Origin of the sequence: Ralstonia sp. GX3-BWBA (assembly GCF_003290055.1) — a bacterium.
GTDB classification, from domain to species: Bacteria; Pseudomonadota; Gammaproteobacteria; order Burkholderiales; family Burkholderiaceae; genus Ralstonia; species Ralstonia holmesii.
Window position 1 is genome coordinate 168,464 of the sequence record NZ_QMKS01000004.1, and the last position, 111,388, is coordinate 279,851.

Below are 111,388 nucleotides of genomic sequence, written 5' to 3' on the forward strand. Positions count from 1 at the left end.
GAGTTCGACCGCCGCATTCATCGCCACCATATCGTCGCGCTGGATGCGCCCAGCGAGTGCGCTGATGGCCTGCCATTGCGCCGGGTGCCGTTGCGCAACGTCGGCGCGGTAGAGCAGCACGGCGTCGTAGCGCGGGAAGACGTGCGCAGGGTCGTCGAGCACACGCAGATGTTCGCGGCGGATCTTGGCGTCGGTGGAGTAGATGTCGATCACGTCGACCTGGCTGGCGCGCAGCGCGTCGTAGGCGACGCCGTGGTCGAGGCCCGTCGGGTGTTGCGGCAGCTTGTAGTGCTGCGCAATGGCCGGCCAGCCATCGGCGCGGCCGAGAAATTCGTGCGACAGGCCAAGCCGCAGCGCCGGGTGCGTCGCCAGATCGGCTAGCGTGCGGATGTGCTCGCGTTCGGCATCGGCGTTGCGCATGGCAAGCGCGTAGGTGTCTTCAAAGCCGAGTGGCACGCCGGCCGCCAGGCCCATCGGCGCTAGGCCACGGTTCACGTCCGCCAGCAGCGCGGCCTGATCGGGGTTGGCAGCCTGCTCGGCAGGCAAGTGCAGGATTTCAGCGGCGATGGTGCCGAGGTAGTCCGGGTAGACGTCGATGCTTCCGTTCTTGAGCGCGGCAAAGACGATGGCGGTGTTGCCCAGGCCCGGTACGTGTTCGGCGGGGCCGTGCGGGGCTGCGGTCTGCGTGAGGATCTCGCCCAGCACGTACGACTCGGTGAAGCGTTTGGAGCCGATCCGCAGTGGTTGTTCGGCGAAGGCCGATGCGCTGCACGTCAGCCAACCCAGCGCAAGCCATGCCAGCAAGCGCCACAGAAAGGGACTACGGATCAGTCGCCGTGTATCCAAAGTTCGTTGAGGTCGGTCAGGCCCCAGTCGCGGGGTTCTTCTCGCGAGACGATCTGGTCGCCGGTCTGCGCCAGATCGATGAGTTCGGGCGCAATCCGCGTGCCCGACGATATTGAGAAGAATACCTTGACCGTGGGCGTGAGCAGTGCACCCGGCGCATGCTGCATGACCACCGCCAGCCGGCCCGAACGCAGCCGGACCAGCGAGCCTACCGGATAGATGCCCACGCTTTTGACAAACGCGTTGAACACCATCGGGTCGAAATGGTTGCCGCGCCATTCGACCATGCGCTGCACCGCGTAGGCGGCTTCCCACGCTTTCTTGTACGGGCGGTCGGACGTGACCGCGTCGTACACGTCGCAGATGGCGCCCATGCGCGCAAACAGCGAGATGCCTTCGCCAGCCAGCTTGTGCGGATAGCCCGTGCCGTCCATGCGCTCGTGGTGGTGCAGGCAGACGTCGAGCGCGATGTCGCGCATGCTGCTGTCGCCGGCCAGGATGTCGTGTCCTGCCTGCGGGTGGACGATCACGTGGCGGAATTCAGCATCGGTCAGCGCGCCGGGCTTGTTCAACACCTCGGGCGGAATCGCGATCTTGCCGATGTCATGCAGCAGGCCGGCCAGGCCGGCGTCGCGGACTTCGTCATCGGACAGCCCCAACTGGCGGCCCAGCGACACCATCAGCGTGCACACGGCCACGGAATGCAGAAAGGTGTAGCGGTCTTTCGTTTTCAGGCGCACGAGGCTGGTCAGTGCGCTGGGGTGCCGGTCGACCGAGCCGGAAATGGCTTCCACCAACGGCAGTGCGTCGCGCGCTTCGATCGTGCGGCCCATGCGCGCGTCGGCAAACATGGCCTGCACGGCCACCTCGGCCTTGCTGATGAGGCGGGCGGCGCGGCGCATTTCTTCCGCATACGTGATGGGGCGGGGCGCGATGTTGGCGTCGGCCGAGCAGGCGGGCGGTGCCGGGACTTCGGGCGCCGGAGGTGCCGCATTGGCGGCGGCCACGTCGGTGCCGCGCGTGGTGTCGATCCACACCTCACGTACGCCGCTGGCACGCAGCCGCTGCAATTGGGTGGCGTCTTCCACGCGAAAACGGGCCCGCCAGAACGGGTGGTCGAGCCACGAGCCGACAAATTCGTCGAGGTACATGCCCACCCGCAGGTGTTCGATGGCGATGCGCTTGCGCATGTTGATATTCAGAGATCAGTCCGTGGCGAGGCACGTTTTGCGCAACGGGTCCAAGGGAAGGCGGCCCGCCAATGGATGCATTCTCTTTTATCGGACGCGCGCCCGGGGCCTTGAGGGAGGAAAAGTCCGGGCTCGCAAGGTGAACTCTGCGGGTGTAGGCAAAAAAAAAGCGGCCAAACGGCCGCCTCGGTAAGCCGATGCGGGTGCCTACTGGGGCACCCGGCATCGGGGAGGGAGAGTGATACAGGTGATGCGGACAGCGGATGGACGACTTATTGGCCGTCGCTGAACGGGTCAGCCTTGCCGACCAGGGCGCCGTCGGTGTACGGATCGGCCTTGCGCAGCGCGCCATCGGTGTACGGGTCAGCCTTGCGCACAGCGCCGTCGGTGTAGACGTCAGCCTTGCGGGCGCCGTCGGTATACGGATCAGCCTTGGTCACGGCTTGGCCGTTGGTGTACGGGTCTTGGCGTTGCACGCCGGCAGCGAAGGCGGGAACAGCGGCAACAGCGATCAGCGAGGCGAGAATCAGGTTCTTGGTCTTCATGATGGACTCCACTACAGGGGGGTGAGCATTGCCGCAGGGCAGTTTCGCTGCAGTGCGGTAACGCGATGGCATAAGCTTAGTCGTTGCTCGAAGGGTAAAAAAGCAGTTCTATTAAACTCTTTGTTCAAAAAAGAAGAACAATTGTGGCCCTTCAAGCACCGCAATCTGCACATAAGTCATTGAATTGACATGCAAATGTGTGATGCGGGATAACCCTTAATGCGAAGGTGTGACGGCTGGCGCGGCAAAAAATTCCTGTCTGGATGCGCCCCGATTGTTGCGGCGCATTACAGACAGGGGGATTTCCCTCCCCCCAGCCCCCCAAAGTGGCGGCTAAACATTCGGCGTGGATGGTCGTTGATGCAGGTACGGGCGGCGTTTTCCGCCCCTTGCAGCAGGAAGGTCATCATGTCCCTCACCACCGCTTCCATCGCCCGTTTTGAGATTGACGGCGTCGCTTATCAGGCGAGGCTGTTTGCCATGCCGTTCCACGTGCCGGAAAACGGCCGCGTGCGCGCACATGCGATCGGGCGTCCGGACATGCCGTTCAGCGGTGTGCATGTCCTGGCCAACTGGCTGGAAGAGCGCGTGCTGCCCAAAGGCGTGGGCCTTGTGATGGCCGATCGCCTGTTCTCGCATGGCGCGGTAGACCAGTGGTCGGGCGCAGACGGTGCGCGTGCGGCCAAGGTGCTGTCGCAAGTGGCGCTTGGCAGCAAGAGCAGCCACCGCCTGTGGCGCAACACCGTGGCGGGTGGTTTCCGCGATGAGACCGCGTTTTTCCTGGGCGCCGCCTTTGTGCAGACCGACGCCGCCGTCGACGACATCCGCCTGCTGGGCGACCTCATTCCCGCAGCCGAATGGTCCGGCGTGGCCGACGCCGCTTCGACCATGATGGGCCTGCACCTGTATCGCCCTGACGAGCCCGAAACGCTGGTGAACTGCGCGCTGCTGGCGCCATCCTGGACGGAAACCGCCGTGGAACGCGCCGACGGCTACCGAGCACTCACGCTGCTGCATTCCTTTACCGAAGACGACGAGGTCATCCACGTCGACATCGAACTGCTGCCGCCGGGCCAGGTGGTGTTGCAGGTGGAGTCCTGCTCGACGCGTTTCTCCGCGCGCTTCGACCCCGCACTTCTGGGCCGCGACATGACTGACGCACTGCTGCGCGACGCGCTGGCCCTGCAACACGGCGATCCGGCCAGCCTCCACTAAGCTTGCCGGCCGCTTTCGCTTGAGCGGCGCACGACGCTGCAAGGCGCGCACTTTCACGGCATCATCTCGGCTTCCTGCAGCTAGGCGCGCCGCGGCGGCCTAGCCCTGCCTAACCGCTTACTTGGCCGGCGCATTCCACGGATACGCCAGCCACGCATCAAAGCGCTTGGCGAACTCACCACTCTCGGTTGTCTGCCGCAGCCACTGGTCGACGAAGTTCTTGAACACCACGTCGCGCGGCAGCAGGTAAGCCTTCTCGGAGAAATCGAACGGCGCTTCCGGGTGCACGGCGCACAGCTCCGGGTGCAGCTTCTGCTGCAGCTTGGTTTCGACCGCGTCGGTCATCATCAGGTCTGCGCGGCCAGCGACGATCTCGTTGAAGATCGTCACGTTGTCCGGATACACGCGAATCTGCGCCTGCTTCAGATGCTCGCGCGCGAATTTCTCGTTGGTGCCGCCCGGGTTGACCACCGCGCGCACATTCGGCTGGTCGATCTGCGCCAGCGTCTGGTATTTCGCCTGGTTCTCGCAACGCGTGATCGGCGTCTTGCCATCGCGCTGATACGGGATCGAATAGAACGCCTTCTTTTGCCGCTCCAGCGTGACCGACACACCGCTCATGGCGATGTCGTAGCGGTCAGCGGCAAAGTCCTGCATCAGCGTCGACCACGTGGTCGGCACGATTTCCAGCTTCACGCCGAGTGCCTTGGCCAGGCGCTCGCCCATCTCGACGTCCAGGCCGATAAAGTGGCCATCGGCGGGGTTCTTGTAGGTGAAGGGCTTGTAGTCGCCGGTGGTGCCGACGCGCAAGGTGCCACGCGCGATGATCTCGTCGAGACGGTTGGTGGCTTGCGTGGTTTGCGCCAGGGCGGGTGCCGCGGCGCAGGCGCACAGCAGCAGGGCGCCGGCGCGGATGAAACGGTTGAACATGGAATCCCCTCCTGAAAAGTCAAAAGCGCGGCCGTCCAGCCAGCAGGGCCGGCCGCGCCCGCATTAACGCCGGCTTACTGGCCCGACGCCTTGTTCCATTGCAGCGCATTGAGCACCGCCAGCGACATTGCCGTCACACCCGTCTTGATGGACGGTTCCGGCACGGGCGCGAACAGCGGTGAATGATTGGTCGGCAGCGGCTTGGCCCCCGGCTTGAGCGAGGCAAAGAACGTCTGCGGATCATTCACGCCGATGAAGAAGAACATCGACGGGATGCCTGCGTCAACAAACGCCGAGAAATCTTCGCTGGCCGTGATGGGCGGCACGCGCAGTACGCGGTCGTTGCCAAAGGCGGTCTTGAACATCGCCTCGGTGCGCGCGACCACGGTCGGGTCGTTGTTGACCGCCTTGCCGCCCTCGGTGATCTTGATGTCGGCGTCCGGCGCACCCGACATCTCGGTGACGGCCTTGGCCGTGCGGCGGATGCCATCGAGCATCTTCTGGCGCACCGCCGGCTTGTATGAACGGATCGTGCCGCGCAGCAGAACGCTGTCGGGGATGATGTTCTCGGCGCTGCCGCCCTGGATGGCGCCGATGCTCACCACGCCAAATTCCTGCGGATCTTTCTCTCGGCTGATCACGCTTTGCAGATCGACCACGAAGCGCGCCGCCATCATCACCGGGTCGATGGTCTTGTCGGGTGCGGAGCCATGGCCGCCGCGGCCTTTGAACGTAATCTCCAGCCCGTCGGAGTTGGACGTGATCGGACCGCTGTTGAAGACGATCGAACCGTACGGCCCCGGGCCCGTATGCAGCGCAAACGCATAGTCGGGCTTGGGAAAGCGCTTGAAGAAGCCGTCGTCGATCATGCTCTGCGCGCCCGTCACGGTTTCCTCGGCAGGTTGCGCGACGAACACCAGCGTGCCGTGCCAGCGGTCCTTGAGCGACACCAGCGTCTTGGCGGTCCCAACCCACGACGCCATGTGCACGTCGTGCCCGCAGCTATGCGCCACGCCCACGTCTTCGCCGCGCCATTTCGTGTGGACGTGGCTGGCGTAGGGCAGGCCGGTTTTCTCTTCCATGGGCAGTGCGTCGAGTTCGGTGCGCACCAGGATCGTCGGGCCGGCGCCATTGCGATAGACCGCCACCACGCCGGTCTTGCCCACGTGCTCCGTCACGTCAAAGCCGATCTTGCGCATCTGCGCTGCCAGCGTGGCCGCGGTGCGTGTTTCCTGGAACGCCAGTTCCGGATGCGCGTGGATGTCTTTGTAGAGCAGGTCGAGCTGACCGTATTCGGCATTGACCGCCGCGTCCACCGCCGGTTTGATCTGCGCCACGTCGATCCCGCCGGCCGTGGCCGCCGCAGGTTGCGCAGTTGCGGATGACGCGCCGCCAGGGCTGAACGGAATCTGCGCGAACGTGGGCAGGGCTGCACTGGCCAGCAGCAAAGCGAGCGCAGTACGTTTCAACCGGATGGGGGGCTTGATCATGGATGTCTCCTGTCGTTATGGTGGCGCCGACAAAGTCGTTGCTTCGTCAATCGATTCGATTATGCAACGCGATTCATGGCATGTGCACCCGGGGGCATCCCCAAGTCGATCATTCGCGTTGGGTGGAAACACGCTCAAGGGCAAGCGCCACGCTTGGCACTCGGTAGGCGCTTTCCTAGACTGGGTCAGGTGTGCTGTTCCAGTGAATCGAACATCGAAACGCGGATGAATCCGACGACGTATTGTCTACAGCTAGCGTTTCGCGATGCCCCGCCCGGGGAGACGGCGATTCGTGCGGCGCTGGAAGCCGCGCAGCGGGTGCTTGAACGCAGTGGTGTGTCGCCGCGCGAGGCGTTCGCGGCCTACCAGGCCTTCGCCAGCGGGGCAGGAAGCCCCGATACGCTCGCACTGACATTTGCCCGCGCCGAGGCTGAGGCCATGGATACGCTGGCCGCGCACGGCTACGCCCGCTATGGCACGGTCAGCCTGGCCGCGCTCTAAGTTTGTTGGCGGCGCCAGCCTCGCGCTTGAGTTTCAGACTTCGGCGGTCTTGCCGCCCAGTCGCCGTGCCGTCTCGGACACATGCCGGTGAATGCGCGCGAGGAAATCGATCTCCGCCGCGCGTGTCGGCGAATGCCCGAGCGCCTGTGACAGATGCGTCGCCACGAATGAGGACTGCGGCGCCAGCATACTGATCAGCCGCAGCAACTCGCGGCGCGCCTGGCTGGCGTCGTAGCCGAGGTGATCGGCCAGGGCGAGCAGTGCGTCCTGGTCGATGGCCTCATAGCGGGCTTGTGCGTCCGGAGAGAGTTCATCGGCATTCCATTCGTTGGCGTAAACCGCCGCGCAGAAGAGGTGATCGTGCGCCGCAAGGCGGATACCGTCCGCACCGATGTGGAAATGCAGTGTGCCGGCCGATGCATTGCGTCCGCCGATCAGCAGGCAGAACACCATCCAGCGGAACAGCGCGGCCGTGGCGGAAGCCTGATCCGCGCACAGGCTCGCGCATTGCGCGACCTGCTCGACAGTGATCGGCAGAAAGCGGTGTTGGGGTGAGAGCCCCAGCAGTTGCACCGCCGAGACGACATAGCGTGCCTGCACCAGCGCCGTATCGTCGCTCTTGCAGCGCAGGGTACGATCAAGGCGCTGTACCACGGCGGCCGTTTCGGGAAACTGGCGCAGACCGATGAACGGTGTGTCCAGCCCGATGCTGCGGCCCAATAGCGTCGCCCAGCAGTGGTTGATGGTGGCGTACGGCAAGTGCGCGCCTTCGCCCAGATCCAGCCGCACGAAGTGGCTCGACTGCGCGGCATTGGCCGGCGCAGAAAACCGCCCGAGCCACATCGACACCGGCAGGCCATTCGAAGCCAGGAAGGGCAGGCTGATTTCTTCGGACGTCACGGCAGCATCGGTGCCGTAGCGCGCGCGAGGTTCAACCACGCGCAGTGGCGTGCTGCGGGGCGGGCGTCCGATGGTTTGCTGGAACTGCAGCACGAGATCGCGTTCGGACAGCCCGTCGGCGCGGCCGCTGCATGGCTTGAGGCCGATGGGCACCAGGGCCAGCGGGCCATCCAGATGCGGCGCCGCTTGCGCCAGATGTTCCAGTGCCGCGGCAGCTGCCTTGGGCGTGTTGCGTGCCGGTTCGGGCAGCAGGTATTCAAAGAAGTGGCGCACCGGCTGGGCTTTTGCCGTGTCGGCGATATTGCCGGCGGTGCGCGGCAGGTGGGGGCTCAGATCAAAGCCCTGCGACGAAGTCTGCCAGCGAGAATCGTATTCGAACGCCCAACCGCTGCGGCCGCACGATAGCTGACCGATCAGGTGCTTATTCAGGTAGACGTCCAGCATGCGCGTATCCAACGTATTTGTGGAGCGTGCTTAGTCGGCTGTGCAGCGGATAACCCGCCGGCAATTGGGAATTCGGCTGCTTTGCAGCAAATATGCCATTCCCTTGCACGCCCCTCATCGACCGATGGCGAGCATAACAAAGAAAATCTGCGCAACGCGTACGGAAATCCGATTTCGATGATGCAAGTTTCTCAAATCGGATTATCGGATTGTTAAGATCGAGTGCGCGTTGGTCGATGTTTCAGGCGTCTACTTCAGTTTTGCAGATTTTTTAAATCTAGCCAGAGAGCCAATGCTGGCGCCATTGAATAAATTTCAGAGGCACCGAGGTGGCAAGGTATTCATTACAAATCGGCGATTTATCGCGACAGTGCCAGCACTTTGCCGCGCTGCACGAATTGGCGGAAAAGTCCTTCGCAATGTGCGGCCGGAGGTGACATAACCGCATTGCTCACGGATTCAAATACGAATTTAAGCGCCGGCTTCAAGCGGGTTTTGATCGATCCGGGCAGTGCCCCGGCCACCCGGGGCACGATCAACGCGGCTACTCAGCGGCCGGAACGCAAAAGCGAATCCTGATCCTTTCCTGCGGCCGCCGCACTTGCAGGAGCCTTTTTCCCTGGTGCGAACACGCCGGTCGACAGCGACGTGCCGAGCAGGATCACCGCGCAGCCGATCACCATGTTGAGCGTCAGCTGCTCGCCCAGGAACAAGATGCCCCACAGCACGCCAAACACCGGAATCAAAAAGGTGACCGACACTGCGCGCGTCGGCCCCACGTGCGCGACAAGGCGGAAGAAGAGGATGTAGGCGACGCCCGTGCATGCGATGCCCAAGGCGATGACATGCAGCCACACGCTGCCGGTGGGCGTGTGCGCGGGCCACAGCCAATAGGCCAGCGGTGCGAGCACGATGGCGGCGGCCAATTGGCTGCCGGTCGCCACGGCCAAGGGCGGCACGCCGGTCAGGAAGCGCTTGGTGTAGCTGCTGGCCACGCCGTACAGCACGGTGGCCGACAGCGCTGCGGCTACCGCCATGCCGCCTTGTTTTGCGTCGATGACAGACGACCCGCCCACCAGCACGATGACGCCGATGAAGCCGATCGCCAATCCAAGCACGCGCAGCGACGACATCCGCTCGCCCAGCCATGTGAACGCGACGATGGCCGCAAACAACGGGGCCGCCGCATTGAGCACCGAGGTGAAGCCCGCCGTGAGGGTGAGTTCGGCATAGGCGAACAGACAGAACGGGATGGCCGAGTTCAGCACGCCCACGGCCAGCAGATGCGGCCAATGCGCGCGCAGCGCCCCCATGCCGCCGCGCAAGGTCAGTATCGGGACGAGGAAGCACGAGGCAATCGCCACGCGCAGCGCAATGAGCGCAACGGGCCCGAAAGGCGGCGCTGCCACGCGCATGAACAGGAAGGAGCCGCCCCATAGGGCAGCCAGCGTGAGAAGTTCAAGCACATCGGAGCGGCGCATGAAGGGGGCTCGTTATCGTTGTGGGGCGGTGTGCGCGCATTGTCCGCGCGATTTGCGTTTTATGCAGGCAGAAGTGCGAGCGTGCCTTGGCGATCGTCGGCCATGGGCAGGCGTTCGCCAACCCGCGCGGGATGACCTTCGAGCCGCAGCAGCGCGGCCTTGCGTGGCAAGCCGCCGGCATAGCCTGTGAGCGCCCCATCCGCGCCGACCACGCGGTGGCACGGGATGGCGATGGATATCGGGTTACGCCCCACGGCGGTGCCCACCGCGCGCGCATGTTCGCGCGTGAGCCCCAGGCGCGCTGTAATCTGGCCGTAGGTGGTACGGCCCCCGAACGCGATGTCGCACAGCAGGCGCCAGACGTCTTGCTGAAACGGTGTGCCCTCGGGGGCCATCGGCAGATCGAAGTCGTGGAGCTTCCCGGCAAAGTAGGCAGTGAACTGCGCCTGTGCCTCGCGGATGACCGGGATGTCCGCGCCCGGCGACATGCGCGCGGCATTCAGCGGAATCGTCTTCTGGCCGGGAAAGAACGCGCCGGTCAGGTGGGTGTCGGTGGCGGTCAACAACAGATCGCCGAGCGGGCAGGCAAAGGTGTGGCGGTACATGGCGGTCGATTCGTCAGTTCGTCTACTCGATACAAGCGGGGTGAGCGCATCCTCGCGGTGCCAGAGATGCATGGCCGCATACGCGCGCCACGGCGCCCACGGTTCGGCGCGCTCGACCATGGCCCGGCGCGTGGGCAGTGCGCCGTCTCCGTTGGCGAGGCGCTTGCGCAGGACGTAATCGCCCAGCGGAAATGCGTTCGGCCAGCCCAGTGCGCGCATGGCGACGTATTGCGCTGTCCATTCGCCGACACCGGGCAGCGCTTGCAAGGCAGCCAGCGTGGGGGCGAGCGGCACCAGCGGTTCGAGCCGCAGGCCCCCACCGTCGATGGCGCGGGCGAGTTCTACGACGGCGGTGGCGCGGCTGGCTTGCAGACCCGTCTGCGCGGCCAACGCTTGCGCATCAATGTTTGCCAGTGCGGCAGCGCTCGGAAACGCCATCGACAACCCTTCGCGCGATTGCGGCAACGGCATGCCATACGTGGCAGTCATGCGTCCGAGAATGCGTCGCGCCTGCGCCAGCGAAATGACCTGCCCGGCGATGGCGCGCACGGCAATCTCGAAGCCGTCGACAGCGCCCGGCACGCGCAGGCCAGGCGTTTCCGCAGCAAGCGTGCCGAGGTGCGCGTCCACCAGATCGGGCCGGCAATCGAGGTCGAACAGCCGCCGCGCGCGGGCCAGCACGGGCGGTATGGCATGCAGCAGGCTGGGCGACAGCGTGAGCGCCACCGCGTGGCGTTGCGGCACATTGCGCGCGTGAAGCCAGCCGATGTGCCGCGCGCCGGCGTAGTCGACGGTAATCGTGCGTGCGTAGCTGTCGGCGTCGACCACTTCGACGCCGTCGACTGCACGGGCGCGCAAGAATTCGAGCAATGCCTGCCACGCAAACGGCGGACGGTAGCCCAGCATGAGCGTGGGGCCGTCTTCGGCGCGCGGTGCCGTCGTGCGCGAGCGCAGGCGCGTGGGCGCAAAGCCGTAGTGCTCGGTAAAGCCGCTGTTCAGCCTGCGCACGCTCCCGAAGCCGGCCGCAAAGGCGACATCGCCGACGGGCATGGCGGTATCGGTCAGCAGCTGTTTGGCAAGCAGCAGGCGCTGCGTTTGCGCGTACTCGATCGGTGAGACGTCGAACTCGGCGCGGAAGATGCGGCGCAAGTGGCGGTCGGTCACGCCCACGGCTGCAGCCAGCGCGGCAAGGTCGTGCTCTTGCAGAAAGCCTTCGTCGATCATGCGGGCGGCGGCGCGCGCGAGGCTCGACGACATCTCGGCCAAGCTGTGCCCCGGCGCCAGTTCCGGCCGGCAGCGCAGGCACGGCCGAAAGCCCGCGCGCTCCGCAGCGGCTGCCGTGGTGAAGAAGCGGCAGTTCTTTTCCAGCGGCGTGCGAACCGCGCAAACGGGGCGGCAATATACGCCCGTGGATGTCACACCGACGAAGAACCAGCCGTCAAAGCGACGGTCGCGCGATTGCACGGCGTGGTAGCAGGCGTTGTGGTCGAGATGCATGGTGGCGATCGGGGAACCTGGCGGCTAGTCTAGCCCTGTCGGGTCGCATGGGTTCGCCGGATTCGGACAAGTCCCTCCATGCCAAAAACTCGGCATCTCGGCACAATTGCGCACACAACAACGCATCGGGAGATCGGCATGTCCAAGACCATCGTCATTACCGGCGGGAGCCGGGGTATCGGTCGCGCCACGGCGGTGCTGTGTGCGCAACGCGGCTGGTCTGTCGCGCTGCAATATCGCGGCAACCGGCAGGCAGCGGAAGAGACGGTGGGGCTGATCGAACAGGCCGGCGGCCATGCGCTGGCGGTGCAGGGCGATGTGTCGAGCGATGAAGACGTGATTGCGCTATTCGAGGCAGCGGCGGGGCGCTTTGGCGCGCTGCATGGCGTGGTCAACAACGCCGGTATCGTGGCCGAGGCTCAGGATGTGGCCGACATGACCACGCACCGGCTGCGCACGATGTTCGAGACGAATGTGCTGGGTGCCTTTCTGGTAGCACGCGAGGCGGCGCGGCGGCTGTCGACGTCGCGCGGCGGCGTGGGCGGTTCGGTGGTGAACGTGTCGTCGGCGGCCTCGCGACTGGGGTCACCGCACGAGTATGTCGACTACGCCGCCTCAAAGGGTGCCGTCGACACCATGACGCTGGGGCTGGCGCGTGAACTCGGGCGCGATGGCGTGCGCGTCAATGCCGTGCGCCCCGGCTTGATCGAGACCGATATCCACGCCTCAGGCGGCCAGCCCGATCGCGCGCAGCGCCTGGGCGGCACCACGCCTATCGGCCGGCCCGGCACGCCGCAGGAAGTGGCCGAGACCATCGTCTGGCTGCTCTCCGATGCGGCGTCTTACGTGACGGGCGCGCTGCTGGATTGCTCGGGTGGGCGCTGATCGGCGATCAGGCATTCGCTCCGGAGCGGAAGGTATCGCACTGGCGAAGGTCGCCGCCATCGAAGCCCTGGCGGAACCAGTGCATGCGCTGCTCTGACGTACCGTGCGTAAAGGCATCGGGCGTGACGCTGCGGCCCGCGTTGCGCTGCAGCGTGTCGTCGCCGATGGCGTGCGCGGCAGTGAGCGCTTGCTCCAGATCGCCGCGCTCAAGCAGACCGCGTTGCTGCGCAAAGTGGCCCCACACGCCGGCAAGGCAATCGGCCTGCAGCTCCAGCTTGACCGACAGCGCATTCGCCCCAGCCTGCGATTTGCCGGCCTGCGCGCGGCTGACCTTCTCCGACACGCCCAGCAGGTTTTGCACGTGGTGCCCCACCTCGTGCGCGACGACGTACGCGGCGGCAAAGTCGCCCGGGGCGCCAAACTTGCGGCGCAACTCGTCGAAGAAGCCGAGGTCGAGGTAGACCTTGGTGTCGGCCGGGCAATAGAACGGACCGACGGCCGAAGTGGCGTCGCCGCAGCCTGAGCGGATGCCCTGGCGGAACAGCACGAGCTTGGGCGGCTGATACGCACGGCCGGCTTGCTTGAACAGTTGCGTCCAGGTGTCTTCGGTGTCGCCCAACACATGCGAGACCAATTGTTTGCTGCGGTCGTTGTCGGTTTCTCCGGCGGGCCGGGCAGGGCTGTGCGGCGCGGATTGCGTCGGCGCGTTCTGCGACACCTGCATCACCATGCTGAGGATTTCCAGCGGGTTCTTGCCCATCAGCAAGCCCACAACGGCCACGATCGCGATGCCGCCGATGCCCAGCCGCATGCCGCCGCCACCGAAGCCGCCGCCCGAAGACGCGCGCTCATCCTCGACGTTATTGCTTTCGCGCATGTCATCCCAACGCACGGTGTTCTCCTTGATAGGCCTGTAAGGCTAGTAGGGCAGGGTCGGTCCGGGCGTCACACCCGGTAAACTTTGCAAAGTCTACCTGCTGTGCGTATGTACGGGCATGCCGCCGCGCTGCCGAATCGTCTGTGCGAAAAGCCGGGGCCAGGATTGACAAGGCTTGGCGGCAATTTGTGGCACCGCACCATCCCCGGCAGGAAACTTGCTAACCAAGGCTGCTCATCCTCCGTCCGGCTGTCACACAGGTGACATGCGGCGGTTTCCGAATAACGTTCGGCAGAAGACGACGCTGCCGATCCATGATCTCGAGTTCTCACCATGCGCTTGCCTGCTTCGATCACTGCTCAACCGCCAGACGCCACGGAGCCGTCGCATCTGGCTGCCACCCATGTTGACCCGACCGAGGTGTCGGATGTGGAGCAGGCCGCCGCAGAGCGCAAGCCGTGGTGGGAGCGCGTGTCGGGTGCCGTAGTCGGCGGCGCATTCAGCAGCGTTGCAGCCGCGTTGATTGCTGTGACGGGGGCGATTTACGTCGGGATGTACCACGCGCCCTGGGTGAAGAGCCTCGCCAGCCGCACGCCGACGGCCGCGCAGGCCGGCGATGCGATGAGCGTTGCCATGGCCGCCGGGCCTGCCAACGCAGCGACGCCGGCGCCGACCGCCGCATCTGCACCCACGGAAGCGGCTACGCAACCCGCATCGCCCGACCGCGTTGCGGCAGCGCGTGACCGGATGGAGCAACGCGTGTACTCGCAAGTGCCGCCGCCGCGCGCGCGCACGGTCGCCGAACGCGAGACGCTGGAAGACAACGACGCGCCGGCATCCGCCAACGCACGTCGTCATCATCGCGGTACGCGTTACATGCGCCATGGCGCGCCGTTCAACGCGGCCTGGTACAAGGGCGCCTGATCGGCCTTCTCGGTATCTAGGCCAGTCGCAGCGGGCAATCTGCTTCGACGTTTTCCAATGTGTGCATCGCTGTCATCAGGCGCCGGTGCAGCGATTCTGACACCGGCAGGATCGGCGCGCGCGTATCTGCGCCAATGCTTCCCTGCGCAGACAACAAGGCCTTGACCGGCGCTGGGTTTGGCTCCGCAAACAGCAGCGCCGCCAACGGCGCGAGGGCGTCGGCCAACCGCCGGGCTTCGTCGATGCGACCCGCGCGATGGTGCGCAACCAGTGCCACGAATAGCTCAGGCCGCAGATGCGCGCCGGCCAGGATGCCTCCCGTGCCGCCATGTGCCAGGCATTCGAGCAGCGCGCCGTCATCCCCGCTCAGCACATCCAGCGGCCCGCCTTGCAACGCGCCGAAATGCTCGGCCACACATTCCTTGATGGCGACGATGTTGGGCTGCTCTGCCAGCACCAGCGCGGTCTGCGGCGCGATCGAGACGCCCGTGCGCTTGGGCACGTTGTAGAGCACCAGCGGGCGGGTCGTGCTGTCGGCGACTTGTGCGTAATGCCAGCGCAATCCCGCCTGCGACGGGCAGACGTAGTAAGGCGGCGGCACCAGGTAGCCCGCGCTGTTCCAACGCTCGTAGTGTCGGATTTGCGCGCAGACTTCGCGCGTGTCCGCCGCGCCCACGCCGATCAGAAAGGGCGTGCGATCGCCGCAAGCGTCGGCGATGGCTTCCAGCACGGTATAGCGCTCGATTTGCGAGAGCAGCGCGGCTTCGCCTGTCGTGCCGAGTGCAACGAAACCCGACACACCGGCGCCTTGGTAATGGCACACCAATCGGCGCAGCGCGGTGGTGTCGACGCGATCGCGATGAAACGGTGTGACCAGCGGAATCCAGATTCCCGAGAACATGGCGCGCCTCAGTGCAGCGACGCGATCGCGCGTTTGTGCGACATGCACAGCGGCGTAATTCTGCCCAGCATGGCACAGGGCAAGCCACGCAGCAGCGCGCTGATTACCGCATCCACATCTGCATGGGCCAGTTCCAAATCAACGGTGATTGCCTTGCGGCGAGCGTCATGCCGGACGATGTACAGCCCAAGCGTGTCGCCGAGCAGCGCGTGCAACTGCCGGCGAATCGCGTGCGGCGCATCGCCGGGCACCGTCACGCGCAGGCACACGTGTCGGCTTGCCGGCATGGCAACCGCGCGAGGCATCGCCGCCGGCGAGGGTGGCAGCAACTGCGGAACCAGCGAAGACAGGAGCATCGATCGCGCCATGATGGGGTGGCGACGGCCTGCGTCGCCATGTCGTTGAACATGACGACACCGTATCGATTCGCTCGTAAAAAGCGTGAAAAAGGGGCGTGACGCCGCGTAAAGAAAGCGTAAATGCTCAGCCAGCGTGCGCTTGCCTGCGACGACGCAGCGCGATGATCGTCAGCGAGATGCCGCTCACCGCAGCCGCGGTCAGCACGTAGTAGCTCGGCGCCAGCGTATCGCCGGTGGTATGGATCAGCCACGTGACGATAAACGGCGCGAACCCGCCGAACAGCGTCACGCCCAGGCTGTAGCCGAGCGACAGGCCGGTCGAGCGCACGCGCGTGGGAAAGATCTCCGACATCAGCGCCGGCATCGGGCCCGAATATGCGGCCTTGAAGATGCCCGACACGGCTTGCAGGGCCAGCAGCGCGCCGATGGTCGGATATACGCGCAACAGCGCAAACATCGGATAGATCAGCAGCATCATCAGCACCGACGTGGTGAGCATGATGCGGATGCGGCCAATGCGATCCGACAGCGCGCCCATCACCGGCGAGAGCAGGAACTGCAGCCCGCCATTGAGCACGACCACCGCGAACGACTGCGCCGCCGGCAGGTGCAACTGCTTGACGGCGTACGTGGGCATGTAGAGCTGCAGCACGTACACCGACACAGTCGATTGCGCCACCACGCCCACCGCAAGCAGCAAGTTGATCCACTGCGCTTTGAAGGAAGCTTGCGGGTCGACCGTCGTCTTCTTCTGCTCGGCAACGAACTCGGGCGTCTCGTCCAGATGGCGGCGGATGTAGAAACCCACTGGGCCGACCAGCAGACCAAAGATGAACGGCAGCCGCCAGCCCCAGCCCTCCAGGTCCGCTTGCGTAAGCGATGCCGTGAGCAGCGCCCCCAGCCCAGCCGCAAGAATGGTGGCAATGCCCTGGCTGGCGAACTGCCAGCTTGCGTAGTACCCGCGCCCGCGCGTGCTGTGCTCCACCATGAAGGCCGTCGCGCTGCCGAATTCCCCACCCACCGCAAAGCCCTGGACCAGACGTGCAAGCAGGATGGTGACGGGCGCCACGATGCCGATCTGCTGGTAGCTCGGCATCACGGCAATCACCAGCGTGCCGACAATCATCAGCAGGATCGACAGCGTGAGTGCCGCCTTGCGCCCCTTCTTGTCGGCATACATGCCAAGCACGATCGCGCCCACCGGCCGCGTGATGAACGACACGCCAAAGCTGCCCACCGCAAACAGCAGCGACACCCATTCGTCATCGGCCGGAAAGAAGAGCTTGCCGATGATGGACGCGAAGAAGCCGTAGACGAGAAAATCGTACCACTCCAGCGCATTGCCGATCGACGACGAAATGACGATGCGGCGCGCGTGCGCTGTACTCGTTGGTGCAGGACGAGCGGGTGCAGCAGAGCCTGCCGCAGAGGGGGCGGTCATGATGAGGGTTCCTTTGGTGCCGGCCGGGATCGTTTTTATGGAGACTGCAGCGCGTTGCCCGCCCGGTCCGACAGGTCAGCGCGCTGGTGCAGCGGGCCTTCTTTAGAAGCCCACTGCGTGGCCGTCTCGGCGGCTGTCGCTGGCCGCCACGTAACCGTGGTCGGCGTCGTCCGACAGGCGCCAGATGAACTGGCCGGAGCCGAAATCCATGTACGGATCGGCCACCGATTCAAGCTTGTGCCCGCGCGCTTCCAGCGCAGCGACGGTCTTGGCGTTCATCGTCCCTTCCACGTCGAGCGTGAAATCACGGTTGACCTTCCAGCGCGGTGCATCGCATGCGGCCTGCGGCTGCTGCTTGTAATCGAGCATGCGCACAAGCGTCTGCAGGTGGCCCTGAGGCTGCATGTCGCCGCCCATCACGCCAAAGCTCATCTGCGGCTGGCCGTCCTTGGTCAGGAACGCCGGGATGATGGTGTGGAACGGCCGCTTGCCGCCTTCCACCACGTTGGCCGAGCGCGCATCCATCGAGAATCCGAAGCCGCGGTTCTGCAGGCTGATGCCCGTGCCTGGTACCACCACGCCCGAGCCGAAGCCCATGTAGTTGGACTGGATGAACGAGACCATCATGCCGTTCTCATCGGCGGCGGTCAGGTACACCGTGCCGCCGGCGCGCGGCATGCCGAAGGTCGGCATCTGCGCGTGGCCCATGTCGATGAGCTTGGCGCGTGCATCGAGGTACGCGTCGTCGAGCATCTGCTCGGGCGTGACTTCCATCGAGCGCGGGTCGGCCACGTATTTGTACAGATCGGCAAACGCCAGCTTCATCGCTTCAATCTGCAGATGCTGCGAATCAGCCGAGTCGACGGGCAGGGCGCCGAGGTCGAAGCGGTCGAGAATGCCCAGCGCGATGAGCGCGGCGATGCCCTGGCCATTCGGCGGAATCTCGTGCAGGTCGTAGCCGCGATAGCGCTTGGTGATCGGCTTGACCCACTCGGGCCGGTAGTCGCGCAGGTCTTGTGCGGTCATGCCGCCGCCGCATTCGCGCGAGTACGCGGCAATACGTTCAGCGAGTTCGCCTTCGTAGAAATCGCGGCCGTTGGTCTGGCCGAGGCGGCGCAGCGTGGCAGCGGCATCGGGCAGCTTGAACTTCTCGCCCACTTCCGGCGCGCGGCCGTGCGGCATGAAGGCCTGCGCGTAGCCCGGCTGGTTGTGCAGCTCGGGAATGGCCGCTGCCCACTTGTGCGCAACGATGGGCGCGATGGTGTGGCCGCGCTCGGCAATCTCGGCGGCAGGTTCCAGCACATCGGCAAACGGCAGCTTGCCGAAGCGCTCGTGCAATGCGGCCCAGGCGGAGACTGCGCCCGGCACGGTTATCGCATCCCAGCCGCGCGTGGGGCGCTTGGGGTTGCCGTTGGCGTCTTCGCCGTACTTGTTGCGGAAGTAGTCGAGGTTCCAGGCTTGCGGCGCGGTGCCGGAGGCGTTCAGGCCGTGCAGCGCCTTGCCGTCCCACAAGATGGCGAATGCATCGCTGCCGAGGCCGCACGAGACGGGCTCGACCACGGTGAGCATGGCCGCCGCCGCGATGGCCGCATCCACGGCGCTACCGCCCGCGAGCAGCATGCGCAGCCCGGCTTGCGCGGCCAGTGGGTGGGACGTGGAGACAACGTTGCGCGCAAACAGCGGAATGCGAACGGTGGGATACGGGTTTTGCCAATCGAAGCGGTGGGAGGACATGGTGCTCAAGCGGGAATGTTTGACGAATGATTATTTGCGGTGCGCTGGATTTAATAAAGTTAAAATTCATTGGATGCAGCTTAAGAAAAACTTGAGAGTTTGCCGCGCCTTGCTGTGAGTACCGTTCGCTTCCTCCGCACCTTTGTTGCCGTGGCACGCCATGGCTCGTTTGCCGCCGCCGCCGAGCGCGTTGCGCTGACGCAGGCCGCGGTGAGCCTGCAGATGCGTGCGCTCGAAACCGAACTGCGCCGCGATCTGTTCGACCGGTCGGGGCGCACTGTCACGCTGAACGCCCATGGCCGAGCGCTGCTGCCCCAAGCCGAACACCTGCTGGGCCTGTACGACGCCATGCGCATCGGCGACGAACCGCAGACGGAGTTGTCCGGCGCCGTGGCGATTGGCGCGGTGGTCTCGGTGATGGGGTCGCTGGCACATGCGGTGGCGGGGCTCAAGCAGGTGCACAAGGGGCTGGACGTCAAGCTCATCACCGGCAAATCGGGTGAACTGGCGGAGCAGGTGGAAGCCGGCGAGCTGGATGGCGCGCTGGTGGTCGAACATCTGGAGCGCCTGCCGGCCAACCTTGCGTGGCATCCGCTCTATACCGAGCCGCTGGTGGTGGTGGCGGGCCGCCATACGCGCGGCCGCGCAGAGGAAGTCCTGCGCACCCATCCGTTTTTGCGTTTCGACCGCGCGGTGCGCACCGGCGCGCTCATCGACCGCGCCCTGCGCAAGACACACATGGCGGTCAACGAGTTCATCGAGGTCAATTCAATCGAGGCGATTGTCGAGCTGGTGCGTCAGCAGGTGGGGGTCACGCTGGTGCCGCGCCTTCGCCGCGCGAGCTGGGAGAGCGATCCGGCCCTGCGCGTCCTGCCCATGCCGCCGCAGACGCCCGTGCGCGCCGTCGGCATGATCGAGCGAAAAGAGCATGTGCGGCACGGTGTGATTCAGGCGGTACTCGATGCGCTCGAAACCACACTTGGCAATTCCAGCGCCTAGACTGGAGCCACCACAACTGGCTCCGGAGGCCGCGATGGACGCATTCATTCAACGCTGGCGCGACGAATTGATCCTGCTCGCCCGCATCCTGATGATGGTGCTGTTCGTGATGTCCGGTTGGGGCAAGCTGACAGGCTTTCAGGGCACCGTCGGCTACATGACGAGCACAGGTGCGCCCATGCCGACGGTCGCTGCTGCGGTTGCCGTCGTCATGGAGTTTGGCGTGGGCATCGCCTTGCTCATCGGCCTGTGGACGCGGCCGCTGGCCATTCTGATGGCGCTATTCGTGCTCGGCACGTCGTTCATCGCCCATTCCTACTGGGATATGCAAGGCGCCATGGAAGCTGCCAACAAGATCCAGTTCTACAAGAACCTGAGCATCATGGGCGGGCTGTTCCTGCTGGCCGCGACAGGGCCGGGGAGATACGCGGTACAGAAGTCGTGATGCGCACGCTCAGCGCAACGACCGCTGCACCAACACCAGCACGGCAAACACGCCGCACGCCACCGCAAACCAGCTGAAGAGCTGCGTACCGGCCAGCAGCGTGGCTTGCCGATCAATCTCGGCGGACAGGCTCGCCAGGCGCTCCGGCGTGAGCGGGTTGGCGGATTGCAGGTCTGCCGTGAAGCGCGTGACATGCGCCACGATCAGCGAGCGCGATTCCGCCTGCTGCGTCTGCAGTGATACCGCGGCCAAGCCCGTACCCACCGCGGTCGCAAACTGGCGCGCGATGTTCTTCATCTGATAGCCGTGCGCGAAGTCTTCGCGGTCGAGATCGAGGTAGGTCATCATCGCGACCTGGATCATCACCGCGCCCGGCGTGATGCCTTCCAGGACCGACACAGGGAAGAACGCATAGTCCGGCGCGCCCGGCATCAGGCTTGTCGCCAGCAGCAGCGCCGCTGCCGCATACACGGCAAACCCGATGGCAATGAAGCGGCGCTTGCGGAAGAAGAATGGCAACCAAATCGTCATGACGACGGCTACCACCGTTGACACTGCCCCGCTGATCATCAGAAACAGCGTGGTTGTGCGGAACGTAAAGCCAAGGCCGCCCTGCGATACCGCCGGAAACAGGTACGACCAGTACCCGCTCATCAGGTAATAGATGCCGTAGAAACCGATGCCCCACAGGTAGCGGCGACCGTTCAGGCGCGAGAGGTCGAGCCACGGGTCGGGGTGCGTGCGCAGGCGGTGGATGGCCAGCAGCAGCGAAGCCGCACCGCCCAGCAACAACAGCGGAATCAAGGGCGAGGCCGTCAGCCGGCTGTAGCGCAGTTCCGACAGGCCCATCAAAACCGACAGCGCGCCGATGGCCATGGCACCCACGCCAACCCAATCCCACTGGCTGTCTTCGGGCGGCGCTTCATCGGGGCGGCGCGCGGCGCGTGTGCGCGGCTGATGGTGCTCAGGCGGCAGGAAGAACACCGCCACCCATGCCACGCCGGCCAGCGCCAGTTCGATCCAGAAGATCACGCGCCATTCGCTGTACTCCAGCACCTCGGCGCAGATCCATGGCGCAAGGGTGGTCAGTCCGAACAGGCCGACGCTGAACATCAGCATCGGAGGAGTGCGCTCGTCGGGCTCGGCCGTGAGCTGCACCAGAATGCGCGACGCCGAAAACAGGCCGCCCGCGCCCAAGCCCTGGATGGTCCGCCCGATGACCAGTTCGCCGATACTGTTGGACTCGGCGCACACCACGCAGCCGATGGCGAACAGCACGATGCCCACCAGCGAATACATCCGGTAGCCCACGTGTGCGGCAATGCGGCCGATGGCAAGGTTGGCGACCACGGCCGCCACGGCATACGCTGTGACGGCGTACAGATACGCCTCGGGGCTCGCATGCACACCGCCCTGGATGTGCTGGCCCGCCACGGCGAACATCTGCGAAGAGACAAAATCGAGGCCTGTGGAGAGGCCCATCGCCAGCCCAAAAGCGTGGACGCGCGCCGAAGAAAAGTGGGGAAACGCCCGCAGAGACGCGGGTTTGAGGATTTGCAGCGACATGTGCCCGAGCATAAACTTGCCCGCCAGCCGGATAAACGGCCAACTCTAGGAACACTGTCCAGTCATGCGAACAATGGAGTGGAACGACTGGGAAACCTTCTGCCGCGTGGTGGAGGCCGGCAGCTTCACCGCCGCCGCCGAGGCGCTGGGCATCCCCAAATCGACGACCAGCGCCGCCGTATCACGGCTGGAAGCCGCGCTGGGCGTGCGCCTCATGACGCGCACCACACGCCAGTTGCGGCTGACCGACGCGGGCTCGCAGTTCTACGACGACATCGCGCCGTTGTTCGAGCGCCTGCGCGAAGTGCACGCCGACACCACCGCAGCCAGCGAAACCGTGGCCGGCACGCTGCGCATCGCCGCGCCGTACGAAGTCGGTGCGCAGCACCTGACTGAACCCGTGTGCCGCACGCTTGAGAAGTATCCGCATCTGCAAATCCAGGTGCACATCTCGTGGGAGCAGCCCGACCTGCTGGCCAGCGGCTACGACATCGTCTTTGTGATGGTCGACCAGATGCTGCCGGATTCGTCGCTTGTGGCGCGCCGCGTGGTGCTGATCCCGCGCGGCCTGTATGCGTCGCCGACCTTGCTGGCGGAACGCCCGCCGCTCAAGACGCCCGTCGACCTTGCCGGCTGGCCGTGCCTGTCCGGTCCCGACGATGCAAGCTGGGCCTTCCGCCCCGTCGGCCAGCCCGCGGTTGAGCCAATCGAAGTTCCGATCCAGCCGCGCCTGCAGACCTTGAATGCCGAGATGCGCGCCCGCGCCGCCGTGCGTGGCCTGGGCGTGGCGCGAATGGCCCGCTCCGTGGGCGATACGGAAGTCGCGGCCGGGCGGCTCGTACGCGTGCTGCCCGATTTCGAGCTGACTGCGCTGCGCGTCTACGCGCTGATGCCCGCCCGCAAGCTGGTGCCGCGCAAGGTGCGCGTGTTTCTGGATGCGCTGGAAGCGGAGGGCGTTTCCGCCACACCGGCGCCCGCCTAGCCGAAGACCAGCGCTGGATGTCACAATCGGCGCTTCCCTATTCGGATTGTGAGGACCTGCGGCCATGCGTCTGCGCCAGATTGAAGTCTTCCGCGCCGTGATGCTGGTCGGGACCGTCAGCGAGGCCGCGCGCATGCTGAACGTGTCGCAACCCGTGGTGACGCGCGTGCTTCAGCACACCGAGCTGCAGCTCGGCTTCCGCCTGTTCGACCGCACCAAGGGGCGCCTGCAGCCCACCGCCGAGGCGTTCGAACTGTTCAGCGAAGTCGAGCGGCTGTATCAGGAGGTCGAGCGCGTGCGGCGCGTGTCGGCCAATCTGCGTCACAAGGGTGCGGGGCGCTTGCGAGTGGCCGCGACGCCCAGCCTGGCGCCCAGCATCCTCGCGCCCGCCGTGCGGCGTTTCTCGCAGCGCCATCCCGATACGCTGGTACGCGTGTTCACGCATCACACGGCTGAGATCGTGCAAGGCCTGCTCTCGCAGGACATCGACGTCGGGTTTGCCTTTGCACCGCCCGTGCATCCGGCCATCAGCACCACGCCGGTCGCGCAGGGCCGCATCCTGCTGGCCGTGCCGCGCGCCTGGGTGGGCGGCAAGACGGATGGCCGCGCGCTGCACAAGCTCGTTGCCGAAAAGCCTTTCATCGGACTGGAAGACCAGATCTCGCTCGGCTCGCTGGTCGGGCAGACGCTGGCGCGCGGCGGGCTGGCGCCGCAGTCGACGCTGGAAGTGCAGACGTATTCGTTGGCTCGTTCGCTGGTGGAGGAGTCGCTCGGCGTGACGATGCTCGACCAGTTCACCGCCGCCACCGGCAGCATGGAGCGCATCGCGCTGTTCGCGCTGGAGCCGGCGCAGACATTTGACGTGCGCGCCATGCGTGCCGAGCATCACGCGCCGTCATCGCTGGCCGATAGCCTCGTGCAGTGCTTTGCCGAGGCCGCGCGTTCGCTGTCAGAGGAGCTGCCACAGCGCGTGGAGCCGACTGCATTCGTGCTCAAGCCCACAGAACCTGACAGCGACGCGGCAGACTAACCGGCTTGCGCTGACCCTTTCCAGGAGACGGATCCATGCGTCGTTTTGCAACTGCAGTGATGTTTGGGCTGGCGCTTGGCGCTGGCGTATTCAGCGGTATCGCCACCGCGCAGCAGTCGCCGGTGCCGGGTATGTCGTCCGACGATCTGAACACCGCGCTCGACTTTGCCAAGGCCGGGCTCAACAAGGCGATCGATCAGGCGCGTGCGTATTCTGCGTTGCCGATCAAGGACCCGCACGACGTGCGCTACACGTGCGAAGGCGGCAAGACGCTCCTCGTGAAATACATGACGGTGGGCGATACGCCGCTGGCCGCCATGACACTGAACGGCAAGACGCTCGTGTTTGCCAACGTGATGGCCGCTTCCGGTGCGCGCTACGCGTCGGGCCAGTATGTGTGGTGGACGAAGGGCCCCACCGGCTTCCTCGCCGACGAGACCCTGTCTGGCAGCCGTAATCAGCTCTACCGCGATTGCAGCGAAGCGACCAGCGGCCGTCCTTAAATTTCCTGCAGATCGTGCCCGACGATGATCTCGCCTTTGAAGTGCGGGCGCACAGCATCCAGCCAGACTGAATCTTCCAGGAACGGATAGCCGCCGGGCACGAAGTGCGACAGCACCAGCGTCTTCACCTTGGCCTCGGTGGCGATGCGGCCGACCGCTTCGGTGGAGGTGTGGCTCGCCAGCAGATGCTCGCGCAGCGTCTTGGCGTTGGGCTCGGTAGACAGCAGCTTGTCCAGCGACGGCAGGTGCATCACCTCATGGACGAGCACATCGGCACCGTACGCCAGCCGCACGAGGTTCTCACTCGGCGCCGTATCGCCGGAGATGACGATTGAGCGGTCTGCCGAATCGAAGCGAAACGCAAATGCCGGCGACACCGGCGGGTGCTTGACCAGCGTGCTCGTCACCTTCACGTTGGCGTCCTGCATGACCAGCCCGCCTTCGCTGATTTCGTGTGGATGGATCATCGGCGCCAGCGGTGGGCGGCCTTCGTCGGCAATGCGGGTGCGGATGTCGTAGTCGTACAGCTCAAGGAACTTGGTCGTCATCGCGGCCAGCGGGGGCGGGCCCCAGGCGTCGACAGGGCCCGTCAGATCGGTGGCCCATGCCAGCAGCATCAGCGTGCCGTAATCGGCGTTGTGATCGGAGTGCTGATGCGTGATGAAGACGTGGCGGATGTCCTTGAGCCTGAGGCCTGCCGTCACGTATTGGCGTGCGACACCGTTGCCGCAATCGACCACGTACGACACGCCGTTGATGACGATCACCTGCGCCGGCGCCGAGCGATTCTTCTTCGGCGTCGGCCCGCCTGCCGTGCCCAGCAGGATCAACCGCGTGCCCTTCTTCGGCGCATCGGCGGCCAGGGCGCTCAGCGGCAAACTTGCGGACGCTGCGCCCGCACCCACGGCTAGCGCGCCGGCCTGCCGCATCCAACGGCGACGGTTGTTGTCGAAAGCGTGCATGCGGCGGTCTCCACTCTGTTGTTGTCTGCGTGCGAGTTTCAGCGGGGCAGCCCGCCCACCTTCATGCCAGGCTTGACGCCCTTGCGTGCGAACCAGCCCTTGTTCATTTCCAGCGCGTAGCTGCCGGCCCGGGTGGGGCAGTGGTTGTCTTCGGTCTGCGGTTTCATCTCGGCAATGTCGGAGATGGTGCCGTCGTCGGTGATGAAGGCGATGGACAGCGGCAGGTCGGTGTTCTTCATCCAGAAGCAGTGGCCGGCGGATTCGTCAAACACGAACAGCATGCCGGCGGTGTCGGGCATGGTCTTGCGGAACATCAGGCCGGTCTCGCGCGTTTGCGGGGTGGCCGCCACCTCGGCTTTGACCTTGTACATGCCGATGGTCAGGTCGGCCACGGGCAGGCCGGTATTGGGGGCGGTGGGCGTCTGGGCGAGCGCACCGGTGGCGGCAACGGCCAGCGACAGGGCGGCAAAGAAGCGGGACAGGGTGGTCATGGCGCGAACGGGTCGGAAAAGAAACGCTCCATGATCGGCACTCGGCTAGCCGGCGTCAATGAGACGGCGGCCGGCCGGGCGACGAAGTTGTTACCGCGTATTGGGGCTGGGGGCGGCTTGGTGCTCGACGGCAACCGTTTTGGCACCTGTCTTGGGCGCATGCGCCGAGCGCGCCTTGTCCGCCGCCGGATCGGGCATCAGCGCCACATAACGCGCATCGGTAAGCGTGCGCAGGAACGCAACGATGTCGTCGATCTCGTCTTCCATCAGCGCAGGCGTGGTGCCGGGGCGGCGGTTCATCGGCACGGCATTCACGTTGATGTTGCCCTGGTATTTGGCAGGCACATCGTTGAAACGCTTGCCCCCGGGGTACCACTGCGCGGGGTCGGTCGAGCGCGTGGCATAAAACGCCACCGTGTCGCGTAGCGTACGGAACACGCCGTTGTGCATGAACGTCTGGCGCACCGCCACATTGCGCAGGCCGGCCGTGCGGAAGTAGCCGCACCACTGGTCGGGCTCAGGCCACTTGAGCTTGTGGGCAGTCTGGCACAGGCCCACGTCAAAGTGGCGTGGGTCCTTGTTGGCGGGCAGCAGCGGATTGCGGGGCACAGCGATAGCGTCGTAGCCGAAATCCGTAAAGAGCGAGCGCTCCGGACGCGACGACGATTCCACCATCAGATGGCACGACGCGCAGTTGCCTTTGTCCGGATTGCGGAATAGGGCGAGGCCGCGCATCTCGGCAGCGGAAAGCGGCGTGCGCTTGCGCAGGAAGTCGTCGAAGCGCGAGGTGAACGGTGCCAGCTCGTCGCTCTGGAAATAGGCCTCCAGCGCCTTGCCCAACACGCCGACAAGGCGCTCGGGCTCACGCACCGCATCGGCGCCGAACTGCTTCTCCAACGCTTGGTCCAGATCGGTGCCGGCCACCTTGCGCCGCAGGTCGCGCGCTGAACGGTTGCCCATTTCGTCCGGATTGAACAGCGGGCCGCGAATCTGTTCCGGGATGGAATCTGCCCGGCCATCGGCAAAGAAGCCGCCGAACGGCGACGGGAAGCTCGCGTCGTCATCCTGGAAAAAGTAGCGATGGGGGATGTAGCGCAGATACAGCAGCGACGGCGCATTGCGTGCCGCCACATGCCCGGGGCGGCTGCTGGCCGGCACGCCGATGCGCAGCGCCTCGCCCTTGAGCGTGGGTGCGAAGGCGCGGCCCGGGTCATGGCACGCCGCGCACGAAGTGCCTTGCGGCTCCGACAGGCGCGGGTCAAAAAACACCCGCTTGCCGAGCGCGACAAGGTTCGGGTCCGGCTTGAACGCGGTCGACTCGGCAGGCGGCGGCACCGCGTCCAGCTTGGGCGTCATGCCGATCGATTCGGCCACCGCTGCACCCGAGAAGAGTGCGGCGGCAACCCACAGTGCGGTGCTCAGGCGCTTCAAGGTGCAACGAAGCCCGTCTTGTCGCACACCAGGCTCGTGCCGTTCTGCGTGCAAGTTGTCAGCAGCTTGCCGGCCACGGTGTAGGCCTTGAACAGCCAGCCCTTGGCGGGCGCCGGCTGGCGGTCCATGACCATGAAGCCGAACGAGTTGTTGTGCGAGATGCTGCCGACCGTCACACCCGAAGCCGGGCTGACGGCCGGGAACGGATCGGGCAGGGCCACGTCGAGCGAATCGCCGGCGTTGCCTGCAACGATGGTCGCGGGGTGGTTGCTGGTGAAGTTGATGGCCTGGAAGTCATGCACGTGGCCGTGCAGTGCGACTTGCACGCCCGGCGGGTAATACGCCGTGGCGTTCAGACTGTTCATGACCGACAGCAGCGCGGCATTGCCGCCCAGCGGCGTGCTGCCTGCGATGGGCACGAAGCCCAGGATCGGGTGGTGATTGGTGAAGATCGACATCACGCCCGGCTTGGCGGCCAGCGTGCCCACCGTGCTGAACTGCTTCTGGTACGTCTGGAACCACGGGTCGGTCGTCGCCAATGCCGTCGTGCCTGCCTTGGCTGAATCGAACACGATGACCTGCGTATCGCTGCCCAGGGCCACGGCGTACGGGTCTGAGGTGTTGGCAGCCGTGTCGTTGGCCGGGTTGTCGCACGAGCGGTCGGCCGAGTACGGGCGCGGATCCAGGAAGCGATACCAGCCTTGGCCAGCACGCGCGCATTCCTCGTGGTTGCCGCGCACCAGCACCCACGGGGCCGCGGCCATCAGCGGGGCGGCGGGGTGGAACAGGTCAGCCTGCCACGTATCCCAGCCGTAGCCCCACGGGCTGCCCTGGCAGCCGGCCACGTCGGGCGGGCAGGCGTTTTCGCGGTAGTGATAGTCGCCCACGTGCAGCACGAGGTCGGGATTCATCTTGGCGGCCGTGGCGGCAGCGCTGGCAAACGGCCACGACAGCGGGTCGTTACACGACTGGAACGTGTTGCTGGACTTCTTCATGCGGCAGCCGGTGTCCGCCAGGATCACCACGCGCTGCGGGTTCGCCTTGGGCAGGGGCAGCACGCGCGCGCCGATCGACGCGGCCTTGGCCGTGGATGCCACCGTGGCTTCGCAGGCGTTCACAGGGAAGGACGAGGCTTTCGAATCGCTGGCGGCGCTGGCCGTGGTGCGCTGTGCGGGGGTGCCGGCAGCCACGCGCAGCGTCATGCGCGTGGAGGTGCCGTCCACCGTCAGCAGCGGGCAGACCGAGCTGTCGACGGGCGAGGCGCTGTTCGTATAGCTGGTGACAGCGCGCACGACAGCCTGGTTGCTGTCGCCAATCTCCACCCATGCGGCCTGGATGTTGGCATCAGCCGTAGCTGCATCCGACGGCGTAGCCGTCGACACCGGCGTCGAGTCGGACGACGAGCCACCGCAGCCGGCAATCACGGCCGCAGCGGCCAGCGCGGCAAGAGAGAGCATCGTGAACACGGTGCGTTTTCGTCGCACCGGAGCGAACATCGATCGGAATTCCATTGCGCCATCCCTGTTTCTTGTTGTGGGGAACGGGCAAGGTACTCAAGCTTGATGGCGCTATTTTGACAGCCCTGCATGCGTGCCCGGGATTTCCGTTCGGCTGGCGAGGGCGAAAAAAAAGCAGATGCATAAGCATCTGCTTTTTCTGTATCGGCCGAGCCGCGTGGGCCCGGCAGAAACACAAGCTTATTGCTTGGCGGCGTCAGCAGCCGGAGCCGAAGCGTCAGCAGCCTTCTTGGCAGCCTTCTTGTGGTGGTGCTTCTTGGCCTTCTTGGCCTTCGGAGCAGCCTTTTCGGCAGCAGCCGGAGCAGCAGCTGCGTCAGCAGCCGGAGCGGAGGCTTGAGCGAACACACCGGTGGCGAACAGGCCGGCGATCAGGGCAGCGATCAGCTTCTTCATGGTGAATCCTTTTATAGATCAGTGAGTTAACCAACGACCCGCTAAATGAGTCATCTGCAATAACGCAGGCCGTTACAGGCGCGTTGACACGTTGCACTGAATTTTTTGTGGGAACCGACAGAAGCCTCCGCGCTTCGTGATCCGCGATGTGGCGCATGGCGCGCTGCGCAAGAAAGATGCCCGCTACCGGACGTGCAGCGCCCGCGTTTCGGACCGATCTGATTGGACGGCGGCGCCCGCACCTAGAGAATGCGAGCCGATTTTGCTCAAGGCTTGCCGTGTCTCTCCCGTCGTCATCTTCCCGCCCTACCAAGCCCGCCTCGCCCGTTCCGCCGGCCCGGCTCCAGCGCCGCGATTTCGTCCTGGGTTGCGGAGCGTTGATTGTGTTGGGCGCCTTGCCCGGCTTCTGGCCTCCTTCGCACGGCGCTTCCGCCCTCGACGATTTCATGCTCGTGTCACAGACGATTTCCGGCGCGCCGCTGGATCGCCACGCAGGACTGTCTTGTTTCAGCCATTTACACCGGACTGACGATCGCTTGATCGAACACATCGCGGCGCTCGCGTGGTTGGTCCGCCGGCATCCGGACCTGGATGGTGCGGGTCTGGTCCGCTTGCTTGATGCCGGCAACGCGCTCGATCTGCGTGCCGCGCTGGCCCAACTGGTGGATGCCTGGAGCGCTTTCGGCGGGATGCGGATCCTGCCTTGATCGATGCCCGCGCGCAGGGGCGGAAGTATGGCGGATGGTGAAATTTTCCGGCATAATGCGAAATTCACTCTTGTGTCTTATATAAGAGTTGCGGCTTGCGCCAGATGCGAGATTTTGTGCGGTGCATCGTGAGCGCGTCATCGTAGGCCGTTAGAATCGCCAGTTCATTGCAGCGCGCCACGCCGGCCAACCCGTGAGCGGCACGCTGTGCTGTCAACCCCCACCGTCCACCCGCTACCTGCGGTCTGCACTGGAGTCGTCCATGTATCAACACATCAAGGTCCCGGCCGGCGAGAAGATCACTGTCAATCAAGACTTCTCCCTGAACGTTCCGAACAACCCGATCATTCCTTACATCGAAGGTGACGGCACCGGCTTCGACATCACCCCGGTGATGATCAAGGTGGTGGACGCGGCGGTTGAGAAGGCTTACAAGGGCGAGCGCAAGATTTCCTGGATGGAAATCTACGCCGGCGAGAAGTCGACCAAGGTGTACGGCCCGGACGTGTGGCTGCCGGAAGAAACCCTGCAAGTCCTGAAGGACTACGTGGTGTCGATCAAGGGCCCGCTGACGACGCCGGTGGGCGGCGGCATCCGTTCGCTGAACGTGGCGCTGCGCCAAGAGTTGGACCTGTACGTCTGCCTGCGCCCGGTGCGCTACTTCAAGGGCGTGCCCTCGCCGGTCAAAGAGCCGGAGAAGACCGACATGGTCATCTTCCGCGAGAACTCGGAAGACATCTACGCCGGTATCGAATTCGAAGCCCAGAGCGACAAGGCCAAGAAGCTGATCAAGATTCTGCAGGACGAGTTCGGCGTCAAGAAGATCCGCTTCCCGGAAACCTCGGGTATCGGCGTCAAGCCGGTCTCGAAGGAAGGCACGGAGCGCCTGGTGCGCAAGGCCATCCAGTACGCGATCGACAACGACAAGCCGTCGGTCACGATCGTGCACAAGGGCAACATCATGAAGTTCACGGAAGGTGGTTTCCGTGACTGGGCCTACGCGCTGGCACAGAAGGAATTTGGCGCCGAGCTGATCGACGGCGGCCCGTGGTGCAAGTTCAAGAACCCGAAGACTGGCAAGGAAATCGTCGTCAAGGACGCAATCGCCGACGCCTTCCTGCAGCAGATCCTGCTGCGTCCGGCCGAGTACTCGGTGGTGGCAACGCTGAACCTGAACGGCGACTACATCTCCGACGCCCTGGCTGCACAAGTTGGCGGTATCGGTATCGCCCCGGGTGCCAACCTGTCGGATTCGGTGGCGATGTTCGAAGCCACCCACGGCACGGCTCCGAAGTACGCAGGCAAGGATTACGTGAACCCGGGTTCGGAAATCCTGTCGGCCGAAATGATGCTGCGTCACATGGGCTGGACGGAAGCCGCTGACCTGATCATCTCGTCGATCGAGAAGTCGATCCTGTCGAAGAAGGTCACGTATGACTTCGCCCGTCTGCTGGAAGGCGCGACCCAAGTGTCGTGCTCGGGCTTCGGTCAAGTGATGATCGACAATATGTAAGCATGTCACTCGCGGTTCCGGCCGCGATGGATATGAGAAACCCCGGCAGCTTCGGCTGACCGGGGTTTTTTTCTGCCGAGAAGGACGCGCTTAACTACCCGCTGGACTGAATTCGCTGATGACTGGCCTGCAGGAATGGAAAGCTGGCGAAGCAAAGTTGGGCCGCTAGCCCGATCGCTCCTGCCACGGACCAGAAGCCAGCAAAGTACTCCGCCACAGTCCTATTGAAGAAGAGCATGGCGGTTGCAAGCTCAGCAAGCATCAAGACGGCAAAGGCGATTGCCCCCATCAGCAATGCTCCGCCAGGATCGCTCAGCAAGCCGTGTTTGCTTGCGGTCCATCTCGATAGTCTCCAGCTCACGGCCAGCATGAGCGGCGCTTCCAGCAATACGGCGACCGCATCTCCCAAGCGCGGGGCAAGCAGCAGGACACGGATCGCTCCCAGGGCAAAGCCGATCAAAAAAACAATCAATGCATAGACGCAGCCAGCTTTGGCACACACTACCAACCTGACCCGCCTACAAGCGCACCGCGTCATGGTGTTCCGTGCCCACTTGTTGAATCTTGCTCAGCAAGCGACAAGATCGGTATGCCCGAAGCCCTTCGAATAGTCGAGCACGGAAATCATTGTCGGCGTGACGCGAAATATCCGGACTTCCTCGGGGGACGGCATCGGCATTGGCAGTGCAACCTGTTCCGGGTACTTGAGCGGAAGCATGCGCAAGACCTTTTCCGCCTCGGCATGATCGGTCACAGGCCGCGCATGCGCCGCCATGGACAAGCCCGCAATCGTCATCAGGTCTGAAGTATCGTGATCGATCGTGAGCGAGACTCGATCATCTCGGGCCAGATTGGCTGCCTTCTGACTTTCCAGGCCGCAGAGGAAGTAGAGCGTCAGTCCCTCGTTCACGTAGCCTACGGTTGTAGCCTGTGGCCAGCCGTCCGGTCTTAGCGTGGCGATCGTCATGATCCGGTGCTGATCCAGCAATCCCAGTATCTGTTTCTTGATCTGCTCGTTCATGGGCTGCTCCTCAAATTCAGGACAGCCTCAGCATCGGCCACTGGGTGATCCGCTGCTTGATGTGGATCAACGGCAGATCGCGACCGACTTCGCCACGGCTCCCCCGCTGACGACGAGTGCAGTAGCGCAGTCAATCTTGTGATCGAGTGCTGGTTTGCGGGCGATTTGCACAACATGATCGAACCTCGCGGCTTCGGCCATGGGGCGTCACCCCGAGGGGAGTACGTAAATTGGCGGGCGAGCCCAGGCAAGCCGCGGGCACCGACGCTGCAACATCGGCACCAGCAGGCCGTCATGCGCCTGGCTCGCCCATAAAGTCAGCGTTTTTGGTCCGGGTGGTTTGGCGTATCCGCCGCGCTTGTGGCGCGCGGCTTGTCGGCGGCGTTGCGGCAGAACGCCGTGCGCAGAAACTCACGCGCAGAGCAAACGCCTTTTTGATATTCGCTGAGCGAATCGCCAGCCGGGGAATCGACGGATTGGGAGATCGAGCGCGTCACGGCATTCCTCTTCATCTGATGAACGGAACCGCGCCCAACCCTGGGAGGAGGGGTGGGCGAGCACAGGCAAGGTGGAAAACCGAGGTATAGCGATCGGCACGGCCGAAGCCGTTCAAGCCTGGCTCGCCCCAGGAGGGAGACGAAGCCAAGCCATAGCGTTTGAGGACAAGCACCTATGCTCGGCGCTTGCCCGCTATACCCGAGGTTTCCACACCTCGATCGTTTTCTCTATGGCACCGAAAGCGATGGCGCAGAGTGTACTGATGGCCGCTTCGTCTGAGCAGGGGCGAAACTATAAATCAGAATTTGCTGACGTCCGGCGCCAATGCCGCCCGGTGTGCCCTGTTGGGTGACTGGTCTCTCGGTTTCCTGTTGGCCCGGCAACGTCGCCGAGCACTCCCGCAAAGCCCGGCGTACACTAAAAAACTACTCAGTACGGGAGAAAAATCATGCCCGAGGCCGACCCCAAGAGCACTTTTCGCGGGCTTCCATTGACCCCCGAACAAGATGCTGAGATTCGTCACTACATAAAGCAAAAGACGCACCGAGGCGAGCCATGGGACACGCCCGAGTTGGGTGCCATGCTCGACGATATGCTGGAGCCTCCTCCCGGCGAGCTGGAGGAGTCGGATGAATTCCTGGCCGAAGAGCGAGGCGAAATAGAGCGCGCGGCCTCCTCGATTGATGAGGCAATGGATCCGATTGAGGCCAGCGAAGAACTGAACGCCGCGAGAGAATCCGAGGCCATGAAGAAGCCGCAGCGCTAGAGGTCGGCGACTGTTGGATGTCAGCTGTCGCTGACATGCCAGTTTCCGTTGCCGGAAGGTCAAGCGTTGTTGTGCCAAATGCGAAAAACCCGGCAGCTTCGACAGTGGAGTGGCCGGCGTCTTTTTGACCGTCGAAGCTATGCGAGTCCATCCCGTGCTGTGCGGCAAGCGCCAGGAGTCACGAAAACGCTGTCGACGGCGGCCCGCCCAAGCGCCCGATACCTCACAAATCCCCTCAGGAATGGTTTGTCACTCCTTCCATCCATGACTAGACTGAATCACATGTGACTTTCTTTGCCACTGGCGGAACCCCCGCCGATGGCACCGACGCGTGCCAAGTCTCGTCTGCCCGTGAGCCCCAACGACCGCCGACTCGTCCGCCATCTGCTGATCATCGTCGCCATCAAGCTGGTGGTGCTGAGCGCGCTGTGGTGGGTGTTCGTGCGAGACCACCGGGTGCCGGTCGACGCCGAGCGGGCCGCTGATCGACTGATCGTGACACCGTCAGCAGCGCAGGGAGGGCAACCGTGATTTCCGAGCGTCTTGTCGATCTGTCCCGGCTGCAGTTCGCGGCCACGGCGATGTACCACTTCCTGTTCGTGCCGCTCACGCTGGGCATGGTCTGGCTGCTGGTCATCATGGAGAGCGTCTACGTGATGACCAACAAGGTCATCTGGAAAGACATGACGCGCTTCTGGGGCAAGCTGTTCGGCATCAACTTTGCGCTGGGCGTGACGACGGGCATCACGCTCGAATTCCAGTTCGGCACCAACTGGGCGTACTACTCGCACTACGTGGGCGATGTCTTTGGCGCGCCGCTGGCCATTGAAGGGCTGATGGCGTTCTTTCTGGAATCCACCTTCATCGGCCTGTTCTTCTTCGGGTGGGATCGCCTTTCCAAGACGCAGCACTTGCTGGTGACGACGCTGATGGCGATCGGCACCAATCTTTCCGCGCTGTGGATTCTGATCGCCAACGGCTGGATGCAGAACCCGGTCGGCGCCGAATTCAACTGGCAGACCATGCGCATGGAGATGCACGACTTCTGGGCCGTGGTCTTCAACCCGATCGCGCAGGCCAAGTTCGTGCATACCGTGTCGGCGGGTTACGTGACGGGCGCGATGTTCGTGCTGTCGATTTCGAGCTGGTACTTGCTGCGTGGCCGCGATGTTGAATTCGCGCGACGCAGCTTTCGCGTGGCGGCTGCGTTCGGCCTGGCCAGCGTGTGCTCCGTGATTGTGCTGGGCGATGAGTCCGGCTACACCGTGGGCGAAGCGCAGCAAACCAAGATGGCCGCAATCGAGGCCATGTGGGAGACCGAGCCCGCGCCGGCCAGCTTCAACGTGATTGCATCGATCAACCAGCGCGAGCAGAAGAACGACTGGGCGGTCGAGATTCCGTGGGTGATGGGGCTGATCGGCACGCGCTCGGTGTCCAAGCAGATTCCGGGCATCCATGAGATCAAGGCGCGCAATCGCGGCCGAATCATGAGCGGTATCGAGGCTGTGGCCGCGCTGGAAACGGTGCGCCAGCATCCGGGCGATGCGGCGGCGCTCCAGACCCTGCAGATCCATCAGCAAGACTTGGGCTTTGGCCTGCTGCTCAAGAAATACGTGAGCGACGTGCGGCAAGCCACGCCCGAGATGATCGACAAGGCTGTCGACGATACCGTGCCGCGCGTGTGGCCGATGTTCTGGGGCTTTCGCGTGATGGTCGGGTTGGGTTTCCTGATGTTGGCGCTGTTTGGCCTCTCGTTCTGGAGCACATTGCGGCCGCAGCGCAAGGCACCGGCATGGCTGCTGCGCTGGGCGCTGTGGATGCTGCCCGCACCGTGGATCGCCATCGAACTGGGTTGGGTGGTAGCAGAGTACGGCCGTCAGCCGTGGACCATCTACGGCGTGCTGCCCACGCATCTGAGTGTGTCGACGTTGAGCGAGGCAAGCCTGTATGGCTCGCTCGCAGGCTTCATCGGTTTCTACACGCTGCTGTTGATCGTTGAGATGTACCTGATGATCCGGTTCGCGCGTCAGGGGCCGGGCAGCCTCGGCACTGGCCGCTACGATTTCGAAGCCGCCCACGCTTGAGGAGAACGCCATGTTCGACTACCCAACCCTCAAGGTCATCTGGTGGCTGCTCATCGGTGTGTTGCTGATCGGCTTTGCCATCATGGACGGACACGACATGGGCGTCGGCACGCTGCTGCCCTTTGTCGGCAAGACCGACGACGAGCGCCGCGTGATGATCAACACCATCGGCCCGCACTGGGATGGCAACCAGGTCTGGTTCATCACGGGCGGCGGTGCCATCTTTGCCGCGTGGCCGCTGGTATATGCCACCGCGTTCAGCGGGTTCTACTGGGCGATGCTGGCGGTGCTGTGGGCGCTGTTCTTCCGGCCGGTCGGGTTTGACTACCGGAGCAAGATCCACAATGCGACGTGGCGCAAAGTGTGGGACGTGGGCCTCTTCATCGGGGGCGCGGTGCCGCCGCTCATCTTTGGCGTGGCGTTCGGCAATCTGCTGCAGGGCGTGCCGTTTCACTTCGACAACTTCATGGTGGTGACGTACACCGGCACGTTCTGGCAACTGCTGAATCCGTTTGCCATCCTGACGGGCGTGGTGTCGAGCGCGATGATCACCATGCATGGCGGCATCTACCTCGCCCACCGGACGGAGGGTGCTGTCCAACAACGCGCCACCAATGCTGCCACTGGCGCGGCCATCGTCGCGGTGGTGGCGTTTATTGCAGCCGGCGCATGGTTGCACGCCGGCAGCATCGAAGGCTTCGTCATCACCTCGGCTATCGACCCCGCGGGGCTTGCCAACCCGATGGCCAAGACCGTCGCGCGCACGGCTGACGCTTGGTGGCGCAACTATCAGAAGCAGCCGTTGCTGTGGGCGTTGCCGGCAATTGGCGTGATTGGCCCGCTGCTGGCCGTCGTGCTGTCGCGGGCGGGGCGCACGCTTATTGCGTTTGTGCTGTCGTCGCTGGGGCTGGCGGGCATCATCACGACGGCCGGGGCATCGATGTTCCCGTTTGTGCTGCCTTCGTCTAGCATGCCCGGCGCCAGCCTCACGGTGTGGGACAGCGTTTCCAGCCACTTCACGCTTGGCTTGATGTTCTGGGCGGCGATCATCTTTACGCCCATCGTCATCGCCTACACAAGCTGGTGCTACCGCGTGATGCGCGGCAAGGTGACGGTCGAACACATCCGCGCCAACGAGCACTCGGCTTACTAACCACGGCACAGGAGCGCAAATCCATGTGGTACTTCAGTTGGGTCCTGGGTGTCGGCTTTGCAGTGCTGCTGGCGGTGCTCAACGCAATGTGGGGTGAGGTGAGCGACGACCGCGCGGCCAACGCGAACAATCCGAACCCGGACCGCGAGTGAGCACAGCGAACGTGAACGCCACCGACAAGCCGCGCATCCATGCCGCCAGCTTGGCCGCGGGGTTGCTCGTGATGGCGGTGGGCACGGTGTATCCGTACATCCTCGCCAATCGCGACGGGCATGCCGACCACGGTCTGGCCATACTGCTGTTCTGGGCGATGAGTGCGGGGCTGGTGCGCGGTGTGGGGTTTGTTCCGCGCAACAAGGTCTGGCGCGTGCTGTTTTCCGGGTGGGCCTGCGCGCTGGCCCTGACGCTGTTCGGGCTGCTGCGCGCCTTTGGATAGCGCCTTAGCGCGGCAGCCGGGTGGTGCCGGCCGGCGGCGGTTCAGACGAACGCCCCCGCAGCGCATCCCGCACGCGCCGCACGCCGCGCCACAGCTTGGGCAGTAACCATACCGATACCAACAGCAGCAGCCCCAGGACCACCAAGAACGCAACTGGCAGGAAAAATGCCATCAGCAAACCACCGCTGGCGGCCACGTCTTCACTGAACGACGCCACCCAGTTCGAGAACGGTTCCGGCGACGTGTTGATCAGCGCCCGCGTGCCAGCCTTGGTGGCATGTGCCGTGCCGGCCAGCGTCCCGCCAATCAGTCCTGCAGCCACCATCCATTGCGGATCGAGCTGCCCGAAAGCGGCCGCAGCCAGAATCGCGCCCGCAGGCACGCGGATGAAGGTCTGAATGCCATCCCAGACGGAATCGAAACCGGGAATCTTGTCGGCGAGGAATTCCGCCACGGCCAGCACGCCGGCCAAGCCGATCACCCACCACGATTCCAGCATCTGCAGGCCGGGCGGCAAATGCAGCCAACCCGTGCGGCCGAGCACGCCGGCAGCAAATACGGCCAGATAGAGACGGAATCCGCTGGTCCAGGACAGCCCGGCAGCCAGCGCGGCAGTTTCCAGCATGTGGCTCCTTGGGGCGGAGAGGGCAGACGAACGGCCAGTCGATATTGCAAGTGTAGTGCGCGCTCGCCTGCGCCGCGGCCTAAAGCAGCGATTTGCCCTGCGACAGGATCTTGTCGCAAGCCTGTTTGGTGATCTGCGACTTGATGCTGCTCAGGTCCAATTTGTTGCCATCCGAACTCGTCAGGATGCCCTTTGTGCCGTCGGTGTAACCCGGGTTCGACGCGGGCGCCCCGCCCAGCTTGCCGAGCAGCTTGTCCTTGACCGACGCTGCATCGGTTGCGCCGCCTAGGTAATTGTTCTTCATGCAGAATTCCAGCACGCCAGCCACATTGCCGGTGCTCCCTGACGTCAATGACCCGAGTGACGGCACACCGCCCAGGCTGCCGATGTTGCCAAGGCCACCAGTGGCGCCCTGGCTGTTGCCCTGCGTGGCCCCTTTGATGAGGTCTCCGATCTGGGCGTGGGCGGCAGCAGGAAGTAGCACGGCAATCAGCAGTGTGGCCGTGGCGGCGGTGCGGGTCAGATGATGTTTCATGCGCGGGGCTCCTTGAAATGACACGGGGATCATCCTTACCGTAGCGCACAACGCACTGAAATGACGTGTTGCGCCCGATGAGGTATCTCCGTCATTGTCTGGCGCCGCGGCAACAAAAAACCCGGCACATCGCCGGGTTTTTTGCATTTGGACACCGTCGCCATCTGGCGCGGTGCCGCGCAACGCCAATCAGGCAGCCTGAATGTTGGTAGCCTGCTTGCCCTTCGGGCCTTGCGTCACTTCAAACGAGACGCGCTGATTTTCCTTGAGCGTCTTGAAGCCAGCCATCTGGATGGCCGAGAAATGCGCAAACAGCTCTTCGCCGCCTTCGTCAGGCGAGATGAAACCGAAACCCTTGGCGTCGTTAAACCATTTGACCGTACCGAGTGCCATGAAAACCCCTCCGTTAAAACACAAGTCCGAGCCGGGAGGTATGCCTGTCGGGGCAGTGCAGAGCGGTACCGCGCAGTCATCGCCCGGTCGCCGGCCTGCACGGCACGACGAATGGCGCGGGTGGAACCGCGCCGCAAGCGATCGGTCTTCTTGTGGCAAACGCCACAGCCTGAAGCGGTTGTCGATCTGTTGTCGACTGGTGTGAGGCCTCCCGGGCTCACCATTCATGCGGCTCGCTGCCAACGGTTTGCGGGGCAGTAGGGCGCACATGCTGAATTCGATTGTTCGAGGAATGTAAGAGACTGTCAAGGCTACAAAGGGTGGGTTTGTGGCGAAAAACGGTCAATTTCTGAAGAGGATTTGCTCGAAATCCGGCCGATCGCCTCCAAGTATGGAAAACGATTGGCTTTTCAGGCGCGGAGCTTGCGCCGGCTCCAGCCAGCTTGGAGGCGGTAAAGCGCTTCGCGCCCGAGGGCTGACGGACGCACGCGGCACGGGCCAAACCGTTTGTAGACCTTGAAGTCGGTGTTATTTCCCCAAATTGCGAACTCGAAAGGAGTGGTTAGAATAAGACCATGGCAATCCGGCAAGCGACCACTCCACAACACGATGCAGGCACCGTCCTGGAGCGGAAAGAGCAAGCGCTCAAACCGCCCGCGATGTACAAGGTGCTGCTGCTCAACGACGACTACACCCCGATGGAATTCGTCGTGATGGTTCTTCAGCAGTATTTCAGCAAAGACCGGGAGACCGCCACACAGATCATGCTGACTGTGCATCGGGAAGGTAGGGGCGTGTGCGGTATCTACACACGGGATATCGCCGCGACGAAAGTGGAATTAGTGTCAACCCATGCACGGCAAGCGGGGCATCCGCTGCAGTGCGTGATGGAGGAAGCATGATCGCGCAAGAACTGGAAGTCAGCCTGCACATGGCGTTTGTCGAAGCCCGGCAGGCTCGCCACGAATTCATTACGGTGGAGCATCTGCTGCTTGCGCTGCTGGACAACCCGACGGCCGCGGAGGTGCTGCGCGCCTGCGCCGCCAACATCGAAGACCTTCGCACGCATCTGAAGAACTTCATCGCCGACAACACGCCTGTGGTGCCCGGCACGGACGAGGTGGACACGCAACCCACGCTGGGTTTCCAGCGCGTGATCCAGCGCGCCATCATGCACGTGCAATCCACGTCTAACGGCAAGAAGGAAGTGACGGGCGCGAACGTGCTGGTCGCCATCTTCGGCGAGAAGGATTCGCACGCGGTGTACTACCTCCAGCAACAGGGCGTGACCCGGCTGGACGTCGTGAACTTCATCAGCCACGGAATTCGCAAGGACCAGGCTGAGCCCGCCAAGCAGGGCGAAGGCAACCCCGAGGGCGAAGGCGGCGACGGCAAGGAAAGCCCGCTTGAGCAGTTCACCCAGAACCTGAACGCGCTGGCCAAGGCCGGCAAGATCGATCCGCTGATCGGTCGCGAGCAGGAAGTCGAGCGCGTGGTGCAGGTGCTGTGCCGTCGGCGCAAGAACAACCCGCTGCTGGTGGGCGAGGCCGGTGTCGGCAAGACCGCCATCGCCGAAGGCCTGGCATGGCGCATCACCAAGGGTGAAGTGCCGGACATCCTCGCGAAGTCCGTCGTCTACTCGCTCGACATGGGCGCGCTGCTGGCCGGCACCAAGTACCGCGGTGACTTCGAACAGCGCCTGAAGGGCGTGCTGAAGTCGCTCAAGGACAACCCGAACGCAGTCCTGTTCATCGACGAGATCCATACGCTGATCGGCGCAGGCGCCGCTTCGGGCGGCACGCTGGACGCAAGCAACCTGCTCAAGCCGGCACTGTCCTCAGGCGCGCTCAAGTGCATCGGCGCGACGACGTTCACGGAATATCGCGGCATCTTCGAGAAAGACGCAGCGCTGTCCCGCCGCTTCCAGAAGATCGACGTGGTGGAGCCGACAGTTGACCAGACCGTGCAGATTTTGCGTGGCCTGAAGTCGCGCTTTGAAGAGCACCACGGCGTGAAGTACGCGTCGTCGGCGCTCACGGCTGCGGCTGAATTGTCGGCACGCTTCATCACCGACCGCCATTTGCCGGACAAGGCGATCGACGTGATCGACGAAGCCGGTGCTGCGCAGCGCATCCTGCCGAAGTCGAAGCAGAAGAAGACGATCGGCAAGGGTGAGATCGAAGACATCGTCTCGCGCATCGCCCGCGTCCCGCCGCAAAGCGTGTCGCAGGACGATCGCAGCAAGCTGCAGACGCTGGAGCGCGATCTGAAGTCGGTGGTGTTCGGGCAGGACCCGGCCATCGATGCGCTCGCTTCGGCCATCAAGATGTCGCGTGCTGGCCTGGGCAAGACGGACAAGCCGATCGGCTCGTTCCTGTTCAGCGGCCCGACGGGCGTGGGCAAGACCGAAGTTGCCAAGCAGCTCGCATTCATCTTGGGCATCGAGCTGATCCGCTTTGACATGTCGGAGTACATGGAGCGCCATGCGGTGAGCCGGTTGATCGGCGCGCCTCCGGGCTACGTGGGCTTCGATCAGGGCGGTCTGCTGACGGAAGCCGTGACCAAGAAGCCGCACTGCGTGCTGCTGCTGGACGAGATCGAGAAGGCACACCCGGACATCTTCAACATCCTCCTGCAGGTGATGGACCACGGCGCGCTGACGGACAACAACGGCCGCAAGGCGGATTTCCGCAACGTGATCATCATCATGACGACCAATGCGGGCGCCGAGACGATGAACAAGGCAACGATCGGTTTCACCACGACGCGCGAACAGGGCGACGAGATGGCCGACATCAAGCGCATGTTCACGCCGGAGTTCCGCAACCGTCTGGATGCGACCATCAGCTTCCGCTCGCTCGATGAGGAAATCATCATGCGCGTGGTCGACAAGTTCCTCATGCAGCTGGAAGAGCAACTGCACGAGAAGAAGGTGGACGCCATCTTCACCGAGAAGCTGCGGCGCTTCCTCGCGAAGAAGGGCTTCGACCCGCTGATGGGTGCGCGCCCGATGCAACGGTTGATTCAAGACTTGATCCGCAAGGCGCTGGCCGACGAACTGCTGTTCGGCAAGTTGACCAATGGAGGCAAGGTGGTCGTGGACCTGGACGATGCGGATGCAGTGAAGCTGGAATTCTCCGAGAACGAAGCGCCGCCAGCACCTGCCCAGGAAGAAGCGGAAGCTTGACGAGTTTGTCGCACCAAAGAAAAGGCCCGGAATCTCCGGGCCTTTTTGTTATGCGCGGGCGATGTTGTCAGTGGCGCCCGGTGCTGCCGAAACCACCCGCGCCGCGCTCGCTTTCTGCAAAGTCATCGACGATGTTCAGTTCGGCTTGCACCACCGGCACGATCACCAATTGCGCGAGGCGCTCCATCGGATTGAGCACGAACGCCGTGCTGCCGCGATTCCACGTGCTGACCATGAGCTGGCCCTGGTAGTCCGAATCGATTAGACCGACCAGGTTGCCGAGCACGATGCCGTGCTTATGGCCCATGCCGGAACGCGGCAGGATCAGCGCGGCATAACCCGGGTCAGCCAGATGGATGGCCATGCCGGTCGGGACCAGATGCGTGGTGCCGGGCTCGATGGTGAGCGGGGCCTCGATGCAGGCGCGCAGGTCCAGCCCGGCGCTGCCGGTGGTGGCGTATTGCGGGAGCTGTTCGTGCAGGCGGGCGTCGAGGATCTTGACGTCGAGTTTCATGCGGGGCAGGCCGAAGAGGTTACAGAAGCCGGAGATGGTAGCGCAAACGCCTCGGCCAACAGCTCATACGAGCGCAGGCGCGCCTTGTAGCTTGGTGCGACGGTCAGCACGATCAGTTCATCGGCGACGAAGCGCTCCTTGAGTGCGTGCATCTGCTCGGCCACGGAGTCAGGCGTGCCGATGATGCTGCGCGGCCGCTCGCGCATGACGATGGCTTGGTCGCGCTCGGTGTAGACGTGGGCTTCCCCTTGCTCGACGGTCGGGATCGGGCCGTTCGCGCCAAGTGCCATCTGCACGCGGCGCAGATCGACGGCGGCTTCATAGCGGCGCGCTTCCGCCTCGGTATCAGCCGCGATCACGAAGACGGCGGCGGCGCTATACGGGCGTGCGTCGTAGCCGGGCTCGAAATCCGTACGGTACTGCTGGGCGACGATGTGCCCGACGTGTGGGTTGATGAAGTGCGCGAACGCGAAACGGATACCCAGGCGCGCGGCCAGCGCACCGCCAAAATCGCTTGAGCCGAGCATCCACAGCTCCGGCTTGGTATCGATCTCGGGTTGCAGGAGGACGCCGTAGGCCGGGTGGTCCGGCGGGAGCGTACCTGTCAGGTGCCAGATCAGTTCCTGCACCTGCTGCGGGAAGATGTCGCCGCGGTTGTAGTCGCCCATGGCCACGGCCTGCGCGGTGCGCATGTCGCCGCCGGGTGCGCGGCCGACGCCCAGGTCGATGCGGTTGGGGAACAGCGCCTCCAGCAGGCGGAACTGCTCGGCTAGCTTGAAGGGGCTGTAGTAGGGCAGCATCACGCCGCCGGAGCCCACACGCAGGTGCTTCGTGGCGCTGGCCACACGGGCGATCATCACCTCCGGCGCGGGGTTGCTGACACCGCGCAGGCCGTGGTGCTCGGCACACCAGTAGCGCGTGTAGCCGAGCGAATCCGTGAGTTGTGCCAGATCGACCGTCGCGGCGATGGCATCGCGTGCGCTATGACCGTAGACGACCGGGCTTTGGTCCAGGACGGACAGGCGGATCGGCGCGGCACTCATGATCGTGCCCCATGCACGCGGTCGGCGATGGCGGCGACGATCTGGCGCGCGAGCGTCAGCTTGTCGGCGCGCGGCAGGCGCGTGATGCCCTTGGCATCGAAGAGTGCGACTTCGTTGTCGTCGCGGCCGAAGGTCTGATGACCGAGATTGCCGACCAGCAGGGGAATGCCCTTCTTCTGGCGCTTGGCCTCGCCGAACTCTTCCAGCCGCTCCGTTTCAGCCGCGAAGCCGACGCAGAACGGCGCATTCGCGCGGCGCGCCACCGCGGCGAGGATGTCCGGGTTCTGCGTGAACGTAAGTGCGGGTACGTCGGAGTCGTTCTGCTTCTTGAGCTTCTGTTCCGCGGCTTGTGCCACGCGCCAGTCGGCCACCGCCGCAACCGCGATGAAGATATCGTTCTTGGCAGCATCCAGCTCGTGCATGACGGCGTCGTGCATCTGCTGGGCGGTTTGCACATCAATGCGCAGCACGCCTGCGGGCGTGTCCTGATGGCACGGTCCGGCAACCAGCGTGACTTCCGCGCCGGCCTGCGCTGCCGCACGTGCCAAGGCAAAGCCCATCTTGCCGCTGGACAGGTTCGTGATGCCGCGCACGGGGTCGATCGGCTCGAAAGTCGGGCCTGCGGTGAGCAGCACGCGGTGACCGCGCAGCAGCTTGGGCTGGAAGAAGCCGATGAGCTGCTCGACGATGTCTTCCGGCTCCAGCATGCGGCCGTCGCCAACTTCGCCGCAGGCTTGGTCGCCGGCGTCGGGGCCGAGCAGGGTGACGTCATCCGCGCGCAACTGCGCGGCGTTACGCTGCGTGGCGGGCGCCGCCCACATCTGACGGTTCATCGCGGGCGCCACGAGCAGCGGGCAATCGCGCGCGATGCACAGCGTGGAGAGCAGATCGTCGGCCATGCCGTGCGCGAGCTTGGCCAGAAAGTCGGTGGACGCCGGCGCGATGACGATGGCATCTGCCTCGCGCGAGAGGTCGATGTGCGGCATGTTGTTGCCGATGCGGCCGTCCCACTGTGACGTGAAGACCGGTCGCCCGGAAAGCGCCTGCATCGTCACCGGCGTGATGAAGTGCGCGGCGGCCTCGGTCATCACCACCTGCACGGTCGCGCCGGCCTTGGTCAACAGCCGCACCAGCTCGGCCGACTTGTAGCACGCGATGCCGCCGGTCAGGCCGAGCACGAAATGTTTGCCTTGCAGTTCCATAACAACCCGCTTGGGAATCCGATTGACGCAATATGCGCGGGCAGGATACAACCCGGTGCCCGGGCTTCCTGCTGAACAGTGGCGATGATACCGGCTTGCCCCGCGGTGCGTTTGGCACCCGGTTTTTCCTCAAAAGCGCATTCTCGATATGGTTTTCGGTCGTTCAGCAGTTCGCAATGTCCTCGCCTGGATTGGCGGTTGCGCCATCGTTGCGGCGGTGATCTGCACTGTGCTCGTGTGCGGGGCCAAGGCATGGCTGCGTGACGAGCCGAAGCTGGCGCACGCAGACGTGATCGTTGTACTGGGTGGCGAATCGGGCCAACGCGTGATCGGCGCCGCGGAGCTGTACCACGCAGGCGTGGCACCCCACGTGTTCGTCAGCGGCCAGGGCGATTGCCTTCTCATCGAGCGCCGCCTTGTGATGGCCGGCGTGCCGGCAGAGCGCATCGGCCACGAATGTGTGTCCGGCAGCACGATGGAAAATGCGCGGATGACGCGCGAGACGCTAACGGGCCAGCAGGTGCAAAGGGCAGTGCTGGTCACGAGCTGGTATCACACGGGCCGGGCGCTGGCGGTGTTCCGCAAGGTGTGGCCGGAAGTCACGTGGGGCGCGCAGGGCGTATTCCCGGGCGACACGCTGGCCAAGTCGGTGCCAGTGTACGAATCCGGGTCGATTCTTGCGGAGTACGTCAAACGGGCGTGGTACGCCGTGCGCTACTGACGCTGAGGGATCATTCAGCCGGCATGGGCCGCGCATTGGCGGCCAGGTCGGCGAGCGAGGGCACGAAGCGGATCGTGTCGCGCTGGTTCGATTCACGAACCCAGTCGCGTAGCGCGCTGCTGGCGTACAAATGCGCAGAGATGTCACCCACCACGGCAAGCTTCAGGCGGTAGTTGGTGATCTTTTGAGCGATGCCGCCAGCCAGGCCCGTGCGCAGCGCAAAGAACGCGGCATCAAGGCGGCTGACGGGCACGGCAACCATCGACGCACCATGCCCCAGCGCCTCGCCGATCAGGTGGACCAGCGCATCCTGTTCGCTGGCGATGGGCGGGCCGGCCTCGTCGAGGCACAGCACCGCTTCACCATTCCACTGCCGGAGTTCTGGCACCGCAGCGTCAGCGACGCACGCGGCGCAGTTCGTCGACGATCAGCAGCACTGCACCGATGGTGATGCCGCAATCGGCCACGTTGAAGGCCGGCCAGTGGTAGTTGTGCAGGTAGAAGTCGAGGAAGTCCACCACATGACCGTAGATGACGCGGTCGATCACGTTGCCCAGCGCGCCACCCAGAATGAGCGCCAGCGCAAAGCAGAACAGCTTTTGCCCGCTGTGCCGCTTGAGCAGCCACACGATGAACAGCGCCGCCGCCACGCCCAGGCCCGTGAAGAACCAGCGCTGCCAGCCGCCGGCCGCGGCCAGGAACGAAAATGCCGCGCCCTTGTTATAGGCCAGCACGAGGTTGAAGAACCCGGTGACCGGGCGCGACTCGCCGTAGGTAAAGGTCTTGAGGATGGCGACCTTGGTCAACTGGTCCAGCAGGATCCAGATGACCGCCAGGCCGAGCCAGGGGCCCACGCCATGACCGCCGCCGCTCTTCTTCAACCCGATCGATTTGCTCTTACCGCCGTTACGGGCCGCCCGAGTTGTCGCCATTACGCAGCGCTCCGTTGTTCGCCGGCACCGAACAGGTTGTCGGTGCAACGCTTGCAGAGGGTCGGGTGGGCCGCGTCGTGGCCGACATCGGCGCGGTAGTGCCAGCAGCGCTCGCACTTGGCGTGCGTGGACGGCACCACGGTGATGAGCAGATCGCCGCCTTCCGGCGCACGCTCCAACTTGGCCGCAGATGTGATCAGCACGAAGCGCAGGTCGTCGCCGAGGCTGGCCAGCGCGTCATGCACCGACTCACCCGCCGCCACCGTCACTTCCGCCTGCAGCGACGAGCCGATCTTGCCGTCGATGCGCAGCGCTTCCAGTTGCTTGGTCACTTCGCCGCGCACGTTGCGGATGGCGGCCCACTTCTCCAGCAGCGCGCTGGCGCCTTGCGGCACCGGGGCGTTGTAGTACGTGCTGGTGAAGATGGTGTCGGTGTGCTGCGTGCCGTGCGCAAATACCTGCCACGCCTCTTCGGCCGTGAACGACAGGAACGGCGCCATCCAGTGCAGCATTGCCTGGGTGATGTGGTACAGCGCGTTCTGTGCCGAGCGGCGCGCCACGGAATCGGGCGCCGTCGTGTACAGGCGGTCCTTCAGCACATCGAGGTAGAAGCCGCCCAGGTCTTCCGAGCAGAACGTCTGCAGCTTGGCGACCACCGGGTGGAATTCGTACACGTCGTAGTGCGACAGCACTTCTTTCTGCAGCGCATCCGTCAGCGCCACGGCGTAGCGGTCGATCTCGAGCCATTGCTCGGTCGGCAGCGCGTGCTTGGCGTGGTCGTAGTCCGTCAGGTTGGCGAGCAGGAAGCGCAGCGTGTTGCGGATGCGGCGATAGCCTTCCACCACGCGCTTCAGGATTTCATCCGAGATGGCCAGTTCGCCCGAATAGTCGGTCGAGGCCACCCACAGGCGGATGATCTCGGCGCCCATCTTGTTGGCGATTTCCTGCGGCGCGATCGTGTTACCGATCGACTTGGACATCTTGCGGCCTTCGCCGTCCACCGTGAAGCCGTGCGTGAGCAGGCCCTTGTACGGTGGCTTGCCGTACAGCATCGAAGCCGTCAGCAGCGACGAGTGGAACCAGCCGCGGTGCTGGTCGGAACCTTCCAGATACAGATCAGCCAGGCGACCGTCCGGCAGATCGGCCGAAGCGTCGTACAGATCCGCGGCGTGCGAGCCGCGGATGACGTGCCAGTGCGTGGTGCCCGAGTCGAACCACACGTCGAGCGTGTCGCGGTTCTTTTCGTACATGTCGGCTTCATCGCCGAGCAGCTCGCGCGGGTCGAGCGTCTGCCAGGCTTCGATGCCGCTCTTTTCGATGCGCTGAGCGACTTGTTCCAGCAGCTCAGGCGTGCGCGGGTGCAGTGCGCCGGTTTCCTTGTGCACAAAGAAGGCCATCGGCACACCCCATTGGCGCTGGCGCGAGAGCGTCCAGTCCGGGCGGTTGGCGATCATGTTGTGCAGGCGCTGCTTGCCCCACGACGGGTAGAACGCCGTCGCGTCGATGCCCGCGAGCGCCGTCTCGCGCAGTGTGGCGTTGCCGTCGTTGGGCTGCACGTCCATCCCCGCGAACCACTGCGACGTGGCGCGATAGATGATCGGCGTCTTGTGGCGCCAGCAGTGCATGTAGCTGTGCGGGTGCTTATGCGCGTCGAACAGGTTGCCGGACTCTCGCAGCACCTCGACAATCTTCGGATTGGCGTCCCAGATCATCTGGCCGCCAAACAGCGGCAGCGTCGATGCATACACGCCGTTGCCCATCACCGGGTTGATGATCTCCGAGTCGGGCATGCCGTGCGACTTGCACGACTGGAAGTCTTCCACGCCATACGCAGGCGCGGAGTGGACGATGCCGGTACCGGTGTCGATGGTCACGTAGTCGCCCAGGTAGACGGGGGAGGTGCGGTCGTAGCCCGCGTCCATCTTGGCGAGCGGGTGGTGGAAGCGCGCGCCCGAGAGCGCCGCGCCTTCGCACGTAGCCAGCACGGTGCCTTCAAGCTTCCAGCTTTGCAGGCACGCCTCGACGCGCTCCTTGGCAACGATCAGCAGCCCACGCGGCGTGTCGACCAGCGCGTATTCGATTTCCGGGTGCAGGTTCAGCGCCTGGTTGGACGGGATCGTCCAGGGCGTGGTGGTCCAGATCACGATCCAGCCCGGCTTGGCCTTGAGCACGTCAACACCCACGTGGAAGGCACTGGCCAGTGCGTCGATATCGGCAAACGGGAAGCCGACATCGATCGACAGGTCGGTACGGTCCGCGTATTCGACTTCGGCTTCAGCCAATGCCGAGCCGCAGTCGAAGCACCAGTTGACGGGCTTCAGGCCGCGGAAGACGTAGCCCTTCTCCAGGATCTTGCCCAGCGCCCGCACTTCATCCGCTTCGTTGCGGAAGTTCATCGTCAGGTACGGATCGGCCCAGTCGCCCAGTACGCCCAGGCGCTCGAAGTCTGCCTTCTGGCGCGCAATCTGGCCGGTGGCGTATGCACGCGCCTTCTCTTGCACTTCCTGGACGGGCAGGCCCTTGCCGAACTGCTTTTCGATCTGGATCTCGATCGGCATGCCGTGGCAATCCCAGCCCGGCACATAGACAGCGTCCAGGCCGGTGAGGCCGCGCGCCTTGATCACCATGTCCTTGAGGATTTTGTTGACCGCGTGGCCGATGTGCAGATCACCGTTGGCATACGGCGGGCCGTCATGCAGGATGAACTTCTTCGCGCCCTTGCGCGCGGCGCGGATCTTCTTGTAGAGCTGCTTGTCCTGCCATTGCTTCACCCACTGCGGCTCGCGCTTGGGCAGGTCGCCGCGCATGGGGAACGGGGTGTCCAGCAGGTTGACCGGGTACTTGCTCTTCTCCGGCGTGGGCTTCTTGGAATCGGACATGGTGTGATGTGGGGCAGATTCGGGCAGATCGGATCGGTGCAGGCGCGGCTGACAGTGCAGGGCGCGCGTGCGCAGCGTGTGGCTTCTGGGCGGCGAACGGGTCGGCCGCCTACTGAATTCGGTCGGTGGCGGAGGTGGCGAAGTCGCGCCGAAGCGTTGGCGACTCGCCGGCTGGCGGAATCGGCAGGCCGAAGAACTGCCGCGCGTGTACGCAGTCCTGCGCGATCGCGTCCTTGAGGGCATCGAGCGAATCGTAACGGGCCTCGTCGCGGAGCTTTTTCATGAATTCCACGCGCACCAGCTTGCCGTAGACGCTGGCGTGATAATCAAAGATATGCACTTCAAGCAGCACGCGGCCTGAGTCGTCCACCGTCGGCCGCACGCCAATGCTGGCGACGGCCGGCAGCGGTTTTTCGGCCAGCCCGTGCACCTGCACGACAAAGATGCCGGCCACTGCCGGCTTGCGATGCGAGATGCGCAAATTCAGCGTCGGGAAGCCCAGCGAGCGGCCGAGCTTTTGCCCGTGCACCACGTGTCCGCTGATGGCATAACCGTGCCCGAGCAGGCGGCGGGCGTGTTCCAGGTCACCGGCGGCCAGCGCCTCGCGCACGGCCGAGCTGGAAATGCGCACGCCGGACTCCGACACCGAGCCCATCTGCTCGACTTCGAAGCCAAACTGGGCACCGGCGGCCTGCAGATAGTTGAAATCGCCCGCCCGCTTGGCGCCGAAGCGGAAGTCATCGCCCACCAGCAGCCAGCGCGTGTGCAGGCCATCGACCAGAACATTGCGCACGAACTCGTCCGGCGTCTGCCCAGCGAAATGCGCGTTGAAATGCTCCACGACCACGCGGTCGACGCCCTGGCGGCGCAGGCTTTCCAGCTTGTCGCGCAGCAGCGCAATGCGGGTGGGCGCGCGGTCCGGCATGAAGAATTCGCGCGGATGCGGCTCGAATGTCATCACCGTGAGCGGCAATCCGCGTGCGTCGGCCGCCGCGCGTGCGCGGGCCAGCAAAGACTGGTGCCCGCGGTGCACGCCGTCGAAGTTGCCGATGGTCAACGCGCAGGGCGCGCGACTTTCGGCGTTGGGCAAGCCGCGAAAGACTTTCACGAGAAGCGTCGGTGGTCGAGGAAAGGAGAAGTGCGTTTTCGTGCCGGATTGGCGTGCAGCCGCCAAAATCCAGCAAAACGCACATTATATAAGGGATTGCCCCATCCCCGGCGCGCGCGCGGATGGGTGTCGGGGTGTTGCACAATCGTCCGAACGGTGCGCCCGCGCGGCGCATGCTTGCGGCACAATCCGGTATCCAGTTTCTTTCCCACATCCCCTTGAACGCTTCGTTGCGCCTTTTTTTTGCCAAGTTCGGGCTTGCCAGCCGTGCGCCGCTTGAACTGGACGCCCGAGCGAAGCTGCTCGCCGCCGTGCATCGCGGGGCTCCCATGGGGATTGCGGCCTCGGTCGTGCTGCCCGCCTTGACGGTAGCGGCGTTCTGGGACGCCTCCAACCGCCCGGTGCTGCTGGGCTGGTGCCTGATCATGCTGTGCCTGACGGCGTCAGGTCTGCGCTTCTATTTTGGCTATCGCTACGACCTAAGCCGCATGACGCTGGCCGCGCACACCCGCAAGTGGTGGACGGGCATGCACGTCATGTCGGCGGTGGGCGGGGTGGCGTGGGGCTGTTCGGCGGGGCTGTATCTGATGTCGCCGTCGCTCGAGTTCAGCAGCCTGCTGATGATCGTGATCATCGGTGTGGCGGCGGCGGCGGTGTTGTCGCAGGCGCCGGTGCCGTCCAGCCTGCTGATCCTCGGGACGGGCATCCTGGCGCCGCACTTTGTGCTGGCCGAGCAGGCGTTTCCGGGGCACGGGCTGTATTTGCGGGGCGTGCTGCTGTTCTTTGCGGCGCTGCTGACGCGGCATGCCGTGAATATCCACAACACGCTGGTGCGCGAAATCCAGCTTGAGAACGAGAGCCGCCAGCTCGCGCGCCGCTATCAGGATGAGAAGCAGCGCGCGTTGTCGGCATCGGAAGAAAAATCGCGCTTCCTGGCTGCAGCCAGCCACGACTTGCGTCAGCCGGTGCATGCGATCGTGCTCCTGGTGGAGGCGCTGCGGGCGCGCAACCAGTCGGAATCCTTGGCGCCGCTGGTGGAGCAACTGGCCTCGGGCGCCGCGACCATCGATCTGCTGTTCCGTTCGCTGCTGGACCTGTCCAAGCTGGAGAGCCGTAAGACCTCGCCGACGCTGGAGCCGGTGGATCTGGGCGAGGTCATCACCGAAGTGGTCCAGCAGTTCATGCCGGATGCGCGCGCCAAGGGTCTGGCGCTCACGGCGCGCATTCCGCCGTTGCCGGTGTTCGGGATGGCCGAGCCGGTGTTGCTGCGCCGGGCGCTGTTCAATCTGCTGCAGAACGCGTTGCGCTACACCGAGCGCGGCGGCGTGATGGTGGCACTGCGCGTGCGCCAGAAGCATCTGCGGATCGAGGTCTGGGATACGGGCATCGGCGTAGCGCCAGAGCACCAGAAAGACATCTTCTCGACGTACTACCAAGTCGAAAACCCCGAGCGCGATCCGAGCCAAGGTTTGGGTTTGGGCCTGTCGATCTACAAGGAATGTGTGCGTCTGTTGCGCGGGACGTTTGGCGTGCGCTCGGTGCCGGGGCGCGGCTCGATGTTCTGGATGGCGCTTCGGCCGGTGCCCGCCGAGATCAAGGCGCCGCTGGCCACACAGCCGCGCGCCGAGCAAAAGCGTGCAGTGCTCGACCAGCCGCGATTCTCCGGCGTAGTGCTGGTCGTGGACGACGACCAGCAAATCCGGAAGGCGTGGCACGCGCTGCTCGAAGCGTGGGGCGTGGAAGTCCACAGCGCCGCCGATGGCCGTTCCGCAGAGCAACTGCTCGCGCGCGGTATCCGTCCGCAGATCATCTTCTGCGACCTGCGCCTGCCCGGCGAGGAAGACGGCCTGCAACTGCTCGAACGCTGGCAGGTCAGCCACCCCGATGCCCACGCCGTGCTGCTGACTGGCGATCGCAACTCCGCCGCCCTGGCGCGCGCCGAAGAGGCCGGCTATCTGCTGCTGGCCAAACCGATGGACCCGAACATGCTGCGCGTGCTGCTCAAGCGCTGGCTGCGCGGCCGCTCAGCCGAGCCGCAGGTCGCTTACTGACGGTAATGTGAAACGGCGCCGTCGATGGCGCCGCCGGAATGATCAGATCAGGTGCGCAGATCAGGCCGCGCCCGTCAGGCGAAAGCGTTCCATGCGCGAGATGATCTGGATGCGCGTGCGCACGCCCAGCCGCTGGAGAATCGCCGAGACGTGTTCTTTGACGGTGTTTTCCGTCAGGCCCAACTGGCGTGCGATCGACTTGTTGGGCAGGCCTTCGAGCAGCAGCGCTAGCACCGAGCCCTGACGCGGCGTCAACCCCAGTTCCGCCGGCGTGATGGGGATGCCATGCGAGGCGCCACCTTTGCCGTTGATGCCCCCCATATCGTCTTCCGACGGGAACGACGCATCGCCGCCAAAAATACCGGCCACTGCCTTGGAGAATGCATGGGCATCGGCGTGCTTGCCGATGAAGCCGATGGCGCCCAGCGCTTGGGCCTTGGCGACGATTTCCGGCGTGTTTTCCGCCGACATGAAGGCAAAGCGCGCTTCCGGCAGCTTGCCGCGCAGTTCGCGCATGGCGTCGAAACCCGTGCAATCAGACAGCCACACATCCAGCAGCACGACGTCCGGTCGGACGCCTTCTTCAATCAGCGCCAGCGCTTGGCGCCGGCCAATAGCCGCGTGCACCTGAACTTCAGGCAAGGCGTGCGCAAGAAACGTGGTCGTGCCAGATAAGGCGAGAGGGTGGTCGTCGACCACCAGCAGGCTACGCAGCGAGCTCGTCATTCTTATTCCCCGGTGAGGGCAATGCCCTCTTGTTGTTGTACGCGTGTCGACCCGGCGCGGGCGATGGCCGACAAGCCGGGTGTCTCACCCTGTGCCGATCGACCGTCACGGTATTGCCCGCACGATGTTGCAGCGCAGGATGAACAGGCGTTTGATACGCGTCGGATCACCGCTGGCAGCCCACCCGACCCCTCGGGAGCGCAGACAATTATGGTGCTGAGATTATCAGAGCGCGCCAAAGCGCGCCAACGGTTGCCCCTTCCTTTTGCTGGCGCGACAGGGTTTTTGTCGGCACGCGTCGGCAAAATGCCACGGTGGCTGCAAAAGCGCCCGCGGCATGGCTGCGCAGGCGTCACACCCGATTTTCTCGGGGAACTCCGGCGCACTTGATAAAATGCCGCGATGAAAAACATCGTCATTCTCATTTCCGGACGCGGTTCCAATATGGAAGCCATTGTCCGCGCCTGTCAGGCCGAAGGTTGGTCGGGACGCATTGCCGCCGTCATTTCTAATCGGCCCGATGCGGCAGGACTTAAATTTGCCGCGTCGCACGGCATTGCCACCGCGGTGGTCGACCACAAGGCGTTCCCCGATCGCGACAGCTTCGACGCCGCCCTGGCGCAGGTGATCGACGGCTTTTCGCCGGATTTGGTGGTGCTGGCCGGCTTCATGCGCATCCTTACGCCGGGCTTTGTAAAGCGCTACGCCGGGCGCATGCTGAACATTCATCCGTCGCTGCTGCCGTGCTTCCCCGGCTTGCACACGCACGAGGCCGCGTTGGCCATGGGCGTGAAGGTGCATGGCGCGACGGTGCATTTCGTCACGGCCGACCTGGACCACGGCCCGATCGTGCTGCAGGCCATCATCGACGTGCGTCAGGACGACACGCCCGACTCGCTGGCCGGGCGTCTGCTGGCGCAAGAACACACGATCTATCCGCGTGCCGTACGCTGGTTCGTGGAAGGGCGGTTGTCGATCGAAGACGGTGTTGTGCGCGTTTCTCCGGATGAATCGCAGCTTGTCATTGGCATCAACGCCCGGGAGGCAGCATGAGTCAGGATCGTCAGCGTTCGCGCGGCAATGGAAATGGTGGGTCGGGCAACAAGCGTGCCGGTTCCGGTGGTGGCGGCTGGTATCGGGCGCCGCAGGGCAAGCCCGCGCCCCGTAGCGCCCCGCGTCCCCGCACGGGCGTGCATGGCAGCCATCTGGAACACCTGGATAAGGTGCTGGCGCGCCTGCTGCACTTTGCGGCGCCGGCCGACATGGTGGTCAGCCAGTACTTCCGCGAGCACCACGAACTTGGCCACCGCGAGCGCGGCATCATCGCTGAGGCAGCCTTTGCCGTGCTGCGCCGCAAGGTGGAGTTCGGTCAGTTTGCCGAGAGCGGCACTGGCCCGGCGCGTCGTCGCCTTGTGCTGCTTGGCTTGTTGCAGACCGCCGGGCGTGAGGCCATTGCCCCGTTCCTGAACCCGGCCGAAGCCGAATGGCTGGATCGCTGGGAAAACCGCGACCGTGCCGCGCTGGCAGCCCGCGTGCGTGCCAATCTGCCCGACTGGCTGTTCGACGCACTGGTTGCGCAGCACGGTGCGGATTTCACCGAAGCGCTGGCGCAAGCGTGGCTGACGCCAGCGCCGCTGGACTTGCGGGTGAACACGCTCAAGGGCGAGCGCGAAGCCGTGCTTGCAACACTGGCCGAAGCCGGTATTGAAGGTGCTGCGGCGCCGCTGTCGCCGGTGGGCATTCGCCTGGCGGGCAAGCCGGCGTTGAACAAGCTCGATATCTTCACCAACGGCACGGTCGAGGTTCAGGACGAGGGCAGTCAACTGCTCTGCCAATTGCTGGCACCCAAGCGCGGCGAGATGGTGGTCGATTTCTGTGCTGGCGCCGGTGGCAAGACCCTGGCGATCGGCGCGGCGATGCGCTCGACCGGGCGCCTGTATGCCTTCGATGTATCGGAAAAGCGCTTGTCGAACCTGGGCCCGCGCCTGGCGCGCAGCGGCCTGTCGAACGTGCATCCGGGCCGGATCGACAGCGAGCACGATGCCAAGGTCAAGCGGCTGGCGGGCAAGATCGATCGCGTGTTGGTCGACGCGCCGTGCAGCGGTCTGGGTACGTTACGCCGCAATCCGGACCTGAAGTGGCGCCAGTCCGCGCAGGCCGTAGAAGAAATGTCGGCCAAGCAGTTGTCGATCCTGACATCGGCGGCGCGGCTGCTGAAACCGGGCGGCCGCCTCGTTTACGCGACCTGCAGTGTGCTGGCGCGCGAGAACCAGCAGGTGGTCGAGCAGTTCCTGGCCGCGCATGAAGATTTCGTGCTCGTGCCCGCTGGTGAGGTGCTGGCCGCGCAGAAGATCGCCCTGGAAATGGGGCCCTACCTGGAGCTGTATCCGCACACGCATCAGACCGACGGCTTCTTCGCGGCTGTGCTGGAGCGCCGCGCATGATGCTGCGCCGCTTGGGTTGGCTGCTGGCCGCATGGCTGGTGTTTGCTGAAGGCGGCGTGGCGCTGGCCCGCAGCACACCGCCGGTGCAGCCGGCCAAGGGTACGGTGCAGGCTGCGTTCACGCCCGACGATGACATCGAAGGGTTGTTGGCCGATGCCATCGACCGGGCGCGCGAGCAGGTGCTGGTGCAGGCGTATCTGCTGTCGAACAAGGCGATTACGCGTGCGTTGCTGGCGGCGCATCAGCGCGGCGTGGATGTGCGCGTGCTGGCCGATCGCGAGCAGATGACGCGCTCCGGCGGCAGCCGCGTGCCCGAGGTGGCCAATGCGGGCATCCCCGTCTGGCTAGAGGTGCGCTACAAGAACGCGCACAACAAGGTCATCGTGATCGACCCGCGCGGCGCGCATCCGGTGCTGGTCACCGGTAGCTTCAACTTCACGCAGACCGCGCAGCGCGGCAATGCCGAGAACGTCCTGATCGTGCGCGGCGACGCCGATCTCGCCCAACGCTATGCCGCCAATTGGCAGAAGCATGTGGGCGATGCGTTGCCCTATCGGACCCAATAATGGGTCGCAATAACCGGTCACGCCAATGAACGGATTGCCGCTGAACCTGAACCACTTCGCGCTGGGCCACATGATCGACGACATCGTCTCCGATCTGGGTGGTCCGCGCTTTATCTGGCAACTGGGCGTGCTGGTGCTGGTGCTCGTTGCCGCGTGGCTGATTGCGCGGCCGATTGCGCGGCGCTTGCATACGGCCCACGTGAACGACACGTTCGCCCTGCGTTTTGCCTGGTCGAGCCTGGAGCGGGCGATGTTCCCGCTGATCGGCTGGCTGCTGGTGGTGGGCGCGCGCTATGCGCTGATCGGAACCATGCCGATCAGCGTGTTCCGCCTGGCTGCCGTGCCGCTGTTCGGCCTGGCGATTCTCTATCTTGGCTTCTACGTGCTGCGCCGCGTGCTGTCGGCCAATGGTGAGTTGCACGGCATGCTCGTCGTCGCCGAGCGCGTGCTGACCACCCTGATGTGGATCGGCATGGTGCTCTACGTGCTGGGCGTGCTGGGCGATGTGGTGGATTACCTCGACGGCATTCGCTTTGCGCTGGGCGGCAAGCAGAAGGTGAGCCTCGCCGCCATGCTGATGGGCGTGGTGTGGATTCTTGTCACCGTGCTGGTGGCGATGTGGTTCGGCTCGTGGCTGGACAGCCGCATTACGCGCGCTTCTGCCATCGACGCCAACCTGAAGGTGGTGCTGTCGCGTGTGACCAAGGCGGTGCTGTTGCTGGTGTCGTTGCTGCTGAGCCTGTCGCTCGTGGGCATCGACCTGACGGTGCTGTCGGTGTTTGGCGGCGCGCTGGGTGTGGGCCTGGGCTTCGGCTTGCAGAAGATCGCCAGCAATTACGTCTCGGGCTTCATCATCCTGCTCGAGCGCTCGCTCAAGCTCGGCGATCAGATTACGGTCAGCACATACACCGGCATCGTCACGCAGATCCGCACGCGCTACACCGTGGTGCGCAACGGCGATGGCGATACGCTGGTTCCGAACGAACTGATGGTCGCGCAAGCCGTGCAGAACCACAATGAGCGCGGCACCGTGCGCGTGGCAGTGCGCGTGCAGGCGTCGTATGCCGCCGATCCTGAAGCGGTGCTGTCGCTGCTGCTGCAATGCCCCGAGGGCATCTCACGCATTCTGCCCGAGCCGGCGCCCGCCGCCTTCATGGCCCTGTTTGCAGACAGCGGCATCGAGTACGAACTTGGCGTGTGGATCGCGGATCCGCACAACGGCAAGCTGGGCGTCCAGTCCGATCTGAATCGCGCTATCTATCGCCGTTTCAAAGAGGCGGGCATCGACATTCCGTATCCGCAACGGGAAGTGCGTGTGCTCGGGCCGCTGGGGCCGCAGCAGGGCGCTTCAAGCACTTCGGGTGATGCAGCAGCCTCATCCAGCGCATCCGTGCCGACCTAACACATCTGTAGGCGGAACGGTGCCCACTTGTCTGAGGTCAAATCAGCGGGTTTCCCCCATGGAATAGAGGGGGTATTCGGTTAAAATGTTAAATGCTCCCACGAAGGATCAGACGGCCGGTCGCTAAGGCTTAGCACTTGCGACAATGCGCCGCGAACACCTTGTATTGCGCTGGGGCGGAGGTCATATGGGTAGCAGCCGCAAGCTCGCCGATGTGACGCGCAAGCCGGGTGCCAACACCCGAATCCCCGCCAACACGACCCCGTTGTCGTAACGCTACGACAGCGGATGGCCTTAAGAGGCAGCAACGTCCGGATCAGTTGATGGATGAAAAGCTGCTTTGATCACCCCGAGTTGACCACGGAGAACACTTTGATCGACTCCTTTCTGACTTTCCTTGCCAACGGCACCCTCGATTGGGCCTGGTGGCAGATCCTGATTTTCACGCTGGTGGTGACGCACATCACGATCGCCTGCGTCACGATTTTTCTGCACCGTTGCCAGGCGCACCGGGCGCTGGACGTGCATCCCATTGCCGGACACTTCTTCCGTTTCTGGCTGTGGCTGACCACCGGCATGGTCACCAAGGAATGGACCGCCATTCACCGCAAGCACCACGCCAAGTGCGAAACCGAAGACGATCCGCACAGCCCGCAGACCCGTGGCATCCGCAAGGTGCTGATGGAAGGTGCTGAGCTGTATCGCGCCGAGGCCAAGAACAAGGAAACGATCCAGAAGTTCGGCCACGGTACGCCGGACGATTGGGTTGAGAAGAACGTGTACTCGAAGTTCACGTGGCAGGGCGTCGGTTTGATGCTGATCCTGGACGTGCTGATGTTCGGCGCGCTGGGCCTGACGGTGTGGGCGGTGCAGATGCTGTGGATCCCGATCCACGCTGCCGGCATCATTAACGGTCTGGGCCACTTCTGGGGCTACCGCAACTTCGACTGCGAAGACGCTTCGACCAACGTGTCGCCGTGGGGCATCATCATCGGCGGCGAAGAGCTGCACAACAATCACCACACGTACGCTACGTCGGCTAAGTTTTCGGTCAAGTGGTACGAGTTCGACATCGGCTGGGGCTACATCCGCGCGCTCGAAATCGTCGGTTTGGCGAAGGTCAAGAAAGTGGCGCCAAAGGCACGTTTTGGCGACGTGAAGCCGGTCGACCAGAACACGCTGGAAGCCATCATCGCGAACCGCTATGACGTGATGGCTCGCTACGCCAAGACTGTTAAGACCGCTTACCGCCAAGAGCTGGCCAAGTTGAAGGACTCGCGCGCTGTTGAGTACCGTGCGCTGAAGCCGGCCCGCAAGTGGTTCCACCGCGACGAAACCAAGCTGGGCGCGCCGCAGCGTGAGCAGCTCTCGCAAATCGTGTCGGACCATTCGGCGTTGCACACCTTCGTTGAAATGCGTCGCGAGCTTGGCGCGCTGTGGGGCCGTTCGAACGCCACGCGCGAGCAACTACTGCATCAACTGCAAGAGTGGTGCAAGCGCGCCGAGGAAAGCGGCATCCACGCGCTGCAGGAATTTGCTGTTCGCCTGCGCCGTTACGCCTGACTTTCTTGTTTCATAGGTGAAGCCCCGCTCCGCAGCGGGGCTTTTCTTTTGGGTAAACTGCCCCAACTCACATTTTTAACGGGCCGCGACAATGTATCGCGGTGCCAGTCCTCCTCACACGCCGTCCGTTTCATTGCCGCGCCAGCTTCTCGGCGCCTTAACAGCGCGAATGGACGCGGAGACCACCATGGAAACCCACATCAAGACGGTTGAATTCGAGCGCCCGGATATGCTTTCCGAAGCGCAATCCGGTGCCAGTTGCGTGGCCCACGCTTGGGCCAAGGTGCCGCCGGTGCTGTCGCGCGAGGAACGCGACGAACTGAAGGCTCGCATCAAGCGCCTGCTCAAGGAACGCGAGGCCGTGCTGGTCGCGCACTACTACGTTGACGCTGACCTGCAGGACCTGGCCGAGGAGACCGGTGGATGCGTGTCCGATTCGCTCGAAATGGCGCGCTTTGGCCGTGATCATTCGGCCAAAACATTGATCGTGGCGGGCGTGCGCTTCATGGGAGAGACCGCCAAGATTCTGAGCCCCGAAAAGACTGTGCTGATGCCGGATCTTGACGCGACTTGCTCGCTGGATCTGGGATGCCCGCCTGATGAGTTCGCCGCCTTCTGCGACGCGCATCCGGATCGCACCGTGGTCGTCTATGCCAATACCAGCGCCGCTGTGAAGGCACGTGCCGACTGGATGGTGACCTCATCGATCGGCCTGAAGATCGTGCAGCATCTGCATGCGCAGGGAAAGAAAATCCTGTGGGCTCCCGATCGTCATCTCGGCAGCTACATTCAGAAGCAGACCGGCGCCGACATGCTGATGTGGCAGGGCTCCTGCCTGGTGCACGACGAGTTCAAGGGCGTGGAGCTCGACCTGCTGCGCGCCGAGCACCCGAACGCGAAGATTCTCGTCCACCCGGAATCGCCTGAATCTGTGGTGGCGCAGGCCGATGTGGTGGGTTCGACTTCGCAGCTGATTGCGGCAGCGCAGTCGTTGTCAGCGCAGGAATTCATCGTCGCGACCGACAACGGCATCCTGCACAAGATGCGCATGGCGGCTCCGGGCAAGCGCTTTATCGAGGCGCCGACCGCCGGCAACGCCGCCACCTGCAAGAGCTGCGCGCATTGCCCATGGATGGCGATGAATGCGCTGACCAATCTGGCCGAGGTGCTGGAAACCGGTCGCAACGAGATCCATGTTGATCCCGCCGTCGGTAAGCAGGCCGTGGTCTGCATCGATCGCATGCTGGATTTTGCCGCGCGGGAAAAAGCCGTGGTTCGCCCGCAGGGTGAACTGGCAGCCAACGCGCAACTCTTTCAAGGAATCGGTCCGGCATGACGGCAACCCAGATGAACGCGACGAGCTTTGCTACGGCGGCTCAGGCAATTTTCGATAGCTTTGGCCCGGCACTGCACGAGGCATTGTCCGCCAACGTGGCTGCTGCGATTGCCGAGGACGTCGGCACGGGTGACCGCACCGGTTTGCTGATCCCAGCCGATCGCCATGCGCGCGCGCGGGTGATTGTGCGCGAGACCGCCGTGCTGTGTGGCACGCCTTGGTTCGATGCATGCATGCGCGCCGTTGATCCGACGCTGCGCGTTACATGGCGCCAGCACGAAGGCGACCGCATGGCGCCCGATTCGGTGGTGTGCGAGATCGAAGGTCCGGCGCGATCGCTGCTGACAGCCGAACGCCCGTCGCTGAACTTCCTGCAATTGCTTTCCGGTGTGGCGACAACAACGTCGCGTTACGCTGCGGCCATCGACGGCACGCGCGCCCGCGTGCTTGATACGCGCAAGACGCTGCCGGGCCTGCGCCTGGCGCAGAAGTACGCCGTGCGTATCGGTGGTGGCGAGAACCAACGCCTGGCGTTGTATGACGGCATCCTGATCAAGGAAAACCACATCGCTGCGGCGGGTGGCGTGACGGCAGCCCTGCGTGCGGCGCAGGCACTGAACACCGGGGTGACGATCCAGGTCGAGGTGGAAACGCTGACTCAGCTTGAAGAGGCGCTGGCGGCGGGCGCTACGTCCGTGCTGCTGGACAACTTCGAGCCGCCTGCGATGCGTGAGGCTGTGCGCGTGACGGCGGGCAGGGCGCTACTGGAGGTGTCCGGCGGCGTGAGCATCGAGACGATCCGCGCGTTTGCCGAAACGGGTGTGGACCGTATCTCCGTCGGCGCGCTGACGAAGGACGTACGCGCGACCGACTTCTCTTTGCGGATCGTCGAGTAAGTCTTAGCGTTTCCGGGCGATCTGCCGATGGGTCGGCTGCATGACCGTCGGTAGCGCCTTGGGCAGCGTCTCGGGGTAGTCGCGCGAGAAATGCAGGCCGCGGCTCTCATGCCGTGACAGCGCACTGTCGACGATCAGCGAGGCAGCCTCGACGAGGTTGCGCAGCTCCAGCAGATCGTGGCTCACGCGGAAGTTGGCGTAGTACTCCGTAATTTCTTCGCGCAACAGGGCGATGCGGTGCTGCGCGCGTTCCAGCCGCTTGTTCGTGCGCACGATGCCGACGTAGTTCCACATCATGCGGCGCAGTTCGTCCCAGTTGTGCGAGACGACGACTTCCTCATCGGCGTCGGTCACGCGGCTCTCATCCCACGCGGGAATCTGCACCGACGTTGGGTTCGAGGGCGGTTGCGCGAGGATGTCCTCCGCCGCGCCACGCCCGATCACCATGCATTCCAGCAGCGAATTGCTCGCCAGCCGGTTGGCGCCGTGCAGGCCCGTGTAGGCCGTCTCCCCCACGGCGTACAGCCCCGCGATATCCGTGCGCCCGAGGTGATCCGTCACCACGCCGCCGCACGTGTAGTGGGCCGCCGGCACCACCGGAATCGGTTGGCGCGTGATGTCGATGCCCAGCTCCAGGCAGCGTGCCATGATGGTCGGGAAATGTTCCTTGAGGAACTCCGGGCTCTGGTGGCTGATGTCCAGATAGACGCAGTCCAGGCCACGCTTCTTCATCTCGAAGTCGATGGCGCGCGCGACGATATCGCGCGGAGCGAGCTCAGCGCGCTCATCGTGCGCCGGCATGAAGCGCGTGCCGTCGGGCAGGATCAGCTTGCCGCCTTCACCGCGCACGGCTTCGGTAATCAGGAATGATTTCGCGAAAGGGTGGTACAGACACGTGGGGTGGAACTGGATGAATTCCATGTTCGCTACCCGGCAGCCCGCGCGCCAAGCCATGGCGATGCCGTCGCCGCTGGCCGTGTCCGGATTCGTCGTATAGAGATAGACCTTGCCCGCGCCGCCCGTGGCCATCACGGTTTGGCTCGCGGTAATCGTCTTGACGTGGCCCGATGCAATGTCGAGCGCATACAGGCCATGGCAGCGCATGCCCGGCTGCCCCAGCTTCGCATCGGTAATCAGGTCGATCGCAAAGTGGTCTTCCAGCAGCGTGATGTTCGGGTGGTTGCGTACCTTCTCAACCAGCGTCGTGACCACGGCATGGCCGGTGGCATCGGCGGCGTGGATGATGCGTCGATGGCGATGGCCGCCCTCGCGCGTCAGGTGGAAGCCGAGTTCAGCCTGCTCGTCGCGCGTGAAAGGCACGCCATGGCCGATCAGCCATTCAATGGCCGAGCGCCCGTTTTCGACGATGTAGCGGGTGGCGGCTTCATCGCACAGTCCTGCCCCGGCGATGAGCGTGTCGTCGACGTGTTCGTCATGGCTGTCGCCTGAATCGAGCACTGCGGCAATGCCGCCCTGCGCCCAGTCGCTGGCGCCTTCCGGCAGGCTGCGTTTGCTGATGACGACCACGCGGCGGTGATCGGCTAAGTGCAGGGCGACGGTCAGACCCGCCAAGCCGCTGCCAACAACGGCAACATCGAAATTCATGGAAGACGCGGGAAGCGGTGCGAACACGGCCGGTGGATAACACAGCCGCGTGTCAATTGGAAAGAAGAGCAGTGTACACCCCAGCATGCGCCAAACAGCAGGCAACAAAAAACCCGCCTGAGAGCGGGTTTTTGCTGTCGGTCATGCCGACGGAAACAAGATGCGCAATCCGCGAGGATTACTTGATCTTGGTTTCCTTGTAAGCGACGTGCTTGCGGGCGACGGGATCGAACTTCATGATCTCCATCTTTTCCGGCTTGGTGCGCTTGTTCTTGGTGGTCGTGTAGAAATGACCCGTACCTGCGGTCGATTCCAGCTTGATCTTGTCGCGTCCGCCTTTGCTGGCCATGTTTAACTCCTAATTAGACTTCGCCGCGTGCGCGCAGGTCCACGAGCACTTCGTCGATGCCTTTTTTATCGATCAGGCGCAGACCAGCGTTCGAGACGCGCAGGCTGACCCAGCGGTTTTCGGATTCGACCCAGAAGCGGCGATTCTGCAGGTTCGGCAGAAAACGGCGCTTGGTCTTGTTGTTTGCGTGGGAAACGTTATTGCCGACCATCGGCGCTTTCCCGGTCACTTGACAGACGCGTGCCATGGAGCACTCCTAACTAAATTCGTTGGCTACAGTTTGCGACCGGGCGCTGGGACCAAACCAAGCGCAGCGCCACTGTAGAGGTGGGACTTCAGCGAAACGCGGATTATACACACAAAAGCGCTGGCAAATCAACGAGATCGACGGATTGCTGTTGGGCACCGTGCGATGCGGCATCGGCACTACATTTTGCCGTGTTCGAGGAAGCCGTAGACGTGGCTGCGACCAACGATCATGTGATCCAGGACGATCACGTCGAGCATGGCCAGCGCGCGGCACAGCTCTCGGGTCAGCGTGATGTCGGTTTCGCTGGGTTCAGTATTGCCGGTGGGGTGGTTGTGGGCCAGGATCACGGCGGCTGCATTGTGATGTAGTGCGCGCTTGGCGATCTCGCGCGGATAGACGCGGGCTTCCGTCAGCGTGCCGCGGAAGAGTTCTTCCCAGGCGATCAGCCGGTGTCGTACATCTAGAAAGAAGCAGGCGAACACCTCGTGCGGGCGGTGCCCCAGTGTCAGGCGCAGAAAATCCTTCACGCTTTGTGGAGAGTTAAAGGTCTGGCCCTGGGTGAAATCCTCTTTTAGTGCACGCCGCCCAACTTCGAGCAGCGCGTGCAGTTGCGCGTATTTGGCAGGGCCCATGCCGTTGATCGACGAGAACTCCTGTTGTGACGCATGGCACAGCCGCGCGAGCGACCCAAAGTGCGTGAGCAGCTCGCGGGCTAGGTCGACGGCGCTTTTGCCTGGCATCCCCACGCGTAGGAAGATGGCCAGCAGTTCCGCATCGGAGAGCGCGGCGGGGCCGTGGGCGAGCAGTTTTTCACGCGGCCGCTCGTGGGCGGGCCAGTCGACGATTGCCATAGTTTGGGATCAACGGAGGAAAGGCCCTGCCAGCGGGAGTGCAGCAGGCTTCGCGCCTGCGGCTGCGGGGAGGGCTGACGTACAATAACGGGTTACTTTTTGGTCAAGCAGGTTAAGCGTGCAAAATTTGGTGAACGAGGCGTCCGCGGCGGCGCCAAGCGACGCAGGCAAGGTGGTTGGCCCGGATTCCTTTCTGACGCTGCACTACCGCATCGCGCTGGAAAACGACACGGACATCGTGACGACCTTCGACGACAAGCCGGCCACGCTGCTGCTCGGCCAAGGCCAGATGGCGCCGACGCTGGAACAGGCGCTGCTCGGTATGCGCGAGGGCGAGCGCACGACGTTCCGCCTGGCGCCCGAGCATGCGTTCGGCCCGCGCAATCCGGAACTGCTGCAGCGCGTGTCGCTGGCCACGCTGCGCGAGAATTCTTCGTTTGAAGAGGATTACCAACCGGGCGACCTGGTTGAGTTCAATGCGCCGAGCGGCGGTAAATATGCCGGGGTGCTCAAGGAAGTCGGCGAAACCTCCGCGCTGTTCGACTTCAACCACCCGCTGGCCGGCCAGACGATCGTGTTTGAAGTCCAACTGATCGGCATTCTCTAATATGAGTAACGCTGTGAACGCCCCGCTTGCCCCCCGCATTGATCCTGTCACACAGGCCGACGCCGAGGTTTTGCTGGCGCAGCCGCGCGGTTTCTGCGCCGGCGTTGATCGCGCCATCGAGATCGTCGAGCGCGCGCTGGAGCTGTTTGGGGCACCCATTTACGTGCGCCACGAGATCGTGCACAACGCCTATGTCGTTGGCGATCTGCGCAACAAGGGCGCGGTGTTCGTACAGGAACTCGACGATGTGCCCGTTGGCGGCACGGTCATCTTCAGCGCGCATGGCGTATCGCGTGCGGTGCGCGAGGCGGCGGAGGCGCGCGGCCTGCGCGTGTTCGATGCGACCTGCCCGCTGGTGACCAAGGTGCACGTGGAAGTCTCGAAGATGCGTGCGCAGGGTTTCGAGATCATCATGATTGGGCACAAGGGCCATCCCGAGGTGGAAGGCACCATGGGCCAGGCCAACGACGGCATGCTGCTGGTCGAGTCCGTCGACGACGTTGCGCATATTGAGGTGAAAGACCCGACGCGCCTGGCCTACGTGACGCAGACGACATTGTCGGTGGACGAGACCCAGGAGATCGTGGCGGCCATCAAGGCACGCTTTCCGACCGTGCACGAGCCGAAGAAGCAGGACATCTGCTACGCGACACAGAATCGCCAGGACGCTGTGAAGTTCATGGCGCCGCAAGTGGAAGTGGTGATCGTGGTCGGTAGCCCGAACAGCTCGAACTCGAACCGCCTGCGTGAGCTGGCCGAAAAGCTGGGCGTGCCTGCCTATATGGTGGATACACCTGAACAGGTGCGGCCCGAATGGGTGGCCGGCAAGCGCCGCGTGGGCCTGACGGCGGGGGCTTCGGCGCCCGAAGAGCTGGCGCAATCGATCGTCGACCGGCTCAAGGCGCTGGGCGCGCGCACTGTGCGTCCGCTCGACGGCATCCAGGAAAACATGTCCTTCCCCCTTCCGAGGGGTCTTCAAATCAATTGAATACCTTTATGTAAATACCCACTTAAAAGCGCACAAAAACTGTGCGCCCTAATGCGGTGCATAAAGCGCTTTTGAGGAATCAGCGGCCACTTCTTCCCGGAGTGGCCGTTTTGTTTTGTGCGTTGCAAAACCTCTTCAATACCGGCGAAGCCTTGATTTACCGTGGAAAACGCCCGCCAAGCCGCATAAATAGGGGGTTTCCCCTAGTCTGGCACACTTCTTGATAAGCCTATCAGCCGTTCGCGAATGCCTGCGCGAAATGACGCCTGTTTGGGCATTGGGGAAAGCCCGTAAAGCGGCGTAGTTACTGCAAAAATCGTTGTTGCGACGCGTATTGCATCCGCAATAAAAGGGGATACAATTCGCGCGTTTCAAATTGAAACAATCGGCGCGGGGGGAGCGGCCGGGAGGCAGGACGCTCTTCTTGCTCTTGCGAGATCTAGGAGATCACTCATGCAAATTAAGTTTGCCAAAGTTCTGCCGCTTGCGGCTGCCGTGGCACTCGTAGCAGCTTGCGGTAAGAACGAGGAAAAGCCCGCAGACCAAGCTGCTGCACCTGCAGCAACGTCGGCTCCGGCTGCTGCTGCTGGCGGCGGCGAGACCGTCGTCAAGATCGGTCACGCGGCTCCGCTCACGGGCGGTATTGCTCACCTTGGCAAAGACAACGAAAACGGTGCACGCCTGGCCGTTGAAGAAGCCAACAAGGAAGGCCTGACCATCGACGGCAAGAAGATCAAGCTGGAACTGGTCGGTGAAGACGATGCAGGCGACCCGAAGACCGGCACCGCCGTCGCGCAGAAGCTGGTTGACGAGCACGTTGTTGCTGTCGTTGGTCACCTGAACTCGGGCGTTTCGATCCCGGCCTCGAAGATCTACAGCGATGCAGGCATCGTGCAGATCTCGCCGTCGTCGACGAACCCCGACTACACCAAGCAAGGCTTCAAGACGACCTACCGCGTGGTCGCGACCGACGCGCAGCAAGGGCCGGCACTGGCGAACTACGCCGCCAAGACCCTGGGCGCCAAGACCGTGGCAATTGTTGATGATGCCACCGCCTACGGTAAGGGCTTGGCCGACGAGTTCGAGAAGACCGCGAAGGCGGACGGCGTGAACGTCGTGGCGCGTGAGGCGACCAACGACAAGGCGACCGACTTCAAGGCCATTCTGACCAAGATCAAGGGCAAGAAGCCGGACGTGATCATGTACGGCGGCATGGACGCCACCGGCGGCCCGTTCGCCAAGCAAGCCAAGGAACTGGGCATCACGGCCAAGATCGTTGGCGGCGACGGCGTGTGTACCGACAAGGTGGCCGAACTGGCTGGCGACGCGATCGACAACATCGTCTGCTCGGAAGCAGGCCTGGCGCTGTCGAAGATGGAGAAGGGCGCGGACTTCGACAAGAAGTACCAAGACCGTTTCCACACGCCGGTGCAGATCTACGCTCCGTTCACGTATGACGCCGTCAACGTGATCATCGACGCGATGAAGCGTTCCAACTCGACCGATCCGGCCAAGATCCTGGCTGCCATGCCGGCAACCAACTACAACGGCGTGATCGGCAACATCTCGTTCGATGACAAGGGTGACCTGAAGCAAGGTTCCATCACCCTGTACAACTACAAGGACAAGAAGAAGACTGTTCTTGACGTTGTGAAGATGTAATCGAAGGGTTATCCGCCCTAAAAACGGCACCGCGACTACCCCTGCGGTGCCGTTTTTCATAGCCTCGCCAATGAAACAAGGCCCTCACCATGGGCGTGTCGGCAGGCCGCTTACCAGCAACCTCACCTTACCCATCCGATTGATCGCATACCTTGCGGGCACGTCATCCCGTCGCCTACAACAAAGCAAGGCATAGCAGGAGCTGTTCTCATGGATATCTTTATCCAGCAGATCGTGAACGGTCTGGTGCTCGGCAGCATTTACGCGCTGATCGCACTTGGCTACACCATGGTCTACGGTATTCTCGGCATCATCAACTTCGCCCACGGCGATGTTCTGATGGTTGGGGCAATGTCTGCCCTGACTGCCATCAACTTCCTCCAGAAGTACTTCCCCAATCTGCCTGACTGGCTCACGCTGGTGTTTGCACTGCTGTTTGCAATGCCCGTCTGCGCCATCGTGGCCTACACCATCGAACGTGTCGCTTACCGGCCGCTGCGCAATGCGCCGCGTCTGGCGCCGCTGATCACCGCCATCGGCGTGTCGATCGTGCTGCAGACACTCGCGATGATGATCTGGTCGCGCAACCCTCTGACCTTCCCGCAACTGCTGCCTTCGAGCCCGATTGATATCGGCTCCACGGGCGCAACCATTACGGGCAAGGAAATCGTCATCATCGCGGTGTCAATCGTGGTGATGATCGGGCTGATCCTGCTGGTCAACCGCACCAAGCTCGGCCGCGCCATGCGCGCTACCGCCGAGAACCAGCGTGTGGCAGGCCTGATGGGCGTCAACCCGAACTTCGTGATCTCCGCCACCTTCATGATCGGCGCTGCCATGGCTGCGGTCGCCGGCGTGATGATGGCGACCAACTACGGCAATGCTCACTTCTACATGGGCTTCATCCCCGGCCTGAAGGCGTTTACCGCCGCAGTGCTGGGCGGCATCGGCAACCTGGCAGGCGCCATGGTTGGCGGCATGCTGCTGGGCCTGATCGAAGCACTGGGTGCCGGTTATATCGGTGATCTGACTGGCGGTGTGTTCGGTTCGAACTACCAGGATGTGTTCGCATTCATCGTGCTGATTGGCGTGCTGCTGTTCCGCCCGTCCGGCATCATGGGCGAACGCGTTGCGGACCGCGCATAAGAAGGGGAGCGCCATGACAGAAAATTTCAAAGCGCCGATGAAGACGCGCGCCGCGCTGTACGGCTTCCTGATCCTTGCGATCTTCGCGCCGTTCATCGTAGGTGCCGCAGGTGGCAACTATTGGGTGCGCGTGCTGGACTTCGCGCTGCTGTACATCATGCTGGCCCTGGGCCTGAACATCGTAGTGGGCTTTGCCGGCCTGCTTGATCTGGGCTACATCGCGTTCTACGCGGTGGGCGCCTACATGATGGCGTTGCTGGGTTCGCCGCACCTGTCCAACCAATTTGAGTGGATTCACAACCTGTTCCCCAACGGGCTGCACCTTGTTGTCTGGTGGGTGATCCCGCTGGGTGCCGGGTTGGCGGCGCTGTTCGGCATTCTGCTGGGCACGCCGGTGCTGAAGCTGCGCGGTGACTACCTTGCCATCGTGACGCTGGGCTTTGGTGAAATCATCCGGATCTTCATGAACAACCTCGACCGCCCGGTGAACATCACCAACGGTCCGAAGGGCATCAACCTGATCGAGCCGGTCAAGATCTTCGGGTTCGACTTCTCGAAGCGCCATGATTTCTTCGGCATCCGCTTCGACTCGGTCTACATGTACTACTACCTGTTCGTGTTCCTGGCCGCGATCATCATCATTGTGTGCCTGCGGCTGCAGAACTCGCGTATTGGTCGTGCATGGGTGGCGCTGCGTGAAGATGAAATCGCTGCCAAGGCGATGGGCATCAACACCCGCAACATCAAGCTGCTGGCCTTTGCGATGGGTGCGTCGTTCGGTGGTGTGTCTGGTGCGATGTTCGCGTCGTTCCAGGGCTTTGTGTCACCGGAATCGTTCGTGCTGTGGGAGTCGATCTACATCCTGGCGATCGTGGTGCTGGGCGGCATGGGCCATATCCCGGGTGTGATTCTGGGCGGCATTCTGCTGGTGGGCTTCCAGGAACTGCTGCGCGCCCTGGCCGAGCCGGTGCAGAACAAGCTGTTCGGCCATGTGATCGTGGAAGCGGAAGTGCTTCGTCAGTTGCTGTTCGGCCTGGCGATGGTTGGGGTGATGCTGTATCGCCCTGCGGGCCTGTGGCCCTCGCCGCGCAAGGAAGACCGTCCGCAAAAGCAGCGGGCTGGTGGACTGTCCCGTATCTGATGGAGGCACGCACATGAGCAATAACAACGTCCTCCTCTCGATCCGAGGAGTCCAGAAGCGTTTCGGCGGCCTGCAAGCGCTGTCCGACGTGAACCTGGAAATTCGCGAAGGCGAAATCTACGGTTTGATCGGCCCGAACGGCGCCGGCAAGACCACGTTCTTCAACGTCATCACGGGCCTGTACACGCCTGACGCAGGCGAGTTCGTGCTGGCCGGCACGCCCTACCAGCCGACCGCCGTGCACGAAGTGGCCAAGGCTGGCATTGCGCGCACGTTCCAGAACATCCGCTTGTTCGGCGACATGACCGCGGCAGAAAACGTCATGGTCGGCCGTCACGTGCGCACCAAGGCCGGCTTGATCGGCGCGGTGTTCCGCACCAAGGCTGCACGCGAGGAAGAGCAGTCGATCGAAGACTGGGCGCACGACCTGCTGGACTACGTCGGCATCGGCAAGTACGCCAATTACACGGCGCGCAACCTGTCGTACGGTCACCAGCGTCGTCTGGAAATCGCACGTGCCCTGGCCACGCAGCCCAAGCTGCTGGCCCTGGACGAACCGGCCGCCGGCATGAACGCCACCGAAAAGGTGGAACTCCGTGGCCTGCTCGACAAGATCCGTTCCGACGGCAAGACCATCCTGCTCATCGAGCACGATGTGAAGCTGGTGATGGGCCTGTGCAACCGCCTGACCGTGCTGGATTACGGCAAGGTAATCGCACAAGGCCTGCCGCATGAAGTGCAGAGCAACCCCGCCGTGATCGAGGCCTACCTCGGCGCGTCAGCGCACTGACGCAGAGGAACGGAATATGAAACCAGTAATGTTGAAGATCGACAGCCTGAAGGTCGCGTACGGCGGCATCCAGGCGGTCAAGGGCGTGGATCTGGAGATTCGCGAAGGTGAGCTGGTCACGCTGATCGGTGCCAACGGCGCCGGCAAGACGACCACCATGAAGGCCATCACCGGCCTGCAGGGCTGGGCCGGCGGTGACGTGCAGTATCTGGGCAAGTCCATCAAGGGCGTGCCGAGCTACAACCTGCTCAAGCAGGGCCTGGCGATGGTGCCGGAAGGCCGCGGCGTGTTCGCGCGCATGACCATCGTCGAGAACCTGCAGATGGGTGCCTTCACGCGCAACGACGAGGCCAACATCAAGGCCGATATCGACCGCATGTTCGGCATTTTCCCGCGCCTGAAGGAGCGTGCAAACCAGCTGGCCGGCACGATGTCGGGCGGCGAGCAGCAGATGCTGGCCATGGCGCGTGCGCTGATGAGCCAACCGAAGCTGCTGCTGCTGGACGAGCCGTCGATGGGTCTCTCGCCGATCATGGTGGAGAAGATCTTCGAGGTCGTGCGCGACATCTCGGCGCAAGGCGTGACCGTGCTGCTCGTTGAGCAGAACGCGCGCCTGGCGCTGCAGGCAGCGCACCGCGGCTACGTGATGGACTCCGGTCTCATCACCATGAGCGGCGATGCCAAGCAGATGCTGGACGACCCGAAGGTGCGTGCCGCCTACCTGGGCGAGTAAGCACCCTCAAGCACCACGAGAAAGCCCCGCAATTGCGGGGCTTTTTCTTTGCGCGTGACCAACGCTTCAGGCAGATGCCGCCGTGTAGATGTTCGGCCGATGCAACTGCATGAACCCGACGCCCTCCGGCACATCGGTAAAGCCGTGCTTGCGATAAAGCCAGTCGGCGCCCGTTGTCACCAACACTGTGCGGCGCAGCGTCTGCAGGTCAGGGTGCTCGCGCAGGAAGTCCATCAACGCGTGGGAGATACCTTTCCCACGCCAAGCCTGCAGCACGAACACATCGCACAAGTACGCGAACGTTGCACGATCGGTGATGACACGCGCAAAACCAACAAGCTCGCCATGTGAGCCATCGCCGTTCAGTCGATAAGCGGCAAGGCACACCGAATTTGCGATCGATCTGTCGAACACATCGCGTGGCAGGCCGCGGGCCCAATACGTTTCCTGCGAGAGGAAGTTGTAGATGTCGTCCAGCGGGAGCCACGCGGAATCATCAGACAACACGATCCCCGTGGCCGAAACTTCTCGCGTCACGGCCATGGCAAACCTCAAGGGGGGAACTGCGATGGAGCGATGAAGGGCGACGCATTGCGCGCCGCCCCGGGGTCATGCGATGTGCTTTAGGCGTGCGCTTTCAGCAGCGTGCGCAGCATGCCGATCATCGTGTCGATCTCTTCGGTCGTCACGTTCAGCGCAGGCATGAAGCGCAGGATGTTCGGGCGCGGGGCGTTCAGCAGCAGGCCCGTCGGGTTCATCTCGCGGGCGGCTTCCACCAGTTGGCCGCCAATGTCCTTGCCGAGCAGCAGCGCGCGCAGCAGGCCGTTACCGCGTTCGCCGGCCAGGCCGAACTCTTCGCTCAGCTTGAGCAGTTGCGTGCGCAGATAGGCGCCGCGTTCTTGCACGCCGGCCAGGAAGCCCGGGGCCAGGAGTTGCTCGATCACCGAGCAGCCGACGGCCGTCATCAGCGGGTTGCCGTTGTAGGTGCCGCCCTGGTCGCCGGCCTCGAAGCTGGCAACTTCATCCGTGCACAGCAGGGCCGAGAGCGGCACGCCGCCGCCGATACCCTTGCCCAGCGTCATGATGTCCGGCTCGATGTTCGAGAGCTGGTAGGCGAAGAGCGTGCCGCAGCGGCCGCAACCGGCCTGCACTTCATCAACGATCAACAGGACCTTGTGCTTCTTGGTCAGCGCGCGCAGCTGCTGCATGAATTCCGGCGTGGCCGGCAGCACGCCGCCTTCGCCTTGCACCGGCTCAAGCATCACGCCGACAGTCTCGTCGGTGATGAGCGCTTCCACCGAGGCAATGTCGTTCAGGATGGCTTTCGGGAAGCCCGGTACCTGCGGCGCGAAGATGGTGTCCCAGCCGGCCTTGCCCGACGCGCTCATGGTGGCGAGCGTGCGGCCGTGGAAGCTGTGGTCGAACGTGATGATCTGGAACGCGCCGTTCTTATGCTTCTTGCCCCACTTGCGAGCGAGCTTGATGGCGCCTTCGTTGGCTTCGGCGCCGCTGTTGGCGAAGAACACCTTGTCGAAACAGCTGTGCGCGGTCAACAGGCCGGCCAGCTTGGCCATTGGCTCGTTGTAGAACGCCGGGCTCGGGTTGATCAGCTTCCTGGCCTGCGCGTTCAGCGCTTCGATCATGCCGTCATTGGAGTGGCCGAGGCAGTTGACGGCCCAGCCTTGCACGAAGTCCAGATATCGCTTGCCGTTGTGGTCCGTCAGCCACGAGCCCTTGCCTTCGGTGAAGACGATCTCGGGCCGATTGGTGATGTACATCAGGGACTGGACGGGGTAGTCAGCAAACGCCATGGCAAAGCTCCAGAAAAAGGCGGCAGGAAGATGAAAAACCGAAAAAACGCGAGTTGGAAAAAGACAAAGGCCACGGGGGTTGCCCCGTGGCCTTGTGATCGTCGAATCCTGTGAACCCGATATGCAATCAGCAGACAGCCGCGTGGCTTCCCGGAGGGAGCAACGTACGGCGGCGTCGGAGGTGCAGGGCTTGGTTCATAAGGCGCAAGAATAAGACGGATGCCAAGTCAAGTCAAAACGAAATTTTGACCTTCTTTGGATTTGTGCAACGTCAGCCGGCCGGGTGGAGGTCTGCCTCCGAGGTGAAGGAATCGGCGAAGAACGCGTCCGGGTGCATCCGGCACTGGGCGGCGAAATCCGTGCGGGCCGAGTTGATCACCACCGGCGCGCCGCAAGCGTAGACCTCGTGGCCTGACAGGTCAGGGTGATCGGCCATCACAGCTTGGTGAACGAAGCCGGTGCGGCCTGTCCACGCGTCTTCCGGCAAGGCGTTGGAGACGACCGGCACGTAGGTGAAGTTCGGCAGCGTGCGCGCCCATTCTTCAGCCTTGGCGTGCATGTACAGGTCTTGTGGGCGACGGCCGCCCCAGTACAACGTCATCGGGCGCGTGCTGCCGATGAACTGGGCGTGCTCGATGATCGCCTTGATGGGCGCGAAACCGGTGCCCGAGGCCAGCAGGATGATCGGCTTGTCGGATTCTTCACGCAGGAAGAAGCTGCCCAGCGGGCCCTCGAAGCGCAGGATGTCACGCTCCTTCATGGCCGGGGCGCCTTCTTTGGCGCCGAACACGTAGTCGGTAAATGCGCCGCCCGGCATGTGGCGGATGTGCAGCTCGATCGGGCCTTCGTCGTGGGGCGGGTTGGCGATCGAGTAGCTGCGGCGCTTGCCGTCGCGCAGGAGGAATTCCACGTACTGTCCGGCCAGAAATTGCATACGCTCGGTGGCAGGCAGTTGCAGCTTGACGATGGTGACGTCCGGCGCGGCCTTTTCCAGCGACGCGACGCGGCACGGAATCTTCTTGATGGGTACGTCGCCGGCGCCATGCACTTCGCGCACTTCAATCGTGACGTCAGTGGCGGGCGTGGCGCAGCAGAACAGCGCACGGCCTTCGGTGGCTTCCTGGGCGGACAGCGCGTTGGGCGAGTGGTTGCCCTGGACGATGGAGCCCTCACGCACGTGGCCCTTGCACGAACCGCACGCGCCGTTTTTGCAGCCGTATGGCAGGCCGATGCCCTGGCGCAGCGCCGCTGCAAGGATGGTCTCGCCGTCTTCGGCCTGGAATTGGCGGCCGCTGGGCAGCACGTTGATCTGGTAAGCCATACTACAATCCGAATATGTTGAAAAGAGTGTCTGGTCGCCCGTCTGGGCATGCAATGGTGGTCAATCCGGCAGCACGTCCGATGGTGAATCAGTCAGTCGCTCGGCCATCCAAATCTTCACTACGCTTGGGCCTTCCCCGCGTGTTGATCGTCGGTTGCGGCGATGTCGGACAACGCTGCCTGGCGATGCTCCGCACGCGTTTTCGCGTCTTTGCCGTCACCTCACGCCCCGAAGGTCGCGCTTCGTTGCGCGAAGCCGGCGCCGTGCCGATTGTCGCCAATCTGGACGATCCCGCGTCGCTGCGCCGCCTGCGAGGTTTAAGCCTCCGCGTGCTGCATCTGGCACCGCCGCCCGCTGTCGGCAACGATGATCCGCGTACCGCCGCGCTACTGCACGCGCTGACGCAGCCGGCTCCGGTTTCCCGGGCCACAAAACGTCGCATTTTACCCGAGCGGGCGCGCAGGTCGGGTGGCCTCACTGGCCGCTTGAAAACTCACCTCCAAGCGCGCGCGTTCGTGTATGCCAGCACTAGTGGCGTCTACGGCGATGCGGGCGGCGCCTGGGTCGACGAATCCCGCCCGGTGAAGCCAACCACGGCGCGTGCCCAACGCCGTGTCGCTGCCGAGCGCCGCGTGCGCTGGTTCGGTGCGGGCGGCGGCTGGCGCACGTCGATTTTGCGCATTCCAGGCATCTATGCAGCCGACCGGCTGCCTGTCGCGCGGCTCGAGCGCGGCACGCCCGCCTTGCGCCCGGAAGACGATGTCTACACCAACCACATCCACGCCGACGACCTTGCGCGCGCCGTCATTGCCGCGCTGTTCCGGGGGAAACCGCAGCGCGTGGTGCATGCCAGCGATGCATCGGAGCTGCGCATGGGCGATTACTTTGACGCCGTGGCCGACGCGCGCGGCTTGCAGCGGCCACCGCGCATTTCGCGGGCCGAGGCCGCCCAGCAGATCGAGCCGGCACTGCTGTCGTTCATGAGCGAATCGCGCCGGCTTCGCAACACGCGGCTAGCGCGCGAGTTGCGCGTGGCGCTGCGCTACCCAACGGTGGCGGATTTCCTGAGCAGCGAGGCCTGACATGAAGGCGCCTGCGCCCGCACCTGCAACGTCGTCGCACGGCGCCCGGCTGCGCCTTGCGCGGTTGGCGCTTTGGCTGTCGGCGGCGGTGGTGGGCGTAGGCGTCTCATGGTTTGCCGCCTGCTTCGTGGCGGATTCGATGAGCGCGCGCGACATGCAGCAGATGGTCGATGCGCGGCGCCAGCTGGCTGCGCAGGTGGCGGAAGGGATGTCGAACCAGATCACGGCCGACGTGGCCTTGCTGCGCGCGCTGCCGCAGACGCTCGCGCAGATCGATGCCATCCCGCGTGCCGTGGCGCGCGTCGACACCCGGCGCTGGAACCTGATGGATCAGGGCTCGCGTGCTGAAGAGGCGATGTCGCACCCGGAAGTGGTCGACATCGATGCATTCCTGAACGCGACCGCCGGCAATCTCGGACTCGACTACGTCTGGGTTGTCAACCAACACAATTACGTGGTGCTGGCCAATAACGCCGGTCATGCCGATTCGTTCGTCGGCGTGCAGTCGAGCATGCAGCCGTACATGAAGGAGGCGATGCTGGGCGGCCTGGGCGAGCAATTCACGGTGGGCCGGGTGACGGGCGTGCCGGGCCTGTTCTTCGCTGCACCGGTGTATGACGCTGGTGGGTACCTGGTCGCGGCGATGGGCACCAAGGTAAGCCTTGCGAGGCTGCAGCACTGGGTGTCGCACCCGACATCGTTGGTGACCGATCCAAACGGATTGATCATTCTGTCGACCGACGCGTCGCTGGTGGGCAAGATCCTGCCGGATGCGCGCCTGCAGCGCATGCGTGCCAGCGACCGGTACAACGCCTACCAGCGTGTCGACTTCGAGCCGTGGCCCTATCAGCCCACTGCCAAGGCGCATCACGATGTGCCCCGCTGGGTGCCGGCCGAGGTGCGCGACACGCTGTCCTGGCGTGAGGGCAGTGCGATGCCTTCGCTCGCCGTGTCGCGCAGTGCCAGTGCGGACCTCACCATCGTCGTGGCCGAGCCGCTGCCTGCGTGGGGCCAGCAGCTTGCCAACCATGCGCGCAACCGCGCGATCGGCTTCGTGTTGTTCGTGAGCGTGCTGGTGACGTTCGTGCTGGTGGCGTGGTCTTTGGTGCGCGAGCGGCAGCATCACCGTGTAACGCGCCATTTGAACCAGCGGCTGCAACGCACCAATAGCGCGCTCGCCAACGAGGCGCATTTCGACCATCTCACGGGTGTGCTGACGCGGCGTCGCTTCCTGGCGCTGTTCGACACGGTGCTCGCGCGAGCCCACAACCGCGCCGAACCGCTCGTGCTGGTGCTGGCCGATCTGGATCACTTCAAGCGCATCAATGACACATGGGGCCACGCAGTGGGCGACATGGCGCTGCAGCGCTTTGCGTCGCTTGCGACGAGCGTGCTGCGCAGCAGTGATCTGGTCGGGCGTTTGGGCGGCGAGGAATTCGCCATGGTGATGGGCCGCACCACACTGGAAACGGCCACTGAGGTGGCGGAGCGCCTGCGTACTGCGGTGGCAGAGACGGACGAGAGTTTCCCGACCGGACTGTCGATGACCGTCAGCATGGGCATGACGGTCTGCCGGCCGGGCGATACCGCGTCGGAGATGCTCAAGCGCGCCGACCTGGCGCTGTATCGCGCCAAGGAAAGCGGTCGCAACCGGCACGTGGCCGGCTGAAACTGGCGACTAGCGCGCGGCGCGTCCAGCGCGGCGGCGGCGTAGTTCGAGCTGCGTGCGCGTGCCCGACAGCGGTACACGGCGGAAGCGCTCGCGGCGTTGCTCCTCATCAAAAAACGCCAGCGAGGGTTTGACCAGATCGCTGCGCGAGACAATGCCCACCAGCGCGCGCGATTGCGAATCGGCCACCACCGGCAGCCGCTCCAGCCCATGCACTGCCAGGCGCGTGGCGACGATGCGGCAGGTCTCGCCGGGCAATGCCATCACGGGGGCATTCGCACCGAACAATTCGGCAACGGTGATGGCGCCGCGCTTCTGGCCCGCCAGCAGCGCATCGCGGTCGAGCATGCCGATCAACGCGCCATTCGGGCCACCTCGCACCACCGGAAACGCGCGGTGTGCCTGCTTGGCCCCAAAGCGGTTGGCGAGCGTATCGGCCAGCGTGGCCTGTGCGTCGATGGTCTGCACCGAACGCGTCATCACCTCATCCACGGCGTGACGCTCGAGCGGGTCGACGGCGTATTCGCGATAGATGTGGAAGCCGCGGCGTGCGATCTTCTCGGTCATGATCGAACGCGGCATGGTCAGCACGACAAAGCCGTAGGACACCGCCACCGCCAGCAGAATCGGCAGCAGCGCGTTCACATCGTGGGTAAGCCCGAAGGCGAAGACGATGGCCGTGAGCGGGGCGCCCAGCACACCGGCCAGCATGGCCGCCATGCACACCAGCGGCCACAAGCCCGGGTCACCCCCCGGCAGCACGGGCCCGATCAGCACCCCCAAGCCGGCGCCCATCATCAGCAGCGGAGCAAGCACACCGCCGGACGTGCCGGAACCCAGCGCGATCACCCAGATGACGGCCTTGACCACCAGCAGCGCCAGCGCCACGCGGATGGCGAGATGGTTGTGCAGCAAATCGCCGATGACGTCGTAGCCGACCCCGAGCGCACGCGGCTCGAAATAGCCGCCAATGCCAACCACCAGGCCACCGATGGCCGGCCACCACATCCAGTGGATCGGCAGGCGGCCGAACAGGTCTTCAGTTTTGTACAGCGCCATCGACAGCGAGCGTGCCAGCGCGCCGCACAGCAACCCGGCGACCACGCACGAGCCCAGCGCTGGCAGCGTCGCCGGTGCGGTTTCCAGCGGGAAGAGGGGGCCGGGTTCCAGCACCATTACACGCAGGAAGCCCGCCACCGCGCACGCTACCGCCACGGGCAGCATGCTGCGCGGGCGCCATTCGAACAGCAGCAGTTCCACCGCCAGCAGCAGCGCGGCCACCGGCGTGCCGAACACGGCCGTCATGCCCGCCGTAGCACCGGCCACCAGCAGCGTCTTGCGCTCGGCGGCCGTCAGCTTGAAGAACTGCGCGAACAGCGAGCCGATCGCGCCGCCCGTCATGATGATCGGGCCTTCCGCGCCAAACGGGCCGCCGCTGCCGATCACGATGCCCGAGGACAGCGGCTTGAGCACCGCCACCTTCGGGGACATCTTGCTCTTGCCGAACAGGATGGCTTCGATGGCCTCGGGAATGCCGTGGCCACGAATCTTCTCCGAGCCGAAGCGCGCCATCAGCCCGACGATCAGCCCGCCGATGAGCGGTACCGCAATCACCCAGGCGCCGAGCGTGTTGGTGGCCGGCGAGCGATCCGCCAGCGACAGCGTCTGGAAAAAGAACAGGTTGGTGAAGAAGCGGATCAGGTTGAGCAGCACCACGGCTGCCAACGTGGCAAACGCAGCGATGACAACCGCCAGCGCAGTGGTGCGGAACAGCGTGGTGTCGGTCGCAAAGTCGCGCCGATGCTGTTGGTGTTCAAGGGTTTGCATGACGTTACTGCTCGGCGGATGGTTCGGCGGGGTGATCGAGGTGGGGGATCTTGAAAGCGCGGCTGAAGGTTGACAGCTCGCTCTGGTGCAGCCCGGCCAGCAGCGCAACAAGTTGGTCACCCTTCCTGGAGAGATGCACTTCCACCTGGCGTGCGTCGGTGTCGCTCTGGCGGCGTTCGACCAGGCCCGCTTCTTCGCAGCGTGTGATGAGTGCCGCCGTGCCATGCGGCGCGGCCTGCAGGCGCTCGGCCAGTTCGCCGACGGTGGCCCATTCGCGCCCGGCATAGCCTTTCACGTGCAGCAGCAACTGATACTGCAGCGGCGTGATGCCCTTGGCGTGGATCAGATCTTCAGAGGCGCGCAGGAAGCGGCGCAAGTGGTAGCGGAAATCAGAGAGGCTCTCGAAATCCTGCTTGGACAGAGGTCGGGCGCGGGTGGACATGGCGGAATCAAAAGGTTCGGGCTGGAATATATCACAGTGTGACATATTTGGAGAGGCCTGCCATGTTGCTGTATTGCCAACCTGGAGTGCGTTCTGAGTTGCACGGATTGTTGATTGCCAATCAAGACTGTTTCGTCGACGGGCGGGTTTTTCTGCAAAGGTGGCGCACGCACACTGCGGTCCATGCTCATTGCGCTGATAGCGAACGCTTCGCCGTTAGCGCCTTTTGACCCGATCACAACCATGCCTCCCACACTCGACAAACTGACTCACGGCGGCTTCACCATCGGCATCGAGTTGCCACTCGACAACGATTGGTCCCCCGCTGGCGATGCCAAGCGGCTGCGCGATGGGCGCCGCCACGGTGTGCCCGATATCGAACACCACGCAGCCCTCGCGCAACTCGCGGATTCGCTCGGCTTTCGTGCCCTGTGGGTGCGCGATGTGCCGGTGTACGACCCCGCATTCGGCGATGCTGCGCAGGTGTTCGAAGCGTTCTCGTATCTGGGCTACCTAGCCGGCATCACGCGCAACATTCTGCTCGGCACCGCCGCCGTTGTTCTGCCGCTGCGCGAGCCGCTGCTGACGCTCAAATCGGCCGCAAGCATCCAGGAGTTGAGCGGCGGTCGTCTGTTGCTCGGCGTGGCGAGCGGAGACCGGCCCGTGGAATATCCGCTGTTCGGCCGCGATTTCGAATCGCGCGGTGCAAGCTTCCGTGACCAGATCGCGCTTTTGCGTGACAGCGCGCGCGGCAGCTTGCCCATCGGCGTGGAGGTTCTGCCGGCCATGCGCGCGCCGCTCCCGCTGCTGGTGGCGGGCCTCGCGCAACAGACGCCGACCTGGATCGGCACACACATGGACGGTTGCCTCGCCTATCCGGGCACGCCGGCCGACCACGCGCAACGCGCCGCCGCATGGCGTGCCGTTGCGGGCGACAAGCCCTACGTGAGCTTCATCCACCTCGATCTGGCGGATGACCCGCACGAGCCGCTGCAACGCCATCGCTTTGGCGCACGCGCCGGGCGCATCGCACTGTCCGAAGAGCTGGCAGCGATGCGCGAGGCGGGTGTTCAGCATATCGGGCTGCATTTCCGCCGGAATCGTCGCCCGCTTGCCGAAACGTTTGCGGAAATCGCGGCAGAGGTCCTGCCCGCTTTCCATTCCTCTGCTTTGGAGTACACCGCATGAACCCCACCCCCACTTCCGCCGAGACCACACGCAGCAGCGCGACGCTGCCGCTGCTCGCGCTTGCCGCAGGTGCCTTCGGTATCGGCACCACCGAGTTCTCGCCGATGGGCTTGCTGCCTGTCATTGCCGACGGCGTGCATGTATCGATTCCGCAGGCCGGCATGCTGATCAGCGCCTACGCGATCGGCGTGATGGTCGGTGCGCCGATCATGACGTTGCTGCTCGCACGCTGGCCGCGGCGTAAGGCGCTGATCGCGCTGATGAGCATCTTCACCATCGGCAACCTGCTGTCAGCCGTTGCGCCGGATTACACGACCCTGCTGCTCGCGCGGCTCGTCACCAGCCTCAACCACGGCGCGTTCTTCGGGCTGGGTTCGGTCGTTGCCGCCAGCCTCGTGCCGCGCGAGAAGCAGGCCAGCGCCGTGGCCACGATGTTCATGGGCCTGACGATCGCCAACGTCGGCGGTGTGCCGGCCGCGACGTGGCTTGGACAGATGATCGGCTGGCGCATGTCGTTTGCCGCCACGGCCAGCCTGGGCCTGATCGCAATCGCGGGCCTGTTCGCCGCGCTGCCGAAGGGCGATGCCGGCAAGATGCCCAACCTGCGTGCCGAACTCGCCGTGCTGACGCGTCCCGTTGTGCTGGGCGCGCTTGCCACTACGGTGCTCGGTGCGGGCGCGATGTTCACGCTCTACACGTACGTCGCCCCGACGCTCGCCGAACTGACCGGCGCCTCGCCAGCGTTCGTGACGGCGATGCTGGTGCTGATCGGCATCGGTTTTTCGATTGGCAACATCGCCGGCGGCCGCTTGGCCGATCGCTCGCTCGACGGCAGCCTGATCGGCTTTCTGTTGCTGCTGATCGTGACGATGCTCGCCTTCCCTGTACTCGCCAAGACGCACGCGGGTGCGGCCGCCGCGCTGCTGGTATGGGGCATTGCCACCTTCGCGGTCGTGCCGCCGCTGCAGATGCGCGTGATGCGTGCCGCAGCTGAGGCGCCGGGGCTCGCATCGTCGGTCAACGTGGGCGCGTTCAACCTCGGCAACGCGCTCGGCGCAGCAGCGGGCGGCGCGGCCATCTCTGCAGGCCTGGGCTATGCGGCCGTGCCGATTGTCGGCGCAGTGATTGCGGCGGCAGGTCTCGCGCTGGTTGGTCTGCACGTTGTTCAGCGTCGGACGCGCCTGGCCATGAACCCCTGATCCGGTTTCCCTTTGGAGCACAAGATGAACAAGATTCCCGCCTTCGGCCTCGGCACGTTTCGCCTGAAGGGCCAGGTTGTCATCGATTCGGTTCGCAACGGCCTCGAACTCGGCTACCGCGCAATCGACACTGCGCAAATCTATGGCAATGAAGCGGAGGTGGGCGAGGCAATTGCCGGCTCCGGCGCGTGCCGCGAAGACCTGTTCCTGACCACCAAGATCTGGGTCGACAACTACGCCCGAGGCAAGCTCGCGGCGAGCCTCGAAGACAGCCTCACCAAGCTGCGCACCGACTACGTCGACCTCACGCTGATCCACTGGCCCGCACCTAACAACGGCGTGTCGCTCGAAGAATTCATGAGCGCGCTGGCCGATGCCAAGGCCCGGGGTTTGACGCGCGAGATCGGCGTCTCGAATTTCAACATCGCCCTGACGCAACAGGCGATTGCGGTGGTTGGCAAAGACGCCATCGCCACCAACCAGATCGAGCTGAGCCCGTATCTGCAGAACCGCAAGCTCGTCGATTTCCTACAGCGCGAGGGCATCCACGTCACGTCGTACATGACGCTTGCTTACGGCAAGGTGTTGGGCGATCCGGTGATCGGCGCGATTGCACAGCGGTATGAGGCAACGCCGGCGCAAGTCGCGCTGGCCTGGGCGATGCAGCTCGGCTATTCGGTGATCCCATCGTCGACCAAGCGGGAGAACCTTGCGAGCAACCTGCGTGCGCAAACACTGCAACTGACTGCCGACGACATGGCGCAGATTGCCGCGCTTGAGCGCAACGGCCGCGAGGTGTCACCCGATGGGCTTGCGTCGCAGTGGGATTGAACGTTGCGCAGCCGGCGCAATAGAAAAGCCGCTCCGAAGAGCGGCTTTTTTTGCATCACTCGGGCGCATGGCCCGCCGCGCATCAGTCGTCCAGTTGCGACAGGTCGCGCACGGCGCCCTTGTCCGCCGACATGACCAGTTTTGCGTAGGCCTTGAGCGCGGCCGATACCTTGCGCGGACGCGGCTGCGCGGGCTTCCAGCCCCTGGCGTTCTGCTCTTCGCGGCGGCGTGCAAGTTCTTCGTCCGACACCAGCACGTTGATCGTGCGGTTGGGGATGTCGATGCGGATCTTGTCGCCGTTACGCACCAGCCCAATCGCGCCGCCCGCCGCCGCTTCCGGCGAGCAGTGGCCGATCGACAGGCCCGACGTGCCGCCCGAGAAGCGGCCGTCCGTCAGCAGGGCACAGGCTTTGCCCAGGCCCTTGGACTTGATGTAGCTCGTCGGGTACAGCATCTCCTGCATGCCGGGGCCGCCCTTCGGGCCTTCGTAGCGCACGACCACCACGTCGCCAGCCTTGACCTTGTCGGCGAGGATGTTTTCGACCGCTTCGTCCTGCGATTCCGTCACGTGTGCTGTGCCTTCGAACACGAGGATGCTTTCATCCACGCCAGCGGTCTTCACCACGCAGCCGTCCAGCGCGATGTTGCCCCTTAGCACGGCCAGGCCGCCTTCCTTCGAGAACGCATGCTCGTTCGAGCGGATGCAGCCCTCGGCGCGGTCCAGGTCCAGGCTCGGCCAGCGCGTGTTCTGGCTGAACGCGACCTGCGTCGGGATACCGGCCGGGCCGGCACGATAGAACGTCTGCACGGCTTCGTCCGACGTGCGGACGATGTCCCACTGGTCCAGCGCATCCTTCATCGTGGGCGCGTGCACGGTTGGTGCATCGGTGTGCAGCTTGCCGGCACGGTCCAGTTCGCCCAGGATGGCCATGATGCCGCCTGCGCGGTGCACGTCTTCGATGTGGTACTTGTTCGTGTTCGGTGCGACCTTGCACAGCTGCGGCACGACGCGCGAAAGGCGGTCGATATCCGTCATCGTGAAGTCGATTTCGGCTTCCTGTGCAATCGCCAGCAGGTGAAGGATCGTGTTGGTCGAGCCGCCCATCGCGATGTCCAGCGTCATCGCATTTTCAAATGCCTTGAAGCCGACCGAGCGCGGCAGCACGCGCTCGTCTTCCTGTTCGTAGTATTGGCGGGCTAGTTCAACGATGCGGCGGCCGGCGCGCTTGAAGAGCTGTTCGCGGTCTGCGTGCGTGGCGACCACGGTGCCGTTGCCCGGCAGCGACAGGCCCAGGGCTTCGGTCAGGCAGTTCATCGAGTTGGCCGTGAACATGCCCGAGCACGAACCGCAGGTCGGGCAAGCCGAGCGCTCGACTTCCGCCACTTCCTCATCGGAATACTTGCTGTCGGCCGCGATCACCATCGCGTCGATCAGGTCGAGCTTCTTGATCTCGATGGCCTTGGTGACGGGGTTGGCCAGGCGCGTCTTGCCCGCTTCCATCGGGCCGCCCGAGACGAAGATCACCGGAATGTTCAGGCGCATGGCGGCCATCAGCATGCCCGGGGTGATCTTGTCGCAGTTCGAGATGCACACCATGGCGTCGGCGCAGTGCGCGTTGACCATGTATTCGACCGAGTCGGCAATGATGTCGCGGCTGGGCAGCGAATACAGCATGCCGTCGTGGCCCATGGCGATGCCGTCATCCACGGCAATCGTGTTGAATTCCTTGGCGACGCCGCCCGCGGCTTCGATCTCGCGCGCGACGAGCTGGCCCAGGTCTTTCAGGTGCACGTGGCCGGGCACGAACTGGGTGAACGAGTTGACCACCGCGATGATCGGCTTCTGGAAGTCTTCATCTTTCATGCCGGTGGCGCGCCAGAGCGAGCGTGCCCCCGCCATGTTGCGGCCGGCGGTGGAGGTTTTGGAACGGTATGCGGGCATTGTGGGTACTGAAGAAGGTTCGAAATGGGGAGCGGGCCACGCGGATACAGGCCCTCATGCCCGTGCGATCAACCTCTTGAGCCGCGCCCGGGGCAAAACCCGCATTATCCCACGCCAGGCGGGGCGTGTTGCCGGCTGCAATTGGGTTGGCGAATGGCCAATGAAAAAGCCGCTTCTGCGTGAACAGAAGCGGCTTGAATTCTGGTGCCCGAGGCCGGAATCGAACCGGCACGCCTTGCGGCGGGGGATTTTGAGTCCCCTGCGTCTACCAATTTCACCACTCGGGCAGGTGCTGATGAGCCGGCAATTATGCCAGAAGTTCGGCCATCCGAACAAGGCGGCCGGGCAATGCTCAATCCGCCTGCTGATTGTTCTGCTGCTCCAGCACGCGCAGCAGCGATGCCGTATCGTCATACCCCCAGCCATTGGCGACCAGCGTATTGAGCTGCGAAGCCACCAGCTCCATCGCCGGCATCTGCAGGCCGAGTTCCTGGGCGATCTCGCGCACGAGGCCGAAATCCTTGTCGTGCAGGCGTGCTTCGATGCCGGCGGCAAAGTTACGCTCGGCCATCTTCGGGCCCATCATGTCGAGCATGCGGCTGCCCGCAAAGCCCGGGCCGATGGCAGCCAGCACGCGCGACGGGGCGGTGCCCTGGGCGCGTGCAAACAGCATGGCCTCGGCAATGCCCTGGATGTTGATGACCTGCACGATCTGGTTGCAGGCCTTGGCGACCTGGCCGGCGCCGTGGTCGCCGACGTGCGTGATGGTGGTGCCCAGCAGTTGCAGCAGCGGGCGCACGCGTTCCAGCACCTCGGTCTTGCCGCCCACCATGATCGATAGCGTGGCCTTTTGCGCGCCTGCGGTGCCGCCGGAGACCGGCGCATCCAGGAACTCCAGGCCCGCCGCTTCCAACTCGGCGGCCATGCGGCGCGTGGCCACGGCCGAGATCGTGCTGTGATCAATGCACACCGCGCCACGCGGTGCGCCATGGACGACGCCGTCCGGCCCCAGCAGCACGCCTTCCACATCGGCCGTGGAGGTGACGTTGGTGAAAATGACTTCGGCGTCGCGTGCAGCCTCGGCGGGGGTGCTGCAAGGCTCGGCGCCGATGGCGCGGGCGTTGTCCGCTGCCTCCGGACGGCGCACATAGGCGCGCACGGTGTGTCCGGCGGCAATGAGGTGCTGGACCATCGGCGTGCCCATGTTGCCGAGGCCGATGAAGGCGATACGTGTCATGGCAGATCTGTGCGTGTTTGATTAGCGCGGGCCAGCGTAAGCAAAGCGGCCGTTCTTGATGATGCCCATCACGCGCGAGCGTTGGTCGAAGCCTTGGTGATCCTGGGCATTCAGGTTCAGCACGCCGTTGGGCACAGTCAGATCGCGCGTGGTTTCCAGCGCGTCGCGCAGGGCGGCGCGGAAAGCGGGCGTGCCAGGCTTGGCGCCGGTCTTGAGCGCGCGGGCCGTGGCGTTGTCGAGCAACTGCCACGCGCCCCAGGCGTCGCCCGCAAATTGCGTGACGGTGTTGGGGCCATACTTGGCTTCATAGCGCTCGGCAAACTCAACTGCCACCTTGCGTACCGGATGGCTGGCTGGCAGCTCGCGCGCCACCACCACGGGGCCGGTCGGGAAGAGGGTGCCTTCGACGTCCTTGCCGCCCACCTTCAGGAATTCCGTGCTGGCGATCCCGTGCGTCTGATAGATGCGGCCCTTGTAGCCGCGCTCGACCAGCGTGCGTTGGGGCAACGCGGCCGGGGTGCCGGCCCCGGCAATCAGGATGGCGTCGGGCCTGGAGGCCATCAACTTGAGAATCTGGCCGGTCACGCTGGTATCTGTGCGCGCAAAGCGCTCGTTGGCCACCACGCGCAGCTTGCGCACCTCGGCCAGCTTCGAGAATTCACGCCACCAGCTTTCGCCATACGCATCGGTAAAGCCGATAAAACCGACGGTATGCACGCCGCTGTCCGCCATGTGCTGCGTGACGAGCGTGGCCATCTGCGAATCGTTCTGCGGCATCTTGAACGCCCAGTGGCGCTTGGCGTCCTGCGGCTCGACGATGGAAGCGGAGGCGGCCAGCGTGATCATCGGCGTCTGACCTTCGGCCACGGCATCGAGCGAGGCCAGCGCCGTCGGCACGATCGTCGGACCGACGATCACATCCACCTTGTCTTCGGCGATCAGCTTGCGCACATCGCGCACCGCCATCGAGGGGTCAGATGCGTCGTCCAGAATGATGACCTGCGCGCGCTGACCGCCGATGGTCGCCGGCCACATCTGCACGGTGTTCTTGCTCGGGATGCCGATGGCCGCAGCGGGGCCGGTGGTCGACAGCACCACACCCACGCGGATGTCGGCTTGGGCGGGCAGGGCGATGGCGGCAGCGCTGGCAAGGAGCGCCATGCCGCACAGCAGGCGACGTCGGGTCGTCATGAAATCTCCGGGAAGTTCGGCAATTGCAATTGCAGGCGAATCAGAGCTCGTACGCTTCGTGATCGCCGGACATGAGTTGCTCGACCAGCTTGCGCGTCAGCGTTGGCGCAAACAGTTCGATGAAGGTGTAGACGAAGCCGCGTAAGTACGCGCCTTGTTTGACGCCCAGGTGCGTGACGTTGGTGCCGAACAGGTGTCCGGCCGGAATCGCGCGCAGGTTGCGGTCGCGCTCGGCGTCAAACGCCACGCCGGCCACGATGCCCACGCCAAGCCCCACTTCCACGTAGGTCTTGATGACGTCTGCGTCGATGGCCTCCAGCACGATATCGGGCTTGATCTGGCGTAGCTCGAAGGCGTGGTCGATCTTGGGCCGGCCGGCAAAGTGCTGGTCGTACGTGACGATCGGGTAACCCTTCAGGTCTTCCAGCGTCAGGTGCTGGCGAGACAGAAGCGGGTGATCAGGCGGCGTCACCACCACATGCTGCCACTGATAGCCCGGGATCGAGATCAGATCCTTCACGTGCGACATGCCTTCGGTGGCAATGGCAAGGTCGGCCTGGTCGTGCAGCACCATCTCGGCAATCTGCGCGGGGGTGCCCTGCTGAATGGAAAGGCGCACCTTGGGGTATTTGCGCGTGAACTCGGCAATCGCCTTGGGCAGCGCGTAGCGCGCCTGCGTATGCGTGGTGGCGATGGTGAAGTTGCCCTGATCCTGCGCGGCGTAGTCCTTGCCGACGCGCTTGAGGGTTTCGACTTCTTCCAGCACGCGCTCGACCGAGGCCAGGATGCGCCGACCCGGCTCCGTGAGACCCCGGATGCGCTTGCCGTGCCGGGTGAAGATATCGACGCCCAGCTCCTCTTCCAGCTCAATGATGGCCTTGGAGACGCCTGGTTGTGATGTGTAGAGCGCTTTTGCGGCCTCTGTCAGGTTGAATTTCTGCCGCACGGCTTCGCGCACGAAGCGAAATTGGTGAAGGTTCATGGCTGCGCGGTCGATAAAGAAGAACGGGTGCGAACTGAACGCTACTTATAACCGACGCCATATAAACAAACAATTTTTTATTGGTTTGGGATATGAGGCCAGTTCATTACGATGCTCGAACTTCGTGATAACACGCCCTCACTGTCTCCCGCGCCATGACGCTCGCCTATACGGTTTCCGGTTTGCTGGTCGGCCTGTTGGTCGGCCTGACGGGCGTTGGCGGCGGCTCGCTGATGACTCCGCTGCTGACGCTGATGTTCGGCTTTTCGCCGGCGACCGCTGTCGGCACGGATTTGGCATTTGCGTCGCTCACCAAGGGCGTCGGCACGATCGCACATCGCAGCCACGGTCATATTCGCTGGGACATCGTCAAGCGCCTCTGCATGGGCAGTCTGCCCGCAGCGCTGGTGACGGTGATCGTGCTGAAGACCGCCGGCAACCTGGATGCGGAGTGGATGCACGTGATTCGCGTGACGATCGGCGCGTCGGTCATCCTGACGGTGATTTCGCTGCTGTTCCGTCAGCGCGTATTGGGCTGGCTGGCGGCCAACCCGCGTTATCGTCTGCAGGGCACGGCGCTGGCCGTGGCCACGGTCATCGTCGGCGTGGTGCTGGGCGTGCTGGTGACGGTGTCGTCCATTGGCGCAGGTGCCGTGGGCGCGACGCTCATCCTGATCCTGTATCCCGAATTGAAGAGTGCCGAAGTGGCCGGCACCGACATCGCCTATGCCGTGCCGCTGACCGCCGTGGCGGGCCTGGGCCACATGTATCTGGGCACGATCGACTGGAACCTGCTGGTGTCGCTGCTGGTGGGCTCCATCCCGGGTATCTGGCTGGGTGCGCGCCTGTCCAAGAATCTGCCGGAACGTCTGGTGCGCGGCGCGCTTGCCGCCACGCTGACGATCACGGCCATCAAGCTGGTGTCGTGATGCGTGACCTCATGCCGGCCCTGCTTGATTGCGGCTGCTGTCGCTGAGCTGGCAGCAGCGCCATAACGAAACGCTTTCCCCCAATTGAATCGCACGCCGGCCCAGCCGGATCGGACTGAACAGTCATGTACCAATACGACGCTTACGATCACCGCCTCGTCGCCGACCGCGTAGAGCAGTTCCGCGATCAGGTGCGCCGCCGTATCTCGGGCGAACTGACGGAAGAAGAGTTTCTGCCGCTGCGTCTGCAGAACGGCCTGTACTACCAGCGCCACGCCTACATGCTGCGCGTGGCGATTCCGTATGGCCACCTGCGCGCCAAGCAACTGCGCATGCTCAGCCACATCGCCGCCGAGCACGATCGCGGCTACGGCCACTTCAGCACGCGCCAGAACATCCAGTACAACTGGATCGAGCTGGAGCAGGTGCCCGACATCCTGGCCAAGCTGGCCTCGGTGGAAATGCACGCCATCCAGACCTCGGGCAACTGCATCCGCAACATCACGACCGACCAGTTTGCTGGCGTGGCACCGGACGAGGTGGTCGACGCGCGCCCGCTGGCGGAAATCCTGCGCCAATGGTCGACGTTCATCCCCGAATTCGCGTTCCTGCCGCGCAAGTTCAAGATTGCCGTGTCGGCCTCGCGCGAAGACCGCGCCGTGACGCAACTGCACGACATCGGCGTCTACGCCTATGAGAAGGACGGCCAGACGCTGCTTCGCATCCTGGCCGGCGGCGGCATGGGGCGCACGCCGATCCTGGGCGCGATCATCAAGGAAGACCTGCCGTGGCAGCACATGCTGTCGTACATCGAGGCCGCCGTGCGTGTGTACAACCGCTACGGCCGTCGCGACAACAAGTACAAGGCGCGCATCAAGATTCTCGTGAAGGCCATCGGCGCGGAAGAATTCGCCCGCCAGGTGGAAGAAGAGTGGCAGAACATCAAGGACGGTCCGTCGACCATCACGCAGGCCGAATTCGACCGCGTGGCGCAGTTCTTCGCGCCGCCGGCGTATGAAAAGCTGGCCGACACCGATGCCACCTATGAAAAGGCGCTGCTGGAGAACAAGGCGTTCGCCCGCTGGGTGAGCCGCAATGTGCATCCGCACCGCGTGCCAGGCTACGCCGCAGTCACGCTGTCGCTCAAGCCGGGCGCGGCGTTGCCTCCGGGCGACGCGACGGCCGAGCAGATGGCGCTGGTGGCGGATTGGTCCGAGCGCTTTGGCTTTGGCGAGCTGCGTGTCGCGCACGAGCAGAACCTGATCCTGCCGGACGTGAAGAAACACGATCTGTTCGCGCTGTGGCAACTGGCCAAAGAGCACGGCATGGCGACCGCCAACATCGGCCTGCTGACCGACATCATTGCGTGCCCGGGCGGCGATTTCTGCTCGCTGGCGAACGCCAAGTCGATTCCCATCGCGCAAGCTATTCAGGCGCGTTTCGACAACCTCGACTACGTGTACGACCTGGGCGAGCTGTCGCTCAACATCTCGGGTTGCATCAACTCGTGCGGGCACCACCACGTCGGCAACATCGGCATCCTGGGTGTCGATAAGCACGAAGAAGAGTGGTACCAGGTGTCGTTGGGCGGCGCGCAGGGCAACGATTCGGCGATCGGCAAGATCATCGGTCCGTCGTTCAAGGCCGAAGAAATGCCCGATGTGATCGAACGCATCATCGACACTTTCGTCGCCAACCGCACGGAAGACGAGCTGTTCATCGACACCTATCACCGTATCGGCATGGCCCCGTTCAAGGAACGCGTCTACGCCCGTGAAGAAGCCTGAACGCCGAGGGAAACGAATATGAGCAAGATCATCAAGCTGCAAAACGGTGCCCCGCAAATCGTGGCTGACGAATGGACCGTGCTGCGCGCACCGGAAGGCGGCGAACTCACGCAAGCCGATGTGGATGCCACTGCGCACGCCATCGTGCCGCTGGCCTATTGGCAAGCCAACCGCGACGCGCTGCTTGGCCGCGCCCGCGCTGGCACGCTGGCCGTCTGGCTGGCTCCCGACGACGAGCCGTTTGCGCTGGAGGCTGACCTGCCGAACCTGTCGCTGGTGGCCGTGGATTTCCCGGTCTTCCGCGATGGCCGTGGCTACAGCACCGCGTTCCTGCTGCGCCAGCGCCTGGGCTTTACGCGTGAGTTGCGCGCCATTGGCGACGTGCTGCGCGATCAGCTCGACTTCATGCGCCGCTGCGGCTTCGATGCCTACGCTGTGCGTGCGGACAAGAACATCGACGATGCGCTGAACGGCTTTGGCGAGATCAGCGTGCGCTACCAAGGCGCCATCGACGAGCCGCGTCCGCTGTTCCGCCGCGAGCGCACAACCGAGGCAAATGCAGCATGAGCGACACCCAAGACATCGCCGTGTCGGAAGTGCCGGTGTCCGCAATCGGGCGCCCGGTGCTGTGGACGCGCCCCGTCTACACCGGCACGGCTGAAGCCCTGGCCGCGAAGGAAGCCGCGCTGTTCGAGCGCCTGGCCGAGATTGCCGCCAAGCACGGCGTGGCAAAGTTCGCCACCAGCCTGGCTGCCGAAGACATGGTCGTGACCGATGCGATCCTGCGCAGCCCCGAGGCCGTGCGGGCGCACCTGCCGATCTTCACGCTGCAGACCGGCCGCCTGCACGCCGAAACGCTGGCGATGCTCGACCGCATCCGCGCGCACTACGGTTATGCGATCGAGCAATACGCACCGGACGCCCGCGCAGTGGAAGCCTACGTGCGCGACCATGGCCTCAACGCGTTTTACGACAGCATTGAACTGCGCAAAGCCTGCTGCAACATCCGCAAGGTGGTGCCGCTGAACCGGGCACTGAAAGACGCCGACGCGTGGCTCACGGGCCAGCGCCGCGAGCAGGCCGTCACCCGTGCCGACCTGCCGTTTGCCGAAGACGACGACGCGCGCGGCATCGCCAAGTACAACCCGCTGTTCGACTGGTCCGAGGCAGAAGTCTGGGCTTACCTCGAACAACACAACGTGCCGACCAACGCGCTGCACGACAAAGGCTATCCAAGCATCGGCTGCGAGCCTTGCACGCGCGCGGTGCGTGCCGGTGAAGACGTACGCGCCGGCCGCTGGTGGTGGGAATCGCGCGACAGCAAGGAATGCGGTCTGCATGCGGCAAATGCGGTGACAAATTCGTCGACGAACCTGTCGCAACAGAATTGAGCGAGAGCTAAGGAAGAATCATGGGAGTGATGAGCGAGATCCCCGGCACGGCCCTGACGCCTGTGCAGAACGAACACCTCGACTGGCTGGAAGCCGAGTCGATCTACATCATCCGTGAGGTGGTGGCCGAGTGCCGCAACCCGGCGCTGCTGTTCTCGGGCGGCAAGGATTCGATCGTCATGCTGCACCTGGCGCTCAAGGCGTTCCGCCTGGGCGATCGCAAGATCGATCTGCCGTTCCCGCTGGTGCACATCGACACGGGTCACAACTACCCGGAAGTGATCGCCTTCCGTGACGAGCAGGTTGCCAAGCTGGGTGCACGCCTGGTGGTCGGCCATGTGGAAGATTCCATCAAGCGCGGCACGGTGCGCCTGCGCAAGGAAACCGACTCGCGCAACGCCGCACAGGCCGTCACGCTGCTGGAAACGATCGAATCGCACGGCTTCGACGCCCTGATGGGCGGCGCCCGCCGCGATGAGGAGAAGGCCCGCGCGAAGGAACGGATCTTCTCGTTCCGCGACGAGTTCGGCCAGTGGGATCCGAAGGCCCAGCGCCCGGAACTCTGGAGCGTGTACAACGCCCGCATGGCACAGGGCGAGCAGATGCGCGTGTTCCCGATCTCCAACTGGACGGAACTCGACGTGTGGCAGTACATCGCCCGCGAGAACCTCGCCCTGCCGCCGATCTACTACGCGCATCAACGTGAAGTCGTGCGCAAGAATGGCCTGCTGGTGCCCGTCACGTCGATCACGCCCAAGGCCGATGGCGACGTGAGCGAAGTCCTGTCGGTGCGCTTCCGCACCGTGGGCGACATCAGCTGCACATGCCCGGTGGCGAGCACCGCTGCCACGCCGGCCGAGATCATCGCCGAGACGGCCGTTACCGAAATCACCGAACGCGGCGCCACGCGCATGGACGACCAGACGAGCGAAGCCTCGATGGAAAAGCGCAAGAAGGAAGGGTATTTCTGATCATGACGACGAATTCGACGCACCCAGCGACGCATCCTGCATCGCACCAAGGCCTGCTGCGCTTCATCACCGCCGGTTCCGTTGACGACGGCAAGAGCACGCTGATCGGTCGCCTGCTGTACGACAGCAAGGCCGTGCTGACCGACCAACTGCAAGCGCTGGCCAACGCCAAGAACAAGCGTACCGCCGGCGAGCAGATCGACTTTTCTCTGCTCACCGACGGCCTGGAAGCCGAGCGCGAGCAGGGCATCACCATCGACGTGGCGTACCGCTATTTCTCGACCGCGCGCCGCAAGTTCATCATTGCGGATACGCCGGGCCACGAGCAGTACACGCGCAACATGGTGACCGGCGCCTCGACCGCGCACGCCGCCATCATCCTGATCGATGCCACGCGTGTGACGACCGTTGACGGCAAGACGGAGCTGCTGGCCCAGACCAAGCGCCATTCGGCCATCGTGAAGCTGCTGGAACTGCAACACGTGATCGTGGCCATCAACAAGATGGATCTGGTCGACTACAGCGAAGCGCGCTTCAACGAAATCCGTACCGCCTACGATGCACTGGCCACGCAACTGGGCTTGCGCGATGTGCGCTACGTGCCGGTGTCGGCCCTGCGCGGCGACAACATCGTGCACGCGTCCGAAGCCATGCCTTGGTATCAGGGCGAGCCGCTGCTGGCGCTGCTGGAAGATCTGAAGGTGGAAGAGACCGCCCCGGCGGGCGACGATGCGCTGCGCTTCCCCGTGCAGCTCGTGGCGCGTCAGGACGGCTCGCAGGCCGATGATTTTCGCGGCTACATGGGCCGTGTGGAAGCCGGCACGGTGCGCGTCGGCCAAGCCGTGCGCGTGCTGCCCGCCAACCGCGAAACCACGGTGGCCGAAGTGCTGACGCCCAATGGCGCAGCCGATTCTGCCGGCCCCGGCGAGACCATCACCGTGCGCCTGGCCGATGACGTGGACATCTCGCGCGGCGACACGATCGTCGCTGCTCCGACGACTGCCGCCAACGCAGCCAAGAAGCTGCATGCCGACCTCTGCTGGTTTGACGCGCATGAGCTGAACCCGGCCCGCAAGTACGTGCTTAAGCACACTACGGCCACCGTGTTCGCACGTGTGTCGGATGTGGAGCGCGTGCTGGACGTGCATACGCTGTCGCACGAAACCGGCCGCAAGCAGATCGCACTCAACGATATCGGTACGGTCAACATCAGCCTGCAGAAGCCGATCGTCTGCGATGCGTATGGCGACAACCCGGCCACCGGCGCGTTCATCCTGGTGGACGAAGCCACGCACCACACGGTGGCAGCTGGCATGATCCGTGCATTTTCCTAACGTGGATGGGGCGCGGTAAGCTGCGCCCCGCAGGAAAAAGCAAAGGAACCTAGGCAATGGAAGCGAAGACCCCCAAAACACTCGGCCGCGTGAGCCTGATTGGTGCGGGCCCCGGCGCCGCGGACCTCATCACGGTGCGCGGTGCACGATTGTTGGGCGAAGCCGAAGTCGTGCTGCATGACGCACTGGTCTCGCCGGAGGTCTTCCAGTATTGCCCGCAGGCTGTGCTGATTGCAGTCGGCAAACGCTGCGGCAAGCGTTCGACCGCACAGCGCTTCATCAATCGCCAACTCGTCGATCTGGCCACCAAATATCAGCGCGTCGTGCGCCTGAAGGGCGGTGATCCGATGCTGTTCGGCCGTGCTGACGAGGAGCTGCAGGCGCTCGAGCAAGCCGGCATCGACTACGAAATCGTTCCAGGCATTACGGCAGCGCTGGCAGCCGCCTCCGCGATCCGTCAGCCGTTGACCAAGCGCGGTGTCGCGCGCAGCGTCGCGTTTGTTACGCAAGCCAAGGCTGCTGATCCCGACACGCCGCAACCCGAAGGCGTCGTGCCGGAACCCGTTGCGCAGGCCGATTCGCTCGTCTACTACATGGGCCGGGATCAAGCTGCCTCCATCGCTGCGGACCTGATCGCCCGTGGCCGCGCACCGTCGACACCCGCTTGGGTGGTCGAGGCCGCAACAACGCCCGAGCAGCGCTCGGCATGCTTCACCCTTCAGCAGATGGCCGATGGCGCCGCAGCGGAGTGGATCAACCCAGAGCATCCGAGCCTGCTGATGATCGGTGACGCGTTTGCCGCGCGGGCATCGGCGGCAGCGCCCGAACTGGCGCTCGACATGCATCCCCATAGCCTGGCCGCCTGAGCTGCGCTCAGCGCGCCGGCGCTTTCTCTCTCCCCTGTTCAAGCAATCAAAACTGCCCGGTGCAGCGATAAAGCTGCCGGGCATGAGATGCTTTGACATATTCCATTCTCCGGGGGGAGATCTGTGCCATGCCGCACGTCATCATCGAATACACCGCCAATGTCGAGGCCGATGCGCGCATTCCTGAGCTGATGCGCGTGCTCAACGATGTGCTGATCGGCTACGCGGATGTGTTTCCCACCGGCGGCATCCGTACGCGCGCGCTGCGCCTTGACCAGTACCGCATGGCCGACGGCGCGGAAGACGACGCCTTCATCCACGTGACCTTCCGCATCAAGGCGGGCCGGCGCAAAGCTGTGACGGGGTCGATCTGCGCGGCGATGTTCACCGCCATGCGCGCGCATCTGGTCGACGTGTTTGCGCGCCGTTATCTCGGGCTGACACTGGAGCTGGTGGAGTTCGACGCGCATGGCTTTCACGTCGAAAACAACGTGCACGCGCGCTTCATGCGCATGGCAGAACCGCAGTGAGGCGACGTCTGGCTTAGCCGAGTTGGCGGACGCAGTAACCCGCGATGGCGTCGAGCACGGCGTCGTCTTCGCCAACGGCATCGGCGCAGCGGATGGAGAGGGAGGGATGAGCCTGCGCGCATTGCGCGACCAGTGCAGGCAGATCGCGCCGCAAGTGGCCGCCCTGGCCAAAGAACACCGGCACGATGGTGACACTCCGCGTGCCATTTGCGGCCAGATCATCGATGGTGCCAGGCAGATCGGGCGCCATCAGTTCGAGAAAGGCTAGGCGCGTGTCGACGTCGGGCTGCTGCGTAGCCAAACACGCGCGCAGGCGGTCGAACGGTTCACGCCAGCGGGCATCGCGCGCGCCGTGTGCAAAGAGGACAAGCGCCCGGTCAGCCATCAGTGGCGCTCCACCCAGCGCAGGCTGACCAGCGCCAGTGCCAGATACAGCGCGCCCGGCACGATGGCCGTAAAGATGGCCGGCCACGTATTCAGCAGGCCGACGTGCGAGAAGAGGTTGTTCACCAGTTGGAATGACAACCCCAGCATGATGCCGCCGAACACCTTCAGGCCGACTGCCCCGGCACGTGCATGCAGATACGCAAAAGGCAGGGCCAGCGCCATCATCACCAGCACAGTGAACGGATAGACCACCTTCTTCCACAGCGCGATCTCGTAGCGCTGCGTGTCCTGCTTGTTGTCGCGCAGGTGGCGGATGTACTGGAAGAGGTCCAGCGTAGCCATGCGGTCGGGGGTGACCATCAGCACCGACAGAATCTGCGGCGTGAGCTCAGAGCGCATCTCCTGCTGCGGCAGTTTGATCTGCTCGCCGCGGAAGTCGGGCGCCAGCGCATCGGGTGCGCCGGGCACCGCCTGCACGGTGTCCTGTGGGGCCACTGTGCCGGGCTTGCGCGGGAACTCAATGAAGCGCGTTTCCGTCACGCCGTTCAGTTGCCAGTTCTGGTGGCCCTGGTAGCGCGCCTGCTCCGCCACGCGGATCGAACTTAGGCGGTAGTCCGAATCGAATTCATAGATGCGCAGGCCTTTGATGGATTGGTCCGGCTGCAGCGCGCCGACGTTGACAAAGCGGGTGACTTCGCCGCCCGTGCCGTCGGGCTTGGCGGGGCCGCGATCCTTGACCCACACGCCCGAGCGGAAGCCGGCCGACACCGTCGCGCCCAGCGCTTCCAGCCGTACCTTCTGTGCGTACTCTTCCGCTTTCGGCCCGATGAATTCACCGAAGATGTACGTGACAAGCGCCAGCGGCAGCGCAATCTTGAACAACGACATCAGCGCACGCCGCGTATCAAGCCCTGCCACGCGAAAGATCGTGAACTCCGACTGGCTCGCCATCTGCGAGAACACATAGATGGCGCTGATGAGCGCAGCCACCGGAATCACTTCGTACACACGCGTCGGCGCCTGCAGCATCACGTGGAAGAACGCGACGAGCGTGGTATAGCGTCCGACCACCGAGCCCAGTTCGCCCAGCATGTCGAAGAAGATAAACAGTGCCAGCACCGCAAACAGGATGAAGACGAACACGCCGTAGATCTGACGCGCGAAGTACTTCTCATAGACCGGCATCTTCATCACGCACCCGCCTTCTTGGGTGAGAAGCCGAGCAGGGCGGAAATCCCCTTCAGGCCGGCCGCGCTGTAGTGGCGGAAGCGGAACAGCAGCACCGCGCAGATGAAGGCAGCGAGGTGGATCGGCCACCAAGCCATGAACACGTTCATCTTGCCCTGAGAGACCCACGCCTGCGACAGGTTCAGCAGGTTCGAATACGTCAGGTAGATCAACACCGCAAAGATCATCGGTGTGTAGCGGCCCAGGCGCGGGTTGACGTAGGCCAGCGGAATCGCAATCAGCACGAAGTTCAACGCCAGCAGCGGCAGGCCGATCCGCCAGACCAGTTCACCGAGGTTCTCGGGCGTCGGGTTGGCGAGCAGTTCCCGCGTCGAGCGGCTCTTGGTCGGCAGGCTGGCATCTGCTTGCGGCGGCTTGTTGGCGACCTTCACGCCGTATTTGTCGAATTCGACGATGCGGTAGTCGAGCTTGCCGGGCGTGCCTTCATAGCGGCGGCCCTTGTCGAGTACGACAAAGCGGTCGCCGTTGGGCATGGTCTTGAATTCGCCGGTCTTGGCCATCGCCACGCCGATCTTGTCCTGCTCGGCATTGGCGACGAACAGGTTACGGGCGTGCTTCATGCCGTTATCGACGCCCTCGATGAAGAGGACGTAGCTGCCGTGCGCGGGCTCGATGAAGCGGCCGGCTGAGATCATCGACAGCACATCGCGCTGCTCGAAGCGATCTCGGAACAGCGCACTCTGCTGATTGGCCCACGGCCAGCCGAACAGCGCCAGCAGCGCCACCAGCACGATGAACGGCAGCGAGAAACGCAGCACGGGGCGGATGAAATCCGTCAGGCTGATGCCCGAGGTGAACCACACCACCATCTCGGAATCCTTGTACCAGCGCGTCAGCACCAGCAATACCGAGATGAAGAGCGTGGCGCACAGGAGAATCGCCAGGTAGCCTAGCGTTGCCAGGCCGATGAGGAGCAGGACGTCGTTCGGGTTCGCTTCGCCGTTGGCGGCCATGCCGAGAATGCGGATCACCAGGGTGGTCAGCATGAACGTCAGCAGCACGAGGAAGACGGCGCCGGCGGTGAATGACAGCTCGCGTCGCAGGGCTTGTTCAAAAATCATGCGGATGCGGGATGGGAGGGCGAGGTCATAGCCGGTGTACGTTCCACCGGAGCCCCTGCGCAAAATGGCGGATAATGTGGGCTTTCGTTGACTCGCCTCATAGAGAGAAGCGCGATGGAATTTAGCACAAAAGCCCTGGATTGGGCCAAAGCGGGCGCCCTGGCTGCCAAGAGCGATTGCCTCGTGATCGGTCTGTTCGAGTCGCAGACCCTGGCTGGTGCTGCAAAGGCGCTGGACGTGGCCACCAAGGGCTTGGTTGCCCGCCTCGTCAAGCTGGGCGACTTTGAAGGCAAGCGCGGCACGTCGCTGCTGTTGCACGAAGTGGCCGGCGTGGGCGCTGCCCGCGTGCTGCTGGTCGGTCTGGGCAAGGAAGCCGACTTCACCGATCGCGCCTACGCCGAAGCCGTGCGCACCGCACTGCGCGCGCTGGCCAGCACCAAGGCCACCAGCGTGACGTGGGCGCTCACCGAGCACACCGCGCGCGACAAAGACACCGCCTGGGCGGTCTTGACCGCCGTCACGCTCATCCGCGAGGCCAGCTACCGCTTCATCGAGCGCCATCCGGAGCTCAAGAGCAAGCGCGACAAGAACGGTACGAGCCTGCGCAAGGTCGTCCTGACCGTATCTGCAGCCGATGCCAAGGCTGCCAGCGTGGCCGCAGCGCGCGGCACCGCCATCGCCAACGGCATGGACCTCACGCGTGATCTGGGCAACCTGCCGTCCAACATCTGCACGCCGACGTACCTGGCCAACACCGCACGCCAGATCGCCAAGGATTTCAAGCTCAAGGTGGAAGTGCTTGGCCGCAAGCAGATCGAAGCCTTGAAGATGGGCGCCTTCCTGGCCGTGACGAAGGGCAGCGTCGAGCCGCCGGCATTCATCGTGCTGCGCTACGAGGGTGGCCCCGCCAAGCAGGCCCCGGTGGTGCTGGTCGGCAAGGGCATCACGTTTGATACGGGTGGCATCTCGCTCAAGCCGGGCGAGGGCATGGACGAGATGAAGTACGACATGTGCGGCGCCGCTTCGGTGCTGGGCACGCTGCGTGCTGTGGCCGAAATGGGACTCAAGCAGAACGTCATCGCCGTGGTGCCGACCTGCGAGAACATGCCCAGTGGCGTTGCCACCAAGCCGGGCGACGTTGTGACCAGCATGTCGGGCCAGACCATCGAGATCCTGAATACCGACGCCGAAGGCCGCCTGATCCTGTGCGATGCGCTCACCTACGTGGAGCGCTTCAAGCCGGCGGTGGTGATCGACGTGGCAACGCTCACGGGCGCCTGCATCATCGCGCTCGGCCACATCAACACCGGCATGTACGCCCGCAGCGACGCGCTGGCGGGCGCGCTGGTGGCGGCCGGCAAGCAATCGCTCGATACAGCGTGGCGCATGCCGCTGGATGAGGAATACCAGGAGCAGCTCAAGTCCAATTTTGCCGATATGGGCAACATCGGCGGCCGTCCGGCCGGCAGCGTGACGGCTGCCTGTTTCCTGGCGCGCTTTACCGAAAAGTACGACTGGGCCCACCTGGACATCGCCGGCACCGCTTGGAAGAGCGGCGCGGCCAAGGGCGCCACGGGCCGCCCGGTGCCGCTGCTGACGCGCTTCCTGATGGACCGCGGTTGATTGGCAGAGGTAAAAGCACCGTATGACTCGCGTCGACTTTCACAGCAACGTGCCCGGCAAGCTGGCCTATGCCTGCCGGCTCGTGCGCAAGGCCTACGGCGCGGGCCAGAAAGTGATCGTGGTCGGAGATCAGGCTGCGCTGCAAGCGTTCGACACGCAGTTGTGGACGTTCAGCCAGCTCGATTTCCTGCCGCACTGCGGCCTGAGGCATCCGCTGGCCGCGCAGACGCCCATCCTGTTGGCCGATGCATCCGAGCCGCTGGACGACGCGCCGCATCACGACATTCTGGTCAATCTGTCGCCTGAACCGCCGGCGCTGTTCGCGCGCTTTAGCCGGTTGATCGAGATCGTTGGCGATGACGACGCCGATCGCGCCGCTGCGCGCGATCGCTTCCGGTTCTACCGCGATCGCGGCTATCCGATCCAACATCATGACGTGGGGCGCGCATGACCGACGGACGCTATCCCGGGTCCTACGCGGACAACAACATCCCTGTTCTGACGGAAATTGTCGAATTGGAGGATGTGGCGCCTACGGCCGCGCCTGCCGCGCCGCTGCCCGCCACGACTGAAGCCGGCAACGTGGACATCCCGCCCGCCCTGCGCGAGCAAGGCCTTGCACCCACTTCGGCCATGCCTCCCGAAGGGACCGATGCCGCCCGCGTGATGGGCGACGTGATGTGGCGTTTCCAGTCCGAGTGGCCGGCGTTGATCGAAGCGCAGTGTCGCGCAGCCATGGAATCACGCCTGTCACTGTTGAGCGAACAGCTCGCCGCTGACCTGACCCGCACGCTGGAGGCCCGCCTGATGGATTGGCTGGGCGCGGCGTTGGACGATGCGCTCGCCGCGCAGCAGAAGCCCCCGCAGCGCTGATCGCACAAAGAAAAACCCGCCGTCTGGCGGGTTTTTTGTTGGTGCTGCTCGAACTCAGTCCGTTACCGCGCCCTTGCTGGCCGTTGCTGCCAGTTTCGCAAACTTTGCCAGCACGCCACGCGTATAGCGCGGCGCTGGCTGCTTCCACGCGGCGCGGCGGCGGGCAAGCTCATCGTCTGGCACGTTCAACTGCAACAGGCGCTGATGCGCGTCGATGGTGATTGAATCGCCTTCGTGCACCAAGCCGATCGTGCCGCCCACGTACGCTTCCGGCGCGACGTGGCCGACCACCATGCCCCACGTGCCGCCCGAGAAGCGTCCGTCGGTGACAAAGCCGACCGACTCGCCCAGGCCCTTGCCGATGATGGCTGAGGTCGGGGCCAGCATCTCCGGCATGCCGGGGCCGCCCTTCGGCCCCAGATAGCGCAGCACGAGGATGTCGCCGGCCTTGATCTGGTCGCTCAGGATCGCGCTCATCGCGCTTTGCTCGTCGTCGAACACGCGCGCCGGGCCGGTGATGACAGGATTCTTCAGGCCGGTGATCTTCGCCACGGCGCCTTCTTCGGCCAGGTTGCCTTTCAGGATGGCGAGGTGGCCTTCCTTGTAGAGAGCTTTGTCGATCGGCAGGATCACGTTCTGATCGGCGCGCGGTTGGTCGGGAACGTGCGCGAGTTCTTCAGCCAGCGTTTTGCCCGTGATGGTGATGCAATCCCCGTGCAGCAGGCCGGCGTTGAGTAGCAGCTTCATCACCTGCGGAATGCCGCCGGCCTCGTGCAGGTCGGTCGCCACGTATTGGCCTGATGGCTTGAGGTTGCAGATGACGGGCACGCGCTGGCGCACCCGCTCGAAGTCATCGATCGTCCATTCCACTTCCGCCGCGTGGGCGATGGCCAGGTAGTGCAGCACGGCGTTGGTGGAGCCGCCGGTGGCCATGATCACGGCTACGGCGTTTTCGATGGATTTGCGCGTGATAATGTCGCGCGGCTTCAGGTCGCGGCGCACGGCTTCGACCAAGACGCGCGCGGATTCGGCTGCGCTGTCGACCTTCTCCTGATCGGGATTGGCCATCGTCGACGAATACAGCAGCGACATGCCGAGCGCTTCAAACGATGAACTCATCGTGTTGGCCGTGTACATGCCGCCGCACGACCCGCTCGACGGGCAGGCGTTTTTCTCGATGCCCTCGAAGTCTTCCTCGCTCATGCGGCCGGCGGTAAATTCGCCCACGGCCTCGAACGATGAGACGATGGTCAAATCCTTGCCCTTCCAGTGGCCCGGCTTGATGGTGCCGCCGTACACATAAATGCCTGGCACATTCGTGCGCGCCAGGGCGATCATGCCGCCTGGCATGTTCTTGTCGCAGCCGCCGATAACGACGACACCATCCATCCATTGGCCGTTGACGCAGGTCTCGATGCAGTCGGCAATCACCTCGCGCGAGATCAGCGAGAACTTCATGCCTTCCGTGCCCATCGACATGCCGTCGGAAATGGTCGGCGTGCCAAAGATTTGCGGATTCGCGTTGGCGTCCTTTACTGCAGCCACGGCGGCATCGGCCAGCTTCTGCAGGCCCGAGTTGCACGGCGTGATGGTCGAATGGCCGTTGGCCACGCCGATCATCGGATTGTTGAAGTCGTCTTTCGTGTAGCCCAACGCGTAGTACATCGAGCGATTGGGCGAGCGTGCCACACCTTGGGTGATGTGCTGCGAACGCTTGTTGTCTGGCATGGTGGTCTCCGTGGGGGCGGCACTATTGTTGTAGTCAACAGCTTGGCGCCCAGCATGCACTTGGAGAAATGGTGCGTCAAATATATTATTGATTGATTATTGATTCGAAAAATATATCAATCGCCGATATGGATCTGCGCCAGCTTCGCTACTTTGTGACCGTTGCAGAGGAATTGCATTTCGGGCGCGCCGCCGAGCGTCTTTCGATGACGCAGCCGCCGCTGTCGCAGCAGATTCGCGCGCTGGAAGACGAACTCGGGGTCACGCTGTTTCATCGCACGCAGCGCTCCGTGGCGTTGACGGCCGTCGGTGCGCGCTGGCTGGTCGAGGTGCGGCGTGTGCTTGCCGAGGCGAATGCGCTGCCCGGTCTGGCGCAGCGGCTGGCGCGCGGGGAGGTTGGCTCGCTGTCGCTGTCCTTCGTCAGCACCGCCGATTACGGCATCCTGCCCGCCTTGCTGCGGCACTTTCGCGACGCGCGGCCCGAGGTGCAGCTTCTGCTGCGCGAGGCCACCAGCGATGTGCAGATCGAAGCGCTCCTGGCCGGCGATGTGGACGCGGGTGTCGTGATCGCGCATCACGCTGGCTCGGTGCCCGGCGAGCTGGAATACCGCCCGCTGGTGCGCGAGCGCCTTGTGCTGGCGGTGCCCGCATCGCGCGCAGCGCAATGGGGCGTGGTGCCGGGCCAGCCCATTGCCTTGGCGGATGCGGCGGCCGAATCGCTCATCATCTTCCCGCGCCGGTCCGCGCCTGCGCTGTATGACATCATTACCGGCTATCATGCCGCGCACGGCGGCCGGCCAGGAGAATCTGGGGCCGCGATGCGCATTGGCCAGGAAGCCATCCAGATGCAGACCATCGTCAGCCTGGTCTCCGCTGAGATGGGGATTGCGCTGGTCCCGGCATCGCTATGCAACCTGCAGCGGACCGGCGTGGTCTATCTCGAACTTGCCGCGCCAAGCCCGTTCATCGAGACCGGGCTCGTGTGGCGGCGAGATGCGGCTTCGCCGGTGCTGCCGTGGTTCGTGGCCAGTGCCGAAGCTGTTGCCAAGCTGCAAGAAGACAACCAAACCTGAAACCCACAGGATTCATGCTCATCCATCCGCAATTCGACCCCGTCGCCCTGCATCTGGGGCCGCTCGCCATCCGCTGGTACGGCCTGATGTATCTGGCGGCGTTCATCATGTTCCTGTGGTTCGGCCGCCTGCGCACGCGCCAGCCACACATCGCCGCCGAAGGCTGGACCGGCCGCGACCTCGACGACATGCTCTTCTACGGCGTGCTGGGCGTGATTCTGGGCGGGCGCCTGGGCTACGTGCTGTTCTACAAGCCCGACTGGTATTTCGCCCACCCGCTCGACATCTTCAAGGTTTGGGAAGGCGGCATGGCCTTCCACGGCGGCTTCCTCGGTGTGGTCGTCGCGATGATGCTGTATGCGCGCATGCGCGGCCGCTCGTGGATGCAGGTGACCGACTTCATCGCGCCGATGGTGCCGTGCGGCCTCGCAGCGGGGCGCCTTGGCAATTTCATCAACGGCGAGCTGTGGGGCCGTGTGTCGTCGCCCAATCTGCCTTGGGCGATGATGTTCCCGCAGGCGCAGGGCGAAGACCGGGAGTGGCTGCTCTCGCACGCGCAAGAGGCCGTCACCAGCGGCGTGCAAGCTCTGTTCGACCAGTACCACATGCTGCCGCGCCACCCCTCGCAGATCTACCAGTTCCTCGGCGAGGGCGTGCTGTTCTTCATCCTGCTGTGGCTGTACGCGCGCAAACCGCGACCGATGGGTGCGGTGTCTGGCGCATTCCTGCTCGGCTACGGCGTGTTCCGCTTCATTGCGGAGTTTGCCCGCGAGCCGGACAACTTCCTCGGCCTGCTGGCGGCGAACCTGTCGATGGGGCAGTGGCTGTCGTTGCCGATGATCCTGATCGGCATCGCCATGCTGGTCTGGTCGTATCGTCGTGCAGGCAACGGCGAAAAAAGCCAGGCGCACGCCTGACGCTGCTACCGCACAAAGAAAAAGCCACCGAACTTCGGTGGCTTTTTTCATGGAGTGGCTCGCTGCTTATTTCAGCATCTGCACGGCACCGGAAACGGTCACCGTCACCTGGGCCTTGCCGCCCTCGATGGGCACCGGCGCCGAATCGTACGACGCCGGAGCCGCTGCCATGCGCATCATCGGACGCGGGCCCGGGTTGTTGCTGCCCTCGCTCACATGCACGTCGCGGATCGTGTAGCTCGTGTAGCCGAACAGCTTGGTGGTCGTCAGTGCTTTGTCGCGGAACGAATTCACGGCCTGATCGATCAGTTTGGCTTCCGCCGCCGAGCGTGCCTCGCGCGAGAGCGTGAAGTTCACGTTCTGCACCTGCATCTGGTTGGCCAGTTGGCCCGCCAGCTTGGACGCCGCAGCAAAGTCCTTCGATGTGATGCGCACTTCCGCACGGCCACGCCAGACGCTGATCTTGCCGTTGCGATCGGTGTTCGGATAGATGTTGAAGCCGCCTGTCTCTGCCTGTACGCCGGACGTGCGTTTTGCCTGGTTGATCACCTCATCGGCCTTTCGCGACAGGGCCGTGGAGATCGCGCCCGGGTCCGCGCCTTCCTGCTCGGCGCCCAGTGTGAGCGTGACGGTGTCGGTCGGCACTTCGGCCACGGCCTGCGCATCCAGCGACAGCACGCCCGAATGATTCGTTTCAGGAGCAGCTTGTGCGAAAGCAGTCGTCATGATTGCAGTCCCCAAAATGGTTGCGGCCAGGACAGATTTCATTGTGTTCTCCCAAAAAAGCAATGTGATGCGTCTGACTGGCTGTTACGCGCATCGTTCATCACGTTTGTAACAATTCCCCGCCGATGCCAACCATTCACTCAGGATCGCGCATCAATTTGGTGGTGATGTAACGCCACTGCGCAGGTGTGACGGGTGTGATCGACAGGCGGTTGCCGCGTTGCAGCACCGTCATGTCGGCGAGCTGTTCCTGCGCACGCAACGTGGGCAGATCAATCAGCGCGCATTTGCGCACGAACTTCACGTCGACGAGCATCCAGCGCGGCGCTTCGGGCTTCGATGCGGGGTCGTGGTAATGGCTCTTGGCGTCGAACTGCGTGGGATCGGGATAGCTGGTCGAGAAGACTTCCGCCAGCCCCGCGATGCCGGGTTGCGGACAAGACGAGTGGTAGAACAGCACGCCGTCGCCGATGCGCATGCGGTCGCGCATGAAGTTGCGTGCCTGATAGTTGCGAACGCCGGTCCAGGGCAGCGTGTCTTCGGCGTGCAGCGTATCGATGCTGGCCTCGTCGGGCTCGGACTTCATCAACCAGTACTGGGTGGCCATCGTGTGGGGCGCGCGGGCGACGTGCGGGGAGGTGACGGTGTGCGCAGCATAGCAACACGGCCGCGGCCTCGCCATTAGCGGTGCGGTAATGGCGGGTGTATCGAGGATAGGCAAAGAAAAAGGCGGTAGCGCACATGTGCACTACCGCCTTTTGTTGGGTCCCCACCTTGGCCGCTAGACCCGCATCCTGAACCCAAGTGAGGTTCAGAGTGGCAGCGGAAGCCGCATTTTGGGTACATCACCAGCACAGGGAGCCCACGACTTGCGTCGCACGCTATGCACTGGAAGACGCGCTCGCCCACACGGCATATCCCGCACCAAGCAATGCTTATCGGTTCAAGGAATTAATGGCCATGGCGAACCAGGCAGGGAAACTGTCAGACGCATCATCACGCTGTGTTTCGAGCGCATGGCGATGCGTCTGAAAGATTCATCGCCGGCAACCGTTTTTCTCTACTCTATAGCCGCTAAAGCCTTATGCTGCAAGGGTTTGCGGGAGATTCCGGAAGCCATTGGGTGACACTATACACCCGTTCGCATCCGAACCCAAGCCCGGATGCGATCCGGTTACAAACACGTTTTGTACTGAGTCAAATGACTTCGCCGTACTGGCGCAGCGCCTCGTCAGTGCGGGCGTTCAGGTCGGCCAGTTTGGCGCGAATCGAGTCGATCGGCAGGGCGGAATCGGACGCGGCCTGGCGTTGCATCGACAGCAAATCCGACGCGATGCTAATGGCGGCCATCACGGCAACGCGCTCGATGCCCTTGGTGTTCGAGCCGTTCTTGATGCGCGTCATCTGATTGTCGACCATGGCTGCGGCTTCACGCAGGGCCGCTTCGTTATCGACCGAGACGGCAAACTTGTAGGGCTGCCCGGCGATGTTCACTTCAATTTGCTTGCTGCTCATGCTTAGGTCTCCGAATGCGGGGCGGGGGCGGCCGTTGTTTCATCGGCGCCTGCGGCCTGGCCGAGGAGGTCAAGCTGGCGCGCGTCGGTAGCCGTGGGCAGCTTGTCGAGAATCGATTGGATGCGCAGTTGCGCTTCTTCGATCTTGGCATTGAGCACGCTGCGATCGGCGACCATCGCGTCGCGCTCGGTCTTGGAGGCATCGGCTTCCGCCTGAAGCCGCTCGACTTCGGCGTGCAGGCGCTGGTTCTCGGCGGCTAGCGCATCGGCGTGACGCAGCACGCGCGCGATCTTGCCGGCAAGTTGTTCGAGTTCGTTCAGCATTGGGTGTCAATCAGAATCGAGTGGGGGGATTTTAGCCGATCATGCGCGTCGCGCCTGTCCTCCATACGGATGCGCGAGTTGCGGCGGCATGAGGCGACGCAGCGGGCACAAAGGGCGAAGGGTGTGTTTTTACCGCGACTTGGGCGGGTTTAGCGTGCCTTTTCCGTTAAACTTCGCGGCGTCCTGGTGCCCGCAGCACCATCTGCAGTTAAACGGGAAGCAGGGAGCGCGCGCCCCAAGCGATGCGCCAACCTGCGCTGCCCCCGCAACGGTAAGCGAACGTCGCGTGTGCCTGCCATCTCGCCAAGAAGAAGATGGGTACCGCGCGGTCTGTCCATACGCCACTGTTCCTCTGGGAATGGGAAGGCGGGCAGGCCGCTTCGCCAGCCCGGATACCGGCCAGGACGGTGGATCTCAGAGCCGATGTGAAGCCCCGGAGGGAACCGCATCGAGATCCTGCTGCCAGCGACCTGCGGGGGAACGGGTCCGGCTGACGCTTCTTGTCTTTTCAACATGAGCTTGACTACAAAGCGGCCACTCCGAATGCCCCGGACGGCCATGCGCGCGCTTGCCAGCGCACTAACGGGGGTCATGGCAGGTGCAGTCGTGCCGGCCTGGGCACAAAGCAATACACCGGCAGCCAGTACGCCCGTGGGTGAACTGAATCCGACGGTGGTGACGGCCTCGCGCAGCGAGCAGCCCCTGTCGGATGCATTGCCGCACACGACGGTCATCAGCCGCGCCGATATCGAGCGCTCGCAGGCGCCGGACGCGGTGACGCTGCTGCGCCGCGAGGCCGGCATCGAAATCGCGCAGAACGGCGGGCCTGGCACCAACGCCAGCCTTTTCATGCGCGGTGCCGGTTCCAATCAGACGCTGGTTCTCATTGATGGTGTGCGGGTGAGTTCCGCCACGCTGGGGGCCACGCAGATCGATCAACTGATGGCCGACCAGATCGATCATATCGAGGTCGTTCGCGGCAACGTGTCGGCGCTATATGGTTCCGACGCGATTGGCGGCGTGGTGCAGATCTTCACGCGCAGTGGCAAGGGACATGCCCCATTGGCCAACGCAGAGATTGAGTACGGCGCACGCAACACCAAGCGCGCGCAGGCGGGTATCAACGGCTCGCTGGGCGAGCGCGGGGATACGTCGTTCGCTGTGTCAGTGTCGGAGTTCAAGACCGACGGGTTCTCTGCAATCAACCCACTGCAAGCCAAGAATGCCAACCCGAACGACAACCCTTATACGAACAAGAGCGTGTCGGCGCAGTTGTCGCATCGCCTTTCCGCGGATTGGCAGGCAGGGCTGACGTACTTTCAGACCTGGGGCGACGCCAGTTACGACAGCGGTTTTGGCAGCTCGACCGATATCAATATTGCGCATAACCAGGTGCGGTCGATGTCGGCCTACCTGGATGGCAAGGTCACGCAGGATTGGAAGACGCGCCTGACGCTCTCGCAAGGCGACGACAAGAACGTCAATTTCAATAACGCCGTACAGAACGGTCGCTTCAACACGCGCACCCAGCAGGCGAGCTGGCAGAACGATTGGGCGTTCATGCCCGAGCAGTTGCTCAAGGTGGGCTTGGAGCACGCGCAAACTACTATCGACAGCGATGCGTATGACGCGCCCACCCGCCGTGTCGATTCGGCTTACTTGGGCTACGAGGGCACGTTTGGCCCGCACCAGCTGCAGTTGAACCTGCGCCGTGATCGCTACTCGGATTTCGGTAGCGCCAACAGCTATTACGCGGGTTACGGCTTTGCATTCAACCCGCAGTGGAAGGCTGTGGCGAGCGTAAGCAACGCCTTTCGTGCGCCGACGTTCAACGATCTGTACTACCCCAACTACGGCAACCCGAACGCGCAGCCTGAGAAAGCGCGGTCGGTGGAAGGGGGAGTGGAATATAGCGGCGCGATCGGCCTGGTGCGCATGACGGTGTTCGAGACGGACTACAGCAACCTCATCACCTCGCAGTGCGATGCGGCGTTCAACTGCATCGCCGCCAACGTGAACCGCGCGCGTGTGAATGGGCTGGAAACCTCGTACCGCGGTGCGATCTATGGCGTGGATGTGCGTGCCAGCTTTACCATGCAGAACCCGCAGGACTTGTCGGCCACACCGAATCAAGTGCTGCCGCGCCGCGCACGGCACTTCGGTAGCGTGTATTTGGGCAAGACCATTGGACCATTCTCTGCAGGTGCGGAATGGAACGCGAGCGGCGATAGGCGCGATTCGTCGTTCTCGTCCAACGTAATGGGCGGCTATGGCATGGTGAATCTGATGGGGCGTTATCAAATCACGCCGGATTGGGCATTGTCGGCGCGCTTGGAGAATCTGTTCAACAAAAGCTACCAGACAGCGTATAGCTACAACACACCTTCGCGTGGAGTGTTCTTCACGCTGTCGTGGCAACAGCACGAACCGAAGCGATGACAACACCTGCACTGCGCGCACGCGGTTTTGCCTGGCGACTGTGGTCGCTGCTGGCGCTTGCGTGCGTGGCGGTGCTGGTAGCGTCATTGATGCTCGGCAGTGTGAAGCTGTCGCCCGCTGAAGTCTGGCGGGCCCTCTTCTTTGGCAATAGCGGTGGCGATGGCCTGGCTGCAGGCATCGTCACCGAGTTACGCTTGCCGCGTGCGGGCGCTGCATTTGCTGCCGGCGGGCTATTGGCCTTTGCCGGAGCGCTCATGCAGATGCTGCTGCGCAATCCGCTGGCCGATCCGTATGTGCTGGGCGTGTCCGGCGGCGGGGCAGTGGCGGCACTTACGGCGATGTTGTTTTCGCTGCCTTGGTGGGCAGTGCAGACAAGTGCTGGAGCCGGGGCATTGCTGTCGATGGCGCTGGTGGCGGCGTTGGCGCGTCAGCACCTGTGGCGCGGCGAGCCCGGCGAGGCCAATGCCCGCTTGCTGCTCGGTGGCGTGGTGATGGCTTCCGGCTGGGTCGGCCTGATCACGCTTATCTTGACGGTGGCGCCCGAGAATAAGCTGCGCGGCATGATTTTCTGGATGGTCGGCGACCTCGGTGGCGCCGATCGTTATGCTGGTGCATTGGTGGCGCTTGTGGTGGCGGTGGCCGTGGTGTTGCCGCATGCGCGCGACCTGAACGTGCTGCTGACCGGTGAAACTCGCGCCCGCGCGCTGGGTGTGCCGGTGGCGCGTGTGCGCGCGTTGATCTACGTGGTGGCGTCGCTGTGTACGGCAGTGGCGGTTACGATTGCAGGCTCGGTGGCCTTTGTCGGCCTGCTGGTGCCGCACATGGTGCGCCTGGCGTGGACCCGCGACGTGCGCATCCATTTGCCCGCTACGGCGATGGCCGGCGGGGGCCTTCTGATGCTGGCCGACCTGATCGCCCGAACGCTGATCGCCCCAACGCAGCTGCCCGTGGGCGTGATCACCACCCTGCTGGGGGTTCCGACGTTTCTTTACCTGCTGATGCGGAGCGCGCGATGAGTTGGTGGCGCCGCCCACGTCCTGCACCGGATGCATTCGCGCACTTGGACGCAGCGCCGGAACTCGCGCTGCACGATCTGCGGGTGACCATCGATGGGCGCGTGTTAATCGAGCGGTTGTCGATGACGGCGACCGCGGGCCAGCTCTGGTGCGTGGTCGGGCCGAACGGCGCGGGCAAGTCGACATGGCTTTCCGTACTGGCGGGCTTGCGCTCGCCAGACGGCGGCAGCGTCACGCTCGATGGCGTCCCGCTTGCCGATTGGCCGGCGCTGGCGATGGCGCGTCGTCGCGCGTTTCTGCCGCAGACCTTGCATGACACCTTCCCCATCACCGTTTACGACGCCGTGATGACCGGCCGCCACCCGCATCTCGCGCGCTGGGAGTGGGAGGGCGACGCCGATGCCAGCGCCGTGGATGCAGCG

Annotated in this window: 111 protein-coding genes, 1 tRNA gene, 1 other RNA gene, 1 pseudogene and 1 riboswitch (2 of these 115 cut by a window edge); of the genes and pseudogenes, 56 read left to right on the forward strand and 58 right to left on the reverse strand. The window is 64.0% G+C overall.

Annotation, left to right across the window (positions count from 1 at the left end; translation table 11 throughout):
- The 3 genes from DOD19_RS02540 to DOD19_RS02555 all read right to left on the reverse strand — a co-directional run.
- Positions 1–846 carry the 5' portion of a glycine betaine ABC transporter substrate-binding protein gene (locus DOD19_RS02540; RefSeq protein WP_112183840.1) on the reverse strand. It extends 711 nt beyond the left edge of the window, so only the first 846 of its 1,557 coding nucleotides appear in the window; it begins with the start codon at positions 844–846; the stop codon falls past the left edge of the window.
- Complete coding sequence (locus DOD19_RS02545) at positions 828–2,036, reverse strand: HD-GYP domain-containing protein (RefSeq protein ID WP_112183842.1); 1,209 nt, start codon at positions 2,034–2,036, stop codon at positions 828–830. The genes DOD19_RS02540 and DOD19_RS02545 overlap by 19 nt, the downstream gene beginning before the upstream one ends.
- A 272-nt stretch (positions 2,037–2,308) precedes the next feature.
- Positions 2,309–2,581, reverse strand: coding sequence for a hypothetical protein (locus DOD19_RS02555; RefSeq protein ID WP_024974924.1), 273 nt, complete (start codon positions 2,579–2,581; stop codon positions 2,309–2,311).
- Positions 2,582–2,989: 408 nt separating this feature from the next.
- Here DOD19_RS02555 and DOD19_RS02560 point away from each other — a divergent pair, with 408 nt between their 5' ends.
- A complete protein-coding gene (locus tag DOD19_RS02560; RefSeq protein ID WP_112183844.1) occupies positions 2,990–3,796 on the forward strand; it encodes a hypothetical protein in 807 nt (268 codons plus the stop codon).
- A gap of 117 nt (positions 3,797–3,913) precedes the next feature.
- On the opposite strand, the gene DOD19_RS02565 is transcribed toward DOD19_RS02560, so the two are convergent.
- Together DOD19_RS02565 and DOD19_RS02570 are read right to left on the reverse strand one after the other, a co-directional pair.
- On the reverse strand, positions 3,914–4,726 hold the full coding sequence (locus tag DOD19_RS02565) for a transporter substrate-binding domain-containing protein (protein WP_024974926.1): 813 nt from the start codon (positions 4,724–4,726) through the stop codon (positions 3,914–3,916).
- Positions 4,727–4,800: 74 nt separating this feature from the next.
- Positions 4,801–6,216 (reverse strand): M20 family metallopeptidase, encoded by a 1,416-nt coding sequence (locus DOD19_RS02570; RefSeq protein ID WP_112183846.1) that lies wholly within the window; start codon positions 6,214–6,216, stop codon positions 4,801–4,803.
- 225 nt (positions 6,217–6,441) lie between these two features.
- Between DOD19_RS02570 and DOD19_RS02575 the strand changes: the two genes are divergently transcribed.
- Positions 6,442–6,717, forward strand: coding sequence for a hypothetical protein (locus DOD19_RS02575; RefSeq protein ID WP_112183848.1), 276 nt, complete (start codon positions 6,442–6,444; stop codon positions 6,715–6,717).
- A gap of 33 nt (positions 6,718–6,750) precedes the next feature.
- Here DOD19_RS02575 and DOD19_RS02580 read toward each other — a convergent pair whose 3' ends face one another.
- The 4 genes and pseudogenes from DOD19_RS02580 to DOD19_RS02590 form a co-directional block, all read right to left on the reverse strand.
- Entirely contained in the window at positions 6,751–8,061 is a 1,311-nt protein-coding gene (locus DOD19_RS02580) for a HipA N-terminal domain-containing protein (RefSeq protein ID WP_112183850.1), read from the reverse strand.
- Positions 8,062–8,609: 548 nt separating this feature from the next.
- Positions 8,610–9,542, reverse strand: coding sequence for a DMT family transporter (locus DOD19_RS02585; protein WP_024974930.1), 933 nt, complete (start codon positions 9,540–9,542; stop codon positions 8,610–8,612).
- A 59-nt stretch (positions 9,543–9,601) separates the two neighbouring features.
- Positions 9,602–10,147: a methylated-DNA--[protein]-cysteine S-methyltransferase gene (locus DOD19_RS27815; RefSeq protein WP_024974931.1), complete on the reverse strand. Its 546-nt coding sequence runs from the start codon at positions 10,145–10,147 to the stop codon at positions 9,602–9,604.
- A 42-nt stretch (positions 10,148–10,189) separates the two neighbouring features.
- Positions 10,190–11,644: pseudogene (locus DOD19_RS02590) on the reverse strand (DNA-3-methyladenine glycosylase 2 family protein); the annotation flags it as partial.
- A 138-nt stretch (positions 11,645–11,782) separates the two neighbouring features.
- Here DOD19_RS02590 and DOD19_RS02595 point away from each other — a divergent pair.
- On the forward strand, positions 11,783–12,529 hold the full coding sequence (locus tag DOD19_RS02595) for an SDR family oxidoreductase (protein WP_112183854.1): 747 nt from the start codon (positions 11,783–11,785) through the stop codon (positions 12,527–12,529).
- Positions 12,530–12,536: 7 nt separating this feature from the next.
- Here the strand turns inward: DOD19_RS02595 and DOD19_RS02600 are convergent, their stop codons facing one another.
- Positions 12,537–13,421, reverse strand: a complete 885-nt coding sequence (locus tag DOD19_RS02600) for a neutral zinc metallopeptidase (RefSeq protein WP_024974934.1) — start codon at positions 13,419–13,421, stop codon at positions 12,537–12,539.
- 318 nt (positions 13,422–13,739) lie between these two features.
- Here DOD19_RS02600 and DOD19_RS02605 point away from each other — a divergent pair, with 318 nt between their 5' ends.
- Entirely contained in the window at positions 13,740–14,330 is a 591-nt protein-coding gene (locus DOD19_RS02605; protein ID WP_112183856.1) for a hypothetical protein, read from the forward strand.
- Between the two features lie 16 nt (positions 14,331–14,346).
- Here the strand turns inward: DOD19_RS02605 and dapA are convergent, their stop codons facing one another.
- The 4 genes from dapA to DOD19_RS02625 form a co-directional block, all read right to left on the reverse strand.
- Positions 14,347–15,231 (reverse strand): 4-hydroxy-tetrahydrodipicolinate synthase, encoded by an 885-nt coding sequence (gene dapA / locus DOD19_RS02610; protein WP_112183858.1) that lies wholly within the window; start codon positions 15,229–15,231, stop codon positions 14,347–14,349.
- Between the two features lie 8 nt (positions 15,232–15,239).
- Positions 15,240–15,587: a hypothetical protein gene (locus tag DOD19_RS02615; protein WP_112184307.1), complete on the reverse strand. Its 348-nt coding sequence runs from the start codon at positions 15,585–15,587 to the stop codon at positions 15,240–15,242.
- Positions 15,588–15,714: 127 nt separating this feature from the next.
- Positions 15,715–17,031 carry an MFS transporter gene (locus DOD19_RS02620; RefSeq protein WP_112183860.1) on the reverse strand — a complete coding sequence of 439 codons (1,317 nt, stop codon included), beginning with the start codon at positions 17,029–17,031 and terminating at the stop codon, positions 15,715–15,717.
- 102 nt (positions 17,032–17,133) lie between these two features.
- Positions 17,134–18,765: a gamma-glutamyltransferase family protein gene (locus DOD19_RS02625; RefSeq protein ID WP_112183862.1), complete on the reverse strand. Its 1,632-nt coding sequence runs from the start codon at positions 18,763–18,765 to the stop codon at positions 17,134–17,136.
- A gap of 114 nt (positions 18,766–18,879) precedes the next feature.
- Here DOD19_RS02625 and DOD19_RS02630 point away from each other — a divergent pair, with 114 nt between their 5' ends.
- Both DOD19_RS02630 and DOD19_RS02635 read left to right on the forward strand, forming a co-directional pair.
- Positions 18,880–19,764: a LysR family transcriptional regulator gene (locus DOD19_RS02630; RefSeq protein ID WP_045202747.1), complete on the forward strand. Its 885-nt coding sequence runs from the start codon at positions 18,880–18,882 to the stop codon at positions 19,762–19,764.
- Positions 19,765–19,798: 34 nt separating this feature from the next.
- Entirely contained in the window at positions 19,799–20,209 is a 411-nt protein-coding gene (locus DOD19_RS02635; protein ID WP_024974941.1) for a DoxX family protein, read from the forward strand.
- A 9-nt stretch (positions 20,210–20,218) separates the two neighbouring features.
- Here the strand turns inward: DOD19_RS02635 and DOD19_RS02640 are convergent, their stop codons facing one another.
- Positions 20,219–21,775, reverse strand: coding sequence for an MFS transporter (locus tag DOD19_RS02640; protein WP_024974942.1), 1,557 nt, complete (start codon positions 21,773–21,775; stop codon positions 20,219–20,221).
- Between the two features lie 73 nt (positions 21,776–21,848).
- Between DOD19_RS02640 and DOD19_RS02645 the strand changes: the two genes are divergently transcribed.
- The 3 genes from DOD19_RS02645 to DOD19_RS02655 all read left to right on the forward strand — a co-directional run bounded on the left by DOD19_RS02645 (position 21,849) and on the right by DOD19_RS02655 (position 24,290).
- A complete protein-coding gene (locus tag DOD19_RS02645; RefSeq protein WP_024974943.1) occupies positions 21,849–22,757 on the forward strand; it encodes a LysR family transcriptional regulator in 909 nt (302 codons plus the stop codon).
- 64 nt (positions 22,758–22,821) lie between these two features.
- Positions 22,822–23,787, forward strand: coding sequence for a LysR substrate-binding domain-containing protein (locus DOD19_RS02650; protein WP_112183864.1), 966 nt, complete (start codon positions 22,822–22,824; stop codon positions 23,785–23,787).
- Between the two features lie 35 nt (positions 23,788–23,822).
- Positions 23,823–24,290, forward strand: coding sequence for an MliC family protein (locus tag DOD19_RS02655; RefSeq protein WP_024974945.1), 468 nt, complete (start codon positions 23,823–23,825; stop codon positions 24,288–24,290).
- On the opposite strand, the gene DOD19_RS02660 is transcribed toward DOD19_RS02655, so the two are convergent.
- The 5 genes from DOD19_RS02660 to DOD19_RS02680 form a co-directional block, all read right to left on the reverse strand.
- Positions 24,287–25,252 (reverse strand): MBL fold metallo-hydrolase, encoded by a 966-nt coding sequence (locus tag DOD19_RS02660; RefSeq protein ID WP_112183866.1) that lies wholly within the window; start codon positions 25,250–25,252, stop codon positions 24,287–24,289. The two genes, DOD19_RS02655 and DOD19_RS02660, sit on opposite strands and share 4 nt — an antisense overlap.
- 38 nt (positions 25,253–25,290) lie before the next feature.
- Positions 25,291–25,743 carry a DUF192 domain-containing protein gene (locus DOD19_RS02665; protein ID WP_024974947.1) on the reverse strand — a complete coding sequence of 151 codons (453 nt, stop codon included), beginning with the start codon at positions 25,741–25,743 and terminating at the stop codon, positions 25,291–25,293.
- Positions 25,744–25,833: 90 nt separating this feature from the next.
- Positions 25,834–27,174: a cytochrome-c peroxidase gene (locus DOD19_RS02670; protein WP_112183868.1), complete on the reverse strand. Its 1,341-nt coding sequence runs from the start codon at positions 27,172–27,174 to the stop codon at positions 25,834–25,836.
- Entirely contained in the window at positions 27,171–28,685 is a 1,515-nt protein-coding gene (locus DOD19_RS02675) for a metallophosphoesterase (protein ID WP_112183870.1), read from the reverse strand. Before DOD19_RS02675 ends, DOD19_RS02670 begins: the two co-directional genes overlap by 4 nt.
- 186 nt (positions 28,686–28,871) lie before the next feature.
- Positions 28,872–29,084 (reverse strand): hypothetical protein, encoded by a 213-nt coding sequence (locus tag DOD19_RS02680; protein WP_004631913.1) that lies wholly within the window; start codon positions 29,082–29,084, stop codon positions 28,872–28,874.
- A 386-nt stretch (positions 29,085–29,470) separates the two neighbouring features.
- On the opposite strand from DOD19_RS02680, the gene DOD19_RS27820 reads away from it, so the two are divergent.
- The gene (locus DOD19_RS27820) at positions 29,471–29,791 is read left to right on the forward strand and encodes a hypothetical protein (protein ID WP_235193142.1); all 321 of its coding nucleotides are present in this window, start codon (positions 29,471–29,473) and stop codon (positions 29,789–29,791) included.
- A 262-nt stretch (positions 29,792–30,053) separates the two neighbouring features.
- A complete protein-coding gene (gene icd / locus DOD19_RS02690) occupies positions 30,054–31,304 on the forward strand; it encodes an NADP-dependent isocitrate dehydrogenase (protein WP_024974950.1) in 1,251 nt (416 codons plus the stop codon).
- Between the two features lie 94 nt (positions 31,305–31,398).
- On the opposite strand, the gene DOD19_RS02695 is transcribed toward icd, so the two are convergent.
- The 3 genes from DOD19_RS02695 to DOD19_RS02705 form a co-directional block, all read right to left on the reverse strand.
- The gene (locus DOD19_RS02695; protein ID WP_152543657.1) at positions 31,399–31,806 is read right to left on the reverse strand and encodes a hypothetical protein; all 408 of its coding nucleotides are present in this window, start codon (positions 31,804–31,806) and stop codon (positions 31,399–31,401) included.
- Between the two features lie 66 nt (positions 31,807–31,872).
- A complete protein-coding gene (locus DOD19_RS02700) occupies positions 31,873–32,325 on the reverse strand; it encodes a pyridoxamine 5'-phosphate oxidase family protein (protein WP_024974952.1) in 453 nt (150 codons plus the stop codon).
- Between the two features lie 317 nt (positions 32,326–32,642).
- Positions 32,643–32,822 (reverse strand): hypothetical protein, encoded by a 180-nt coding sequence (locus DOD19_RS02705; RefSeq protein WP_239497949.1) that lies wholly within the window; start codon positions 32,820–32,822, stop codon positions 32,643–32,645.
- A gap of 449 nt (positions 32,823–33,271) precedes the next feature.
- Here DOD19_RS02705 and DOD19_RS02710 point away from each other — a divergent pair, with 449 nt between their 5' ends.
- The 6 genes from DOD19_RS02710 to DOD19_RS02735 all read left to right on the forward strand — a co-directional run bounded on the left by DOD19_RS02710 (position 33,272) and on the right by DOD19_RS02735 (position 37,262).
- Complete coding sequence (locus DOD19_RS02710) at positions 33,272–33,589, forward strand: hypothetical protein (protein WP_112183874.1); 318 nt, start codon at positions 33,272–33,274, stop codon at positions 33,587–33,589.
- Between the two features lie 318 nt (positions 33,590–33,907).
- The gene (gene cydP, locus DOD19_RS02715; protein WP_239497950.1) at positions 33,908–34,120 is read left to right on the forward strand and encodes a cytochrome oxidase putative small subunit CydP; all 213 of its coding nucleotides are present in this window, start codon (positions 33,908–33,910) and stop codon (positions 34,118–34,120) included.
- On the forward strand, positions 34,117–35,673 hold the full coding sequence (locus DOD19_RS02720) for a cytochrome ubiquinol oxidase subunit I (protein WP_112183876.1): 1,557 nt from the start codon (positions 34,117–34,119) through the stop codon (positions 35,671–35,673). Before cydP ends, DOD19_RS02720 begins: the two co-directional genes overlap by 4 nt.
- 10 nt (positions 35,674–35,683) lie before the next feature.
- Positions 35,684–36,826: a cytochrome d ubiquinol oxidase subunit II gene (gene cydB / locus DOD19_RS02725; RefSeq protein WP_024974956.1), complete on the forward strand. Its 1,143-nt coding sequence runs from the start codon at positions 35,684–35,686 to the stop codon at positions 36,824–36,826.
- A gap of 23 nt (positions 36,827–36,849) precedes the next feature.
- Positions 36,850–36,978, forward strand: coding sequence for a cytochrome bd-I oxidase subunit CydX (gene cydX / locus DOD19_RS02730; RefSeq protein WP_024974957.1), 129 nt, complete (start codon positions 36,850–36,852; stop codon positions 36,976–36,978).
- Positions 36,975–37,262, forward strand: a complete 288-nt coding sequence (locus DOD19_RS02735) for a cyd operon YbgE family protein (RefSeq protein ID WP_024974958.1) — start codon at positions 36,975–36,977, stop codon at positions 37,260–37,262. The genes cydX and DOD19_RS02735 overlap by 4 nt, the downstream gene beginning before the upstream one ends.
- A 4-nt stretch (positions 37,263–37,266) precedes the next feature.
- Here the strand turns inward: DOD19_RS02735 and DOD19_RS02740 are convergent, their stop codons facing one another.
- The 3 genes from DOD19_RS02740 to DOD19_RS02750 all read right to left on the reverse strand — a co-directional run bounded on the left by DOD19_RS02740 (position 37,267) and on the right by DOD19_RS02750 (position 38,815).
- Positions 37,267–37,887, reverse strand: a complete 621-nt coding sequence (locus DOD19_RS02740) for a DUF4126 domain-containing protein (RefSeq protein WP_024974959.1) — start codon at positions 37,885–37,887, stop codon at positions 37,267–37,269.
- Between the two features lie 79 nt (positions 37,888–37,966).
- Positions 37,967–38,422, reverse strand: a complete 456-nt coding sequence (locus tag DOD19_RS02745; RefSeq protein WP_112183878.1) for a DUF2501 domain-containing protein — start codon at positions 38,420–38,422, stop codon at positions 37,967–37,969.
- 189 nt (positions 38,423–38,611) lie between these two features.
- Positions 38,612–38,815, reverse strand: coding sequence for a cold-shock protein (locus DOD19_RS02750; protein WP_004631953.1), 204 nt, complete (start codon positions 38,813–38,815; stop codon positions 38,612–38,614).
- A 575-nt stretch (positions 38,816–39,390) separates the two neighbouring features.
- Here DOD19_RS02750 and clpS point away from each other — a divergent pair.
- Together clpS and clpA are read left to right on the forward strand one after the other, a co-directional pair.
- Positions 39,391–39,717 (forward strand): ATP-dependent Clp protease adapter ClpS, encoded by a 327-nt coding sequence (clpS, locus tag DOD19_RS02755; protein WP_024974961.1) that lies wholly within the window; start codon positions 39,391–39,393, stop codon positions 39,715–39,717.
- Positions 39,714–42,002, forward strand: a complete 2,289-nt coding sequence (gene clpA, locus DOD19_RS02760; RefSeq protein WP_024974962.1) for an ATP-dependent Clp protease ATP-binding subunit ClpA — start codon at positions 39,714–39,716, stop codon at positions 42,000–42,002. The genes clpS and clpA overlap by 4 nt, the downstream gene beginning before the upstream one ends.
- A 67-nt stretch (positions 42,003–42,069) precedes the next feature.
- On the opposite strand, the gene dut is transcribed toward clpA, so the two are convergent.
- The 3 genes from dut to coaBC are packed head-to-tail and all read right to left on the reverse strand — an operon-like array spanning position 42,070 to position 44,761.
- Entirely contained in the window at positions 42,070–42,516 is a 447-nt protein-coding gene (gene dut, locus DOD19_RS02765; protein WP_112183880.1) for a dUTP diphosphatase, read from the reverse strand.
- Positions 42,513–43,559 carry an LLM class flavin-dependent oxidoreductase gene (locus DOD19_RS02770; protein ID WP_112183882.1) on the reverse strand — a complete coding sequence of 349 codons (1,047 nt, stop codon included), beginning with the start codon at positions 43,557–43,559 and terminating at the stop codon, positions 42,513–42,515. Before DOD19_RS02770 ends, dut begins: the two co-directional genes overlap by 4 nt.
- Positions 43,556–44,761, reverse strand: a complete 1,206-nt coding sequence (gene coaBC / locus DOD19_RS02775; protein WP_112183884.1) for a bifunctional phosphopantothenoylcysteine decarboxylase/phosphopantothenate--cysteine ligase CoaBC — start codon at positions 44,759–44,761, stop codon at positions 43,556–43,558. Before coaBC ends, DOD19_RS02770 begins: the two co-directional genes overlap by 4 nt.
- A 148-nt stretch (positions 44,762–44,909) precedes the next feature.
- Between coaBC and DOD19_RS02780 the strand changes: the two genes are divergently transcribed.
- A complete protein-coding gene (locus DOD19_RS02780; RefSeq protein ID WP_112183886.1) occupies positions 44,910–45,482 on the forward strand; it encodes a YdcF family protein in 573 nt (190 codons plus the stop codon).
- Positions 45,483–45,492: 10 nt separating this feature from the next.
- On the opposite strand, the gene DOD19_RS02785 is transcribed toward DOD19_RS02780, so the two are convergent.
- The 5 genes from DOD19_RS02785 to DOD19_RS27470 form a co-directional block, all read right to left on the reverse strand.
- Positions 45,493–45,870, reverse strand: coding sequence for a DUF4180 domain-containing protein (locus DOD19_RS02785; protein ID WP_112183887.1), 378 nt, complete (start codon positions 45,868–45,870; stop codon positions 45,493–45,495).
- Positions 45,871–45,877: 7 nt separating this feature from the next.
- A complete protein-coding gene (gene lspA, locus DOD19_RS02790) occupies positions 45,878–46,414 on the reverse strand; it encodes a signal peptidase II (protein WP_037031476.1) in 537 nt (178 codons plus the stop codon).
- Positions 46,414–49,293, reverse strand: coding sequence for an isoleucine--tRNA ligase (ileS, locus tag DOD19_RS02795; RefSeq protein ID WP_112183889.1), 2,880 nt, complete (start codon positions 49,291–49,293; stop codon positions 46,414–46,416). Before ileS ends, lspA begins: the two co-directional genes overlap by 1 nt.
- Positions 49,294–49,402: 109 nt before the next feature.
- Positions 49,403–50,401 carry a bifunctional riboflavin kinase/FAD synthetase gene (locus tag DOD19_RS02800; RefSeq protein ID WP_024974970.1) on the reverse strand — a complete coding sequence of 333 codons (999 nt, stop codon included), beginning with the start codon at positions 50,399–50,401 and terminating at the stop codon, positions 49,403–49,405.
- Positions 50,398–50,718: a hypothetical protein gene (locus DOD19_RS27470; protein WP_162634335.1), complete on the reverse strand. Its 321-nt coding sequence runs from the start codon at positions 50,716–50,718 to the stop codon at positions 50,398–50,400. Before DOD19_RS27470 ends, DOD19_RS02800 begins: the two co-directional genes overlap by 4 nt.
- On the opposite strand from DOD19_RS27470, the gene DOD19_RS02805 reads away from it, so the two are divergent.
- Complete coding sequence (locus tag DOD19_RS02805; RefSeq protein ID WP_024974971.1) at positions 50,620–52,452, forward strand: hybrid sensor histidine kinase/response regulator; 1,833 nt, start codon at positions 50,620–50,622, stop codon at positions 52,450–52,452. The genes DOD19_RS27470 and DOD19_RS02805 overlap by 99 nt on opposite strands.
- 60 nt (positions 52,453–52,512) lie before the next feature.
- Here the strand turns inward: DOD19_RS02805 and DOD19_RS02810 are convergent, their stop codons facing one another.
- Positions 52,513–53,178 (reverse strand): response regulator transcription factor, encoded by a 666-nt coding sequence (locus DOD19_RS02810; protein ID WP_024974972.1) that lies wholly within the window; start codon positions 53,176–53,178, stop codon positions 52,513–52,515.
- Positions 53,179–53,580: 402 nt separating this feature from the next.
- Between DOD19_RS02810 and purN the strand changes: the two genes are divergently transcribed.
- From purN to nadC, 7 genes are all read left to right on the forward strand, one after another.
- The gene (purN, locus tag DOD19_RS02815; protein WP_024974973.1) at positions 53,581–54,231 is read left to right on the forward strand and encodes a phosphoribosylglycinamide formyltransferase; all 651 of its coding nucleotides are present in this window, start codon (positions 53,581–53,583) and stop codon (positions 54,229–54,231) included.
- Positions 54,228–55,622 (forward strand): RsmB/NOP family class I SAM-dependent RNA methyltransferase, encoded by a 1,395-nt coding sequence (locus DOD19_RS02820; protein WP_045202794.1) that lies wholly within the window; start codon positions 54,228–54,230, stop codon positions 55,620–55,622. The genes purN and DOD19_RS02820 overlap by 4 nt, the downstream gene beginning before the upstream one ends.
- Complete coding sequence (locus DOD19_RS02825) at positions 55,619–56,188, forward strand: phospholipase D family protein (protein WP_112183891.1); 570 nt, start codon at positions 55,619–55,621, stop codon at positions 56,186–56,188. Before DOD19_RS02820 ends, DOD19_RS02825 begins: the two co-directional genes overlap by 4 nt.
- Positions 56,189–56,213: 25 nt before the next feature.
- Positions 56,214–57,590 carry a mechanosensitive ion channel domain-containing protein gene (locus tag DOD19_RS02830; RefSeq protein ID WP_112183893.1) on the forward strand — a complete coding sequence of 459 codons (1,377 nt, stop codon included), beginning with the start codon at positions 56,214–56,216 and terminating at the stop codon, positions 57,588–57,590.
- A gap of 372 nt (positions 57,591–57,962) precedes the next feature.
- Positions 57,963–59,153 (forward strand): acyl-CoA desaturase, encoded by a 1,191-nt coding sequence (locus tag DOD19_RS02835; protein ID WP_024974977.1) that lies wholly within the window; start codon positions 57,963–57,965, stop codon positions 59,151–59,153.
- Positions 59,154–59,340: 187 nt separating this feature from the next.
- Entirely contained in the window at positions 59,341–60,489 is a 1,149-nt protein-coding gene (gene nadA / locus DOD19_RS02840; RefSeq protein WP_024974978.1) for a quinolinate synthase NadA, read from the forward strand.
- Entirely contained in the window at positions 60,486–61,385 is a 900-nt protein-coding gene (gene nadC, locus DOD19_RS02845) for a carboxylating nicotinate-nucleotide diphosphorylase (protein ID WP_024974979.1), read from the forward strand. Before nadA ends, nadC begins: the two co-directional genes overlap by 4 nt.
- Positions 61,386–61,388: 3 nt before the next feature.
- Here nadC and nadB read toward each other — a convergent pair whose 3' ends face one another.
- The 4 genes from nadB to radC form a co-directional block, all read right to left on the reverse strand.
- Positions 61,389–62,990 carry an L-aspartate oxidase gene (gene nadB / locus DOD19_RS02850; protein ID WP_024974980.1) on the reverse strand — a complete coding sequence of 534 codons (1,602 nt, stop codon included), beginning with the start codon at positions 62,988–62,990 and terminating at the stop codon, positions 61,389–61,391.
- Between the two features lie 178 nt (positions 62,991–63,168).
- Positions 63,169–63,339, reverse strand: coding sequence for a 50S ribosomal protein L33 (gene rpmG / locus DOD19_RS02855; RefSeq protein WP_003262397.1), 171 nt, complete (start codon positions 63,337–63,339; stop codon positions 63,169–63,171).
- Positions 63,340–63,352: 13 nt separating this feature from the next.
- Complete coding sequence (rpmB, locus tag DOD19_RS02860) at positions 63,353–63,586, reverse strand: 50S ribosomal protein L28 (RefSeq protein WP_004631999.1); 234 nt, start codon at positions 63,584–63,586, stop codon at positions 63,353–63,355.
- 179 nt (positions 63,587–63,765) lie between these two features.
- On the reverse strand, positions 63,766–64,440 hold the full coding sequence (gene radC, locus DOD19_RS02865; protein WP_024974981.1) for a DNA repair protein RadC: 675 nt from the start codon (positions 64,438–64,440) through the stop codon (positions 63,766–63,768).
- Between the two features lie 118 nt (positions 64,441–64,558).
- Between radC and DOD19_RS02870 the strand changes: the two genes are divergently transcribed.
- The 7 genes from DOD19_RS02870 (at position 64,559) to DOD19_RS02900 (ending at position 71,507) form a co-directional block, all read left to right on the forward strand.
- The gene (locus DOD19_RS02870; RefSeq protein WP_024974982.1) at positions 64,559–65,047 is read left to right on the forward strand and encodes a peptidylprolyl isomerase; all 489 of its coding nucleotides are present in this window, start codon (positions 64,559–64,561) and stop codon (positions 65,045–65,047) included.
- Between the two features lies 1 nt (position 65,048).
- Positions 65,049–66,035, forward strand: a complete 987-nt coding sequence (gene ispH, locus DOD19_RS02875) for a 4-hydroxy-3-methylbut-2-enyl diphosphate reductase (RefSeq protein ID WP_112183895.1) — start codon at positions 65,049–65,051, stop codon at positions 66,033–66,035.
- Positions 66,036–66,488: 453 nt separating this feature from the next.
- Positions 66,489–67,697 (forward strand): branched-chain amino acid ABC transporter substrate-binding protein, encoded by a 1,209-nt coding sequence (locus tag DOD19_RS02880; protein ID WP_112183897.1) that lies wholly within the window; start codon positions 66,489–66,491, stop codon positions 67,695–67,697.
- Between the two features lie 210 nt (positions 67,698–67,907).
- Positions 67,908–68,843 (forward strand): branched-chain amino acid ABC transporter permease, encoded by a 936-nt coding sequence (locus DOD19_RS02885; protein ID WP_024974985.1) that lies wholly within the window; start codon positions 67,908–67,910, stop codon positions 68,841–68,843.
- Between the two features lie 13 nt (positions 68,844–68,856).
- On the forward strand, positions 68,857–69,984 hold the full coding sequence (locus tag DOD19_RS02890; protein ID WP_024974986.1) for an ABC transporter ATP-binding protein: 1,128 nt from the start codon (positions 68,857–68,859) through the stop codon (positions 69,982–69,984).
- Between the two features lie 13 nt (positions 69,985–69,997).
- Entirely contained in the window at positions 69,998–70,774 is a 777-nt protein-coding gene (locus tag DOD19_RS02895; RefSeq protein WP_024974987.1) for an ABC transporter ATP-binding protein, read from the forward strand.
- Positions 70,775–70,790: 16 nt separating this feature from the next.
- Positions 70,791–71,507 carry an ABC transporter ATP-binding protein gene (locus DOD19_RS02900; protein ID WP_009241298.1) on the forward strand — a complete coding sequence of 239 codons (717 nt, stop codon included), beginning with the start codon at positions 70,791–70,793 and terminating at the stop codon, positions 71,505–71,507.
- Positions 71,508–71,573: 66 nt separating this feature from the next.
- Here DOD19_RS02900 and DOD19_RS02905 read toward each other — a convergent pair whose 3' ends face one another.
- The 3 genes from DOD19_RS02905 to DOD19_RS02915 all read right to left on the reverse strand — a co-directional run bounded on the left by DOD19_RS02905 (position 71,574) and on the right by DOD19_RS02915 (position 74,639).
- A complete protein-coding gene (locus DOD19_RS02905; RefSeq protein WP_024974988.1) occupies positions 71,574–72,050 on the reverse strand; it encodes a GNAT family N-acetyltransferase in 477 nt (158 codons plus the stop codon).
- Positions 72,051–72,130: 80 nt separating this feature from the next.
- Positions 72,131–73,318 (reverse strand): acetylornithine transaminase, encoded by a 1,188-nt coding sequence (locus DOD19_RS02910; protein ID WP_112183899.1) that lies wholly within the window; start codon positions 73,316–73,318, stop codon positions 72,131–72,133.
- A 271-nt stretch (positions 73,319–73,589) separates the two neighbouring features.
- Positions 73,590–74,639: a CDP-6-deoxy-delta-3,4-glucoseen reductase gene (locus tag DOD19_RS02915; RefSeq protein WP_024974990.1), complete on the reverse strand. Its 1,050-nt coding sequence runs from the start codon at positions 74,637–74,639 to the stop codon at positions 73,590–73,592.
- Positions 74,640–74,719: 80 nt separating this feature from the next.
- Here DOD19_RS02915 and DOD19_RS02920 point away from each other — a divergent pair, with 80 nt between their 5' ends.
- Positions 74,720–75,721 (forward strand): NAD-dependent epimerase/dehydratase family protein, encoded by a 1,002-nt coding sequence (locus DOD19_RS02920; protein WP_204360024.1) that lies wholly within the window; start codon positions 74,720–74,722, stop codon positions 75,719–75,721.
- A gap of 1 nt (position 75,722) precedes the next feature.
- Positions 75,723–77,390, forward strand: a complete 1,668-nt coding sequence (locus DOD19_RS02925) for a sensor domain-containing diguanylate cyclase (RefSeq protein ID WP_112183903.1) — start codon at positions 75,723–75,725, stop codon at positions 77,388–77,390.
- A 9-nt stretch (positions 77,391–77,399) separates the two neighbouring features.
- Here the strand turns inward: DOD19_RS02925 and DOD19_RS02930 are convergent, their stop codons facing one another.
- Both DOD19_RS02930 and DOD19_RS02935 read right to left on the reverse strand, forming a co-directional pair.
- Positions 77,400–79,217, reverse strand: coding sequence for a chloride channel protein (locus DOD19_RS02930; RefSeq protein WP_112183905.1), 1,818 nt, complete (start codon positions 79,215–79,217; stop codon positions 77,400–77,402).
- A 4-nt stretch (positions 79,218–79,221) separates the two neighbouring features.
- Positions 79,222–79,659 (reverse strand): helix-turn-helix domain-containing protein, encoded by a 438-nt coding sequence (locus tag DOD19_RS02935; protein WP_024974994.1) that lies wholly within the window; start codon positions 79,657–79,659, stop codon positions 79,222–79,224.
- 243 nt (positions 79,660–79,902) lie between these two features.
- Here DOD19_RS02935 and DOD19_RS02940 point away from each other — a divergent pair, with 243 nt between their 5' ends.
- From DOD19_RS02940 to dkgB, 3 genes are read left to right on the forward strand one after another with little or no spacing between them, the layout of a single operon-like run.
- The gene (locus tag DOD19_RS02940; protein WP_112184311.1) at positions 79,903–80,847 is read left to right on the forward strand and encodes a TIGR03571 family LLM class oxidoreductase; all 945 of its coding nucleotides are present in this window, start codon (positions 79,903–79,905) and stop codon (positions 80,845–80,847) included.
- Positions 80,844–82,046, forward strand: a complete 1,203-nt coding sequence (locus DOD19_RS02945; protein ID WP_112183907.1) for an MFS transporter — start codon at positions 80,844–80,846, stop codon at positions 82,044–82,046. Before DOD19_RS02940 ends, DOD19_RS02945 begins: the two co-directional genes overlap by 4 nt.
- A 24-nt stretch (positions 82,047–82,070) precedes the next feature.
- Entirely contained in the window at positions 82,071–82,877 is an 807-nt protein-coding gene (dkgB, locus tag DOD19_RS02950) for a 2,5-didehydrogluconate reductase DkgB (RefSeq protein WP_112183909.1), read from the forward strand.
- A gap of 82 nt (positions 82,878–82,959) precedes the next feature.
- Here dkgB and ilvD (DOD19_RS02955) read toward each other — a convergent pair whose 3' ends face one another.
- The 5 genes from ilvD (DOD19_RS02955) to DOD19_RS02975 form a co-directional block, all read right to left on the reverse strand.
- Positions 82,960–84,819, reverse strand: coding sequence for a dihydroxy-acid dehydratase (gene ilvD, locus DOD19_RS02955; RefSeq protein WP_112183911.1), 1,860 nt, complete (start codon positions 84,817–84,819; stop codon positions 82,960–82,962).
- Between the two features lie 202 nt (positions 84,820–85,021).
- Positions 85,022–85,106: transfer RNA gene (locus tag DOD19_RS02960), tRNA-Leu, on the reverse strand.
- 65 nt (positions 85,107–85,171) lie between these two features.
- The gene (locus DOD19_RS02965) at positions 85,172–86,056 is read right to left on the reverse strand and encodes an NAD(P)-dependent oxidoreductase (protein ID WP_112183913.1); all 885 of its coding nucleotides are present in this window, start codon (positions 86,054–86,056) and stop codon (positions 85,172–85,174) included.
- Between the two features lie 21 nt (positions 86,057–86,077).
- The gene (locus DOD19_RS02970) at positions 86,078–87,247 is read right to left on the reverse strand and encodes an ABC transporter substrate-binding protein (RefSeq protein WP_112183915.1); all 1,170 of its coding nucleotides are present in this window, start codon (positions 87,245–87,247) and stop codon (positions 86,078–86,080) included.
- 40 nt (positions 87,248–87,287) lie between these two features.
- Positions 87,288–88,229, reverse strand: a complete 942-nt coding sequence (locus tag DOD19_RS02975; RefSeq protein ID WP_024975001.1) for a CysB family HTH-type transcriptional regulator — start codon at positions 88,227–88,229, stop codon at positions 87,288–87,290.
- A 155-nt stretch (positions 88,230–88,384) separates the two neighbouring features.
- On the opposite strand from DOD19_RS02975, the gene DOD19_RS02980 reads away from it, so the two are divergent.
- The 8 genes from DOD19_RS02980 to DOD19_RS03015 all read left to right on the forward strand — a co-directional run bounded on the left by DOD19_RS02980 (position 88,385) and on the right by DOD19_RS03015 (position 96,037).
- Complete coding sequence (locus tag DOD19_RS02980) at positions 88,385–89,158, forward strand: sulfite exporter TauE/SafE family protein (RefSeq protein ID WP_024975002.1); 774 nt, start codon at positions 88,385–88,387, stop codon at positions 89,156–89,158.
- 125 nt (positions 89,159–89,283) lie between these two features.
- A complete protein-coding gene (locus tag DOD19_RS02985; protein WP_112183917.1) occupies positions 89,284–90,945 on the forward strand; it encodes a nitrite/sulfite reductase in 1,662 nt (553 codons plus the stop codon).
- Between the two features lie 18 nt (positions 90,946–90,963).
- Positions 90,964–91,512 (forward strand): DUF934 domain-containing protein, encoded by a 549-nt coding sequence (locus tag DOD19_RS02990; RefSeq protein WP_024975004.1) that lies wholly within the window; start codon positions 90,964–90,966, stop codon positions 91,510–91,512.
- Positions 91,509–92,336 carry a phosphoadenylyl-sulfate reductase gene (locus DOD19_RS02995; RefSeq protein ID WP_024975005.1) on the forward strand — a complete coding sequence of 276 codons (828 nt, stop codon included), beginning with the start codon at positions 91,509–91,511 and terminating at the stop codon, positions 92,334–92,336. The genes DOD19_RS02990 and DOD19_RS02995 overlap by 4 nt, the downstream gene beginning before the upstream one ends.
- A 20-nt stretch (positions 92,337–92,356) precedes the next feature.
- Entirely contained in the window at positions 92,357–93,307 is a 951-nt protein-coding gene (cysD, locus tag DOD19_RS03000) for a sulfate adenylyltransferase subunit CysD (protein WP_112183919.1), read from the forward strand.
- A 2-nt stretch (positions 93,308–93,309) separates the two neighbouring features.
- Positions 93,310–94,641, forward strand: a complete 1,332-nt coding sequence (locus DOD19_RS03005) for a sulfate adenylyltransferase subunit 1 (protein WP_024975007.1) — start codon at positions 93,310–93,312, stop codon at positions 94,639–94,641.
- Between the two features lie 56 nt (positions 94,642–94,697).
- The gene (gene cobA / locus DOD19_RS03010; RefSeq protein WP_112183921.1) at positions 94,698–95,507 is read left to right on the forward strand and encodes a uroporphyrinogen-III C-methyltransferase; all 810 of its coding nucleotides are present in this window, start codon (positions 94,698–94,700) and stop codon (positions 95,505–95,507) included.
- Positions 95,508–95,635: 128 nt separating this feature from the next.
- On the forward strand, positions 95,636–96,037 hold the full coding sequence (locus DOD19_RS03015) for a 5-carboxymethyl-2-hydroxymuconate Delta-isomerase (protein WP_112183923.1): 402 nt from the start codon (positions 95,636–95,638) through the stop codon (positions 96,035–96,037).
- Positions 96,038–96,050: 13 nt separating this feature from the next.
- On the opposite strand, the gene DOD19_RS03020 is transcribed toward DOD19_RS03015, so the two are convergent.
- The 3 genes from DOD19_RS03020 to lptF are packed head-to-tail and all read right to left on the reverse strand — an operon-like array spanning position 96,051 to position 98,733.
- Positions 96,051–96,422 (reverse strand): CbiX/SirB N-terminal domain-containing protein, encoded by a 372-nt coding sequence (locus DOD19_RS03020; RefSeq protein WP_024975010.1) that lies wholly within the window; start codon positions 96,420–96,422, stop codon positions 96,051–96,053.
- The gene (gene lptG, locus DOD19_RS03025; RefSeq protein WP_024975011.1) at positions 96,422–97,615 is read right to left on the reverse strand and encodes an LPS export ABC transporter permease LptG; all 1,194 of its coding nucleotides are present in this window, start codon (positions 97,613–97,615) and stop codon (positions 96,422–96,424) included. The genes DOD19_RS03020 and lptG overlap by 1 nt, the downstream gene beginning before the upstream one ends.
- Positions 97,615–98,733: an LPS export ABC transporter permease LptF gene (lptF, locus tag DOD19_RS03030; protein ID WP_112183925.1), complete on the reverse strand. Its 1,119-nt coding sequence runs from the start codon at positions 98,731–98,733 to the stop codon at positions 97,615–97,617. Before lptF ends, lptG begins: the two co-directional genes overlap by 1 nt.
- 114 nt (positions 98,734–98,847) lie before the next feature.
- On the opposite strand from lptF, the gene DOD19_RS03035 reads away from it, so the two are divergent.
- From DOD19_RS03035 to DOD19_RS03045, 3 genes are read left to right on the forward strand one after another with little or no spacing between them, the layout of a single operon-like run.
- Positions 98,848–100,356 carry a leucyl aminopeptidase gene (locus DOD19_RS03035; RefSeq protein ID WP_024975013.1) on the forward strand — a complete coding sequence of 503 codons (1,509 nt, stop codon included), beginning with the start codon at positions 98,848–98,850 and terminating at the stop codon, positions 100,354–100,356.
- A gap of 22 nt (positions 100,357–100,378) precedes the next feature.
- Positions 100,379–100,807 (forward strand): DNA polymerase III subunit chi, encoded by a 429-nt coding sequence (locus DOD19_RS03040; RefSeq protein WP_024975014.1) that lies wholly within the window; start codon positions 100,379–100,381, stop codon positions 100,805–100,807.
- Positions 100,804–101,229 (forward strand): DUF2486 domain-containing protein, encoded by a 426-nt coding sequence (locus tag DOD19_RS03045; RefSeq protein ID WP_112183927.1) that lies wholly within the window; start codon positions 100,804–100,806, stop codon positions 101,227–101,229. Before DOD19_RS03040 ends, DOD19_RS03045 begins: the two co-directional genes overlap by 4 nt.
- A 54-nt stretch (positions 101,230–101,283) precedes the next feature.
- Here DOD19_RS03045 and ilvD (DOD19_RS03050) read toward each other — a convergent pair whose 3' ends face one another.
- The gene (gene ilvD, locus DOD19_RS03050) at positions 101,284–102,957 is read right to left on the reverse strand and encodes a dihydroxy-acid dehydratase (RefSeq protein ID WP_024975016.1); all 1,674 of its coding nucleotides are present in this window, start codon (positions 102,955–102,957) and stop codon (positions 101,284–101,286) included.
- 128 nt (positions 102,958–103,085) lie between these two features.
- On the opposite strand from ilvD (DOD19_RS03050), the gene DOD19_RS03055 reads away from it, so the two are divergent.
- On the forward strand, positions 103,086–104,030 hold the full coding sequence (locus DOD19_RS03055) for a LysR substrate-binding domain-containing protein (protein WP_112183929.1): 945 nt from the start codon (positions 103,086–103,088) through the stop codon (positions 104,028–104,030).
- Between the two features lie 14 nt (positions 104,031–104,044).
- Entirely contained in the window at positions 104,045–104,947 is a 903-nt protein-coding gene (gene lgt, locus DOD19_RS03060) for a prolipoprotein diacylglyceryl transferase (protein WP_024975018.1), read from the forward strand.
- Between the two features lie 66 nt (positions 104,948–105,013).
- On the opposite strand, the gene DOD19_RS03065 is transcribed toward lgt, so the two are convergent.
- The 5 genes from DOD19_RS03065 to DOD19_RS03085 all read right to left on the reverse strand — a co-directional run bounded on the left by DOD19_RS03065 (position 105,014) and on the right by DOD19_RS03085 (position 107,511).
- The gene (locus DOD19_RS03065; RefSeq protein ID WP_024975019.1) at positions 105,014–105,715 is read right to left on the reverse strand and encodes an SIMPL domain-containing protein; all 702 of its coding nucleotides are present in this window, start codon (positions 105,713–105,715) and stop codon (positions 105,014–105,016) included.
- Between the two features lie 94 nt (positions 105,716–105,809).
- Positions 105,810–106,280 carry an EVE domain-containing protein gene (locus tag DOD19_RS03070; protein ID WP_112183931.1) on the reverse strand — a complete coding sequence of 157 codons (471 nt, stop codon included), beginning with the start codon at positions 106,278–106,280 and terminating at the stop codon, positions 105,810–105,812.
- Between the two features lie 155 nt (positions 106,281–106,435).
- A non-coding RNA gene (ssrS, locus tag DOD19_RS03075) (6S RNA) lies at positions 106,436–106,655 on the reverse strand.
- Between the two features lie 215 nt (positions 106,656–106,870).
- The gene (locus DOD19_RS03080) at positions 106,871–107,188 is read right to left on the reverse strand and encodes a cell division protein ZapA (RefSeq protein ID WP_045202841.1); all 318 of its coding nucleotides are present in this window, start codon (positions 107,186–107,188) and stop codon (positions 106,871–106,873) included.
- A 2-nt stretch (positions 107,189–107,190) separates the two neighbouring features.
- Complete coding sequence (locus DOD19_RS03085) at positions 107,191–107,511, reverse strand: hypothetical protein (protein ID WP_112183933.1); 321 nt, start codon at positions 107,509–107,511, stop codon at positions 107,191–107,193.
- A gap of 167 nt (positions 107,512–107,678) precedes the next feature.
- Positions 107,679–107,930: riboswitch (cobalamin riboswitch) on the forward strand.
- 124 nt (positions 107,931–108,054) lie between these two features.
- On the opposite strand from DOD19_RS03085, the gene DOD19_RS03090 reads away from it, so the two are divergent.
- The 3 genes in view from DOD19_RS03090 to DOD19_RS03100 are tightly spaced (each overlapping or abutting the next) and all read left to right on the forward strand, a layout consistent with a single transcriptional unit that may run on beyond the window.
- Positions 108,055–109,950 (forward strand): TonB-dependent receptor, encoded by a 1,896-nt coding sequence (locus tag DOD19_RS03090; RefSeq protein WP_204360025.1) that lies wholly within the window; start codon positions 108,055–108,057, stop codon positions 109,948–109,950.
- A complete protein-coding gene (locus DOD19_RS03095) occupies positions 109,947–110,966 on the forward strand; it encodes an iron ABC transporter permease (RefSeq protein ID WP_024975024.1) in 1,020 nt (339 codons plus the stop codon). The genes DOD19_RS03090 and DOD19_RS03095 overlap by 4 nt, the downstream gene beginning before the upstream one ends.
- Positions 110,963–111,388 carry the 5' portion of an ABC transporter ATP-binding protein gene (locus tag DOD19_RS03100; protein ID WP_112183935.1) on the forward strand. 414 nt of this gene lie beyond the right edge of the window, so 426 of the gene's 840 nt are visible here — the first part of the coding sequence; it begins with the start codon at positions 110,963–110,965; its stop codon lies beyond the right edge, outside the window. The genes DOD19_RS03095 and DOD19_RS03100 overlap by 4 nt, the downstream gene beginning before the upstream one ends.

Bases quoted from the DNA above. Each gene is read 5' to 3' on its own strand.
- DOD19_RS02545 (WP_112183842.1), bottom strand. From the start codon at position 2,036: ATGCGCAAGCGCATCGCCATCGAACACCTGCGGGTGGGCATGTACCTC.
- DOD19_RS02555 (WP_024974924.1), bottom strand. From the start codon at position 2,581: ATGAAGACCAAGAACCTGATTCTCGCCTCGCTGATCGCTGTTGCCGCT.
- DOD19_RS02560 (WP_112183844.1), top strand. From the start codon at position 2,990: ATGTCCCTCACCACCGCTTCCATCGCCCGTTTTGAGATTGACGGCGTC.
- DOD19_RS02565 (WP_024974926.1), bottom strand. From the start codon at position 4,726: ATGTTCAACCGTTTCATCCGCGCCGGCGCCCTGCTGCTGTGCGCCTGC.
- DOD19_RS02570 (WP_112183846.1), bottom strand. From the start codon at position 6,216: ATGATCAAGCCCCCCATCCGGTTGAAACGTACTGCGCTCGCTTTGCTG.
- DOD19_RS02575 (WP_112183848.1), top strand. From the start codon at position 6,442: ATGAATCCGACGACGTATTGTCTACAGCTAGCGTTTCGCGATGCCCCG.
- DOD19_RS02580 (WP_112183850.1), bottom strand. From the start codon at position 8,061: ATGCTGGACGTCTACCTGAATAAGCACCTGATCGGTCAGCTATCGTGC.
- DOD19_RS02585 (WP_024974930.1), bottom strand. From the start codon at position 9,542: ATGCGCCGCTCCGATGTGCTTGAACTTCTCACGCTGGCTGCCCTATGG.
- DOD19_RS27815 (WP_024974931.1), bottom strand. From the start codon at position 10,147: ATGTACCGCCACACCTTTGCCTGCCCGCTCGGCGATCTGTTGTTGACC.
- DOD19_RS02595 (WP_112183854.1), top strand. From the start codon at position 11,783: ATGTCCAAGACCATCGTCATTACCGGCGGGAGCCGGGGTATCGGTCGC.
- DOD19_RS02605 (WP_112183856.1), top strand. From the start codon at position 13,740: ATGCGCTTGCCTGCTTCGATCACTGCTCAACCGCCAGACGCCACGGAG.
- dapA (WP_112183858.1), bottom strand. From the start codon at position 15,231: ATGTTCTCGGGAATCTGGATTCCGCTGGTCACACCGTTTCATCGCGAT.
- DOD19_RS02615 (WP_112184307.1), bottom strand. From the start codon at position 15,587: ATGCTCCTGTCTTCGCTGGTTCCGCAGTTGCTGCCACCCTCGCCGGCG.
- DOD19_RS02620 (WP_112183860.1), bottom strand. From the start codon at position 17,031: ATGACCGCCCCCTCTGCGGCAGGCTCTGCTGCACCCGCTCGTCCTGCA.
- DOD19_RS02625 (WP_112183862.1), bottom strand. From the start codon at position 18,765: ATGTCCTCCCACCGCTTCGATTGGCAAAACCCGTATCCCACCGTTCGC.
- DOD19_RS02635 (WP_024974941.1), top strand. From the start codon at position 19,799: ATGGACGCATTCATTCAACGCTGGCGCGACGAATTGATCCTGCTCGCC.
- DOD19_RS02640 (WP_024974942.1), bottom strand. From the start codon at position 21,775: ATGTCGCTGCAAATCCTCAAACCCGCGTCTCTGCGGGCGTTTCCCCAC.
- DOD19_RS02645 (WP_024974943.1), top strand. From the start codon at position 21,849: ATGGAGTGGAACGACTGGGAAACCTTCTGCCGCGTGGTGGAGGCCGGC.
- DOD19_RS02650 (WP_112183864.1), top strand. From the start codon at position 22,822: ATGCGTCTGCGCCAGATTGAAGTCTTCCGCGCCGTGATGCTGGTCGGG.
- DOD19_RS02655 (WP_024974945.1), top strand. From the start codon at position 23,823: ATGCGTCGTTTTGCAACTGCAGTGATGTTTGGGCTGGCGCTTGGCGCT.
- DOD19_RS02660 (WP_112183866.1), bottom strand. From the start codon at position 25,252: ATGCACGCTTTCGACAACAACCGTCGCCGTTGGATGCGGCAGGCCGGC.
- DOD19_RS02665 (WP_024974947.1), bottom strand. From the start codon at position 25,743: ATGACCACCCTGTCCCGCTTCTTTGCCGCCCTGTCGCTGGCCGTTGCC.
- DOD19_RS02675 (WP_112183870.1), bottom strand. From the start codon at position 28,685: ATGGAATTCCGATCGATGTTCGCTCCGGTGCGACGAAAACGCACCGTG.
- DOD19_RS02680 (WP_004631913.1), bottom strand. From the start codon at position 29,084: ATGAAGAAGCTGATCGCTGCCCTGATCGCCGGCCTGTTCGCCACCGGT.
- icd (WP_024974950.1), top strand. From the start codon at position 30,054: ATGTATCAACACATCAAGGTCCCGGCCGGCGAGAAGATCACTGTCAAT.
- DOD19_RS02700 (WP_024974952.1), bottom strand. From the start codon at position 32,325: ATGAACGAGCAGATCAAGAAACAGATACTGGGATTGCTGGATCAGCAC.
- DOD19_RS02710 (WP_112183874.1), top strand. From the start codon at position 33,272: ATGCCCGAGGCCGACCCCAAGAGCACTTTTCGCGGGCTTCCATTGACC.
- cydP (WP_239497950.1), top strand. From the start codon at position 33,908: ATGGCACCGACGCGTGCCAAGTCTCGTCTGCCCGTGAGCCCCAACGAC.
- cydB (WP_024974956.1), top strand. From the start codon at position 35,684: ATGTTCGACTACCCAACCCTCAAGGTCATCTGGTGGCTGCTCATCGGT.
- cydX (WP_024974957.1), top strand. From the start codon at position 36,850: ATGTGGTACTTCAGTTGGGTCCTGGGTGTCGGCTTTGCAGTGCTGCTG.
- DOD19_RS02740 (WP_024974959.1), bottom strand. From the start codon at position 37,887: ATGCTGGAAACTGCCGCGCTGGCTGCCGGGCTGTCCTGGACCAGCGGA.
- DOD19_RS02745 (WP_112183878.1), bottom strand. From the start codon at position 38,422: ATGAAACATCATCTGACCCGCACCGCCGCCACGGCCACACTGCTGATT.
- DOD19_RS02750 (WP_004631953.1), bottom strand. From the start codon at position 38,815: ATGGCACTCGGTACGGTCAAATGGTTTAACGACGCCAAGGGTTTCGGT.
- clpS (WP_024974961.1), top strand. From the start codon at position 39,391: ATGGCAATCCGGCAAGCGACCACTCCACAACACGATGCAGGCACCGTC.
- clpA (WP_024974962.1), top strand. From the start codon at position 39,714: ATGATCGCGCAAGAACTGGAAGTCAGCCTGCACATGGCGTTTGTCGAA.
- dut (WP_112183880.1), bottom strand. From the start codon at position 42,516: ATGAAACTCGACGTCAAGATCCTCGACGCCCGCCTGCACGAACAGCTC.
- DOD19_RS02770 (WP_112183882.1), bottom strand. From the start codon at position 43,559: ATGAGTGCCGCGCCGATCCGCCTGTCCGTCCTGGACCAAAGCCCGGTC.
- coaBC (WP_112183884.1), bottom strand. From the start codon at position 44,761: ATGGAACTGCAAGGCAAACATTTCGTGCTCGGCCTGACCGGCGGCATC.
- DOD19_RS02780 (WP_112183886.1), top strand. From the start codon at position 44,910: ATGGTTTTCGGTCGTTCAGCAGTTCGCAATGTCCTCGCCTGGATTGGC.
- lspA (WP_037031476.1), bottom strand. From the start codon at position 46,414: ATGGCGACAACTCGGGCGGCCCGTAACGGCGGTAAGAGCAAATCGATC.
- ileS (WP_112183889.1), bottom strand. From the start codon at position 49,293: ATGTCCGATTCCAAGAAGCCCACGCCGGAGAAGAGCAAGTACCCGGTC.
- DOD19_RS27470 (WP_162634335.1), bottom strand. From the start codon at position 50,718: ATGCACGGCGGCGAGCAGCTTCGCTCGGGCGTCCAGTTCAAGCGGCGC.
- DOD19_RS02810 (WP_024974972.1), bottom strand. From the start codon at position 53,178: ATGACGAGCTCGCTGCGTAGCCTGCTGGTGGTCGACGACCACCCTCTC.
- purN (WP_024974973.1), top strand. From the start codon at position 53,581: ATGAAAAACATCGTCATTCTCATTTCCGGACGCGGTTCCAATATGGAA.
- DOD19_RS02820 (WP_045202794.1), top strand. From the start codon at position 54,228: ATGAGTCAGGATCGTCAGCGTTCGCGCGGCAATGGAAATGGTGGGTCG.
- DOD19_RS02825 (WP_112183891.1), top strand. From the start codon at position 55,619: ATGATGCTGCGCCGCTTGGGTTGGCTGCTGGCCGCATGGCTGGTGTTT.
- DOD19_RS02830 (WP_112183893.1), top strand. From the start codon at position 56,214: ATGAACGGATTGCCGCTGAACCTGAACCACTTCGCGCTGGGCCACATG.
- nadA (WP_024974978.1), top strand. From the start codon at position 59,341: ATGGAAACCCACATCAAGACGGTTGAATTCGAGCGCCCGGATATGCTT.
- nadC (WP_024974979.1), top strand. From the start codon at position 60,486: ATGACGGCAACCCAGATGAACGCGACGAGCTTTGCTACGGCGGCTCAG.
- nadB (WP_024974980.1), bottom strand. From the start codon at position 62,990: ATGAATTTCGATGTTGCCGTTGTTGGCAGCGGCTTGGCGGGTCTGACC.
- rpmG (WP_003262397.1), bottom strand. From the start codon at position 63,339: ATGGCCAGCAAAGGCGGACGCGACAAGATCAAGCTGGAATCGACCGCA.
- rpmB (WP_004631999.1), bottom strand. From the start codon at position 63,586: ATGGCACGCGTCTGTCAAGTGACCGGGAAAGCGCCGATGGTCGGCAAT.
- radC (WP_024974981.1), bottom strand. From the start codon at position 64,440: ATGGCAATCGTCGACTGGCCCGCCCACGAGCGGCCGCGTGAAAAACTG.
- ispH (WP_112183895.1), top strand. From the start codon at position 65,049: ATGAGTAACGCTGTGAACGCCCCGCTTGCCCCCCGCATTGATCCTGTC.
- DOD19_RS02880 (WP_112183897.1), top strand. From the start codon at position 66,489: ATGCAAATTAAGTTTGCCAAAGTTCTGCCGCTTGCGGCTGCCGTGGCA.
- DOD19_RS02885 (WP_024974985.1), top strand. From the start codon at position 67,908: ATGGATATCTTTATCCAGCAGATCGTGAACGGTCTGGTGCTCGGCAGC.
- DOD19_RS02890 (WP_024974986.1), top strand. From the start codon at position 68,857: ATGACAGAAAATTTCAAAGCGCCGATGAAGACGCGCGCCGCGCTGTAC.
- DOD19_RS02895 (WP_024974987.1), top strand. From the start codon at position 69,998: ATGAGCAATAACAACGTCCTCCTCTCGATCCGAGGAGTCCAGAAGCGT.
- DOD19_RS02900 (WP_009241298.1), top strand. From the start codon at position 70,791: ATGAAACCAGTAATGTTGAAGATCGACAGCCTGAAGGTCGCGTACGGC.
- DOD19_RS02905 (WP_024974988.1), bottom strand. From the start codon at position 72,050: ATGGCCGTGACGCGAGAAGTTTCGGCCACGGGGATCGTGTTGTCTGAT.
- DOD19_RS02910 (WP_112183899.1), bottom strand. From the start codon at position 73,318: ATGGCGTTTGCTGACTACCCCGTCCAGTCCCTGATGTACATCACCAAT.
- DOD19_RS02915 (WP_024974990.1), bottom strand. From the start codon at position 74,639: ATGGCTTACCAGATCAACGTGCTGCCCAGCGGCCGCCAATTCCAGGCC.
- DOD19_RS02920 (WP_204360024.1), top strand. From the start codon at position 74,720: ATGGTGAATCAGTCAGTCGCTCGGCCATCCAAATCTTCACTACGCTTG.
- DOD19_RS02925 (WP_112183903.1), top strand. From the start codon at position 75,723: ATGAAGGCGCCTGCGCCCGCACCTGCAACGTCGTCGCACGGCGCCCGG.
- DOD19_RS02930 (WP_112183905.1), bottom strand. From the start codon at position 79,217: ATGCAAACCCTTGAACACCAACAGCATCGGCGCGACTTTGCGACCGAC.
- DOD19_RS02935 (WP_024974994.1), bottom strand. From the start codon at position 79,659: ATGTCCACCCGCGCCCGACCTCTGTCCAAGCAGGATTTCGAGAGCCTC.
- DOD19_RS02940 (WP_112184311.1), top strand. From the start codon at position 79,903: ATGCCTCCCACACTCGACAAACTGACTCACGGCGGCTTCACCATCGGC.
- DOD19_RS02945 (WP_112183907.1), top strand. From the start codon at position 80,844: ATGAACCCCACCCCCACTTCCGCCGAGACCACACGCAGCAGCGCGACG.
- dkgB (WP_112183909.1), top strand. From the start codon at position 82,071: ATGAACAAGATTCCCGCCTTCGGCCTCGGCACGTTTCGCCTGAAGGGC.
- ilvD (WP_112183911.1), bottom strand. From the start codon at position 84,819: ATGCCCGCATACCGTTCCAAAACCTCCACCGCCGGCCGCAACATGGCG.
- DOD19_RS02965 (WP_112183913.1), bottom strand. From the start codon at position 86,056: ATGACACGTATCGCCTTCATCGGCCTCGGCAACATGGGCACGCCGATG.
- DOD19_RS02970 (WP_112183915.1), bottom strand. From the start codon at position 87,247: ATGACGACCCGACGTCGCCTGCTGTGCGGCATGGCGCTCCTTGCCAGC.
- DOD19_RS02975 (WP_024975001.1), bottom strand. From the start codon at position 88,229: ATGAACCTTCACCAATTTCGCTTCGTGCGCGAAGCCGTGCGGCAGAAA.
- DOD19_RS02980 (WP_024975002.1), top strand. From the start codon at position 88,385: ATGACGCTCGCCTATACGGTTTCCGGTTTGCTGGTCGGCCTGTTGGTC.
- DOD19_RS02985 (WP_112183917.1), top strand. From the start codon at position 89,284: ATGTACCAATACGACGCTTACGATCACCGCCTCGTCGCCGACCGCGTA.
- DOD19_RS02990 (WP_024975004.1), top strand. From the start codon at position 90,964: ATGAGCAAGATCATCAAGCTGCAAAACGGTGCCCCGCAAATCGTGGCT.
- DOD19_RS02995 (WP_024975005.1), top strand. From the start codon at position 91,509: ATGAGCGACACCCAAGACATCGCCGTGTCGGAAGTGCCGGTGTCCGCA.
- cysD (WP_112183919.1), top strand. From the start codon at position 92,357: ATGGGAGTGATGAGCGAGATCCCCGGCACGGCCCTGACGCCTGTGCAG.
- DOD19_RS03005 (WP_024975007.1), top strand. From the start codon at position 93,310: ATGACGACGAATTCGACGCACCCAGCGACGCATCCTGCATCGCACCAA.
- cobA (WP_112183921.1), top strand. From the start codon at position 94,698: ATGGAAGCGAAGACCCCCAAAACACTCGGCCGCGTGAGCCTGATTGGT.
- DOD19_RS03015 (WP_112183923.1), top strand. From the start codon at position 95,636: ATGCCGCACGTCATCATCGAATACACCGCCAATGTCGAGGCCGATGCG.
- DOD19_RS03020 (WP_024975010.1), bottom strand. From the start codon at position 96,422: ATGGCTGACCGGGCGCTTGTCCTCTTTGCACACGGCGCGCGCGATGCC.
- lptG (WP_024975011.1), bottom strand. From the start codon at position 97,615: ATGAAGATGCCGGTCTATGAGAAGTACTTCGCGCGTCAGATCTACGGC.
- lptF (WP_112183925.1), bottom strand. From the start codon at position 98,733: ATGATTTTTGAACAAGCCCTGCGACGCGAGCTGTCATTCACCGCCGGC.
- DOD19_RS03035 (WP_024975013.1), top strand. From the start codon at position 98,848: ATGGAATTTAGCACAAAAGCCCTGGATTGGGCCAAAGCGGGCGCCCTG.
- DOD19_RS03040 (WP_024975014.1), top strand. From the start codon at position 100,379: ATGACTCGCGTCGACTTTCACAGCAACGTGCCCGGCAAGCTGGCCTAT.
- DOD19_RS03045 (WP_112183927.1), top strand. From the start codon at position 100,804: ATGACCGACGGACGCTATCCCGGGTCCTACGCGGACAACAACATCCCT.
- ilvD (WP_024975016.1), bottom strand. From the start codon at position 102,957: ATGCCAGACAACAAGCGTTCGCAGCACATCACCCAAGGTGTGGCACGC.
- DOD19_RS03055 (WP_112183929.1), top strand. From the start codon at position 103,086: ATGGATCTGCGCCAGCTTCGCTACTTTGTGACCGTTGCAGAGGAATTG.
- lgt (WP_024975018.1), top strand. From the start codon at position 104,045: ATGCTCATCCATCCGCAATTCGACCCCGTCGCCCTGCATCTGGGGCCG.
- DOD19_RS03065 (WP_024975019.1), bottom strand. From the start codon at position 105,715: ATGAAATCTGTCCTGGCCGCAACCATTTTGGGGACTGCAATCATGACG.
- DOD19_RS03070 (WP_112183931.1), bottom strand. From the start codon at position 106,280: ATGGCCACCCAGTACTGGTTGATGAAGTCCGAGCCCGACGAGGCCAGC.
- DOD19_RS03080 (WP_045202841.1), bottom strand. From the start codon at position 107,188: ATGAGCAGCAAGCAAATTGAAGTGAACATCGCCGGGCAGCCCTACAAG.
- DOD19_RS03085 (WP_112183933.1), bottom strand. From the start codon at position 107,511: ATGCTGAACGAACTCGAACAACTTGCCGGCAAGATCGCGCGCGTGCTG.
- DOD19_RS03090 (WP_204360025.1), top strand. From the start codon at position 108,055: ATGCCCCGGACGGCCATGCGCGCGCTTGCCAGCGCACTAACGGGGGTC.
- DOD19_RS03095 (WP_024975024.1), top strand. From the start codon at position 109,947: ATGACAACACCTGCACTGCGCGCACGCGGTTTTGCCTGGCGACTGTGG.